The organism is Flavobacterium algoris, from assembly GCF_048158525.1.
In the GTDB taxonomy this organism is placed as follows: Bacteria; Bacteroidota; Bacteroidia; order Flavobacteriales; family Flavobacteriaceae; genus Flavobacterium; species Flavobacterium algoris.
Genome location: NZ_JBLNKT010000004.1, coordinates 115,343 through 203,565, shown reverse-complemented (window position 1 = coordinate 203,565; position 88,223 = coordinate 115,343). Strand labels below are relative to the sequence as shown.

66 protein-coding genes and 1 pseudogene (1 of these 67 cut by a window edge) are annotated in these 88,223 nt (G+C 33.8%); 36 read left to right on the top strand and 31 right to left on the bottom strand.

The genetic code is table 11. The annotated features are described in order from the left end of the window. Positions 1-1,497 (bottom strand): annotated as a pseudogene (locus ACM55I_RS03775) (hypothetical protein); the annotation flags it as partial. Positions 1,498-2,863: 1,366 nt separating this feature from the next. Here ACM55I_RS03775 and ACM55I_RS03770 point away from each other — a divergent pair. Beyond that, a complete protein-coding gene (locus tag ACM55I_RS03770; RefSeq protein WP_416837701.1) occupies positions 2,864-3,262 on the top strand; it encodes a FimB/Mfa2 family fimbrial subunit in 399 nt (132 codons plus the stop codon). A 105-nt stretch (positions 3,263-3,367) separates the two neighbouring features. Here the strand turns inward: ACM55I_RS03770 and ACM55I_RS03765 are convergent, their stop codons facing one another. Beyond that, positions 3,368-6,820, bottom strand: coding sequence for a methylmalonyl-CoA mutase family protein (locus tag ACM55I_RS03765; protein ID WP_416845434.1), 3,453 nt, complete (start codon positions 6,818-6,820; stop codon positions 3,368-3,370). A 290-nt stretch (positions 6,821-7,110) separates the two neighbouring features. Between ACM55I_RS03765 and ACM55I_RS03760 the strand changes: the two genes are divergently transcribed. Together ACM55I_RS03760 and purU are read left to right on the top strand one after the other, a co-directional pair. Further along, complete coding sequence (locus ACM55I_RS03760; protein WP_416845433.1) at positions 7,111-7,818, top strand: DUF4197 domain-containing protein; 708 nt, start codon at positions 7,111-7,113, stop codon at positions 7,816-7,818. Positions 7,819-7,944: 126 nt separating this feature from the next. Then, complete coding sequence (purU, locus tag ACM55I_RS03755) at positions 7,945-8,799, top strand: formyltetrahydrofolate deformylase (protein ID WP_416845431.1); 855 nt, start codon at positions 7,945-7,947, stop codon at positions 8,797-8,799. A 111-nt stretch (positions 8,800-8,910) separates the two neighbouring features. On the opposite strand, the gene ACM55I_RS03750 is transcribed toward purU, so the two are convergent. The 3 genes from ACM55I_RS03750 to ACM55I_RS03740 form a co-directional block, all read right to left on the bottom strand. Next, positions 8,911-9,567, bottom strand: a complete 657-nt coding sequence (locus ACM55I_RS03750) for a VOC family protein (RefSeq protein WP_416845430.1) — start codon at positions 9,565-9,567, stop codon at positions 8,911-8,913. A 20-nt stretch (positions 9,568-9,587) separates the two neighbouring features. Continuing rightward, positions 9,588-11,072, bottom strand: coding sequence for a catalase (locus ACM55I_RS03745; protein ID WP_416845429.1), 1,485 nt, complete (start codon positions 11,070-11,072; stop codon positions 9,588-9,590). 358 nt (positions 11,073-11,430) lie between these two features. Further along, positions 11,431-12,216 carry an alpha/beta fold hydrolase gene (locus tag ACM55I_RS03740; RefSeq protein WP_416845428.1) on the bottom strand — a complete coding sequence of 262 codons (786 nt, stop codon included), beginning with the start codon at positions 12,214-12,216 and terminating at the stop codon, positions 11,431-11,433. A gap of 108 nt (positions 12,217-12,324) precedes the next feature. On the opposite strand from ACM55I_RS03740, the gene ACM55I_RS03735 reads away from it, so the two are divergent. Then, complete coding sequence (locus tag ACM55I_RS03735) at positions 12,325-12,474, top strand: hypothetical protein (protein WP_416845427.1); 150 nt, start codon at positions 12,325-12,327, stop codon at positions 12,472-12,474. Here ACM55I_RS03735 and ACM55I_RS03730 read toward each other — a convergent pair. From ACM55I_RS03730 to prfA, 3 genes are all read right to left on the bottom strand, one after another. Next, positions 12,469-13,275: an ABC transporter substrate-binding protein gene (locus ACM55I_RS03730; RefSeq protein WP_416845426.1), complete on the bottom strand. Its 807-nt coding sequence runs from the start codon at positions 13,273-13,275 to the stop codon at positions 12,469-12,471. The two genes, ACM55I_RS03735 and ACM55I_RS03730, sit on opposite strands and share 6 nt — an antisense overlap. Before the next feature lie 221 nt (positions 13,276-13,496). Next, positions 13,497-14,324, bottom strand: coding sequence for an orotidine-5'-phosphate decarboxylase (pyrF, locus tag ACM55I_RS03725; RefSeq protein ID WP_416845425.1), 828 nt, complete (start codon positions 14,322-14,324; stop codon positions 13,497-13,499). Between the two features lie 263 nt (positions 14,325-14,587). Next, on the bottom strand, positions 14,588-15,664 hold the full coding sequence (gene prfA / locus ACM55I_RS03720; RefSeq protein WP_416845424.1) for a peptide chain release factor 1: 1,077 nt from the start codon (positions 15,662-15,664) through the stop codon (positions 14,588-14,590). 412 nt (positions 15,665-16,076) lie between these two features. On the opposite strand from prfA, the gene ACM55I_RS03715 reads away from it, so the two are divergent. From ACM55I_RS03715 to ACM55I_RS03660, 12 genes are all read left to right on the top strand, one after another. Continuing rightward, the gene (locus ACM55I_RS03715) at positions 16,077-16,967 is read left to right on the top strand and encodes an Abi family protein (protein WP_416845423.1); all 891 of its coding nucleotides are present in this window, start codon (positions 16,077-16,079) and stop codon (positions 16,965-16,967) included. A gap of 322 nt (positions 16,968-17,289) precedes the next feature. Next, positions 17,290-18,471 carry an alpha/beta fold hydrolase gene (locus ACM55I_RS03710; protein ID WP_416845422.1) on the top strand — a complete coding sequence of 394 codons (1,182 nt, stop codon included), beginning with the start codon at positions 17,290-17,292 and terminating at the stop codon, positions 18,469-18,471. Between the two features lie 629 nt (positions 18,472-19,100). Further along, a complete protein-coding gene (locus ACM55I_RS03705) occupies positions 19,101-20,183 on the top strand; it encodes an L-dopachrome tautomerase-related protein (protein WP_416845421.1) in 1,083 nt (360 codons plus the stop codon). Positions 20,184-20,606: 423 nt separating this feature from the next. Then, positions 20,607-21,257, top strand: a complete 651-nt coding sequence (locus ACM55I_RS03700; RefSeq protein ID WP_416845420.1) for a DUF1801 domain-containing protein — start codon at positions 20,607-20,609, stop codon at positions 21,255-21,257. 266 nt (positions 21,258-21,523) lie between these two features. Then, on the top strand, positions 21,524-23,815 hold the full coding sequence (locus ACM55I_RS03695; RefSeq protein ID WP_416845419.1) for a DNA topoisomerase 3: 2,292 nt from the start codon (positions 21,524-21,526) through the stop codon (positions 23,813-23,815). Between the two features lie 577 nt (positions 23,816-24,392). After that, the gene (locus ACM55I_RS03690; RefSeq protein WP_416845418.1) at positions 24,393-24,884 is read left to right on the top strand and encodes a DUF6265 family protein; all 492 of its coding nucleotides are present in this window, start codon (positions 24,393-24,395) and stop codon (positions 24,882-24,884) included. Positions 24,885-25,081: 197 nt separating this feature from the next. Next, the gene (locus ACM55I_RS03685; RefSeq protein ID WP_416845417.1) at positions 25,082-27,454 is read left to right on the top strand and encodes a TonB-dependent siderophore receptor; all 2,373 of its coding nucleotides are present in this window, start codon (positions 25,082-25,084) and stop codon (positions 27,452-27,454) included. Between the two features lie 63 nt (positions 27,455-27,517). After that, the gene (locus ACM55I_RS03680; RefSeq protein ID WP_416845416.1) at positions 27,518-28,669 is read left to right on the top strand and encodes a PepSY-associated TM helix domain-containing protein; all 1,152 of its coding nucleotides are present in this window, start codon (positions 27,518-27,520) and stop codon (positions 28,667-28,669) included. Positions 28,670-28,858: 189 nt separating this feature from the next. Continuing rightward, positions 28,859-29,956, top strand: a complete 1,098-nt coding sequence (locus tag ACM55I_RS03675; RefSeq protein ID WP_416845415.1) for a cytochrome-c peroxidase — start codon at positions 28,859-28,861, stop codon at positions 29,954-29,956. Between the two features lie 26 nt (positions 29,957-29,982). Beyond that, positions 29,983-32,157 carry a TonB-dependent receptor family protein gene (locus tag ACM55I_RS03670; protein WP_416845414.1) on the top strand — a complete coding sequence of 725 codons (2,175 nt, stop codon included), beginning with the start codon at positions 29,983-29,985 and terminating at the stop codon, positions 32,155-32,157. A gap of 347 nt (positions 32,158-32,504) precedes the next feature. Next, on the top strand, positions 32,505-34,715 hold the full coding sequence (locus ACM55I_RS03665; protein ID WP_416845413.1) for a TonB-dependent siderophore receptor: 2,211 nt from the start codon (positions 32,505-32,507) through the stop codon (positions 34,713-34,715). Positions 34,716-34,770: 55 nt separating this feature from the next. After that, entirely contained in the window at positions 34,771-35,319 is a 549-nt protein-coding gene (locus ACM55I_RS03660; RefSeq protein WP_416845412.1) for a PepSY-associated TM helix domain-containing protein, read from the top strand. 83 nt (positions 35,320-35,402) lie between these two features. Here ACM55I_RS03660 and ACM55I_RS03655 read toward each other — a convergent pair whose 3' ends face one another. After that, positions 35,403-35,780 carry a hypothetical protein gene (locus ACM55I_RS03655; protein ID WP_416845411.1) on the bottom strand — a complete coding sequence of 126 codons (378 nt, stop codon included), beginning with the start codon at positions 35,778-35,780 and terminating at the stop codon, positions 35,403-35,405. Positions 35,781-36,056: 276 nt separating this feature from the next. Then, positions 36,057-38,690 (bottom strand): valine--tRNA ligase, encoded by a 2,634-nt coding sequence (locus ACM55I_RS03650; RefSeq protein ID WP_416845410.1) that lies wholly within the window; start codon positions 38,688-38,690, stop codon positions 36,057-36,059. 217 nt (positions 38,691-38,907) lie between these two features. Here ACM55I_RS03650 and ACM55I_RS03645 point away from each other — a divergent pair, with 217 nt between their 5' ends. After that, positions 38,908-39,297, top strand: coding sequence for a DUF1573 domain-containing protein (locus tag ACM55I_RS03645; RefSeq protein ID WP_416845409.1), 390 nt, complete (start codon positions 38,908-38,910; stop codon positions 39,295-39,297). Positions 39,298-39,356: 59 nt separating this feature from the next. Here ACM55I_RS03645 and ACM55I_RS03640 read toward each other — a convergent pair whose 3' ends face one another. Beyond that, positions 39,357-40,691 (bottom strand): aspartyl protease family protein, encoded by a 1,335-nt coding sequence (locus ACM55I_RS03640; RefSeq protein WP_416845408.1) that lies wholly within the window; start codon positions 40,689-40,691, stop codon positions 39,357-39,359. Positions 40,692-40,817: 126 nt separating this feature from the next. Here ACM55I_RS03640 and ACM55I_RS03635 point away from each other — a divergent pair, with 126 nt between their 5' ends. The 5 genes from ACM55I_RS03635 to lgt all read left to right on the top strand — a co-directional run bounded on the left by ACM55I_RS03635 (position 40,818) and on the right by lgt (position 45,871). Next, a complete protein-coding gene (locus tag ACM55I_RS03635) occupies positions 40,818-42,038 on the top strand; it encodes a pyridoxal phosphate-dependent aminotransferase (protein ID WP_416845407.1) in 1,221 nt (406 codons plus the stop codon). 241 nt (positions 42,039-42,279) lie between these two features. After that, positions 42,280-42,951, top strand: coding sequence for a GTP cyclohydrolase I FolE (gene folE / locus ACM55I_RS03630; RefSeq protein ID WP_416845406.1), 672 nt, complete (start codon positions 42,280-42,282; stop codon positions 42,949-42,951). A 123-nt stretch (positions 42,952-43,074) separates the two neighbouring features. Continuing rightward, positions 43,075-44,553, top strand: coding sequence for a cysteine--tRNA ligase (gene cysS / locus ACM55I_RS03625; RefSeq protein WP_416845405.1), 1,479 nt, complete (start codon positions 43,075-43,077; stop codon positions 44,551-44,553). A 72-nt stretch (positions 44,554-44,625) separates the two neighbouring features. Beyond that, complete coding sequence (gene yidD / locus ACM55I_RS03620) at positions 44,626-44,874, top strand: membrane protein insertion efficiency factor YidD (RefSeq protein WP_416845404.1); 249 nt, start codon at positions 44,626-44,628, stop codon at positions 44,872-44,874. A gap of 64 nt (positions 44,875-44,938) precedes the next feature. Next, complete coding sequence (gene lgt / locus ACM55I_RS03615; RefSeq protein WP_416845403.1) at positions 44,939-45,871, top strand: prolipoprotein diacylglyceryl transferase; 933 nt, start codon at positions 44,939-44,941, stop codon at positions 45,869-45,871. 57 nt (positions 45,872-45,928) lie between these two features. Here lgt and ACM55I_RS03610 read toward each other — a convergent pair whose 3' ends face one another. The 10 genes from ACM55I_RS03610 to ACM55I_RS03565 form a co-directional block, all read right to left on the bottom strand. Further along, the gene (locus ACM55I_RS03610; protein WP_416845402.1) at positions 45,929-48,097 is read right to left on the bottom strand and encodes a T9SS type B sorting domain-containing protein; all 2,169 of its coding nucleotides are present in this window, start codon (positions 48,095-48,097) and stop codon (positions 45,929-45,931) included. 170 nt (positions 48,098-48,267) lie between these two features. Continuing rightward, the gene (locus tag ACM55I_RS03605) at positions 48,268-48,882 is read right to left on the bottom strand and encodes an acyloxyacyl hydrolase (protein ID WP_416845401.1); all 615 of its coding nucleotides are present in this window, start codon (positions 48,880-48,882) and stop codon (positions 48,268-48,270) included. Positions 48,883-49,021: 139 nt separating this feature from the next. After that, complete coding sequence (gene secDF, locus ACM55I_RS03600) at positions 49,022-51,994, bottom strand: protein translocase subunit SecDF (protein WP_416845400.1); 2,973 nt, start codon at positions 51,992-51,994, stop codon at positions 49,022-49,024. 226 nt (positions 51,995-52,220) lie between these two features. Beyond that, positions 52,221-53,156: a malate dehydrogenase gene (gene mdh, locus ACM55I_RS03595; RefSeq protein WP_416845399.1), complete on the bottom strand. Its 936-nt coding sequence runs from the start codon at positions 53,154-53,156 to the stop codon at positions 52,221-52,223. Positions 53,157-53,235: 79 nt separating this feature from the next. Continuing rightward, positions 53,236-55,179 carry a DNA topoisomerase (ATP-hydrolyzing) subunit B gene (gene gyrB / locus ACM55I_RS03590; RefSeq protein WP_416845398.1) on the bottom strand — a complete coding sequence of 648 codons (1,944 nt, stop codon included), beginning with the start codon at positions 55,177-55,179 and terminating at the stop codon, positions 53,236-53,238. Between the two features lie 289 nt (positions 55,180-55,468). Beyond that, positions 55,469-57,145 carry an asparagine synthase B gene (gene asnB, locus ACM55I_RS03585; RefSeq protein WP_416845397.1) on the bottom strand — a complete coding sequence of 559 codons (1,677 nt, stop codon included), beginning with the start codon at positions 57,143-57,145 and terminating at the stop codon, positions 55,469-55,471. 208 nt (positions 57,146-57,353) lie between these two features. Continuing rightward, entirely contained in the window at positions 57,354-57,803 is a 450-nt protein-coding gene (locus ACM55I_RS03580; protein ID WP_416845396.1) for a hypothetical protein, read from the bottom strand. Positions 57,804-57,903: 100 nt separating this feature from the next. Next, on the bottom strand, positions 57,904-59,712 hold the full coding sequence (locus ACM55I_RS03575) for a TonB-dependent receptor (protein WP_416845395.1): 1,809 nt from the start codon (positions 59,710-59,712) through the stop codon (positions 57,904-57,906). A 53-nt stretch (positions 59,713-59,765) separates the two neighbouring features. Next, complete coding sequence (locus tag ACM55I_RS03570) at positions 59,766-60,629, bottom strand: PhzF family phenazine biosynthesis protein (RefSeq protein WP_416845394.1); 864 nt, start codon at positions 60,627-60,629, stop codon at positions 59,766-59,768. Between the two features lie 80 nt (positions 60,630-60,709). Then, entirely contained in the window at positions 60,710-63,724 is a 3,015-nt protein-coding gene (locus ACM55I_RS03565) for a tetratricopeptide repeat protein (RefSeq protein WP_416845393.1), read from the bottom strand. A gap of 248 nt (positions 63,725-63,972) precedes the next feature. On the opposite strand from ACM55I_RS03565, the gene ACM55I_RS03560 reads away from it, so the two are divergent. From ACM55I_RS03560 to ACM55I_RS03550, 3 genes are read left to right on the top strand one after another with little or no spacing between them, the layout of a single operon-like run. Further along, entirely contained in the window at positions 63,973-64,659 is a 687-nt protein-coding gene (locus ACM55I_RS03560; RefSeq protein ID WP_416836971.1) for a cell division ATP-binding protein FtsE, read from the top strand. Further along, positions 64,659-65,546 carry a glycosyltransferase family 2 protein gene (locus ACM55I_RS03555; protein WP_416845392.1) on the top strand — a complete coding sequence of 296 codons (888 nt, stop codon included), beginning with the start codon at positions 64,659-64,661 and terminating at the stop codon, positions 65,544-65,546. The genes ACM55I_RS03560 and ACM55I_RS03555 overlap by 1 nt, the downstream gene beginning before the upstream one ends. Then, complete coding sequence (locus tag ACM55I_RS03550; protein ID WP_416845391.1) at positions 65,547-66,473, top strand: glycosyltransferase family 2 protein; 927 nt, start codon at positions 65,547-65,549, stop codon at positions 66,471-66,473. Here the strand turns inward: ACM55I_RS03550 and ACM55I_RS03545 are convergent. Further along, positions 66,459-66,863 carry a sugar 3,4-ketoisomerase gene (locus ACM55I_RS03545; RefSeq protein ID WP_416845390.1) on the bottom strand — a complete coding sequence of 135 codons (405 nt, stop codon included), beginning with the start codon at positions 66,861-66,863 and terminating at the stop codon, positions 66,459-66,461. The genes ACM55I_RS03550 and ACM55I_RS03545 overlap by 15 nt on opposite strands. 4 nt (positions 66,864-66,867) lie before the next feature. Next, complete coding sequence (locus ACM55I_RS03540) at positions 66,868-67,950, bottom strand: glycosyltransferase (protein ID WP_416845389.1); 1,083 nt, start codon at positions 67,948-67,950, stop codon at positions 66,868-66,870. 42 nt (positions 67,951-67,992) lie between these two features. On the opposite strand from ACM55I_RS03540, the gene ACM55I_RS03535 reads away from it, so the two are divergent. Further along, entirely contained in the window at positions 67,993-69,129 is a 1,137-nt protein-coding gene (locus ACM55I_RS03535) for a glycosyltransferase family protein (RefSeq protein WP_416845388.1), read from the top strand. Between the two features lie 49 nt (positions 69,130-69,178). Here ACM55I_RS03535 and ACM55I_RS03530 read toward each other — a convergent pair whose 3' ends face one another. The 5 genes from ACM55I_RS03530 to ACM55I_RS03510 form a co-directional block, all read right to left on the bottom strand. Then, positions 69,179-70,618 (bottom strand): DUF6056 family protein, encoded by a 1,440-nt coding sequence (locus tag ACM55I_RS03530; protein WP_416845387.1) that lies wholly within the window; start codon positions 70,616-70,618, stop codon positions 69,179-69,181. Positions 70,619-70,708: 90 nt separating this feature from the next. Then, entirely contained in the window at positions 70,709-71,983 is a 1,275-nt protein-coding gene (locus ACM55I_RS03525; RefSeq protein ID WP_416845386.1) for an O-antigen translocase, read from the bottom strand. A 1-nt stretch (position 71,984) separates the two neighbouring features. Then, positions 71,985-73,127, bottom strand: a complete 1,143-nt coding sequence (locus tag ACM55I_RS03520; RefSeq protein WP_416845385.1) for a DegT/DnrJ/EryC1/StrS family aminotransferase — start codon at positions 73,125-73,127, stop codon at positions 71,985-71,987. A 50-nt stretch (positions 73,128-73,177) separates the two neighbouring features. Then, positions 73,178-74,155, bottom strand: coding sequence for a GNAT family N-acetyltransferase (locus ACM55I_RS03515; RefSeq protein ID WP_416845384.1), 978 nt, complete (start codon positions 74,153-74,155; stop codon positions 73,178-73,180). A gap of 35 nt (positions 74,156-74,190) precedes the next feature. Next, the gene (locus ACM55I_RS03510; RefSeq protein ID WP_416845383.1) at positions 74,191-74,793 is read right to left on the bottom strand and encodes a trimeric intracellular cation channel family protein; all 603 of its coding nucleotides are present in this window, start codon (positions 74,791-74,793) and stop codon (positions 74,191-74,193) included. Between the two features lie 149 nt (positions 74,794-74,942). On the opposite strand from ACM55I_RS03510, the gene ACM55I_RS03505 reads away from it, so the two are divergent. The 7 genes from ACM55I_RS03505 (at position 74,943) to ACM55I_RS03475 (ending at position 83,162) form a co-directional block, all read left to right on the top strand. Continuing rightward, positions 74,943-75,728 carry a TrmH family RNA methyltransferase gene (locus ACM55I_RS03505; protein WP_416845382.1) on the top strand — a complete coding sequence of 262 codons (786 nt, stop codon included), beginning with the start codon at positions 74,943-74,945 and terminating at the stop codon, positions 75,726-75,728. A gap of 38 nt (positions 75,729-75,766) precedes the next feature. Continuing rightward, positions 75,767-77,314, top strand: coding sequence for a serine hydrolase (locus ACM55I_RS03500; protein ID WP_416845381.1), 1,548 nt, complete (start codon positions 75,767-75,769; stop codon positions 77,312-77,314). Between the two features lie 100 nt (positions 77,315-77,414). Beyond that, complete coding sequence (locus tag ACM55I_RS03495; RefSeq protein ID WP_416845380.1) at positions 77,415-79,637, top strand: RelA/SpoT family protein; 2,223 nt, start codon at positions 77,415-77,417, stop codon at positions 79,635-79,637. A 120-nt stretch (positions 79,638-79,757) separates the two neighbouring features. After that, positions 79,758-80,213 (top strand): Fur family transcriptional regulator, encoded by a 456-nt coding sequence (locus tag ACM55I_RS03490; protein WP_035670620.1) that lies wholly within the window; start codon positions 79,758-79,760, stop codon positions 80,211-80,213. Between the two features lie 62 nt (positions 80,214-80,275). Continuing rightward, positions 80,276-81,547, top strand: coding sequence for an adenylosuccinate synthase (locus tag ACM55I_RS03485; RefSeq protein ID WP_416845379.1), 1,272 nt, complete (start codon positions 80,276-80,278; stop codon positions 81,545-81,547). A 141-nt stretch (positions 81,548-81,688) separates the two neighbouring features. Then, positions 81,689-82,270: a GDP-mannose pyrophosphatase NudK gene (nudK, locus tag ACM55I_RS03480; protein ID WP_416845378.1), complete on the top strand. Its 582-nt coding sequence runs from the start codon at positions 81,689-81,691 to the stop codon at positions 82,268-82,270. Between the two features lie 7 nt (positions 82,271-82,277). Then, positions 82,278-83,162, top strand: a complete 885-nt coding sequence (locus ACM55I_RS03475) for a DMT family transporter (RefSeq protein ID WP_416845377.1) — start codon at positions 82,278-82,280, stop codon at positions 83,160-83,162. A 183-nt stretch (positions 83,163-83,345) separates the two neighbouring features. Here the strand turns inward: ACM55I_RS03475 and ACM55I_RS03470 are convergent, their stop codons facing one another. From ACM55I_RS03470 to ACM55I_RS03460, 3 genes are all read right to left on the bottom strand, one after another. Beyond that, positions 83,346-83,984: a peroxiredoxin gene (locus tag ACM55I_RS03470; RefSeq protein WP_416845376.1), complete on the bottom strand. Its 639-nt coding sequence runs from the start codon at positions 83,982-83,984 to the stop codon at positions 83,346-83,348. 267 nt (positions 83,985-84,251) lie between these two features. Continuing rightward, the gene (locus ACM55I_RS03465; protein WP_416845375.1) at positions 84,252-85,478 is read right to left on the bottom strand and encodes an MFS transporter; all 1,227 of its coding nucleotides are present in this window, start codon (positions 85,476-85,478) and stop codon (positions 84,252-84,254) included. Positions 85,479-85,503: 25 nt separating this feature from the next. Beyond that, the gene (locus ACM55I_RS03460) at positions 85,504-86,415 is read right to left on the bottom strand and encodes an AEC family transporter (protein ID WP_416845374.1); all 912 of its coding nucleotides are present in this window, start codon (positions 86,413-86,415) and stop codon (positions 85,504-85,506) included. A 144-nt stretch (positions 86,416-86,559) separates the two neighbouring features. On the opposite strand from ACM55I_RS03460, the gene ACM55I_RS03455 reads away from it, so the two are divergent. The 3 genes from ACM55I_RS03455 to meaB form a co-directional block, all read left to right on the top strand. After that, positions 86,560-86,967 (top strand): RrF2 family transcriptional regulator, encoded by a 408-nt coding sequence (locus tag ACM55I_RS03455; RefSeq protein WP_416845373.1) that lies wholly within the window; start codon positions 86,560-86,562, stop codon positions 86,965-86,967. A 57-nt stretch (positions 86,968-87,024) separates the two neighbouring features. Then, the gene (locus ACM55I_RS03450) at positions 87,025-87,672 is read left to right on the top strand and encodes an NAD(P)-dependent oxidoreductase (protein ID WP_416845372.1); all 648 of its coding nucleotides are present in this window, start codon (positions 87,025-87,027) and stop codon (positions 87,670-87,672) included. Between the two features lie 96 nt (positions 87,673-87,768). Then, positions 87,769-88,223 carry the beginning of a methylmalonyl Co-A mutase-associated GTPase MeaB gene (gene meaB / locus ACM55I_RS03445; protein ID WP_416845371.1) on the top strand. It continues 634 nt past the right edge of the window, so only the first 455 of its 1,089 coding nucleotides appear in the window; it begins with the start codon at positions 87,769-87,771; its stop codon lies off the right edge, out of view.

Below are 88,223 nucleotides of genomic sequence, written 5' to 3'. Positions count from 1 at the left end.
ATCCTGAACAGTAATTTTTTGAACACAGGTGGAGAAATTGCCTGCACAGTCGGTTGCTTTCCAAGTACGGGTAATAATACCCAATCCACAAGCATCTAATGTGCCAGAGTCAGTGTAGCCAACTTTTGGGTTCGCATCACAATTGTCTGTAGCCGTTGCTGTACCAGAATCGCCTTGTTTACAATTAAAGACCGCATCTACAGGGCAAGTGATTATTGGTTTGACAATATCCTGAACCGTAATTTTTTGAACACAGGTTGAACTATTGCCGCAATCATCAGTAGCTTTCCAGGTTCGGGTGATAACACCCAATCCGCAAGCATCTAGTGTACCTGAATCGGTGAAGCTTACAGCTGGTACTTTTGTACAATTATCTGTAGCCGTAGCTTTACCTGAATCGCCTTGTTTGCAAGCAAATACAGCATCTGCAGGACAAGTGATTACTGGAGGTGTTTTATCTGTACACAAATTCACTTGAAAAGGTGCTCCGGGAAAATCTTTTAATTCTGATTGACCGGAAGAACCAGAAGTTCTCGTTCTCACAAATAAGGTACTAATTACAAAACAAGGATCACTCCCTCCAAAAATTTTAGTTATATTGACAGCCCCTTCTGCCCATTGATTTGGAGCATACGCCCACAAATTAGGATTGGTGGAAATAGGAGCTTGATTATAAATAGGATAAGGCACTATAGTTTGTACTGTATTATTAGTACCATAAACAGTCCCAGCAGCAGGGGTAATTGGATCACTATAAGCAGTTCCAAGCCATTTTCTAACAACCACATTTGCGGCTACTCCACCTTGAGTAAACTCAATGGTTATTAAAAGATCTCCTACTGTACGACCACTAGGAGTACCCGCCGCAGAGGTAAATACTCCAAAAGCAAACCCTTTTGCGTCAGTTCCTGTCGTTGTCAGGGTTAACGATTTTTGAAGAATTTCAAAATCGATATAGCTGCTTCCATCAGTTACTTGACGGTCAGCAGCGAAAATCAGCCATAAATCATTAGGATCCCCAAATGCACCAGTAACACCATCTCCTCCACGAATAGTACCGTCACCATAAGTAAAATGAGCAATTGCATTTTGAATTTCATTTTTGTTAGGTGAAGAACCTACGCCCCAAGTATAAGAACTTACTGCATCATTGATTTTATTGCTGCTAGTGAAAGTAGTTGGATCACTGGTTGTAATATTATCTCTGAAAAAGGTGGTGTTTGGATAAACATAGAATTGAGGGGGTAATGGCCCGTCCGGATAATTGTAAGGGGGTGGTATAGGTACAAATATCCCTCCTGGATTAGCAGATGCATTTGTTTCACCCGCTTGAAATAAAAAGTCTCCCCAAGCTGGATTATCTGCTGGTGGACCCGGAAACTTAACAAATGCATTTCCATCAATAGCAAACCCTCCCTTAGGCGCTATCACTGGCGCTCTCCCTAGAATATTTTGGGCATTTGTGGTGTATGTTGTCATTAAAATTGCTACCAACATAAGTGGTAATACAATTGACTGATGCCAACAACGAAACCATAAATTTGACAGGTAATCAATTAAATTTCTCTCCTTAAATTTAAAAAAACTTAATTTAGAAACGGTGTTTTTCGTTGATAAGCAACAATTTATTTTGCTAGATAAAACATCGAAAAACTTCGAAATGGTATTCTTTTTCATAATAAAAGTATTTTTACATCATAACTTAGACAAAAAAGGAAGTTTACAGACTTAGGGAAAAAAACTTATAGAAAAAAAACACCTTCATAAACACATTTATGAAGTACTCCATCGTCCAAAGGGTTTTTATTGTGGGGAATAATAACTAAACTCTTTATCAACCAGATAGTCGCTTAAAAAAGCAACCTGAAAACTATAATCTAAAACAATTAACATTGAAGTTAATACGATAGGTATCGAACAAAAGTTTTCAGACTCGGGGGAGAAAACTTGCAGAAAAACGAAACATCTTCAGAAAAAATTTAATGAAGTAGTCCATCATCTAAAGGATATTTTATTTTGGGGAAACAAAAAAAACCTTTTATTAACCTGAAAGTTGCTTGGTAAACAACCTAAATCAAATAAATTTTTGTTAAACCAAAGTTAGGTATTGCATCAAAAAAAGGAAAAAAAACAGGCCTAAACAAGACAACATTCTATTATTCCCGACAAAGAACACACTTCACTAAGAAAAGCTTTACGGCAATAAAATATTAATATTAAATTACTCATTAACTAATTGATTCTCAATTAGTTAATAAATTTATTACATAAATTTTGTTAATTAAAAAACACTGTTAAAACCTATAAATCATCCTTGTGATTTAATCACTTTATTGCATTTCTATTGATTTTTTGAAGAAAAATTTGGGCAATTATTGATAATCTTAAAATAGTAGAATCGGTTGCTTTTTTTTTAAGATTTAGGAAACATCACGAGGATTTTAAAGTATTAATTTTCATTTATCAAAAATGTTGGAATGAACTGAAAATGGCCATAAAAAAATCTTCCTTACTGAAAAGTCTTTTTATTTAGACAACACCAATCAAATATCCTCAAAAAGAATTCAACCAGAAAAAAAGCCATCTCAATAGCATTGATATGGCTTTAATTATAATGTAAATATTGGATATAGATTAGTCCATTTTTTTAGGACAATATAATCATTGAAATTCTTATTTAATCTTTTTTTTTATCCATAAGTCACTAATATACAAACACATAAAACACTAGCGTTTTCAACATAAATCGTTTTAGTAAAAGATAAAATAGTACCTAAATCAGAAAAAACAGCTGTGTTACAGCACGTCTCATTGAAGTAATTTAGACTTATAAATTTTAATTATTAATTTAAAAATTAGTGTTATGAAAAAGATTTTAAAATTAAGTGTATTGTTGGTAGTGGCAATGACTAGCATGAGTTCGTATGCAATCGATGGTGATTTTTTACTAAATGTAAAAAAAGGTAAAGGAAATGAAATTAGCTTTTCTCTAAATGAAATCAAAAAAGTTAATGTATCCATCTATGACGATGAGAATAACTTAATCTACACCGAAAATGCAACAGGTGAGAAAGGAATCGCAAGAAGGTATAATTTAGATGCATTTCCTGTTGGAACTTACTATTTGGTTGTGGAAAACAATCTAAAAAAAGTAAGACATGAAATTATTATTTCTGAAGAAAAGTCAATTTTAACAACAAAAGCAATCTCGGAAGTTTACAAACCGGCATTGAAAAATAAAAATGTAGCAAATGATGATTAGTTTGTTACTGAAAAGAATACCCGTATATTATTTTTAAGAGGCTGTATCTTTATAAGAACAGCCTCTTTTTGTGATTAAAATTAGCATCCGCAATTCTTATGCATGCTACATATTCCTTCTATATTGCCCACCAACTTCAAACAAAGCTGAAGTAATTTGTCCCAAAGAACAAACCTTTGTCGCCTCCATTAAGTGTTCGAATAAATTTTCATTTTTAATGGCAGCTTCCTGAAGCGTATTCAAGTGTTCCGTTACTAAATCTTGATTGGACTGGTGCAAATGATGCAACATATCAATTTGGTATTGCTTTTCTTCTTCGGTGGCACGAATTACTTCAGCCGGAATTACCGTTGGAGAGCCTTTGGAACTCAAGAACGTATTCACTCCGATAATTGGGAATTCTCCCGTATGTTTCAAAGTCTCATAATACAAACTTTCTTCCTGAATTTTACTGCGTTGGTACATCGTTTCCATAGCGCCAAGAACACCGCCACGTTCGGTAATTCTGTCGAATTCTTCTAAAACCGCAGCTTCAACTAAATCCGTTAATTCTTCGATAATGAACGAACCTTGAATTGGATTTTCGTTTTTGGCCAATCCTAATTCTTTATTGATAATCAACTGAATTGCCATCGCTCGTCGCACTGATTCTTCTGTTGGCGTTGTAATGGCTTCATCATAAGCATTCGTATGCAACGAATTACAGTTATCATAAATCGCATACAAAGCTTGCAAAGTCGTACGAATATCATTGAAATCAATTTCTTGCGCGTGTAAGGAACGCCCGGAAGTCTGAATGTGGTATTTCAACATTTGAGCACGTTCGTTAGCGCCATATTTATTTTTCATGGCTTTCGCCCAAATTTTACGTGCTACACGACCGATAACGGCATATTCTGGATCAACTCCATTCGAAAAGAAGAAGGATAAGTTGGGTCCAAAATCGTTGATGTTCATACCACGACTTAAATAATATTCTACATAAGTAAATCCATTAGAAAGTGTAAATGCTAATTGTGTGATTGGATTTGCTCCTGCCTCTGCAATATGATACCCCGAAATGGAAACTGAATAAAAGTTCCTGACATTCTTGGTAATGAAATATTCCTGCACGTCACCCATCAAACGCAACGCAAATTCAGTGGAAAAAATACAAGTGTTTTGTGCTTGATCTTCCTTCAGAATATCAGCCTGAACGGTTCCACGAACTTGAGACAACGTTCTTGCTTTAATTTCGTCATACACTTCCAAAGGCAAAACCTGATCTCCGGTTACGCCCAAAAGCATCAACCCTAAACCGTTATTTCCTTGAGGTAAATCACCTTGGTAATGCGGTCTTTCAACTCCTTTTGCTGCATAAATCTTGTTGATTTTTGCTTCAACTTCTTTTTCAAAACCATTTTCTTTGATATAAAACTCACATTGTTGGTCAATCGCAGCATTCATGAAAAATCCTAATAACATAGGTGCCGGTCCATTGATAGTCATACTTACCGAAGTCATCGCATGAACTAAATCGAAACCTGAATATAACTTCTTGGCATCGTCTAAACAGCAAATAGAAACTCCGGCATTCCCGATTTTTCCATAAATATCAGGACGTACATGTGGATCATTTCCATATAAAGTCACACTGTCAAAAGCCGTTGATAATCGTTTTGCCGGCAATCCGGCACTCACATAATGAAAACGTTTGTTGGTTCGTTCCGGTCCGCCTTCTCCAGCAAACATTCGTGACGGATCTTCTCCTTCGCGTTTAAAAGGATACAATCCAGCGGTAAAAGGAAATTCTCCAGGAACATTTTCCTGCAAACACCAACGCAGAATATCGCCCCAAGCCTGGTACTTTGGCAACGCTATTTTCGGAATTTGAGAATGTGAAAGCGACTCCGTATGTGTTGCCATTTTTATTTCTCGGTCCCGAACTTTAAACGTATAAAATGGATTTTTGTATTTGTTTACTTTTTCATTCCAAGTCAAAATGATTTCCCAGTTGTAGGGATCCAAATCCATTTTTACTTTATCAAACTGGTTCAGTAAAAGATTCAAAAAGATTTTGTCCTCAGCTACTCCCGGTTTTTCAGATTCCAAAGCACTTGGTAAAACTGAATCGTCATTAATTCCTGCTTTGTTTATTTCAGGTATTTTCTTGGCTACCGTTTCAATCGTTTTGAAAATTCCATATAATTTCTGTGCTACTTGCTCTTGGCTTACCGCAGTAACATCATATTTTCGGTTACTTTCGGCAATTTCAGACAAATAACGGGTTCTGTGTGGTGGAATAACGAAGATTTTTTCACTCATTTCGCGAGTGATTTGGAACGTCGATTTCAAATCAGAATCGGTTTTCTCATGGATTTTATCCATTATCGCTTTGTAAAGCGTATTCATTCCCGGATCGTTAAACTGCGAAGCAATAGTACCAAAAACAGGAAGTGTATCTAAATTCGCATCCCAAAGATTATGGTTGCGTTGGTATTGTTTTTTCACGTCTCTCAATGCATCAAGAGAACCGCGTTTGTCGAATTTATTTATAGCTACCAAGTCAGCAAAATCAAGCATGTCGATTTTTTCCAATTGGGTTGCAGCACCAAATTCTGGTGTCATTACATATAAGGATACATCAGAATGATCCATAATCTCCGTATCGGATTGCCCGATTCCGGAAGTCTCCAAGATTATAATGTCATATTTGGCTGCTTTTATCACTTGAATCGCATCGGCAACATATTTAGACAAAGCCAAATTTGATTGGCGTGTGGCCAATGAACGCATATAAACTCTAGGACTATTGATGGCATTCATCCGGATTCTATCGCCTAGTAATGCGCCACCAGTTTTTCTTTTGGATGGATCTACAGATATCAATCCGATTGTTTTTTCTGGAAAATCGATTAGAAAACGACGTACTAATTCATCCACTAACGATGATTTTCCTGCTCCACCCGTTCCCGTAATTCCAAGAACCGGAATCGTAGAATTTTCATTTTTTTTATGGATTGCTTCCAAAGTTTGGGCCGCAACATAAGGAAAATTCTCTGCTGATGAAATAATACGGGCAATGGCTTTTGGATTTTTTTCTTCTAAATGATTGATTTCGTCACTTAGTTTATCTCCAATAGCATAATCAGCACGTTGCACTAAATCATTTATCATTCCTTGCAAACCCATAGCGCGTCCGTCATCAGGAGAATAAATTCTGGTGATTCCGTAGGCTTGTAATTCGGCAATTTCTGTAGGCAGAATCACGCCGCCTCCACCACCAAATATTTTAATTTGTCCGGCTCCTTTTTCCTGAAGCAAGTCATACATATATTTGAAATATTCGTTATGACCCCCTTGATATGATGTTATGGCAATAGCATTAGCATCTTCTTGAATCGCTGTATTTACTACTTCTTCCACACTTCTATCGTGACCCAAATGAATAACCTCAACACCGGTAGATTGAATAATTCTACGCATGATGTTAATGGCTGCATCGTGACCATCAAAAAGGGCTGCTGCAGTTACAATTCTTACTTTATTAACAGGGATATACGGTTTTACGAGTTCCATTTTATGAATATGATAATTTAAGAGTGCAATTTACGATTTTATTTTAAAAATTATTTAATCTCGGTCATAGTTATTGATAAATAAGCAAGGATTTTGTCATTTAGCCCTGATGAAAGCGGCATCCCTCGCTTTTTCAGCGAGGATACAGCGGACAGCGGGACGACTGTTCCTTAATAAATCCTAAAGTTTGTGCTCCTAAATAAAATCGTGGCTTTATTTTTGAATAAGTAGTACTTTTGACACAAGTCATAGACCAAATTGATAAAGTAAATTTATAAAAACAATTTAAGATGAAAAAAATTTTAATTTTAGTGGCGGCAGTATCACTTTCCAGTTGTGCCGAAATGCAACAGGTTCTGAACCAATTACCGCAAACGCAAGGAATAGGTGGCGTTGATATAGCAGGAGGATTGAAGGAAGCACTGAATAACGGGATTTCTAAACAAGTAACTAAATTGACCGCGACAGATGGTTTTTATAGAAATGAAGCGGTAAAAATTTTACTTCCGGAAGAATTAAGAAAAGTAGATGCTGGTTTACGAAAAATTGGACTGAGTTCATTGGCTGACGAAGGGTTGAAAGTGTTGAATCGTGCTGCCGAAGATGCGGTTAAGGAAGCGACTCCCATATTTGTTGATGCGGTAAGAAACATGACTTTTATGGATGCTAAATCGATTTTGATGGGAAATGAAAGTTCGGCTACAACTTATTTACAAAATAGCACCTCAACAGCTTTGTACGGAAAATTTAATCCCGTGATAAAAAATTCATTCACTAAAGTGGGTGCCGATAAAGTTTGGTCTAACATTATAACAAAATACAACAGCATTCCATTAGTAAACAAAGTAAATCCTGACTTGACTGATTATGTAACAAATCAAGCAATGAATGGCGTTTTCAAGATGGTTGCCGTTGAAGAAAAAAACATCAGAACAAATTTAAGTTCCAGAACTTCCGTTTTATTACAAAAGGTTTTTGCAATGCAGGACAAGATTTAATTTAATTCCCAGCTATTTTTAAAACATAAAACCGCTAAATCAAACTTTTTTATAAAAAGAAATAAGTTTAGTTTTGAAAAAAACTAAACTTTACTATACAGACTAAAGTCGAAAGAGATATATAAAATGCAAAAAATTACAATCCTTATACATTGCGGAGACCAAAAAGGAATTATCGCCTCTGTTACCAATTATATTGCCTCAATTGATGGTAACATTATCTATCTGGACCAACATGTAGATGCCGATGAAAATGTATTTTTTATGCGTTTGGAATGTGAGTTCAGTGCTAAAAATTGGGATATTGAAGCGATTAAAATTCATTTTCAGGCTAATTTGGCAACTCGTTTTAATATGTCTTGGGAAATGTACACCCAAGAAGAAAAGCCCAAAATGGCTTTGTTTGTTTCTAAATACGACCATTGTTTGTATGATATTTTAGGTCGATACAGCGCTGGTGAATTGCCTCTTGAAATTCCTTTGATCATAAGTAACCATGAAGATTTGAAATCAGTGGCGGAACGTTTTTCTATTCCGTTTCATTATGTTCCTTTCACGAAAGACATTAAAGACGAAGGCGAACAAAAGCAAATTGATTTACTGAAGCAATACAATATTGACTTTATTGTTTTAGCGCGCTACATGCAAATTATCACCCCTAATTTGATTGCGCAGTACAAAAATCTAATTATCAATATTCATCACTCGTTTCTTCCGGCATTTCCTGGAGCGAAGCCCTATCATTCGGCTTTTAAACGAGGTGTGAAAATTATTGGCGCCACCAGTCATTATGTGACCGAAGAATTAGATGAAGGCCCGATTATCGAGCAAGATATTGCCCGAGTTTCACACAGCCATTCCATAGAAGATTTTATTATGAAAGGACGTGATTTGGAACGTATGGTTTTGGCAAGAGCCATAAAATTACATGCTGAGCGAAAAACTATGGTTTACAACAACAAAACGGTTGTATTTTCTTAATATCCTCACCCCAACCCTCTCCAAAGGAGAGGGAGCCGAAACCCCATAAAATTAAATATTTTATTCACATATAAAATGCTCACTTTAGTGAACATTTTACATATCGTTTTTTTAATCTGAAACTTCAATTTCCCTCGTTTTTCCATTATTGTCAAATACTACTTTAGTCCAATACGATTTTGCTTTTTTATGCGTTGGGTACCAATCCCGGTTTTCTTCGACAAGAATAAAAAGTCCTGAATCCGTTCCCAAAACAATAAATTTATTCAATTTAGGTTGCTTTGGAAACACCGAAAGATCATACTTTTTACAAATATCATCACTGAGCTGTGAAACATTTTTGGCAACAAAACCTATTTCGCTAACCGATACAATTGACGAACCATCAAATGGTTTCTGCGAAGCATTATCTAAACTGAAACGGCCAATAAATTCTAAAATATTGCCATTATTATCATAAAAATAAAAAGACTTGGCGTTCCAATTATAAAAATCGGCGATTTTTTCTGGTGGAATTACGTCTAGAATTCCTGTTTTCTTTTCTATCCAGGCAAAGGCTTCCTGTAACTTATTATTGGGTATATCGAAGGCAAAATGATATACTGGCTTTAAATTTTCAGAAAGCTTAAAAGTTAGTTTTGTGGAACCCGCTTCAAATGAAATACTCGAATTGTTTTTCGAAATAGTTTTCAACCCAATGACGTTGTTATAAAACAACTCCGTTTCAACGAGAGTATCTGTTAACAAGTCCAGTTCGAGAATATTCATGGTGTTCAAATTGAAACTAATTATCTTTCTAACAAATCAACGTCAACTCCCAATCCTGCAGCAACACCCGCTCCTATCCTACCATCGGTTCTATACCAATGACTCAATTGACGGTTTACAATTTCCTCTTTCATAGCCCCCTCAATACCAGACATATGAGTAATAATATTGTTAATCGTATTTTGCTGTTGCTTCGGAGTCATGATTTTAAATAAATTGCCCGGTTGTGTATAATGGTCATTTTCACCTTCGCAATTTCTATCATACCAATCCGCAAAATCACTAAAAACTTCCAATGGCGGTTCTTTATAAGCTTGATCTATTTCCATAGCATCGAAACTGTTAGGGAAATAATTCGGATAACTTCCTCCATTGCCATCTACTCGCATTTGCCCATCTCGTTGGTAATTATTGGTTGCAAATGGACATCGGTTTACAGGGATTTGCTCATAATTTGTTCCCAAGCGATAGCGTTGTGCGTCAGGATACGACAATAAACGCCCTTGTAACATTTTATCCGGTGAATACCCAATCCCGTCCACAATATGTGCTGGCGCAAATGCCACTTGCTCAATATCCTGAAAGTAATTATGCGGATTTTGGTTTAATTCTAAAACGCCAACATCAATCAACGGAAAATCACCATGAGGCCAAACTTTGGTTAAGTCAAATGGATTCAAATAATAGTCTTGAGAATTGGCCTGCTCTTCGGTCATGACTTGAATTTGTAAATTCCATTGTGGAAAATTTCCTTCATCGATATTTTCAAACAAATCACGCTGCGCAAAATCCATATTATGCGATTTCATTTCCGCTGCTTCCTCATTGGTGAAATTTTTAATTCCTTGTGCAGTTTTGAAGTGGAATTTTACATACACTCTTTCATTAGCCCCACTAATCATCGAATACGTATGACTGCCATACCCATTCATATGACGATACCCAAAAGGAGTTCCTCTATCGGACATGAGTATCAATACCTGATGCAAACTTTCCGGATTCAGCGACCAGTAATCCCACATCATTGTTGGCGATTTCATATTGGTATACGGATCTCGTTTTTGGGTGTGTATAAAATCACCAAATTTTTTGGGATCTTTAACAAAGAAAACGGGTGTATTATTACCCACTAAATCCCAATTCCCGTCTTCGGTGTAAAATTTCATGGCAAAACCTCGTGGATCTCTTTCCGTATCAGCCGACCCTCTTTCACCTCCCACCGTAGAAAATCGAAGCACTAATTTAGTTTCTTTTCCAATTTCAGAAAAGATTTTAGCTTTTGTATATTTAGTAATATCGTGTGTTACGGTAAATGTGCCAAATGCTCCGGAACCTTTTGCATGCACTACTCGCTCCGGAATGCGCTCTCTGTTAAAATGTGCCATTTTTTCATGAAGAATATAATCCTGCAATAATAAAGGTCCTCGTGAACCTACCGATTGAGAATTTTCATTTTCTACATAAGGTCTTCCGGATGCTGTTGTAAGTTTTTCATGTGATTTCATATTAATACGATTTAATAGTTTTCATCAAGCAATAGCAAAACTTAAAAACACAAACAAAAATGATAGCGCCTATAAAACAATATCAAAAAAAACAGTCTGTATTTTTTCAACAAAAGAGAATTAAATTTGAACAAGTAAAAATGGGGTAATTTTAAAGTTGATTCCGGAACAGAACCGCTAACCGGGAATAACACAATAAAGTTAAAAAACTTAACTTATATACAACAAAGTAATAACAAAATCTTAACAGCAAAACGCTCGCATATGTGTGATCTTTGTAGGGTAATAAACTGGTTATTTATTATTTTGGTTTTGGTTAGTTAAAGAATTGCCTGCATTTATAATGCAGGCATTTTTTTTATTGCGCTGTATTTATAAAAGAAAGGACGGCATCGTTGAATACATTAGGTTGCTCCACATTTACCACATGTCCACATTTTTCTATCACAAAGAGTTTTGAAGATTTATAATGATTCTCCACCACTTTGCGAACCGATGGTAAGAACATATAATCCTCTTCACCCATCACATAAAGCGTAGGAATATTCAATTCGACCTGGCGAAACCATTTAAGAACCGGATTTATTTCGGCAGTGAGTTTAAACCATTTGATAAATTCTTTTTGGTATAATTTTTTAGCCTCGTTTATAAAAAGAACACGAGATTGCTTGTGACTCTTTTTAGGCATGATAACAAAAGCAAAAAATTGATATAAAACCAAATATGGCAATACATACTTAAACATATTCCCCAATCGCATCAATACTTGAGAACGGAAATTCATTTTCAGGATTGCACCGCCAAGAATCATACTTTGAACCCGTTCCGGATACATTTCTGCCAATTGTCTGATCAGAATTGTACCTAATGAAATGCCTACAAAATGTGATTTTTTTATTTTAAGAAAGTCTAGAACTTCCAGAATATCATTGGCCAAAGCCGAAAAAGTATACTTCTGTTTGAAAGCCGTTTTTAAGGTCGGTTTTGATTCCCCGTGACCACGCAAATCCAATAACAACACATTATATTGTTTTTTAAAATCCCGAATTTGTTGGAACCAGATAGAAGAACTTCCGCCCGCACCATGCACAAAAGTTACCCACTGATCGGTGTTTTTATTTTCGTAAATGGTATAATTAATCACGTTCTTATTTTTTGTAAAAATAGAACTTTAATTTTAAATCCCAATCTTAACATATAATAATGCTAATTTAACAATTGTAAAACGTAAATTTGCAAAAAAATTACACCGATGATTGGATTATTGAAAGAGAAAAGTGAAATAGAAAAGCTTAAAAGAGAATATCAACTACTTGCTGAACAAAATTTCGAAACGGAAAAGAACACTTCAAAGCCTACCGTCGCTAAGGAAGAATTAGTTCTGGAAGAATGTGAACTATAATTTTTGATGTATTTTTTTAAAATAGTCAAACGCTTTTAGCAAGCGGCTTCCATACCAAGAAAACATTTCGCCATCTACAAACACCGTTTTTGCATGATGCGTGTACCTTCCTATTTCAAAAGCATCTTCTTCCTTGAAAGGATACGGCTCTGAGGATAGAAAAACCAAATCCGGATCACCTTCTAAGCGCATTTTTTTGAGTTCGATTTCCGGATAACGCCCCGAAATCTCAGGATTTTTATCGTAAATATTCTGAAAATGATTCAGTTTCAGTAATTCATTGATGAAATTATCCGAACCAGCGACCATAAAAGGGTTTTTCCAAATGAAATATGCTGCCTTTTTTACGGGTATATCTTTGACGAAGTTTTTAAAATCGCTCAGGGCAAAAGCCAATTTATCGTTCCATTTCTGGGCTTCGGTTCTGCAATTGAAGAGTTGACCAAAATCGGTAATCATTTGAAAATTATCTTCAATCGTGATGATATTCGTCACCCAAACCGGACAAATTTTACGCAACTCATCTACAATTTCCTGCGTATTTTCCTCTTTATTACAAATGATGATATCCGGTTGCAACAATCTGATTTTCTCAAAATGCACTTTTTTGGTTCCGCCAACAATTTTCTTGGTTGACTTAAAATGGTACGGATGCACACAGAACTTCGTAATCCCAACAATTCGGTCTTCCAAACCTAAATCATACAATAATTCCGTTTGTGAAGGAACTAATGAAATAATGCGCTTGGGCGACGTTTCAAAAGAATGGGAAGTTCCGAGTTGATCAACAAATGTTTTCATAATTCTGTTTAAACCTTAAACATCAAGGCTCTATTTTAATAGTAGCAGCATAAAAAATAAATTTCAAACCATATAAGGAATGTAAGTTCATTTAAGTTGCAAAGTCAATAAATCGGTATTAAACTATAAGCCCTTAACCAGTTGGGTGTAATTATTCAAAACGTCAGTTCGAGTGTTTTTTGTGTAGTAAAACGGAACAAAAAATGTATCGAGAACCGTTTTTAATTCGGTTTGATCTCGCTTAAAATTGCTGCCATTTCCTGTTGCATATTCAACGCTTCGGCTCTTGCTTTTTCAACAAAATCAGTTCCGTTTGAAGCATAAATAATCGCTCTGGAAGAATTGATCAGCAATCCTACATTGGCATTCATACCGTATTTACAAACTTCAGCTAAACTTCCGCCTTGCGCACCCACCCCAGGAACAAGCAAGAAACTATCTGGGACAATTTTACGAATTTCAATAAAATATTCGGCTTTGGTAGCACCAACAACATACATCAGGTTTTCGCTGTTTTTCCACATTTTAGACGTTTCTAACACCTGTTTGTACAATTCTTTTCCATCAACGTTTAAAGTCTGGAAATCGAACGCACCTTCATTGGAAGTCAAAGCCAACATAATCGTATGTTTATTTTCGAAAGCTAAAAAGGGCTCTACCGAATCTTTCCCCATATAAGGAGCAACAGTAACGCTATCAAAGTTTAAATCTTCAAAAAAAGCTTTGGCATACATCGAAGATGTGTTTCCAATATCACCACGTTTTGCATCTGCAATCGTAAAGAGATCCGGATAAGTTGAGTTGATGTAATTAATTGTTTTCTGCAACGATATCCAACCTTTTATTCCGTAGGCTTCATAAAAAGCAGTATTAGGCTTGTAAGCCACTGCTAAATCATGGGTTGCATCAATTATCGCTTTATTGAATTCGAAAATAGGATCTTCCAGTTCCAATAAATGCTGTGGAATTTTATTCAAATCAACATCGAGTCCTACAGCTAGGAATGATTTCTTGATTCTGATTTGGTCAATAAGTTGTTGTGTAGTCATTGTTGTGTGTTTAACCGCAAAGTTCGCAAAGTTTTTCGCAAAGTTCACATGGTGTTAAAAAAAAATGCCAAACTAATTAGATTGGCATTTTTAATTCTTAATATAACTCTCCGCCTAGCAAATCAAAAATTTCATTGTATTTTTTTAAACCATTAAGAAATTAAGAAAATTAAGTTTTCAACCTTAATGAACCTTAATTTCTTAATGGTTTAAAGAGAACAAAATTTCAGATAATAAATGAAAAGGAGAATCAAAATTTTTATTTAGAAAACTTCGCTGGCTTCTTTCAATTTTTCCATGTTGTTGACTAACGCTAGCTCGTCAACAATTTTCTGAATGTCACCATTCATAATATTTCCCAAATCGTATAACGTCAATCCTACACGGTGATCCGTTACACGACCTTGCGCGTAGTTATAGGTACGGATTTTAGCCGAACGGTCACCAGAACTTACTTGAGATGTACGTGTTGTAGCATCTTCCGCTTGTTTTTTGGCTAATTCCTGTTCGTATAAACGGGAACGCAAAACGCCAAATGCCTTGTCTTTATTTTTATGTTGTGATTTTTGATCCTGACATTGTGCTACTAATCCGGTTGGAATGTGTGTCAAACGAACGGCTGATTTAGTTGTATTTACCGATTGTCCACCTGGTCCTGACGAACAGAAGAAATCCACACGTACATCATTCATATCAATCTGTACATCAAATTCCTCTGCTTCTGGCAATACCATAACAGTCGCTGCTGATGTGTGAACACGTCCTTGCGTTTCCGTTTGTGGTACCCGTTGTACCCTGTGCACACCCGCTTCAAACTTCAAGGTTCCGTAAACATCCTCACCGGTAACTTCAAAAATTACCTCTTTGAAACCGCCCGAAGTTCCTTCATTCATATCCACAACCGAAGTTCTCCAACCTTTGTTCTCACAATATTTCGTGTACATACGGAATAAATCCCCTGCAAAAATACTCGCTTCATCCCCACCCGTTCCGGCACGAATTTCCACCATAACATTTTTGGCATCTTCCGGGTCTTTAGGAATCAACATAAATTTGATTTCTTCCTCCAGTTCCGGTAATCTTTCTTTCGCTTCATCGAGTTGCATTTTGGCCATTTCGGTCATATCTGCATCACTGTTATCCGCAATTATTTCGTTTGCTTCATCCATATTTGCCATGAGAAGCACGTATTCATCGCGCTTTTCAGCCAAAGCTTTCAAAGTTTTATACTCTTGATTCAATTGCACATAACGCTTCTGATCCGAGATTACATCCGGCTGAATGATCAAATCCGAAATCTCATCGAAACGTTGTTTTACTATTTGAAGTCTGTCTAACATTTTCTTAGTCCTTTTATTGGAGTGCAAAATTAGTGAAATATTACACACATTTAGTTAAATATTACACATTTTGACTTTCAAATTTCACATTTTTTTTTCAGGAGCTGTTTCCTGCTATTCGCTATATCTTTTTCTGGTCTCGTAAAAAAAACGAGACCAGAAAAAGGATGCCGCTGCTATCAGGGCTAGGGGATTTTTGTTAAAAAGATAGCGTTTACGGTTTTCCGTAAAATTTCATTATATTTATTTATAATTCAAACATTTGTTAAATTACAAACCCTTGATGTTGTTGATAAGCCCTAATAAATGTTAAAAAATTTGCACAATAATACAAATGTATATATATTTATTCTAATCGTACCAGTAGCGCTTCCCGTAAGAACAGCCTTCTGGTCTTTTTTTTTATACCAATATGGCGAACAAAACACCTAAAAGTATAGCGGAACAAATTGCACTCTTAAAAGAAAGAGGAATGCTATTTCGTAACGAAACCAATGCACCACATTTCCTGAAAAACATTAGTTATTATCGCCTAAAAGGATATTGGTGGGAAATGCAATCTGACAAAGTAAAGCATAAATTTAACGACTACAGTTACTTTGAAGAGGTCATAGATTTATATAATTTCGATAGACATTTAAGACTATTAATGTTTGATGCAATAGAAAGAATTGAAGTGGCTTTAAGAACCAAATTAATTTATCAGCTTTCGCTTTCTTATGGGCCGCTATGCTATATAGATTATACTATTTTTTCAGACAAAACCAAACAAAAATCCATTACCGATCATTTAAATATAGAGATTGCAAGAAGTAAAGAACAGTTTATTTTAGAACACAATAAAAATCATAAAAACGAACTCCCGGAAGCGTGGAAGGCCTTAGAAGTTGCATCACTCGGTACACTTTCAAAGCTATATAAAAACCTGGCGCATCAATTGCCTGAAAAATCTAATATTGCAATAGAATTTGATTTTAATTCACATAAAGATTTTTCTAGTTTTCTTGAAGCGACAACAGTAATTAGAAATGTAATAGCACATCATTCCAGATTATGGAATAATAATATTACAACAAAATATTTATGGCCTAAAAACCTAAAAAATCAACCGATAACCTACATCCCGAACGAAAATCAAAGAGCAAAACTATTTTCTTTACTGTCTCTGACATTATATACAATTGATTGTATAAGTCCGGGGAATTCCATAAAAACCAAATTCATTAAATTGGTAAATGAATATCCAAACGTTCCGACACACAAAATGGGTTTCCCTGCAAATTGGCGAACGCAACCAATATAGGTACAATAGGCATTATTTTATTCAACTATCTTATCTGGAGATCGTTAGCAACGAGCTAAAAAATACGGCGTTTACGGTTTCCCGTAAAATTGCTGAATTAAAAGGAGTTACTTTTGAAAAGCCCGATAATATCAAAATATTTCAATCCGTATTTTCGGTATTAAGTTATATATTTGAAAATGAGTAAAACTGATGTTTATCAGACAAAGCGACCTGATTTAGGGATAATAAGTCGTACATCTTCAGATCTATATATACAAGTTGTGCGTGATTTTACCAGAACGAACCGAAAAACGAAAAAACAAAAACTTAAAATTTTACAATGAAATTATTCCTAAAAATCATTCTCGTTTTTACACTTTTTAATTCTATAAAAAGTCAATCTCAAACAATTGATACTTTAGTAGATGTTGGAAATCATAAACTACATTTCAATATCATAAAAGGAACAGGAATTCCAATTCTTTTTGAAGCTGGTGGAGGAAGTGATGGTACTGTTTGGAATTCTATTTTGAAACCAATTGCAGATATAACTGGAGCGACAATAATAACTTACGATAGAGAAGGTTTTGGTAAAAGCACTATAAATACTTTAGAAACTGAAGTCTCAAAACACGGAATGTTAAATAGCCTTTTGGATTTAGAAACTGGATTAAAAAAATTGGGTTATAACAAACAAATTATGTTAGTTTCTCATTCTTTTGGCGGTTACTTTTCAACTTTATATGCGGTAAGAAATCCAAATCTTGTAAAATCGATTGTATTAATTGATGTAAACCATAATTTTATGGAAAAGTTTGTGGAAAGTGATTTAAAAAAGCAAGAACCACTAATTCCTGAATGGAAAAAAAGCAAACTTGGTTTATATTATATGGCTTCAAATATTCGCGAAACCACAAAAATGATGAGTGAATTATCAATCCCACAAAATATTCTAGTAGTAGATTTTGTAAACGGAATTTCTCCATTTAAAGAAACTGAAAAAGTGGAATATTGGAAAGAATGTCATAAAAAGTTTGTTGCTAGTCATCCAAAAAGTATCGGCATTACGGCATTTGAATGTGGTCACGGAATTTGGTTCGATAATCCAAGTTTGGTAATAACAACAATAGCAAAAAGTTATGCTGAAACACTAAATAAAAAACAAAAAACGGAAGTTTATGAACGTACTCTAAATTATGCAATTAGTTTATCAAACAATGCGAAGAAAGAAAATAATGCCTACATACATTCGGAAGACAACCTAAATAATTTAGGGTATGAATATTTAAACAAAAACGAAAATGAAAAAGCTTTAGAAATATTCAAATTAAACGTATTTTTAAATCCTACTAGCGGAAATGCTTATGACAGTTATGGAGAAGTTCTGTTGAAAATGAATAAAAAAGAAGAGGCGATAATAATGTATAAAAAATCTATTGAACTGAATCCTGAAAATAAAAATGGGAAAAGAGTTTTAGATGAACTTTTAAAACCCCCGCTGGCGCGAGCGTCCCGCTCGTGAACTCAAACAAAAGTAAAGACACTATAAATTGTAATGGGCACGAGCGGGACGCTCGCGCTAGCCTTTACTGAAAAACACTGTGATCGATACCCCGGCTCTGATATGCACAATCGTTAGCGCAGTTTTGCAAACTATGCCAACAACGAGAAGGGAATAAACAATTGATAAACTAAGTGAGATTGCTTTGTTCCTCGCAATGACTTAAGCAAACTGGTATAAGCTTTCTCCTCACGAACGTAAACAGATGAAAATGCATTAGTATTGGTATTTCGCATTATTAAAGCGCTTGTTTTGGCTTTTGATGATCTTTTTTTTTCGTTATTATGGAAGTAAAACGAAATCTTTAGCCCTGATGGTAGCGGCATCCTCGAAGCGCAGCGCAGAGATACAGCGGACAGCAGGACGATTCGTTCTTGAAAAGACTATTAGTTCTGCTCCTTAAAAAACAACGCTCCTACCCGTTTATAACTCCTATTGATTTCTTTTTAATACCCGATTGCTCGGATATCCACAATCATTGCCGTAATTTTGCAAACTGTTCACACAACGCGCAGCAAATAATAGGAATGGGCTTTTGTCTTTCCTCGCAATGACTTAATTCAATCGTCCCACAAATAAAACCATCTAAAATGAAAAAGATCCTTATAATATTTTCAATAGTTACATTCTTTGTTTCTTGTAAAGAAACAACTAGCAAAAAAGCGGCCGAAGTTAAAAATCAACAAGTTGACAGTATAGCAAATCAAGTGATAGAAGTTGCTGCTTTCAAAGGGCAACAAGTTACCGGAGTCACACTTACTGATGCCGGGCGTATTTTTGTAAACTTTCCGAGATGGAGAAAAGGAGTTGATAATTCCGTCGTGGAAATAACAAATACTACCGTTCAAAAAAGTTATCCGGATGAAAATTGGAATTCTTGGGAGATTGGACAGCCAGTTGTGGCCAACAAATTTGTTGGAGTGCAATCAGTAGTTGCCTTTGAAAACCAATTGTATGTTTTAGACACCAGAAGTCAATTATTCGAAAATGTACTGGATGCGCCTCGTCTTTTTGTTTTTGATCTAACAACTGATAAATTAGTTAAAACCTATATTTTAGATAAAAACAGCTACCACCCTGATTCTTATATCAACGATCTTAGGATAGATAAAAAAACTCAAAAAATCTATCTTACTGACTCAGGAAACTCTGGTATTGTCATCATAGACATTAAATCAGGTCGTTCCAGAAGAGTTTTAGACAACCACAAATCAACAGCTGCCGAACAAGGCTTTTTAACATTTGGAGACAAAAAATGGAAAAATACCATTCATTCTGATGGAATAGCACTGGACACTGTAAACAACCGACTTTATTTTCATGCCCTTACAGGATACAGCCTCTATTCAATTGCAACAAATATGCTAAACTCTGAAGATGAAAAAAGCATGGAAGAAAGCGTTCGATTTGAGGCAAAAACTGCCGCACCAGACGGCATGCTATTTGACCACAATGGTAATTTATATTTTGCCGATTTAGAAAATAATAAAATCCAGTATCGAAAACCAGATGGCAGTATTCACACTTTGGTAGAAGGTGATATGATAAAATGGGCAGATACATTTAGTATATATAACAACTACTTGTATTTTACAAACTCAAGAATAAATGAGGTTACAGCTGATATTTCAAATTTGACTTTTACTTTAAACAAAATCAAATTAGCCAAATAGTAAAAAAAGTTTCTTACCAAATCCAGCATTTGTAGCGGATACAAAGTTTACTGATTTGAAACAATCGTTTTTAGTTTCAATCTGTGATGTAAAATGGGTTTGATTTTTCGGAGGGCACTGAAAAAGTCCCGATCGCGCAGATATCCACAATCGTTAGCGCAAAATTACATTCTGTGCTAACAAACGAGGGCAGGTAAAACAAGCAGAAAAGCTATATCGATAAAACAATATAGCTTTTTTTGTTTAAAGACTGATTGAGAAGTAATTTTGTTAGGTTAGTTATGGGTATCAGTTGGAGTGGTCTATCTGGTGCTCGTTTGCAACGAGTTCCAATTTTTTATAGCACAATCATAGCGTTTGCAACGCGGTTTTTTATACTTTTATAAAACCAAAAACCTTCCTTTATTTTTCAAAATCACTAAAATGAATTCCAATGTTGATGAATTTATCAGTAATGCCACAAAATGGCAGCCCGAAATAGAGCAATTGCGACTATTGCTACTTGATTGCGGTCTAACCGAAGAATTCAAGTGGCGAAATCCTTGTTACACTTTTCAAGGAAATAACGTTGTTCTCATAGGTAGTTTTAAAGAATACTGTGCGCTTAGTTTTTTCAAGGGGTCTTTGTTACAAGACAGCAATGGTCTTCTAAGTAAACCGGGAGAAAACAGTCAGGCCATGCGTTTTTTAAAGTTTACAAATCTGCAAGAAATCATAGAACAGCAATCGATAATCAAAGCCTATATTTATGAAGCTATTGAGATAGAAAAAGCGGGTTTGAAAGTAATTTTCAAAAGCAATACAGCACTTGAATTGGTGGAAGAATTACAAATTGCATTAGACAAAAATCCTTCTTTAAAAACAGCTTTTAAAGCCTTAACACCGGGACGACAACGTGCCTACAATCTGTATTTTTCAGCTCCAAAACAATCCAAAACTCGGGAAACCAGAATAGAGAATTACACTCCGAGAATTCTTGACGGAAAAGGATTCAACGATTGCATTTGTGGGTTGTCTAAAAAAATGCCCAACTGCGACGGTTCACACAAATATATTCGAGGAGAAAATAAATGATAATCTGTAGCATTTTTTGCTTTGGTTATGATGAAAATGAAACGGAATCAATAGCCCTGATGGAAGCGGCATCCTCGCAGTCCCGATCCCGAAGCATCGGGACGGGACGCAGAGATACAGCGGACAGCAGGAAGTTTCGTCATTGAAAAAAATAGTCGTCCTGCTCCTAAAAAATAGCACTCCCTACCCGTTCATAACTCCTAAAGATTTCTTTTTAATACCAATTTCTAAATTCTTAATTTGCGGCTTTAACTTAGAAAGAGAAAATGAAGGTCTGTATTGCCGAAAAACCAAGTGTAGCACGCGAAATCGCATCCGTTTTAGGAGCCAATACCAAGCGAGATGGGTATTACGAAGGTAATGGTTATGCCGTAACCTATACTTTTGGGCATTTATGTACCCTAAAAGAACCAAACGATTACAAACCCCACTGGAAAAGTTGGGATTTGAACAACCTACCCATGCTTCCCGACAAATTTGAAACCAAAGTGGTCGAAAATTCGGGTATCCAAAAGCAATTCAAAATCATAAAAAGCCTGTTTGACAAAGCCGAGTTGGTCATCAACTGCGGGGATGCCGGGCAAGAGGGAGAACTTATTCAGCGCTGGGTGATGAACGAAGCCAATTACAAAGGCGAAGTACAACGCTTGTGGATTTCATCCCTAACCACCGAAGCCATCAAAGAGGGTTTTGAGAACTTGAAACCATCCGCCAACTACGATAATTTATACTACGCAGGATTTTCAAGAGCCATTGGCGACTGGTTGCTGGGTATGAATGCCACCCGTTTGTACACCGTAAAACACGGTGGTTACAAACAGGTTTTATCTATTGGAAGGGTGCAAACCCCAACCTTGGCCATGGTCGTGGACCGATTCAAGGAAATTGAGAATTTTAAACCGCAAACGTATTGGGAGTTGCAAACGGTGTATAGAGAGACGCTTTTTAGTTATGAGGAAGGGCGCTTTTTGAAAAAAGAAGACGGTGAAATTTTGGCCAATAAAGTCAAAGAAAGTGATTTCGAAATAGTTTCTGTCGAAAAAAAGAATGGCAATGAGTTTGCGCCTAAACTGTTTGATTTAACAGGTTTACAAGTATATTGCAATACCAAGTTTGGGTTTACGGCGGATGAAACACTTAAAATTGCGCAGACTTTGTACGAACAAAAAGTAGTCACCTATCCCAGAGTTGATACTACGTTTTTACCAAACGATATCTATCCAAAAGTTCCCGGCATTCTGCAAAAACTAACTAATTACGACGCGTTGACGCAACCGCTTTTAGAAAAAAAGATTAAAAAATCCACAAAAGTTTTCAACGATAAAAAAGTAACCGATCACCATGCGATTATCCCAACCGGGATTCAAAGCAATTTGCAATACAATCAGCAACAGGTGTATGAGATAATTACAAAGCGTTTTATTGCCGTTTTTTATGACGATTGTTTGGTAGCCAACACCACCGTAATTGGGAAAGCTGCCGATGTAGCCTTCAAAACTACCGGAAAAGAAATCTTAAAAAAAGGCTTTCGCATCGTTTTTGAAGACCCCAACGCCAAAGAAAAAGAAGCCGATATATTACCGAGTTTTATTGTAGGGGAAAAAGGACCACATGAACCCTCGTTTTTAGAAAAGGAAACCAAACCGCCGAATCAGTTTACGGAAGCTACTTTATTGCGCGCCATGGAAACCGCCGGCAAACAAGTGGACGATGAAGATTTACGCGAATTGATGAAAGAAAACGGCATTGGTCGCCCATCAACACGAGCCAATATTATTGAAACCCTTTTTAGACGCCAATACATCATTCGAAACAAAAAACAGGTATTGCCAACGCCAACGGGAATTCAACTGATTGACACCATTCAAAATGATTTGGTGAAGTCGGCAGAACTGACGGGTTCCTGGGAAAAGCAGTTGAAAGATATTGAAAAAGGAGTCTTTACCGCCGCCGCGTTTATTAACAATATGAAACGCATGGTAGAGGTCTTGGTCTATGAAGTGCGCAGTGAAACCAGACGCGCCAATATTTCGCACGCAGGAAGCATTCAAAAAGAAGTCGCTAAAGTAGAGCAAAAGAAAGCAGCAGGAATTTTGGCGGAAGCCTGTCCGAAATGTAAAAAAGCAACCCTCATCAAAGGAAAATCGGCTTATGGTTGTGGCGATTATAAAGCAGGTTGCACATTTCTATTGCCCTACACTTTTGCGGAGAAAAAAATATCCGAGAACCAATACTTGCGATTGCTTCAAAAAGGGTCTACAGTAAACTTGAAAGATTTCAAAACCGATGCCGGCACTGTGGAAGGTTTGCTTCGCTTTGATGAAAATTTCAAACTTATATTAGAACCTAAGAAAACGGAGGCGAAAGCCATTCCAGACGAATTAGCTTGTCCTAAATGTCAAAAAGGAACGGTTCTGAAAGGGAAAACTGCTTATGGTTGCAGCAATTATAAATTGGGATGTGATTTCAAAGTTCCTTTTGATGTGGTTAGAGCGAAATTACAAGATCAAAAACCGAGCAAAGAATTGGTTTATACTATTTTGAAAGAAAATAGCTAAGGCTATTAAACTATAAATAACATTAACTTTTAAACCTATAAGAAATGTAAGATCATTTAAGAAAGCTATAAAAACAAGAACTTAAATGTCCTTATATTTCTTTTATGGTAAAGCTTTTGATAACGTTGGTATTTTAATTATCTGTTTAAAAAAGTATTCAATGGTTTACTCCTTTTGAATATTCCAAACGAGGCAAACGCTTTTAAAAAAGTTAGCCACGAATTACACCAATTCTTAAAACAGATAAAATTTGTGTAATTCAATTTAAAAAATTAATATAAGTAGCACGAAAGATATATTGTCGCAATTATTAAAAAGAGTTTTTTGCCACAGATTAGAAGGATTAAAAAGATTTTTAAAGCTACGTGACGAATTAATCTGTGCTAATCTTTGAAATCTGTGGCAACGAAATTCAGAGTTTTAATAAAATACAGCATTCAATTTTAGCTATTACTTAATTTGTGGTAATTCGTGAAATTCGTGGCAAAAAACTTCTAAAAGCATTTATACTGATTCTAAAACTTAAAAAACACGCTATTCTATTTTTTTATACTTTAGCATTTCAAAATAACACCAAATGTTTACACCAATGTTTCAAAAAATAACTTTTATACTGCTGTTATTAGCCCTTTTTTCCTGTAAAAACTCCGATTCAAACGAAAAAGATAAAATCAAAGCAGCGCGCTGGTTACTGGGAAACTGGGAAAACAATTCTGCCGATGGAAATCTCTCCGAAACATGGAAAAAAGTAAATGACAGCACCTTTCAAGCAGAGTCTTACTTTATAAAAGAAAAAGACACCTTACATTTTGAAACCATAACATTAAAACAAAAAGGGGAAGAATTGACTTATAACGCAGCCGTAAAAGGACAATACGATGACAAACCGGTTTCTTTTAAATTGACAACTGCAACCGAGAAACAATTGGTTTTTGAAAATCCAAAACACGACTATCCTCAAAAAATCAGTTATACCCAAATTACTCCTGACAGTTTGGTGGCTAAAATTTCGGGAATTCAACAAGGGAAACCAAGTTCAGAACAGTTTTCGATGAAAAAAACCAAATAAAACATAACATTCCACATTGAAATTACAACCTTGCTCTAGAGAAGCAAGGTTTTTTTACGACTAAAATCATGGAAATCATCTTGTTAAAAGATTATTTTTAATTAGTCTAAATAATGTTTGTTAAATAAAAATTAAATTTTACTTTTGATTTATTCTTATTTGTTCTAAATAAGTATTAACTCATTTAATTTTTAACCATGAATTATTTAAAACAACGAATACCTCAATTTATTTTTCTCGCCTGTCTGCTGCTACTTTCTATAACTACCGCTTTTGCCCAAAACTCCGGTACTATAAAAGGAACCATTTTAACTAGCGACAACAAACCCGCCGAAGGAGTTTCAGTTTCTATAAAAGGAGCAAACAAAAATACTATTGCGGATAACAATGGAACTTTTATACTAAAAAACATATCTGAGGGCGTTCATATTCTAAAAGTTACTTTAGTTGGGTATAATGACTTAGAGCAAGAAGTAAAAATTACTACTGGGGAAATTACTGCAGTAGCATTAAAACTTACCTTATCAAACAATGAATTGAACCAAGTAGTGGTTTTGAGCAACAAAAGCGCTTTCAAAACGAATCGTGTTTCCTCAACACTTCGTTTGCAATCGCCTATCATTGAGATTCCGCAAAACATACAAGTTATAACAGGTAAACTTATTCAAGACCAACAAATTTTTGATATGCTGGAAGGCGTGACCCGCAATGTGAGTGGCGCTACAAGGGTAGAACACTGGGATAATTATGCCAATATTACCATGAGAGGCAGTCAAGTAGCCGCTTTTAGAAACGGTATGAATGTCAGTTCCACTTGGGGACCACTTACGGAAGATATGAGTATGGTGGAACGTATTGAATTTGTAAAAGGTCCTGCAGGATTTATGCTTGCAAACGGAAATCCAAGTGGTTTTTATAATGTTGTCACCAAAAAACCAAGCGGACGTACCAAAGGCGAAGCGAGTTTAACACTAGGAAGTTTTGATAGGTATAGAGGTACCTTGGATTTTGACGGAAAATTGACCAAAAACGGAAAATTATTGTACCGTATTAATGTAATGGGCGAAAAGAAACAAAGTTACCGTGATTTTGATTTTAATGATCGCTACACATTTGCTCCGGTACTTAAATATTTGGCAACCGATAAAACAGCCATCACATTGGAATACACCCAGCAATTTTCTAAAGTAAATGCCGTTGGTGCCAATTATGTTTTTTCGCACCGAGGATATGCTGATTTACCAAGAAGTTTCTCTACATCAGAGGCCAATTTAGATCCTACAAAAATGACAGAAAGAAATATTCTTGCCATTTTAGATCATAAAATAAGTGACCAATGGAAGTTTACTGCGCAAACATCTTATCTTAATTACCAACAAGAAGGAATGTCCTTATGGCCATCTGGCTTTGACCCAAGCAATGATGCAATTCTTAAACGTGGTGGTGGAAATTGGGATATTTTAGGAAAAATCTATGTTGGACAAGCGTTTATAAATGGCGAAGCTAAAACAGGATCAATTACCCACAAAATACTATCGGGATTGGATTTAAGTGATAAAACATTTTTTCATGACTGGTCACAATATTTTACTTTACCCGATTTAAACATCTACAATCCAGTACATGGAACGCTGGCTGCTTCCCCTACTTTTGACAGAAGTAAAAGTCTGGAAGATAGAGGCGTGAAATACCAAAACAGTTACAAAGCACTATATGTGCAGGACGAATTGGGGTTCTTTGACAATACACTTAGATTAACATTGGCGGGAAGATATACGATACTTAAAGCGTATAATGTTTACTCTGGCGGTACCAAAAACGAAAAATTCACACCAAGAGTTGGTTTGAGCTATTCTATTGATAAAAACACGGCGGCCTACTTTGTGAACGATCAATCTTTTAATGAGAACTACGGAACAAACTGGCAAGGCCAATCTTTTAAACCTGAAACTGGAGGAAATATAGAATTTGGTTTAAAAAGAGACTGGTTGAATGGAAAATGGAATTCAGTTGTTTCCATTTACCAAATTACCAAAAACAATGTACTGACATTAGATCCGGAACATTCCTTCGGAACACAACAATTCAGTAGAGAAAGTGGACAACAAAAAACAAAAGGTTTTGAGGTAGATATTAGAGGAGAAATTTTCAAAAATTTAGACCTTATTGTAAACTACGCCTTTACAGAAGGAAAAACAACCAAAGACACTGATCAATCACTTGTGGGAACTCAAGTAGCCGGAACTACAAGACACATCCAAAATGCCTGGTTGAATTATAAAATAGACAGAGGAACGCTAAACGGAGTTGGTTTTTCATTAGGATACCAATACCAAGTAAAAAGAGCACCATGGTATATTTCGCCTGATAATAGTACAATGCTTCCAGATTATTTCCGATTGGACGGAGGAGTTACGTATCAAAAAAACAAAATATCAGTCAATCTTGTTGTAAATAATATCCTGAACAAATACTTGTATTCTGGAGGATATTATAGCTATAGCGATATGTATTACTGGCAAACAGAAGCAGGAACTAACTTCCGTTTATCTGTTGGCTATAAATTTTAGAGTTAGTTAGTTAGTTTGTTTAATTAAACTCCTCATTTCGGTGAGGGGTTTTATCTATTTTTAATGAAAAATAATAATTTAAAAAAAGGGATTGGAAAAATACACCTATGGTTGGGTTTATCATCGGGCATAGTTGTTTTTATAATTGCCATAACAGGCTGTTTGTATGCCTTTCAGGAAGAGATACAAAATTACACGCAAGAATATCGCTTTGTAAAAGAGCAGGATGCTACTTTTTTACCTCCTTCAAAATTAGTTGCAATAGCTAAAAAAGAACTTCCTGACAAACTGCTCCATGCGATAAAATACAACGAAAAAAATAATGCGGCTGAAGCTGAATTTTTCCATTATGAACCCACGTATTACTATAGCGTCTTTATAAACCCGTATACAGGAAAAGTTTTGAAAACAGTAAACAATGAGGAAGGTTTCTTCCGTTTTATACTGGACGGTCATTTCTACCTTTGGTTGCCTAATGAAATTGGACAAACTGTTGTAGCATCAGCTACATTAATATTTCTGGCACTGTTAGTTTCTGGTTTAATTCTTTGGTATCCCAAAAACAAGAATGCCGCAAAACAACGCTTTTCGTTCAAATGGAAAAAAGGCACAAAGTGGAAACGCAAAAACTACGATTTGCATAATATTACCGGTTTTTATGTGCTAATAATCGGAATTATTTTCGCCATTACGGGTTTAGTATGGGGATTTCAATGGTTTGCATACTCTTATTATAAAGTAACCGGTGGTGAAAAATCATTACTATATGAAGAGCCACTTTCGAAAATAAATACAAAGACAGCAACTCATACAATCGCAAACCCATTGGATAAAATCTGGCACCAAATGCAAAAAGAATATCCTCAAGCGGAATCCATTGAAATACATCCGCCTGAAAAAGCTACTTCTCCAATAGCTGCCAATGCAAATTCAGACAAAGGAACGTATTGGAAAATAGATTACCGTTATTTTGATCAATACAGCTTGAAAGAAATGAATGTTTCCCATCTCTGGGGCAGACAAAAAGAAGCTAAAATTGCCGATAACCTCATGAAAATGAATTACGACATTCACACTGGAGCAATACTGGGTTTACCCGGAAAAATATTCGCATTCTTAGTTAGTTTACTCATTGCGAGTCTTCCAATATCTGGATTCTACATTTGGTGGGGACGAAACCGAAAAGGGAAAGTATCAATTAATTTAATTTCATAAAAATAAATACAAGTCGTAATATAAAAATAATTAAATCTCAAAAGAGTGAGTTTATCAAAGACTAAATCTCTTAAATACAACTATTTAAAATAAAGTTTTAACATATTATTAATATTTAATCTAAATAAGTTTTGTTAAATCAAAATCAGATTATACATTTGCATTCTTATTTTTAATTATTCCAAATAAATGAATCAAAAATACTTTTTAATTGGCTTTATTATTGCGATAATGCTATCCAGCTGTACAGATGATTCCGAATATGTGCCAATCATTAGCAATAAAATAGACATTGGAAAACTGATTTTCTTTGATAAAAACCTCTCAAACCCGATTGGTCAAGCATGTGCTTCTTGCCATGCACCTGAAACTGGTTTTAGCGATCCTTTGCACAGAGACATTTCAGAAGGTGCTGTAACTGGTACTTTTTCAAGCATCAATTCTCCAAATTTAGCTTACAATGTATTTTCCCCAGAGCGTACCTATAATACTACGGATGAAACTTATATTGGTGGACTTTTCCTTAACGGACGATCTCCAAACCTAAAAGAACAACTCATTCATCCCTTCATAGGTGAAGTAGAAATGAATAATGGCAGTATTGCAAATGTTGTTTCCAAAATAAAAAATACTTCTTATTTCTCGGAAATAGAAAAAGAATACGGAGTAGCAAAGACCGACGAAGAATTAATGTCTTTTGTTGCCGATGCTTTAGCCGTTTTTGAAACATCTAAAGAAGTGAATTCATTTACCTCAAAATTTGATTATTTCTCTAAACAATTAATAAAATTTTCAGATACTGAAAAGAAAGGTTTGGTCCTTTTTCAGGGAAAAGGAAAATGTGCACAATGTCATGTTCTAGAACCGGATGCAAAAACGGGCAAAATTCTATTTACTGATTTTAGCTATGATAATATTGGAGTTCCCAGAAACGAAAAAAATCCTTTTTACAACCAATCAACAGCCGTAAATCCTGCGGGAGCGAACTTTATTGATTTAGGCATTGGCGCAGTCGTTTCACAACCTGAACACAATGGAAAATTTAGAGTTCCAACATTACGAAACATTGCTATTTCAGCACCCTATTTTCATAACGGTTCGTTTAAAACCTTAAAAGAAGTCATTCATTTTTACAATGTTCGAGATGTAAATCCTAGCGAATTTGCCGCTCCAGAAATACTTGAAACCGTAAATAGAGATGAATTAGGCAATTTAAAAATGACCGCCGAAGAAGAAAGTCAACTAGAAACATTTCTTGAAACACTAACTGATCATTACCGAAAATAATTTTTTACAATACAAAAAACCGTTATATGAATTTCAATAAAATAATACTTTCTCTTGTTGCTTTAGCTGGCCTACAAACCATGCAAGCACAAGAAAACACTAAAAACATCCTTAAAGAAGTTATTGTAAAAGGATTCAAAACCGTAAATGGTGTGGGGCACATGATTGATAGTAAAGACGGAATCATTTATGCTGGTAAAAAAAATGAAATCATTCTTGTTGACAGTCTCGATGCCAATAAAGCTATAAATAATACACGTCAAATACTGGGAAGAATCCCCGGATTGAATATAGTAGAAACTGAAAGTAGTGGATTTACTGCCAACGGAATTGCAACACGTGGACTCAATCCATCCCAAAGTATCGAGATGAACACGAGACAAAATGGTTACAACATCAGTGCTGATATTTATGGCTATAATGAATCCTATTATATTCCACCAATGGAAGCCGTAAGTCGTATAGAAATGGTTAGAGGTGCAGCATCGTTGCAATTTGGATCACAGTTTGGCGGTTTAGTCAATTATGTTACTAAAGATGTTCCAAAAAATAAACCTTTTGAATTTATTACTTCACAAACTATAGGAAGTTATGGTTTGTATAATTCCTTCAATTCTGTTGGTGGGAATTATAAAAAAATAAGCTACTATGGCTTTTTACAATACCGTAATATGGAAGGTTACAGACCCAATTGTCAGCAATCACAAGTTTCTGGATTTGGAAAAATACAATACAATCATTCCGATAAATTAAATTTTGGAGTTGAATATTCTTTACTACGAAATAAAATAAAAATGCCGGGAGGATTAACCGATAGCTTATTCTATGCAAACCCAAAAACATCAACACGTGCAAGAAACTGGCTAAAAAGCCCATGGAATATCATAACGGCTTACGCCAATTATACTCCTTCGGAAAGCAGCACTTTGAGCGTTAAGTCAACTTTTTTGTTTAGTAGTCGTTCTTTAGTTTGGAGAAATGAAGACGGTGGTGCAGCAGCTACAGATGATATTGATCTTACTACTAATGCTTTTGTTCCCAGAGAAGTGGGAATCGAAAAAATGAATAACAGTACCACCGAAATCCGTTTTTCACAAAATTACTCTTTAGGCAAACAAAAATCAACTTTTGCAGGCGGTGTTCGCCAAAGCTATGCTTGGTTTAAGCGTCAAGGTGGTGGAGAAGGAACGACAAATAGCGATTTTGATTTGTCAATTTCAGGAGATTGGGGATATGATTTAGATTTTAGCACCACAAATCTAGCTCCGTTTGTAGAAAATATTTTTAAAGTCTCCAAAAACTTTACTGTTACTCCTGGTTTTCGATTTGAATATTTAAGAAGTACGGCTAAAGGACATAAAGAAGTGGAAGGCGATATTCAAATTACAGATGAAGTTAGAAATAGAACTTTTGCATTAGCAGGACTTGGATTGGAATTTAAACCTGGAAAAAACACCAGCATCTATGCCAATATTAGTCAAGCTTATCGACCGATAGATTACAGCCAACTAGAACCTTTTGGAATTAGTTCAAAAATTGACCCCAACCTAAAAGATTCAAAAGGATTTAATAGTGATTTAGGTTACAGAGGTACCATTAGAAACTACCTGAATTTTGACATTGGTGGATTTTATATGGCATATAACAAACGTATTGGCGTGACTTTGGCGACAGACCCTATCACTGGGGATTATTATTCCATTAGAAAAAATATAGCCAATAGTGTACACCAAGGAATCGAAAGTTATATCGAGTTTAATATTCTAAAATACTTCAATTCACAATCTAATTTTGGTTTAAGTATTTTCAATTCCTTTGCTTATGTAGATGCAAAATACACCACAGGAGAATTTAAAGGAAAAAGAGTCGAAGCCGCCGCTAAAACCATAAATCGTGTGGGTTTAATTTTTAGCACTAGTAAATTATCGACTACTTTACAAGTTAATTTTGTTGGAGATGCTTACGGAGATGCTTCAAATGCAATGAGCAGCGAAGATCCCGTTGCGGGTTATATTCCAGCCTATACTGTTTTAGACTGGAGTGCTGCCTACAAATTACAAAATTTCGCAATCAAGTTAGGTGCCAATAATTTAACAGATAAATCCTATTTTACCCGTAGAACAGATGAATATCCTGGGCCAGGAATTATACCTGCTGTAGGAAGAAGCTTTTATTTAGGTTTTACAGCTAAATTTCAATAAATAATATTTAATTTTTCTTTTAAGAGTAAAATTCGTTACTATTTTTTTTTAGTAATATTTACGAATAATTATTAATAAAATTACTAAATCGTAACTTTTCATTAAACACATTTCATTTGGAGATGTGTTTTTTTTTAGGAAAATAGTACACCTATTAGATTAAAATAAAATGATTTGGATTAACATCTACATTATTTTTATTTTTTTATCACTTGTAAAAAACTGTTATTAAACACCTTGCAATATATTTCTATTTATTATTCATATTTAATCTAAATAAGTTTTGTTAATTGAAATGTGGGTTTTATATTTGCATTGTTATTTTTAATTATTCCAAATAAACAATCATGAAATATATTTTACTTCCTACTTTAACCTTATTATTTAGCTTAAATAGCTTTGCACAAGAAATAGCAAGCACGACAGAAAATACCAATACAACAGAAATTTTTGATACTGTTTCAGATACTATCAAAAACAAAAAAGGAGGAATTCTTAAAGAAGTTATTATAACACAAAATCAGCAAAAAAAACCAGTTACTGCATTGAGATCAGGATTAAAACCTATGGATACTCCACAAAGCGTACAAATAATTGGTGCTGAAATTATAGAACAACAACAAAGCATTCGATTGAGCGATGTAATAAAAAATGTAAATGGCGTTTACGTTGGTTCAGCTCGTGGAGGAGCACAAGAAACATTTTGGTCTAGAGGATATGATATGTCTGCAAACAATATGTTTAAAAATGGTTTTCGTTTAAATGGTGGTTCAATTCCAGAAGTTTTGTCTTTAGAAAAAGTAGAAGTACTAAAAGGTAGCGCAGCCTTATTATACGGAAATGTTGCTCCAGGTGGTGTATTGAATATGGTAACAAAAACACCTTCTTTTAAGCAAGGTGGAGAAATAGGAATGCAAATAGGAAGCTATTCTTTTTACAAACCATCAATTGATATTTATGGTCCTTTAAATAAAATTATCGCCTACAGATTTACAGGTTCTTATGAAAATTCAGAAAGCTTTAGAGATGTTGTAAAAAAAGAACGTTATTATATCAATCCCTCTTTTCTTTTCAAAGTGAGTGATAAAACAGAAATCACCCTACAAGGAGATTATTTAAAAGACAATTGGACACCTGATTTTGGAACTGGAATCATTGGTAGAGAAATTGTAGATTTACCTCGCAACTTATATTTAGGAGCAACTTGGTCTAATGGACAAACTAGACAAGCTTCGGTTTCTGGATTAGTAAACCATGAGTTTAATAAAAACTGGAAATTAAATTTTAATTCTTCTTTTCAAAACTACGATAGAACTTCTAAAGGAACAGAACGTATTGTACCGGCTGCAAACGGTGATTGGAGCAGACCTCTTGGACAAAACAAAAACTTGGAACAAATCATCGGAGAACAAATCAGTTTGCAGGGAAATTTTACAACTGGAAAAATAAAACACCAATTATTTACTGGTGTTGATTTAGAAAATTCCTTTTTACAAGCTTATACCTTTACATTTAGCCCTACAACTTATGGTAGTGGTAACATTTTTGACTTCGATAATTTTAATCAAGGAGGAGCAATACCAAATAGCACTAATACCAAAATAGTAAAAACAGACACCAACCGTTTTGGAGTTTACGCGCAAGATTTAATTTCATTAACAGAAAAATTTAAAGTTCTGGCAGGAATTCGTTGGTCTTGGCAAGAATCACAAGCAGAAACATTTGACTTGATTAAAAAAACGGTTACAGAAGATAAAAAACGTATTGATGAAGCTTTTTCTCCAAAAGTAGGATTTGTATATCAGCCAACAAAAAACACGTCTTTGTTCGCTAGTTACGCCAACTCATTTACACCAAATACAGGATTCACCGTTTACAATGAAGTGATTAAACCTTCAGTTATCGACCAATACGAAGTGGGAGTTAAAAAAGATTTCTGGAGAGGAATTTTGAGTACTAATGTAACTTTATACCAAATCACAAATAGTAATTTAGCTCAAACTGCTGAATTTAAAGCTGATGGTATTACGCAAAATACGGATACTACCGTAAAAGTTTTAAGCGGAGCAACTAAAAGTAAAGGAGTGGAAATAGATATTATTGCAAAACCAATTGAAGGTTTGAATATTATGGCGGGTTATAGTTACAATGACATGCGTTATACTAAAACTTCAGGATTAAACGGAAGCAATATTGAAGGTGATCGTTTAGTAAGAACTCCAGCTAACACAGCAAACTTTAGTTTATTTTATAAATTACCTAATGGTGCGTTAAAAGGATTATCAGTGGGAACTATAGCAAATTACATTGGAAAAAGATCTGGTGGATGGAACAATCAAATTGATACTACATTGCCATCAGGAATTAATGTACGAGAAATTCCATTAGATGCTTACACTACTATTGATGTATCTGCAGGGTACGAATGGAAACAATTTTCAATCTTATGTAAATTATCTAATATTACGAATGAATTGAATTATACCGTTCATGAAAATTATAGTGTGAATCCAATTGCACCGCGCCAAGTAATGACGAGTTTAAAATATAAATTCTAATTAACCATTTTGTAAAAAAATCTTATTTTTTTAAACATTTGAACGTACTTAACACATGAAAAAAATTAACTTCAGAAATTTACACCGCGATTTAGGCTATTTCTATATCGGATTAATTGTTTCCTTTGCCTTTTCAGGGCTTATGATGAACCACAGAGAATCTTGGCATCCTGATAAATATACTACCGAAACGAAAGCCATTGAAATACAATTACCAGAAGAAAGCAAAATCAACGAAAAATTTGCTGAAGATTTAGGAAAAAAATTAGGCATCGATGACAAAATGAGACGTCACATGGTAAAAAAGGGAACTTTTAAAATTTCTTTTGAAAAACACGATGTGGAGATTGATATAAAAACAGGAAAAGGTGAAATCGTATCTTTTTTAAAAACGCCTATTATTAGCCAATTCATGAGCTTGCATAAAAATACATCTAATTTTTGGATTTATTATTCTGATATTTTTGCGATAAGCTTAATCATTATTGCATTAACAGGAACTATAATGATAAAAGCCGGAAAATTCAGCTGGAAAAACAGAGGCTGGAAACTGGCTGTTGCTGGAGTTGTTTTTCCGCTATTATTTTTGATTTTATTTGGTTAAAATACAACTTTACTATACTTAAATCCGTGACCACACGGATTTTTTTTGTTCATGGCTATACCAAAAACAAATAGCAAAATATCTTAATTGATTAGAATTCCGTTCTCTTCAAGCATTTCAAAAAGACAGATACTTTGATTTGGTTCATATTTCTCAACTCCGCTTTGATACCACTCCGCAATCATATTGACTTGATGAGAAGTATACCCTTCGTCTTCAATAGGTAACCCAAGTAAGCCTGCAATAAGGAAATCTTCCAAAACTTTATCAGTCACAATACGTTGAGGAATTCCATCACAAATACATCCATTAATTCGCTCATATTCAGACCGTCCAGATTGAAATCCAGTAATAAAAGCTTCATTGTTCATTGAACTATTGAATTCCAGAAATGGATTTGAACCAATTGAATACCCTTTAAGATAATCTTGTCTATAAGCAGGACTAAATATTTTCTTCATTTTTTTATTAATGTAGTAATTGAAAATTCCATGTCAAACATATTAACAATTTATCAGTAAATACGTAAAAATCGTTTAAAGGAAAAAATACCCTTTAAATCACATTTGCGATGACGTTCATCGATAAAATATTGTTATATAACTACCCTCTAATTATTATCTTTCTCTGGTGTTTTGTCTTGACAAAAAACAAAATATTTAATTTTTTAATAAAAAAACCCAATCCTGAAATTTCAGAATTGGTTTTTTTAATTTTATAAATTGACTAATTAATCCTTATTTCAATCCAGCTAAACTATGTTCGATAGTTTCAATTTTAGACAGCGCATCCGCTTCTTTTTGTCTTTCGTTTGCTAGAACTTTCTCAGGTGCACCAGCAACAAATTTCTCGTTAGCCAGTTTGTTTTGAACTGATTTCAAGAAACCTTGCGTATATACCAACTCCGTATTTAGTTTTGCAATTTCTTCTTCCACATTGATATTTCCGGTAATTGGAATGAAATATTCATTCGATTTTACACGGAAAGACAAAGCGCCATCCACTTTATCAGAAACATATTCTAACGAAGTTATGTTTCCCAGTTTAGTCACAACCGAATCAAAATAAGTTGAAACTTTATCATTATTCACCACTTTCAATTCAATAGTATCTTTGAACGGAATATTTTTGTCTTTGCGAATTGTTCTTATTCCAGAAATCACTTCAATTGTACTTTCAAAATCAGCAATTAAACGGACATTAAAAGGTTTCATTTCTGGCCAAGTCGAAACAATCAATGCTTCCTCAGTAGTTCTTTCAGCAAGAATCTGCCAAATCTCCTCTGTCAAGAACGGCATAAACGGATGCAATAATTTCAAGTTATTTTCTAGCATTTCTATCGCTTTCGCAAAAGTCACGCTGTCAATTGGTTGTTGGTATGCCGGTTTTATCATTTCGAGGAACCAAGAACAGAAATCGTCCCAAACCAATTTATAAATCCCCATTAAAGCATCTGAAATTCTGTATTTTTCAAAATTGTCTTCAATTTCTAAAAGCGTTTGTTGCAACTTGGCTTCGTACCATACAATCGCTACTTTTGAAGATTCCGGTTGCGGTATAGCATCCGAAACTTCCCAACCTTTTATTAGTTTGAACGCATTCCAAATTTTATTGGTAAATGCTTTTCCTTGATTACACAATTCTTCATCAAACATAATATCGTTTCCTGCAGAAGCGCTCAAAAGCAATCCCACACGAACACCATCAGCACCAAATTTTTCGATTAAATCCAAAGGATCAGGAGAATTTCCTAATGATTTAGACATTTTGCGTCTTTGCTTGTCACGAACCAAACCTGTCAAATACACATTAGTAAATGGTTTTTTTCCAGTATATTCATAACCTGCAATAATCATTCTCGCTACCCAGAAAAACAAAATATCCGGACCCGTTACTAAATCATTCGTTGGATAATAATATTTAAAATCTTCACTTTCCGGATCCATAATTCCACCAAAAACGGACATTGGCCACAGCCAAGAAGAAAACCAAGTATCAAGAGCATCAACATCCTGAGTTAAGTCTGAAGTTGTAAGTTGTAAGTTATTGGTTCTTTCTTTAGCCAAAACTAAAGCTTCTTCGATAGATTCAGCAACTACAAAATCCTCTTTTCCATCTCCATAGAAATAAGCCGGAATTTGTTGTCCCCACCATAATTGACGGGAAATATTCCAATCACGAATATTATTTAACCAATGAGCGTACGTGTTATTAAAACGTGCTGGATGCAATTTAATTTCACCATCAACCAAAACAGATTTGATTGCCGGTTTAACCAAATCCTCCATTTTCAAGAACCATTGGTCTGATAAACGAGGTTCAATAACTGCTTTAGTCCTTTCAGAAGTTCCCACTTTATTTAAGTGAATTTCAGTTTTTGTTAAAGCACCAATCGTTTCTAATTCTTTGGCTATTGCCTCACGAACTACAAAACGGTCTTGTCCTTGATACTGCAATCCAAAACTATTCAAAGTAGCGTCTTCATTGAAAATATCAATAATTTCAAGATTATGCTTCTCCCCTAGCGTTTTGTCATTCATATCGTGTGCAGGAGTTACTTTCAAACAACCTGTTCCAAATTCGATATCAACATATTCATCTTCTATAATAGGAATCACTCTTCCGCAAATAGGTACAATGGCGCTTTTACCTTTCAAATGAGCAAAACGTTCGTCATTTGGATTAATGCAAATTGCAGTATCTCCAAAAATAGTTTCCGGACGTGTTGTAGCTATCGTAAGAAAGTCTTCACCTCCTTCGATTTTATATTTTAGGAAATATAATTTCCCTTGTTGTTCTTCATAAATAACTTCCTCATCAGACAAAGTCGTTTTTGCTTCAGGATCCCAATTTACCATTCGGTATCCTCTGTAAATCAAACCTTTGTTGTATAAATCTACAAAAGAACGAATTACCGATGCTGACATATCAGGATCCATAGTAAACTTGGTTCGCTCCCAATCACAGGAAGCCCCTAGCTTTTTCAATTGGTCCAGAATTACGCCACCATATTTGTCAGTCCATTCCCAAGCATGCGCCAGAAATTCTTCGCGTGTCAAATCGTTTTTATTGATTCCTTCAGCTTTTAATTTCGCAACAACTTTAGCTTCGGTAGCTATTGAAGCATGATCCGTTCCTGGAACCCAACAAGCGTTGAAGCCTTTAAGACGCGCTCTTCTAATTAATACATCTTGAATGGTGTTGTTCAACATGTGTCCCATATGCAAAACCCCAGTAACATTAGGTGGTGGAATTACTATAGTATATGGCGTTCTATGGTCTGGCTCCGAGTGAAAATAATTATTCTTCATCCAGTAGTCATACCACTTATTCTCAATAGTTTTGGCGTCGAATTGTGCAGGAATTGTCATTTTATTGTGGATTCGTTTAATCGTTAAATTCGATTGTTTGTTCGTTCAGTTAAACAAATAACCAAATCAACAAATAACCTTTTAAAATTTGGTCTGATATTTGTAATTCTAATTGGGACAAAAGTAAATAATTAAGTACACTATAAAAAGAGAAATAAATATTTGTGCATTAATTAAAAGAAAGTACATTTACTTAACCGAATCAAAAAAAATGAAAATGAAAAAAATAATAACTTTAATAGCAATCGTATTTGCAAGCAGTCTAAGTTTTGCCCAATCTGGTGCTAAAATTGAATTTGCTGCTAAAGACAAGACTATTGATTATGGTAGGATTTCCAAATCAAGTGACAATGGCATAAGAGCTTTTGAATTTACAAATACCGGAAATACTCCCTTAATTATCACTTCGGTACAATCAACTGCAAGCAGTACCATTTTATCGCAACCAAAAACACCAATACAACCTGGAAAAACAGGAAAAATTGAAGTGAAATATAATATGGCCCCTGGTCCTATCCGCAAAACAATTACTGTAGAATCTAACGCAGTGAATTACGAAGAAGGAAGGGTTGCCTTAAAAATTAAAGGAGAAGTAATACCTAATTAAGGTATTTTTAGATAAACTCAAAGCGCTTTTTGATACTCAATTTCAAGAAGCGCTTTTTTTTATAAAATATTTTGAAGCTGAAACCTAAATTTAAGAATTTTACCATTTCGCTCAATTTCTAATACAATCCATTTTTCTTCTTCAGATTTAAAAAGAGAGTTAATTTCCTGTAAAGAATATTTGTAAGCGAAATTTTTATTGATTGAAACAATTATGTCTCCTTTTTGTAAACCACTATTTTCAGCAGGTGAATTTTTTCTGACATTAGCAATTTCATAAACTGGTTTTAAATTGAATTTATATTTAAAATCGCTGGTATTCTTATCTTTTTTTGATGTATAAGGATCCTCCAAAACTACCCTAGGAACCGTCTGGAGAGGTACTGTTTCCTGTACCCATTGCAAACCATGATGCTGTATTTCAACTCCACTTTTGTTATAATTAAAAGGAGCGAAATATTCTTTATTTTTCTTTAAATACAAAAATCCATTAGTGTAGTCAAAAACAACTACGAATCTTCTTAAAATTTCACCTCCCACAGAGCCAACTCTACTGGGAACCATTTTTACATTTCGCACTGAACTGGAATCTGGGAAAGCAACAATAGGATTATTAAATTCAAATTTCGACATTGTAAATTTTGAAATTTTTGCTCTTCTCCCTTCTACATCGCCGCTAAATCCTTTGCCCAAATAATCTTCAAAATTTTTAACAGGAACTTTTATCAATTTAGAGCGACTTTCAAAGAGCCAAAGTGCATCACTATTGCCAATATCTATTAATAATTTAGCAGGAAACGAAACAGAATCAATACTCATAGTATTTATGATGTATGGTTTTAGTTTTTCAATTGTAATAGCAACTTTCTCAAATTTTCTCTCTATTTTCTTTCTGTTTTTTTCAATGTCACTATGAACAATTATTCTTCTTTTTTCATAATCAATTTCTACCAAATTGTTTCTAAAAAACTGATATCCAATAATTCCGTTTACTGGAATTCCCACATGAGAAGACAAATTAAATTCCTGATCTAAAACAATGTATAACAAATGATTACTCGATTTCAATCCCCCTGCTTCTAAGACATTATTAGTCGATTTTAACCCTTCGATGGCATCTTCGCTTCCTAAACCGCGCAAAGTTATTTTTTCGACATTAGAAAATTCAATTTCTTTTTTATCTTCCAAACTAAACAAAATGGTTTCTTCCACACCAGAATCCAATAAAAAATTTAGTTCTACACCATTGACCTTGATAGGAATGAAAATTAAATTATTAATAAATTTGAAAGGAATAGTCACTTTATCGACCTTTTTACTAAACTCAAAACCATCTTGTGCTAAAATAGTCAAGGTATTGAAAAGGAGAAAAAATAAAATAATTACCTTTTTCATTAAGAATTCTTTGTATAAAGTTACTAAAAATACAACATAATAGTGCGTTTTTGATACCAAATAGACTTATTAATTACAGTAAGTTTGAAAAAAAAATTGCAAATTTGCATTTCAATAATTTTAAACATGCCAAATATATCTAACAGAGGCAAACAAATGCCCGAATCACCAATACGAAAACTGGCTCCTTTTGCTGAAATGGCTAAAAAAAAGGGTCATAAAGTATACCATTTGAATATAGGTCAACCCGATATAAAAAGTCCAGAAGTCGCCATTAAAGCCATTAAAAATATTGATTTAAGTATTATTGAATACGGTCCTTCTGCTGGTTATGAAAGTTATAGAAAAAAATTAGCCCAATTTTATACTAATCAGGATGTAAAAGTTTCTTTTGAAGACATCATGATAACTACTGGTGGGTCTGAGGCACTTTTATTTGCTTTAGGAAGTATTATGGATCAGGGAGATGAAATCATTATTCCAGAACCCTTTTATGCTAATTACAGTGCTTTTTCGGCAGAATCCGGCGCTACGGTAGTTCCTGTAAATTCTGTTTTTGAAAGTGGTTTTACGCTACCTCCAATTGAAGAATTTGAAAAACTAATTACTTCAAAGACCAAAGCAATTTTAATTTGCAATCCAAGCAACCCTACCGGTTATTTGTATTCCGAATCAGAAATTTTACAATTGGGCAGACTAGCTAAACAATACGATTTATTCCTAATTGCAGATGAAGTATACAGAGAATTTATATATGATGAAGACATTCATTATTCCGTAATGAATCTTGAAGGACTGGAACAAAATGTCATCATGATCGATTCTGTATCTAAACGCTACAGTATGTGTGGAGCTCGAATTGGATGTATGGTTACAAAAAACAAAGAGGTAATTTCAGCCGCGATGAAATTTGCCCAAGCCCGTTTGTGTCCTCCAACAATTGAACAAATAGCTTGCGAAGCAGCCATCGATACTCCTCAAAGTTATTTTGACGAAGTAATTACAGAATATAAAGAACGTAGAGATACCTTAATTTCCGAATTAAATAAAATCGAAGGGGTAATCGTTACCAAACCTAAAGCTGCTTTTTATTGTATTGCACAACTTCCTGTTGATAATACGGATGATTTTGCACAATGGCTTTTAGAAAGTTATGATTTGAATGGTGAAACCGTTATGGTTGCTCCAGCTGCCGGTTTTTATTCGACTCCAGGAATGGGATTAAACCAAGTGCGTATTGCTTATGTTCTTAAAAAAGAAGATTTGATCAGCGCTGTTCGGATTCTAAAAGAAGCAATTCCGGTTTACAATTCAACTCGATTGAAAAAATTAATTGAAGTAGAATAATTACAAATCAAAAAAAACATCTTTGTTATCCTATTGATAACCAAAAGATTTCAAATATTTTACAAAAGGCAGTAACCAAAAAGTTATTGCCTTTGTTTTTTTGAAGCAATTAGAAAATCCTACTTTGTCGATAATGGCTATAAAGTCATCATTAAATAGTATAAACGATAGAAATTCTTTAGTTTTTATTAATTATCTTTACCACTTAAATTTACATACCCAATATAATAGTACCTTTTTGATGATAAATAACGAAGAATTTCAAGACGAGATAGGAAACAATCACATTAGTACAAGTGCAAAAAATCCATTAAGAGAAGATGCATTTGCTATTTCAGATGAAGAAAAAATAGAAAAAATTAAAAAAGACGTTGAAAATATTCTGATTACCCTTGGAATGGATTTGACGGATGACAGCATGAAAGGGACTCCAAATCGTGTTGCTAAAATGTTTGTAAAAGAAATCTTTGCAGGATTGAATCCTACAAAAAAGCCAAAAGCATCTACTTTTGACAACAATTACAAATATGGTGAAATGTTAGTCGAAAAAAACATTACTCTTTACTCTACTTGTGAACATCACTTATTACCAATTATAGGAAGAGCTCACGTGGCATATATTTCTAATGGAAGGGTAATTGGACTTTCTAAAATGAATAGAATCGTAGAATATTATTCTAAAAGACCTCAGGTACAAGAGCGTTTGACGATGCAAATCGTTCAAGAATTACAAATGGCATTAGGTACTGAAGATGTTGCTTGTGTAATTGATGCTAAACATCTTTGCGTGAATTCAAGAGGAATCAGCGATATTGAAAGCAGCACAGTAACCTCAGAATTTGGAGGAAAATTTAAAGATGTTCAAACTAAGAGAGAGTTTTTGGATTATATTAAATTAGAGACAAAGTTCTAAAACACAAATAATTCTATTTAACCGATAAAGCCCTAGCCCTGATGGAAGCGGTATCCTTTTTATGGCTTTTTTAGCCAGAAAAAGATATAGCGAACAGCGGGAAAAGCTTCAAAAAAAATACAAATGCCATTATATAAAAGTCAAACTCTAAAAATATACAATTCTCTTTCGGGAGAAAAAGAAACATTTACACCTATTCATGAAGGCAATGTTGGAATGTATGTTTGCGGACCAACGGTTTACAGCAATGTACATCTTGGCAATGTGAGAACATTTATGTCCTTTGATGTGATTTTTAGGTATTTTTTGCATTTAGATTATAAAATGCGTTACGTCCGTAATATTACTGATGTAGGCCATATTGTGGACGATGTGGATGAAGGAGAGGATAAAATTGCAAAAAAAGCACGTTTGGAGCAATTAGAACCCATGGAAGTGGTACAGCGTTATACGGTAGATTTCCATGATATTTTGAATGCTTTTAACTTTTTGCCGCCAAGTATTGAACCAACGGCAACGGGTCATATTATCGAACAAATTGAAATTATCAAGACAATTATCGACAAAGGAATTGGTTATGAAGCCAATGGATCTGTTTATTTTGATGTAGTAAAATTCAATGAAACTAACCATTATGGCAGATTAAGCGGTCGAAATATTGAAGACATGCTTGCTAATACCAGAGATCTTGACGGACAAAGCGACAAAAGAAATCCACAAGATTTTGCGCTTTGGAAAAAAGCCGAGCCACAACATATTATGCGTTGGCCTTCACCTTGGAGCGATGGTTTCCCAGGATGGCATCTTGAATGTACTGCAATGAGCACTAAGTACTTAGGCAATCATTTTGATATTCACGGAGGCGGAATGGACTTAAAATTCCCTCATCATGAATGTGAAATTGCTCAAAATGAAGCTTGTACCGGACAAACACCAGTTAATTATTGGATGCATGCCAATATGCTGACACTAAACGGCAAAAAAATGGCTAAATCTACCGGGAATAATATTTTGCCAAGAGAAATATTGACCGGAGAAAATACTATTTTAAGCAAAGCTTTTTCGGCATCAGTAGCACGTTTCTTTATGTTACAAGCCCATTATAGAAGTATTCTTGATTTCTCAGATGATGCTATTGTTGCAGCTGAAAAAGGATACAAGAGACTAATGGAGGCGATAGATGCTGCAAAAGTTTTAAACGCCAGTCCAAATTCTACTATCGACATTGCTGTTTGGAAACAGTCTTGTTATGATGCTATGAATGATGATTTTAACACCCCTATTCTAATTGCACAATTATTTGAAGGCGTCCGTTTTATCAATTTATTAAAAGAAGGAAAAGAAACTCTAACTATTGAAGACTTAAAAACATTCACAGCTGCCATTAATGGTTTTGTATTTGATGTTCTAGGATTAGAGGATGAGAAAATTTCTGATAGTAATAATGATAAATTAGAAGGCACTGTAAATATGTTGATTGAAATGCGAAAACAAGCCAGAGACAATAAAAATTTCGCTCTATCAGACCAGATTCGGGATCAATTAATTGCTTTAGGCATTCAATTGAAAGATGGAAAAGAAGGAACTACATTTAGCATTTAAACAACAGGTTCCAGAGTACAGATTAAAAAATTGATATTGAATGTTGAAGTTTTAAATCCAAAAACCAGAATCATGCTTTCAAGAATCCTAATTTTTCCATTTGTAGTTCTTGTTCAGTTTTATCAAACCGCAATATCTCCCTATACCCCTTCAGCCTGTAGATTTGAACCTACCTGTTCTTCTTATATGATTGGGGCACTACAAACACACGGCTTACTTTATGGAGGTTTTTTAGGTATCAAAAGAATTTTAAGCTGCCATCCTTGGGGGGAAAGTGGTTACGATCCTGTTCCTGAAAAAAAATGCAATCATAAACATTAACTTTATATAAGTACTATTTTTACTTTAAATATATATTTTTACAATTCATAAAAAACAATATTAAATGACACACGCTTTGAACATAGTTTGGAATCCATCAGAAGGAATTGATTTAGGCTTTTTTGTAATACGTTATTATAGCCTGATGTTTGTAGTTGCTTTTGGATTAGGCTGGTACATCATGAAAAATATTTTTGAACGTGAAGGCGAATCCATAGAAAAATTGGATTCTCTTTTTATATGGACAGTTCTTGCTACATTGATTGGAGCGCGACTAGGTCATGTTTTATTTTATGATTGGGAATATTTTCGCAATCACTTACTGGAAATATTCTTACCGTTTCGATTCTCTCCTAAATTTGAATTCACAGGTTTTCAGGGTTTAGCGAGTCATGGAGCAGCAATATCAATTATAATTGCCATGTATTTTTACAGCAAAAATGTATTAAAAAGACCTCAATTGTGGATTTTAGATAGAGTAGTAATCCCTGTTGCGAGTGGAGCAATATTTGTGAGACTAGGAAATTTTTTCAACTCTGAGATTGTAGGTAAAGAAACTACATCGGTATTTGGAATACGTTTTTTACGCGATAAATTCAGTCCAGCAGATGCTGTTAATGCCACTCAAATAGCTGATCCAAAAGCCGCTTACCATGCCATAGCAACTGATCCAAAATTTTCAGCATTGTTAGAACAAGTTCCTGCAAAGCATCCTACACAATTATATGAAGCATTTTGTTATATTTTTGTATTTGCTATATTATTTTTCATGTATTGGAAAACAGAAGCGAGACTTAAATCCGGTTATTTATTTGGTCTGTTTCTAGTGCTGCTATTTACAGTACGTATTGTTGTAGAATCTGTAAAAGAGAGTCAGGGCGGTTTTGAAAATGAACTGGGTTTACTTTCAACAGGACAATGGCTAAGCATTCCTTTTATCTTAATAGGATTGTATTTTGTTTTTACAGCCGAAAAGCCCGTTAAACTAGAACATTAAGCCTTAAATAATATCACTAAAACAAAAAAACTTCCAAATATTGGAAGTTTTTTTGTTTTATCTTTTTAAAGAAAAATGAGATTTAAATTTTTTAAGCACATCTTGTTCTGTGTATTCAACAGAAAACCAGTAATCATTTGCAGGCATTGGTTGTCCAATATAAGTTCCGTCCCAACCTAAACCATTTGGTCTTAATTCCTTCAAAAGTTTACCATAACGATCAAATATTAGAATTTTAGAATTGGATTGATCTGCTAAACTAAAAATATTCCAAGTGTCGTTATAGTTATCATTATTAGGAGTGAAAAATTTAGGGTAATCAATTACCAAAACATTATTTCTTGTTATTGGAGGACTACAACCATTTTTATCTTGAACAGTAATGGAATGCGTACCTAAAGAAACAAATTCAAAAATAGGACTTTCTTGAAATGGACCGTCATCCAATTGATACAAATAGTCCCCAGCTGCAGTAGCATTAATCGTCACAATTTGATTTTTGGAAAACGCCTCTGTAACTGTCCAATCTACATTAACAAGAGTGGATTGATTAACGGTCACATTTATCGTTTTTGAAATCGCACATTGATTCGGATTTGGAGTAAATACATAAGCTCCACTTGTAGTATTGTTAATAACAGATGGCACCCACGTTCCTGTAATTCCGTTTGGCGATATATTTTTCAAAATAGGAACTGCATAACCAGAACAAATTGACAAATCAGTAAAACTTGGCTGAATTAAAGGATTTATAATTACAGATAAAGTTTGAGTTGTAGCACATTCCGTTGCATTTGGCGTAAAAACATAACTTCCACTTGTAGTGTTATTAATTGTTGCTGGAGACCATGTTCCACTTATACTATTTGGAGAAGTGGTGGCTAACAGCGGTGCAGCAGATCCAGAACAAAATGAAGGAATTGCTGCAAAATTTGGAGTTGTTTTTGGTGTTACTGTTACGTTTAAAGTTTGAGTTGCTACACATTGATTCGGATTAGGTGTAAATACATAAGTACCATTAGCTACATTATTAATATTTACGGGTGACCAGGTTCCAGTAATCCCATTGGGTGATGTATTGGCCAAAAGTGGAGCAGTGGAGCCAAAACAAAAAGGAGGAATATTAGCAAAATTAGGAGTTACAACAGGTACAATATTTATTGTGACAGTAGATAACGCCATTGAAGTACATTGACCCGCATTAGGAGTAAAAGTATAAGTAACGGGACCTAAAACTGCCGTATTCACCACTGCAGGACTCCATGTTCCATTAATTGTTGGAGAATTATTAGAATTAGTTGGTAAAATTGGTGGTGTTGCATTCTGACAAACAGTAGTTGGAATTCCAGTGAAAGTCGGTGTAGCCAATGGTGTAACCGTTACATTCAAAGTTTGTGTTGTAGCACAAGGAAATAATACGGGATCTGGTGTAAACACATAATTCCCACTTGTTGTGTTACTGACAATAGCTGGAGACCAAGTACCAGAGATTCCGTTTGGAGATGCTATCGTATTATCTAATATTGGAGCTGCTGTCCCTGAGCAAAAAGCAGGTATTGGAGCAAAGTCTGGAGTAATTGTTGAAGCACCACAAGGAACACTACAAGTCAATGTTTGTGGAGGAACACAGGCATGTGTTGCAGATGCCAATGTCAATGTTGCTGATTCTCCTGGTGAAACACCAAAAACCTCATAATGCGAAACACCTATGCTTCCTGTAATTGTTGGGCCACTATTAATAGAATAGGAATAATTATACGTATTTGAAATAAGTGGATTATTAGACCAATCAAAAAATACAGATGTTGCAGTTGTGGCTTGTGAAGGATCGCATCTAAAGCTCAAAATAGTTGCTCCATTATCAGCTACAACATTTACTGTAATTTCGGCCCTAGTGCTTTCTCCTGTACCATCATTCTGACTTACGTAATACTTTGTTTGCCCAACTGTTGTTGTAGATGGAATCGGCGCAGTTGAAGAACCTATACCTCCAATTGCATCTGTACCGTACCAAATTAAAGTCCCTCCAGCAGAAGGAGTAGCAGTCAAAGGATCAGCAGTGCTATTTTGACATAAATAAATTGGAGTAGTTACTGTAGGCGGAGGTGCTACTAAATTAAATTTTTCTTTCGCATTATAAGTAAAACTAATCCGTGCATAAAGAATATTATTTGATAAAAACATAAATATAAAAAGAGAAACTAATAACCTTATACTATTTTTCATCGTTTGGAGGTATTTAATTTGATCTAAAAACAAATAGTCAATATTTTATATAAGTGGTAAATATATAAAATTTGAAACTTTTATAAAATAATATACATACTTAAAATAAATACCAACATAAACAAAAGAACAAACATAAATTTAAATTGCAAAAAAGTAAATTTCAAAATTTACAAATTATAAAAAATACCAAATTCAATATTAGTAGTATTAAAACCCAAGTTTGGACTGTTTAAACCTGCATTAGAAACATGCCGAAAACTAGGCCTAATTTCAAAAATAAATTTGTTAATTTCTAAATCAATTCCTACAGCTAAAGTATTTGATAAAGCAAATCCTTTAGCCAAACGTTCGGTTTCTGCATTAGACATCAATGGACCAGTGTTTCCTAAAATAAAAATACTAAGTGTATTAGAAATTGGCTTTCTTATCAGAATACCTAAATTTAAAATGTATTGATTGACATTATTCGTTTTGGAATAATATTCCCGTTTCATTATATAATCAGGATCATCAGAAGTAATAAAAAAAGGATTAATAAGTTTATGTTCTCCAAAATTAATCTCTGGCTCAACTACTAATTCCCATGTATATCTTTTAGTTTTTTTAATTACACAACCAATATGTATTTTATAAAACTGATTATCAAAAGTGTAGTTCTTATTTTTAAATTCATGTCCAAAACCATACAAAAAACCCATCATTAAATCATTCTTATTTTTTTGAGAAAAAGAAGCATGAAATAAAAAAAATAATAACAGTGTGAAAAGTATTTTTCTACCCATAATCAATTCATTTAAAAGAGATTAAATTAAATACCAATACTAAAATTAACTATTATAATTGAACAAATACTAATATTTATCACAAAAAAAAGATCCAACTTTCGTTGGATCTTTTCCTTAACTACGATTAAAATAAATCTTAAACTTCTGAATGTTGTTTTTCGATTAATTTTTTGTCTTCTCTTGAAATCGTATCTACCAATACTGGTGTAGCGATAAACAATGATGAATATGTTCCTACAATAATACCTACTAGCATTGCAAAGATGAATCCTCTGATTGATTCTCCACCAAAAACAAACATGATTAATAATACACCAATCATTGTTAATGACGTATTGATTGTTCTGGACATTGTTGAATTAATTGATTTGTTTACAATTTCTCCAAAATTACCTTTAGTTTTTCCGTCTAAGAATTCACGAACCCTGTCAAATACAATAACAGTATCATTCATAGAATACCCAATAACAGTAAGAATCGCGGCAATAAAATGTTGGTCGATTTCCATACCGAAAGGCATAAATTTATAACACAATGAATAAATTCCTAATACGAAGATAACATCATGCGCTACAGCAGCAATCGCTCCTAAACCATATTGCCATTTTCTAAAACTAATAAACAAATATAAAAATACAATTAACATTGCTCCAAGAACAGCCCAATATGCATTCGTTTTAATATCTTCTGCTACAGTTGGTCCAACTTTTGAAGCTAGCATAATACCTGATTTTTTACCATCATACGCATTTACAAATTTATCGTAAGTCAAACCTGCCGAGAAATGTTGTTTTAAATTATCAAACAATAACTTATTTACTTCTTGATCAGCTTGGGTTCCGTGCTCTTGTACTTTATATTTAGTAGTAATTTTCAATTGGTTATCATTACCAAATATTTTTACTTCAGCACTTCCTTCAAATACTTTGGCTAATTCCGCTTTTACTATTTCAGCACTAACTGGTTTTTCAAAACGCACCTGAAAAGTTCTACCTCCTACAAAATCTACACCTTGATCTAAACCATTTGTAAATAAAGAAACAAAACTAACAATAACTACAATTGAAGAAAAAGCATAAGTCCATTTTTTCACACCTAAGAAATCAAAATGAAAGTTAGTAAAGAAGTTTTTAGAAAAATTAGTTACAAATGACAAATCATTTTTACCAGCGATATTCTTGTCTATAAAAATTCTTGCAATAAAGATTGAAGTAAATAATGAAGTTATAATACCGATAAGTAACGTTGTTGCGAAACCTTTAATTGGTCCTGAACCAAAAATAAACAATACTGTACCAATTAAAATGTGCGTAACGTTTGCATCTACAATAGAACGCATAGCACCTTTCCAACTGTAAGAAGCAATTACTGCTTCACCCAATGTTTTTCCAGCTCGTAATTCTTCTTTTGCTCTTTCATAAATGATGATATTCGCATCAACTGCAGTACCCATCGTTAAAACGATACCGGCAATACCTGGTAATGTCAATACAGCACCTAAACTTGCTAAAATACCGAATAAGAATAATAAGTTAACTGCCAATGCAATATTTGCATACCAACCTGCTTTTCCATAATAAACGATCATCCAAAGTGATACTAAAAGTAATCCTACAAGTGCAGAAGTTGTTCCATTATCAATTGCTTCTTGACCTAAGGATGGTCCTACTACCTCTGACTGAACGATATCTGCTGCAGCTGGTAATTTACCTGCTCTTAAGACATTTGCTAAATCTTTAGTTTGAGTTACATCAAAAGTTCCTGAAATTTCAGATCTACCTCCAGCAATTGGACCACTAGAAACTCCTGGCGCAGAATATACAATATCATCCAAAACAATAGCGATATTGCTTTTTTGTGTATAAGCTCTACCTGTCAGTTCTTCCCAAACTTTTGCTCCTTGGTTATTCATTTGCATAGAAACAGCTGGTTTTCCTGATTGATCAAAAGTATCTTTTGCATCAGTAACTACACCACCTGCCATTGCAGGAATATTATCTCTATTTCCTTTTAAAGCATATAATTCTACCGCATCAACATCTTTCCCTTTTGCATCTTTAATAGCGGAAGGAATACCCCAAACAAATTTAGCATAACGTTGATCTCCTGTCAATAGAACTCTGATGTCTGCTCTTTTTAAATATCCATTTACAACAGCAGTATCCTTTGGTGAGAAAAGACCTAAAACTGGTCCTCCACCTTGACCTATCATTTTATCCAATAAAGGATTATTTCCTTTTTTAGTTGCTGCCGAATCTTTTCCATCTGTTAACAAAGCACTCAAAGAATCTTTCGCAACAGTTTTAACCTCAACTTTATTGATTTCAGTTTTTTTCAATGACTCATTTGCAGCCATTAAAAAATTACCAATTTCGTCAATTTTATACGTTTCCCAAAACTCTAATTGAGCAGTACTTTGTAATAATTTTTTTATTCTGTCTACATCTTTAGCACCAGGAAGTTCAACAAGAATTCTTCCAGATTCTCCTAATTTTTGAATATTCGGTTGTGTTACACCAAATTTATCGATACGCTTTCTTAATACACCGAAAGCACTTTCTACAGACTCATCAACTTTTCTTTTGATTACTTTTTGAACTTGCGCATCAGTCAACTGAAAATCTACTCCACCTTCACCTTGCAAACTTCTGTTTGCAAAAATATCAGGAGAAGCTAATTTTACAGTTCCTTTTGAATTTGCTTCAAAAGCATCAAAGAACTTGTCTAAATACGATTTATTTCCTTGTAAATCTGCAGTAGCATCAGCCAAAGATTTATTGAAAACTGGATTTTTAGAATTATTGGATAATCCTTTCAATATATCTTTAACAGAGATTTGAAGTATTACATTAATACCTCCTTCTAAGTCAAGACCTTTATTAATTTGCTTATCACTTACTTCATTAAAAGTAAAATCAGTAAATCCAAGATTAAATACTTTTTCTTTACCGATAGAATCTAAATATTTAACTTCTTTCTCAGTATTCCCATTAGCAAAAGATTTTGCATCGTTTTTTACTTTACTTGCGACAAAAGTGAAAGAAAGTTGGTAAATACTTACCAATGCAAATAGAATTGCGAAAAATTTAATAAGTCCTTTATTCTGCATTATTACTAAAAATTAATTATTTTTTATTTATTTATTTTTGCTTTAAACCTTATAGAGTAAGACTTGCCATCAATTTTTGAAACCAAAAAAGAATATCAGGAATTACATCAATTTTTTTAAACCGAGCAAATATATAATTAACGTTAAGATTAACCAATTTATTTATTGATTAATCTCAAAAAAAAGACTGCAAAAGTGCAGTCTTCTCTCTTTTCTAATTAAAATATTATGCTAAAATCGATTTTAAGGCATCATTCATTTGTCTAACTGCATCAGCACTTTTAGCAAATAAGGCTTTTTCTTGCTCATTTAGTTTAATATCAAGAATTTCTTCTACTCCATTTTTACCAATAATACAAGGAACGCCAATACAGATATCGTTTTGACCATATTCTCCTTCGACAAAAACAGAACACGCAATCATTTTCTTTTGATCATTCAAAATACTATCTACTAAAAACGCAACCGATGCACCCGGTGCGTACCATGCGGATGTTCCTAAAAGTCCCGTAAGTGTCGCGCCGCCTACCATGGTATCGGCAGCTACTTTTTGCAATGCCTCTTCCGAAAGAAATTCAGTTACCGGAATTCCATTATAAGATGCCAAACGCGTCAAAGGAATCATGGTCGTATCACCATGACCACCTATCACCATTGCCGAAATATCATTTGCAGGCTTGTCTAAAGCCAAAGATAAATACGTTCTAAAACGGGAACTATCCAATGCTCCACCCATACCAATAATTCTGTTTTTTGGTAATCCTGTAGCTTTCAACGCCAAATAAGTCATTGTATCCATCGGATTGGAAACTACCACTATAATAGTATCCGGCGAATGCTTCAATACATTTTCAGCAACTGTTTTCACAATTCCAGCGTTGATACCTATCAGTTCTTCACGAGTCATTCCTGGTTTTCTTGGAATTCCGGATGTAATTACTACTACATCACTTCCTGCTGTTTTAGAATAATCGTTAGTTACACCTGATACTTTGGTATTAAAACCCGTATTTGTAGCGCACTGCATAATATCCAAAGCTTTACCTTCTGCAAAACCTTCTCTAATATCCAATAATACTACTTCGCTGGCAATTCCTCTATAAGAAATTACATCTGCACAAGTCGCACCTACATTTCCTGCTCCTATAATGGTAACTTTCATATTTTTATGTTTATTTGGTTATTTGCCTAACCGTTGAATCGATTATATAAATAACCAAATCAACGAATAAACTTTTTAATTAAGCATCAATATTAGCGTAAACTGCATTTTTTTCAATAAATTCTCTTCTTGGCGGCACTTCGTCTCCCATTAACATAGAGAATACTCTATCAGCTTCCGCCAAACTGTCAATAGTTACCTGACGTAAGGTTCTGAAACTTGGATCCATTGTAGTTTCCCACAATTGTTCCGCGTTCATCTCTCCAAGACCTTTATAACGCTGAATTCCTGCGCTTCCGCCCATTCTTTCATTCGCCTGATCCCGTTGCGCATCATTCCAAGCATATTCTTTCTTGTTTCCTTTTTTAACTAAATATAAAGGTGGAGCGGCAATATAAACGTGCCCTTCCTCAATCAATTCTTTCATAAATCGAAAGAAGAACGTCAAGATTAAAGTAGAAATGTGACTACCATCGACATCGGCATCACACATAATAATCACTTTATGGTAGCGTAACTTTTCAATATTCAAGGCTTTACTATCTTCGGCAGTTCCAATGGTAACTCCAAGAGCCGTAAAAATATTTCGAATCTCTTCGTTTTCAAAAACCTTGTGAACCATTGCTTTCTCTACATTCAAAATCTTACCACGTAATGGTAAAATAGCTTGGAATGCACGATCACGGCCTTGTTTTGCCGTTCCACCTGCCGAATCTCCCTCGACTAGGTACACTTCACATTTTGCAGGATCCTGCTCCGAACAATCCGAAAGTTTCCCCGGCAATCCACCGCCACCCATTACGGTTTTGCGCTGTACCATTTCACGCGCTTTTTTGGCCGCGTGACGAGCTTGCGCTGCAAGAATTACTTTTTGAACAATGATACGAGCATCATTTGGATTTTCTTCCAAATACGCTTCAATCATATCTCCAACAGCCTGACTTACTGGCGAAACAACTTCTCTATTTCCTAATTTTGTTTTGGTTTGACCTTCAAATTGTGGTTCCGCAACTTTTACCGAAATAATCGCAGTCAATCCTTCACGGAAATCATCTCCTGAAATATCAAATTTCAGTTTGTCCAACATTCCCGAAGCATCCGCATATTTCTTCAACGATCTGGTAAGACCCGTTCTAAAACCTTGCAAGTGCGTTCCACCTTCGTGCGTATTGATATTATTTACATACGAAAAAATATTTTCCGTGTAACTTGTATTGTAAATCAATGCCACCTCAACTGGAATTTCTCCTTTGTCATTATCCATAGAAATAACGTGGGCTATAATTGGCTCACGATTTCCATCTAAATACCGGATATATTCTTTAAGCCCTTCGGTAGAATGGAAGATTTCAGAAACAAAATTTCCGTCTTTATCTTTTTCTCTTCTATCCGTAAATGTGATTGTAATTCCTTTATTCAAGTAGGACAATTCACGCATACGCGCCGACAACGTATCATAAGAAAACTCAGTAGTTTGCGTAAAAATAGTTTCATCAGGGTAAAAAGTGACAATCGTCCCTCTTTTTGTAGTGACTCCAATTTGTTTTACTGGATATAGTGCTTTTCCTTTTTCATATTCTTGTTCGTACACATTTCCGTCACTACTGTGAACAGTGGCTCTCAAATGGTTTGACAACGCATTTACCACCGAAACCCCAACACCGTGAAGTCCTCCAGAAACTTTATAGGAATCTTTATCAAATTTTCCCCCGGCACCAATTTTGGTCATTACAACCTCCAGAGCCGAAACTCCTTCTTTTTTATGAATTCCTACTGGAATACCACGTCCATTATCTTCAACAGAAACAGACCCGTCTTCATTTATATCAACTATTATCGTATCACAATGGCCTCCCATTGCCTCATCGATCGAGTTATCTACCACTTCATAAACTAAATGATGCAGTCCTCGAACACCCACATCTCCAATATACATCGATGGACGCATTCTTACGTGCTCCATTCCTTCTAATGCTTGAATACTATCCGCTGAATAATTGTCCTTCTTGATTTCTTCGCTCATATATATTTTATTCTAAAAAAAATGTAATTTTTGTCTAACACGCAAATATATAAAAACGCAAATTATATTACCGTTAAAATCACTTTTTAAGCAGTGAAGTTATTAACAAAAGAACAGCAATTACAATTGCAAATATCAATATCAATTATAAAAAAAAATTGCTCCAAAAAAACAAATTTTCAAAACAAACATTTTAGCGTCGTCTTGAAAATTTGAAAATTGAAACAATTCTGTCTATTTTTTTTATTCTTTTATTGCCATTGAAATTGATTTTCCCATTGACATTTTTTTATGCTTTTACATACGCATCATCATGCACACTTGCAACGGCCCTTCCTGAAGGATCATTCATGTTTTTGAATGCTTCATCCCACTCTAAAGCAATTTTTGTACTACAAGCCACACTGGCCTCTTGCGGCACACATAATGCTGCGGCATCACTTGGAAAATGCTCGTGAAATATAGAACGATAATAATATTCTTCTTTTGAAGTTGGCGTTTGCAAAGGAAACCTGTACTTCGCATTTGCTAATTGTTCGTCTGAAACTTCTACAGCTACTACTTCTTTCAAAGTATCAATCCAGCTGTATCCTACTCCATCACTAAATTGTTCTTTTTGTCTCCAAGCTACACTTGGTGGCAACATATCTTCGAAGGCTTTACGAACTACCCATTTTTCCATTGGATGCTCTTTGTTAATCATTTTATCTTGTGGGTTAACTCTCATCGCCACATCCATAAACTCTTTGTCTAAAAATGGCACACGTCCTTCAATTCCCCATGCTGCTAAACTTTTGTTAGCACGCAAACAATCATACATGTGTAATTTACCTAATTTACGTACGTTCTCTTCGTGGAATTCTCTTGCGTTTGGTGCTTTGTGAAAATACAAGTAACCTCCAAAAAGTTCATCCGCTCCTTCACCTGATAACACCATTTTAATACCCATTGATTTAATAACTCGCGCCATTAACCACATAGGCGTTGAGGCTCTAATCGTAGTAACATCATACGTTTCCAGATTATAAATCACATCTTTAACCGCATCCAAACCTTCTTGAATAGTGAATTTTATTTCGTGGTGAATGGTTCCAATATGATCCGCAACTATTTGAGCTGCCGCTAAATCTGGAGAACCATCTAATCCTACCGAAAAAGAGTGCAATTGAGGATACCAAGCATCGGCAACATCCCCAGATTCTATTCTTTTTTGCGCATATTTTTTGGCTACAGCCGAAGTAATAGAAGAATCCAAACCACCAGAAAGCAATACTCCATAAGGCACATCACTCATCAATTGTCTGTGAACCGCTGCTTCTAAAGCTACTTTAATTTCGTCAATGCTGGTTACGTTGTCTTTTACGGCATCATAATCAACCCATTCTCTTTTGTACCATTGTACAAATTCTCCGTCTTTGCTTGACATATAATGTCCTGGAGGAAACAATTCGATTTTGGTACAATATCCTTCTAAAGCTTTCAATTCTGAAGCAACATAGAATGTTCCGTGTTGATCCCAACCAATGTACAATGGGATAATTCCCATGTGGTCACGAGCAACAAAATACTCATCTTTTTCAACATCATAAATAGCAAATCCAAAAATCCCGTTCATTTCATCTATAAAATGAGGTCCTTTTTCTTTGTAAAGTGCTAAAATAACTTCACAGTCACTTTCCGTTTGAAAGTTATATTTTCCTTCAAATTGTTTACGCAATTCCCTGTGGTTATAAATTTCACCATTTGCTGCTAAAACAAGTTGTTTGTCTTCACTAAATAAAGGTTGTTTTCCAGAAGCTGGATCAACAATTGCCAAACGCTCATGAGACAAAATGGCTTTTTCATTACTAAAAATTCCACTCCAGTCCGGTCCACGGTGACGGATAATTTTAGACATTTCTAATACTTGCGGTCTTAAAACTTCCGCTTTTTGTTTTAAATCAAAGGCACATACTATTCCGCACATAACTATATATTTTTATTGTTTTATTTATTTTGATAGGGCAAAGATGCAACAAGAGTTACATTCCTAAAACACAAATAGCTATTTTAGTTTTAAATTAAAAGCAAATACTTAATTTTACACTTAAAATGTAATTAAAAAATAACAAAAACAGTTTTTGAAGTTTCAGATTGTAAAATAGAATGAAGATTACACGGATTACAATGGTTTTTTATTTAATTTCCTCAATCAAATACTTGGTACCATTAATCTCGAAGGTAAATCCGATTGTATTTCCCATTAATTTATTTCCCAAAGGCGATTGTGGTGATAATGCAATAATATTGATTCCTTCCATATTGATTTTGGGAAGTGCCAGACTCAGGTATAAATAAATCCCGTTGGCTTTTACTAAACTCCCTACGATAATTGTTTCGGCAATTGTAGTGGCATCTATTTTGTCTAAAACCGCTTTTTGAGTCAACACTTCTCTAAGTTTAGTGTTGAGTTTTTCCTGCTCAATATGCATCATCGACAAAGCAGTTTCGTGTTTATCTCCCGCAGAACCTTTAGCATCATTCTTCGAATCTTCGGTGAGCGCCACAATCATGTCTTTGAAAACATCGATTCGATCCTGAACTAATTGCAGATAATGGGTATGTATTTTTTGTTTGAAAGTCATAGGATTTTGCCATTAAGGCGCGAAGTTTTTGAATACAAAAGTAATTATTATTGTTGTTGCGTTTCGGCCCCCTCCCCTTCGGGGAGGGCTGGGGTGGGGACTAAAAATCAAATTTATAGTTCGCCCCTAAAATCACTTGAAAACCTTGAACCGGATAATTCAACCATTTTTCATACGCTTTATTGGTAATATTATTGGCTTTTAAAAAGGTTGTCAATCGGTCGCTATATTTGAATCCAACATTTGCATTTAGATCAAAATAAGAAGGTAAGGTAATTGGACTCGCAATTAAACTAGAGCTGGTATTCCACTGTTGATCTTTACGCTCACCTACGTAAAATACATTTGCACCAGCGAACCATTTTGGTGTAATATTAAAATTAATGTTTGAATTTATTTTTACGGTTGGCAAATTCCAAGCTTCACTTTGAAAATCATTAGTATAACTATTAAAAGTCCCGTTGATTCCAAAAGATACAGTTGAAGAAAAATCAGCTTTTAATTCCCCATAAAAACTCAGTGTTCTCATATCGTCATAAACCACTTGAAAGGAATTCCCAAAAGCGTAATCCTGATTTGTAGTATTTTCATTATAATCATTGCTTTTAAACAACGCTTTATTTCTTTCATTTACATACGAACCTTTAATATTATAACTCACGTTGTTAGTCAATTTCCCTTTTAATCCCGCAAAAATATCAAATTGCTTGTCTGTTGGCGCAATATTTAATGTTGGAGACAGAAACGGGTTTTCATTGACAAAATCCATATAAGAGTTTTGTTCTAAGTTTCCTTCGGCACCAGCGTAGAAAATCATCAAATCGCCTACAACTTTGTACGAAGCATTGATTTTTGGGTAAACAAAAAATTTGTTATTGCTGTTTTCATTATCCAAACTATAAAACAATCCAGCGCCAATATTCAGCGTCCAATCGTCTTCTTGCATTACAAAACTTGGCGCAATACCAAAATTAGTAAAACCGTATTTCACAGGTTGCGCATTCGTATTTGAATAGTTTTTCTTAAAACTTCCGCCAACATAATCAACTATTATATCTGTTTTCACAGCGCTTTCCATCACATCAAATTTCACTATTGGCTTGGCATAAAATCTATTTTCTGAAGATCCATAAACATCCGAAAAATGATTGAACTTAACACTCATTTTATTTAAAATACGCTCATTAAAATCTATTTTTGCTCCAAGTGAGATTGTATTATACGTTTGTTGCGGATTGATTCCATTAATCAACGTCCTCCTATCTTGAGGTGTCAAAGCAGTACCAAAATCAGCTGGTAAACCGTACCAATTATAAATTTGATTTTGATAACCCAAATCAAAATTCCATGACACGTCTTTTTGATTGGATCCGTACGTTAAATCAATCGCAGTATCATAAAAACGATCATCTAATGCTACACTTTTTATACCGCCTTGTGACGAATGATGACGAAACATTCCGCTAACATAATCTGTACTATTCAAATCGTGATTTACAAATAATTCTCCAATGAAGGTTCCGTAATTCCCCACGCCTAAAGTGGCATAATTCTTAAACAAATGTTCCTGTTTTTCTTTCTCCACTCCTTCTGCCTTTCCTTTAGACGGCGTAAAAGTTGAGGCTACCGGAAAAGAAAAAATGGTGTATTTTATCGTTTCTTTTTTAGTATTTCCTTCTTCTTCCAATGCAGGCGTTTCTTTTACTTTGAAAGCATCCGAAATTGTTGGCGTATAAGGCTTCACAACATTTACCGTTTCGGTTCCTATCTGTTCTTTTTTCTGTGCGAACGAAAATTGAAAGAGAAAGAAGAACAAAATCCCCAACCCAACGCTACCCGAAGGAAAAGGAGCCGAAAATGTTGATACCGTATTTGTAAATGATTTTATGTTTCTATTTTTAAATGCCATGTTTTATTTTTTTACTTCTATTCTATTTAACTTCTAACTCTGAACCTTGCAATTTATACTTCCCATTCGCCTTTTGCAATGAATTGCGTTTTCCCACCAATCTTTATATCAAAATGATTTTCCGTTAGTTTTCCATCAAAATAAATTCGAGATGATCTATTAATAAAATCGCCCTGATGATTGACAATCTGAATTTCTGAGGAATGATATTTTAAAAGAAAAGCCTGTAAACAGGTACTCGCACTTCCCGTAGCTGCATCTTCAATAAGTTGATTGTTTTCAATACAAAGCATTCTGCTAATGAGTTTTGCCTCCTCTAAACAATAAAAATACAACGCTCTGTGACTGGTTTTGCAGTGTGCATGCAACCACTCATTCATTTTAACCTTGTCAAGAATTAAATGCTCTAATGCTTTTTTATTTTTGATAGGAACAATTATAAAAGCACTTCCTGTACTAACTTCCTGAATGGGAAATTGATCATCAAAATCAGCAGTGGTTAAATTGCTGAAGGCTAAAAAATCATCCGCTAAAAAAGTATCCAAAAATTCTGGTTGAGCCGCCTGCAACCATACCAGATCTCCCGATTGATGAACTGGAATTTTACCAATTGGAACTGACAATGCAATCTTTTCAGGTTGATTTTCAAATATCTTATTCATCAAAACCCAAGAAGTTCCTATGATTGGATGTCCCGCAAACTTCATTTCATGTTCCGGAGTAAAAATTCTGATTTCTGCAACGCTATTTTCCGACTCAAGCTTAATTATAAAGGTGCTTTCCGCAAAGTTGATTTCAAGGGCAATTTTTTGCATCTCTTCTGCACTTAACGCATCAGCCCCTAAAAAAACAGCCAGTTGATTGCCTGCGTATTTTTTCTCAGCAAAAACATCAACTATGTAAAAAGGTATATTCATTTCGTTTCTTTTTTGGCTTTCAATTATTTTAAAATTATATGCCGTTTTTTTTATTTTCTAAATCCCAATCTGCAACTACTTTATTTTATAATTGATGAATTTGTTTTAGATTCTTCAGATTTAATAGCGTCCAATTCTGTTTGTGCTTCCGAAACAACAGCTGGAAAATCAGTAAAATTTTGAATCACATTTTCTAAAATATAGGTTGCTTGATAACTGTCTTTCAATCCATAGAAGTTTTTCGCCATCAAGACTAATCCTTTGGCCCCAAAATATTTATAGCTCGAATAATTCTTCGCTAATTTTTGAACCGCTACATTTGACACTTCGAATTTCCCATCTTTATTTTTAAAATAAGCATCATAATACAACGCTTCGGCAGCTAGTTCTCCTTTGGCAATTGTCATTAATTTTGCGTAAGCGGTTCGCGCTTTTGCTTCATCACCCGTTTGCATTGCAGCACGAGCAATTATGATTTGCGCATCACTTTTTACATCATCATCTGTTTTAGGATTCATTAAAACCTTCTCCGCATAAATAACTGAATTTGGATAATCTTTCTTGTCGTAATATGATTTCATCAAATTCGATTGTGCAAATGTTTTATTCTGAGAAATATCCGCTTCATTTTCTAAACGAGATAATACCGGTATTGCTTTGTCATAGTCTTTATTTTTAAGGAAAATTTGAGCCAATCGCGACAAAGATTGTTCGGTATATTCACTTCTGGATTGGGCAATTACAAATTCATAATTAGCAATAGACTTGCTTTCTGACCCATCAGAAAAATAAGATTGCGCTAAGTAATAATTAGCTTGCAAAGCATGAATTCCTCGTGGAAATTTAGCAACATAACCACTAAATCCTACAATCGCCTGTTTGGTATTATTCTGTTGAAATTGCTTTTCAGCAGCTTCATAGGTATCATTATCAAGTTCGGCATCCGTAACGGCGACAAAATCCAAAGTACGGACCCAGTTTGCATATTCATCCACTCTGCCGCTATCCACATAAATCAAACGTGCAGTTGCAACAGCTTCCAATGCCTCTGGAGTTTTAGGAAAATCAGCGGCTACTTTTTTAAATTTTACCAATGCTTGTTCGTCTTTATCTGAATTGTAATAGACTAAACCTTGACGCAAAATTGCTCTGGAAGTAAAAGAACCTCTTTTGAATTCCGTATTTAATCGGTCGTATGTTTTCACTGCAAGATCCGTTTTATTCTCGGCAACGTACGTGTTTCCAAGTTCAAAAAGAGCGTCGTCTCTGTATTCTGATTTTGGATATAATTGTAAAAAGGCATTCAGTTCTTCAATTTTCTTATCATTTTTAGCAATAAATCCGTAACATATTGCTTTTTGGAAATACGCATAATCCGCATCTACACTTTTGGATTCTATAACTTTTACATACGCATCCATCGCTGCTCCGTATTTTGAAGTTACAAAACGGCAATCCGCTAAACGCAAATAGGAATCATTCAAACGCACTTTATCGTCTTTCACTTTTTCTATTTGACTTTGAAAATAATTACCTGCTTGATCGTACTCTTTCAATTTGAAATACGTGTAAGCAATATTGTAATTACTGTTTTTAAATTCCGGTGTAGTTGCGGCTTGCGATGCAGCAATAAATTGTTTAAAACTCGACAAAGCACTTTTGAAATCATCCAAAACATATTCTGTTTCTCCCTTCCAGAAAGTGGCTCTAGCTGTAAAAACAGCATCTCTTTGTACGCTAATAGATCTCGAAAACATTTTCAACGCTTCTTCATAATTCCCATCGGTATATAATTCCAAACCGCTGTAAAAAAGTACTTTTTGATACGCTAATTTATTTTCTGGGGCTTTATTTTTTTCCAATAAAACTAAGGCTCCTTTATAATTTTTAGAAGAAATATAAGAATCAATCAATAATTTTTCAACCTCCGAACGGCTGGCATTATCCGGATATTTATTCAAGAAAGCTTGCAAAACCGCCGGTACACTCTGATAGGAATTTCCTAGTTCATAACTTAATTTTGCATAATTTAAACTCGCATCTTCTTGAATAGCGGCATCAAAATTCATTTCGGAAGCATTTTTAAACGCATTCAACGCTTGTTGTTTCTTGTTGGTATTCAGGTAGCTTTCCCCCAAATGATAATACGCATTTTGCGCCACAAAATCTTTCCCGCCTATAATTTTATTAAACTGAGAAATGGCGTTTTCGTAGTCTTTTTGTTTGTAATACGCATATCCCAATTGATAGAAATCGGTATTACTCCATCTTCCTTTTTTGCCTTTATAAGCAACCAAATAGGGAATTGCAGTGTCGTATTTTTTTAAATTAAAATAACTTTCACCAATAATTTTATTCAATTCTGATTTTTCGGCAGGATTGGATTTAGCCATCGCTTTTTCACCTAAATCAATAGCTTTTTGGAAATTTCCCAACTTAAAGTTCATATCCGCTTGATAATACGAAAGCTTTTCTTTGTATTTTTCTTCGCCCGAAACTTCGTCAAAATATTTTGTGGCTTGTTTGTAATCGTCTCCTTCATAAGCCATGAATCCCAAGTAATATTTGGCCTGAGAACCATATTCAGCAGAATTAACCACTTTATTCAAATAGACTGTTGCTTCTTTTTTCTTTTTGGCATTAAAAAAACTATAGCCTTTCTGGAAATTAAATTTATCTCGGTCGCTAGCGCTCAATTGGCTTTCATCCACTTTATCAAACCATTCTAAGGCTTGCGGATAATTTCCTTGATCAAAATGATAATGAGCCACTTCTATGTACGCCTGATTCTGTTTTACGCTTGTTGGATAATCCGAAACAAATCGTTCCATCAACGCATCAGCGTTGGCTTGATTGGTTCTAATGGCGCAATTAGCGGCATAATACGCACAATCCGATTTCAGTTCTTCTGCAGTGGCCGTTTCTTCAACTTTATTAAAAATAATTTGCGCAGATGTATATTGCCCATCATTAAATAAGGAAACCGCTTTATTGAAATCTTTGGAATCGCTAGTATAAATAGTTGATTTTTGTGCTGAAACAGTAGCAGTTATAATGAAAAGTGGTAAATAGAAGAGCCAAGAAATTTTACGCATTGTGATTTTATTTTAATAATTCAAATGTATTATATTCTGAACTCTATAACGAATCGCAATTCGCTTTTATTATGAATATTTTTTTTAACACTGTAAAATTTAACTTTCATTGCTACAATATTCATCCCTTCAAACTTCTAGATTTACTTGCATAAATTATAATTATCAGAATTCTATTTAATTGAATAGAATTTATTTTGAATAGAAGCGTTATCTTATTACTTTTACCCCATAAACAAACGCTAATTATGTCACAATCCGTACTGTCTTTAAAAAATGTAAACATTTATCAAGAAGGTAAATCTATTTTATCCCACGTAAACTTAGATGTAAAACATGGTGAATTTCTTTACATCATTGGAAAAACAGGTTCCGGAAAAAGTAGCTTAATGAAAACTTTATATGGTGATTTACCTTTGACTGAAGGAGAAGGAAATATCGTAGATTTTGATTTGGCGGCTTTGAAAGAAGATGATATTCCATTTTTAAGAAGAAAGATTGGAATCGTTTTTCAAGATTTCAAATTACTGCCAGACAGAACTGTAAAAGACAATATGTTATTTGTTCTCAAAGCTACAGGCTGGATTGACAATGACGAAATGCAACGAAAAATTGACGAAGTTTTAGACAAAGTGGGCATGAAAGAATTTGGCAATAAAATGCCTCATCAACTTTCTGGAGGAGAACAACAACGTGTGGCAATCGCACGAGCTTTGCTTAACGATCCTGAACTTATCCTTGCTGATGAACCAACAGGAAACCTTGATCCTCAAACCAGCGCCGAAGTATTGGAAGTATTAAAAAACATCAATGCCAACGGAAAAACAATTATTATGGCGACTCACGATTATGCTTTGTTAATGAAATTCCCTTCGAAAACATTGAAATGTGAAGATGAAAGAATTTTTGAAGTAGTTCAGCAGCGAACTGCATAATGCTTTCTATTCTCGTTCCAATATACAATTACAATGCTTTTCCTTTAGTCTTGGAATTGCATCGACAATGTCTGGAATGCAAAATTGGTTTTGAGATTATATGTATTGATGATGCATCAACTCAGCATCAATCAAAAAATAATCCAATACAATTTTTAACAAATTGTTTCTTTGTTGAATTATCACAAAATATTGGAAGAAGCAAAATCAGAAATTTACTGGCCTCTAAGTCGAATTATGAATGGCTGCTTTATGTAGATTGCGATACTTTTCCCAAAAATTCCGCTTTTATTTCAAATTACATTAACCGAAATTTATCTGCTAAAAAAATATTTTTTGGAGGAATCGCTTACACCAAAGACAAACCGGATAATGACCAATTATTACGGTGGATATTTGGGCAAAAGAGAGAAGCTTTGGCAGTTTCCGAACGAAAAAAAAACCCTTATAAAACCACTTTCGTTTCCAATCTTTTAATAAAAAAAATAGTTTTCGATGTACTTTCATTTGATGAAAAAATCACCGAATATGGTTATGAAGACTTCTCTTTTATTCAGACCCTAAAGTTACACAACATTGAAATTGAACATATAGAAAATCCATTATATCATTTGAATTTAGAAACTTCATCACTCTTTTTATCCAAAACTAAAACGGCTCTTGAAACACTTTTATTTATTTCAAAAACCAATTCAAAAATTGAAATTGACACCAAAATAATTAAGACTCACAAAATACTGTGCCATTTTAAAATTAATTTATTGATTGCTAGGCTGTTTCAAAAACTGCAATTAAAGCTCGAATATCATTTAACTTCAGAAAAACCGTCACTATTAGTATTTGACTGCTATAAAATTGGTTATTTTTGTTATTTAAACAGCAAATAGATGCCTTTTTTTTCTGTAATAATCCCCCTTTTCAATAAAGAAAAATTCATTGAACTTACTTTAAAAAGTGTTCTTAATCAAACATTTATTGATTTTGAAATACTAATTATCAATGATGGATCTACTGATAACAGCGCTCAAATTATAAAAGGATTTGATGATCCCAGAATTCGTTATTTTTACAAAGAAAATGCTGGGGTTTCATCAGCAAGAAACGATGGTATCGAAAAAGCACAATCCAATTATATTAGTTTTATAGATGCAGATGATTATTGGTATCCAGATTTTTTAGAAGAAATGTTTAAAAACATTAAAAGCTATCCTGAACAAAAAGTATTTTCTGGAGCTATTGAAATTGAAACATCAAAAAAAGTTATTTCTGCAAGTTATTCGATTACTAAAACGAACGATTGTGAAATTGTAAATTACTTTACTGCCAGCTCGAAGGAAACCGTTATTTGTACTTCATGTGCCGTTTTTCATAAAAATATTTTCGAAGAAATAGGAGATTTTGACATAGAAGTAAAAAGCGGTCAAGACACTGATATGTGGATTCGAATCGGGATAAATCACCCAATTGTCTTTTCTTGGAAAATCTTGACACGATACGTTTACGATGAAAATAGCCTTTCAAAAAATAAGACCTATCTAAACACAAAGATTAATTTTTCGAAATTCGAAGAACAAGAAAAAACAAATTTAAGTTTGAAAAAATTCCTCGATTTGAATCGGTTTTCATTGGCAATAAAATCTAAACTACTTTCTGATGAAGACAATTTCAATTCTTATTACAAAGCTATTGATTTGAAAAATATAACGTTCAAAAAGCGATTGCTACTTTTAATGCCTTCGGTTATTTTGAATCCATTAATCCATTTAAAATTAATTTTAACCAATAACGGATTGGGTTCTTCAGTGTTTAAATAATTTAAAACTTCGATAGTCTCTGATGTAATCTTCTTCATCAAACTCATCCGAAGCCAATACCAAGCAAACAGAACCTGAAGAAAAATTTTCTAATTCTCTCCAAATTCCCGTAGGAATCAAAAGCCCGATATTGGGTTTATTGAGCGTTATTATTTTTTCAAAACTTCCATCTTTCAAAACCACATCAAAGCTTCCACTGACAGCAATCAATAGTTCCTGTTGCTCTTTATGTGCATGCCCTCCCCTTTCACTACCACTGGGAACATCATATAAATAATAAACTCTTTTAGACACAAACGGTAATGTATCTCCCTCAATAACAGATAAATTACCTCTTGAATCACAAATTTTTGGAATTTCGATTAATTGAACATCAGTATTAGTTGTCATTGTTTTAGCATAAAATGGATTCCCACTGTTTTGAAATAGTTTCTAAAGATAAATGTTCTACACTTTTAGACGCATTATTTTTACAAAAATCATATAAAACAATATCGTCAATGAATAGATTCATTGCTTCAGCAAAAGCTTGTGGATTATTATTTTCAATTAACAGACCATTATACCCATGCTTAATGACTTCTCGAGGACCAGAATGACAATCCACCGCAATAACGGGAGTACCTATAGCTAAAGATTCAATTATAGACAAAGGAAAACCTTCATAATGACTTGTCAAAATTGTAAATTTAGCAAATTGTAGCTCTTCAAAAGGATTGCTTTTAAACGGTAGTATTTTAACAAAAGACTGTAATTGCAAAACTTCTATTTTATCTTGAATAAAAAGCAAATCAGCTCCATCACCCATAAGACGCAAATGATAGCCTTTTAGAAAAATTTTAGACATTAAAAAAGCTTCTAACATTAAACTAAAATTTTTCGCTTTTTCATCAAATCGTCCAAAAAATAAAATATATTTTTCAGATTTTAAATCTCTATTTTTCAATTCAATAGTTGAAATATCAAATGAATTATGAATTGTTATGGTATTCTTTAAGTCAAAATTTTGTTTTATTGTCTCTTCAATCTCTTGAGAAACGCAAATAAGCTTCCGTGCATTTTTATAAAGAATTCTAGACCAAAAAACAGATGAGGGGAAATATTTTTCAAATTTACAATTCTGGACAACATAATAAATTTTTGCTTTTCCATAAATTTGTTTAGTGATGAGTTCTCTAATCAAATTATTTCTAGTCCTATTATCAATAATAAATTCTATCTTATTTTTTTTCAAATAGCGATTTAAGAAAAACCCTTTTTTTAATTTATTAAAGAAAAAAAAAGATTTATTAGATAATTTACCTAAGTTCAACAACTCACCACTATACTGAAAATCAACATTATCATTTATTATTATTGAATGAACTTCAAAATCTAATTTTTCTAACATAATACTCAACAAAGCAGCAAATCGCTCCGCTCCTCCACTTCCTAAAGAGGTAGAAACTATGGCTACTTTATTTTTATTTTTAATCATATTAATTCAAAAAGTAAATACATTTGTCAAATATACACATAAATGAAAATTTTACTGGTAAGTGAATACAGCCGATTGCACAACTCTCTCAAAGAAGGTTTACAAAAATTAGGTCATGAAGTTTATATTCTGGGGCATACAGATGGTTTTAAGGATTTTCCGGTAGATTTTCCATTGGTAAAAAAATGGGATACTGGATTGCTCAAAAAAGCAAAAGTGGCTATATATACCATTTTTGGATTTGATATGAGTTCTTATCTCACCTATCGCCAATTTGAGAAAAACAAAGCAAAATTTACTGGATTTGACGTAGTGCAATTAATCAATGAAAACAGTTTTTATTGTCAATATTATTTTGAAAAAAAAATACTTGAATTTCTATTTCAAAATAATAAAAAAACGTTTCTATTATCATCAGGTTATGATTATTTGAATGTAAAATATTGTTTTGAAAACCCAACCTTCAAATCAGCTGTTCAACCCTTCTTATTAGGAAAAATAAAAAAAAGTGGCTTCGAAAATATTTTAAAATACAAAACGAAACCTTTTGAAAAATTACATCAATTTATCTATTCAAATATACGAGGAATCATCGCTACCGATATGGATTATCATATTCCATTAATTGGGATTAGTAAATATTCAAGTTTGATTCCCAATCCAATAAATACAAAAAAATTAATTTTTCAGCCTTTATCCATTTCGAATAAAGTCATCCTATTTCACGGGATTAATGAATCAAATTATTACAAAAAAGGAAATGATTATTTTGAAAAAGCACTACATATTATTGAGAAAAAATATGGTAGTAAAGTTGAAATAATTACAACCCATAATATTCCTTATTTGACCTATATTAATTTATACGATAAAGCTCATGTTTTAATGGATCAAACTTATGCAAATGACCAAGGTTATAATGCACTAGAAGCAATGGCAAAAGGAAAAGTCGTTTTTACGGGAGCAGAAAAGGAGTTTAGCGAATACTATAATTTAACCGATAAAGTCTGCATAAATGCCCTACCTGATGTAGATTATTTAGTAAGTGAATTGTCTTTTTTAGTTGAGAATCCAAACGAAATAATAGCGATTGGAAAACGAGCAAGAACCTTTATAGAAAAAGAACATGATTATATAAAAATTGCTGAACAGTATTTAGAAACATGGAAATCTAAATAAAATTGTAGCCTTAGGTTATGAAAATTTGTCACTTTTTTTTAAATTACAATTATTCAGAAATAATTGAATTTGATGGAGTAACGATTACTGTTTTTTTGTAATATTTTGAAATCTCAATATTTTTCCAATTATTTTTATCACTTGTAAGTCCCATAACTTCCGAATTATAAATTGTTTTGGGGCAATTGATTAACATTGGAACTTCAATACAACTTTTGTTTGAAGAATTAATAATTAAAAATCTATCTTCTAATTCTTTATCGTATTTATAAGCTTTTCCTGAAATTAAATCATAGTAGGCCTCCGAGATGGGGGTTTCGGAAAAAGTAAATAATACTAAAATAATTGTAAAAATATATTTATTGTTACTGTGTAAATCTTGGTTAAAATTACTTTTTATAAAATTTAATACACAAAAAACAAAATACATAACAAATAGCAAAAAAAAGAAATAAATAGAATTGATAGCCCTATCTGGTAAAAGATAGTTCTTAGTCCAAAATCCAATAAAAAAACAAGGAAAAAGTATCGTAAAAATCAGAATTAAGCATAAAAAAGGATGAATGAAAACTCTTTTATCTTTTATTCTATTTAATATTTCGTTTAATCTACCACTGTATAAATAGGTTGTCAATAGTATTAGTGGTAACCATTTAATAAAATATTTAACTAAATAAAAAGTAGTTTTTATAATCGATAATGACAGGTTGTAGCTATTAATTTTAACGCCTTCTCTTAACAATCTGGCATTATTTCCTGGAGCAACTATTACGATAAATGAAAAAACTATAATAATTAAAAGTAAAAGTCTTTCGTGAAAATCGATTTTTTTCAAAACAACAAATTTAATCATTACATACCAAATACTTAAAAACAGTATTATTAGCATCAATATCTCATTTGAACCTATGGAAGCAATTAAGCAAAGTATGGCTAGTAAAAGATAACTTTTACTTTTGCCCTTTTTATATTTTAAAAAAAAAATTAAAAAAATTAAAAACAACACAATTCCAAATTGATAACAAATAGAACTTGAATACCAAAAAAAAGCTTGACACATATCTGGTATTTGAAGACAAAAAAGAAAAAGAAAAAAACCTAAATCGGAAACAATTGGGAATACTTTTTCTTCTGAAAAAATCAATTTTAAAAACCAATATAAAACTATAATAAGTAAACAAATTATAATAATTGGATAGAATTTATAAAAGCTAAAATTTATAAAAAAATCAGGATTTATAGTCATAAAACCTACTGAAAAATACCTCCCTGACCAACCATAATATAAATCAATTTGTGTTTGAATAATTTCTTGCAATGGCCTTTTAAACTCATAATCAAAATCATCAGACCCAGGATTATTAAAAACCGAAAGTAACAGTAAGGGTAATAATGTTAGTAAACCTAGAATAATAAAAAGGTATTTGCCGTTAATTTTACTAAATTTCACTAAAGTCATTACAAATAAGGCTTCTGCTTTTTGAATCATATTTTCATCATTTTATTTTCATTCTTTAACTTTTCTATGAAAAGCCTTTTTATAGTCTTGATAGAATAGTCAGTTGAAACATTTTTTCATTCAAATCAAGCTTTTCCTAAAATAAACACACAGCACCAATAAATAAATAAAATTATCAAAAGCTTGTGCCATTACTATTCCTTGAATTCCATATTCATTAATAAAATAAAGGCTTGAAAAATACAAAACGGAAAGTGAAAATAACTCTGAGATTATAAAGGCTGCTGTTAGTTTTTTTGCAAAAAATTGATATCCTAAAATCAAAGAAGCCACTTTTAAAACATCACCTAGCAACTGCCAAAAAAACAAAGTCGTAACAGGAAGAAACACATTGGTAAAAAGTAAACTAACAATAAAGAAGCGCAAAAAATAAATTACCATTAATCCAATTATAAAAACGGGCAAAATCATTTTATAAAAACTCCAAAACACTTTTTTGGTCTCCAGATTATTTTTGGCAACAACCAATTTTGGTAAAAAATAAACACTCAAAATTGTGGTAACAAACAACATATAATAAGTAGAAATTCGGGTTATAGTTTCCCAAAAACCGGCTTGTTCTAATCCAACAATCGCAATTACATTTTTTCTGATAGCTAAAAAAACTAAAGGTCCTAAAACCGAGGAAACTAGAGCCATCAAAGAATACGATGATAAATTCTTTATGATTTTAAAATCAAATTGATGAAACCGAATCGTTTTGAAAAAATTGATTTCCTTGTTTACAAAATAAAATGTCACGAAAAATAACAAAGCTGGCGAAATCACCAACGAAAGTAAAGCGCCTAACGTTTTATAATTAACAATCATACTGATAGACACCAATAATCCAATTGCATTTCCTATTATATTAATCCAAATCACTCTTTTGAATTGTCCTAAACCGTTAATTATGGAAAGTAAAAAAACAGAAATTGCATACCAAGGCAAAACCAATGCTAACGCCCTAAAAACAAATGGATAATCAAAATTATCCCCAAATATTTCCTTGTTCCAAAAAGAGGCAAAAGAATACAAAACACTACTTAAAACAATAGCAATGCCTAACAAACTGACAAAGACCGTTGCAACTATCTTCTTAAGCTCATTTTCATTTTTTTCATTTTCGGCAACGTATTTTATAATTCCGTTTTGAAATCCTAAAGTCGAAATACTTTCTAATGAAGTTAAAAAATTTCTAAGATTTCCCATCAAAGCCATTCCGCTTGGACCCACAAATACAGCTAATAATTTTGAAGTTACTAATCCAATTCCAATTTTTAGAATGACACTTAAACTATTTAAAGATAAAATTTTAAACAGCTGAGTTTTGGTTATTTTTTTAATAAATTCCAACTTAATACTTATTTAAAATTTCAACAACACAACCCACTTCATCCATTGTCAAAACGGGACTTATAGGTAAACTCAATACTTCATCATGAATTTTTTCGGTGATTGAAAAAGACAAATGGTTCCAAAATGATAAAGCCTTTTGCTTGTGAGGAGGAATTGGATAATGGATAACCGTTTCTATTCCATTTTCATGTAAATAGTTCTGTAAATCAAGTCTGTTTTTTGTTCGAATAACAAACAAATGAAAAACATGATTAGATTGCTTCGTTCCTCGCAATGCTATTGTTGGAAGAATTATTTTATCATTATTAATTTCAGATAAATAGCGTTTAGCAATTACTCTTCGCTTTTCATTTTCAGCATCTAAATTAAATAATTTCACATTCAGGAAAGCCGCTTGTAATTCATCTAATCTTGAATTTACGCCTATATAATCATTGTAATATTTGGTTTCCGAGCCATAATTTCGAAGCGATTGAATAGTTTTGGCCAATTTCGAATCATTTGTGGTAACAGCACCGCCATCGCCCAATGAACCTAAATTTTTTCCAGGATAAAAACTATACGCTACGATTGATTTTTGATTTTTGGTTACTTCGTCAGTTCGACCTGCGGTCTCGGGTTCTGATTCTTGATTTCTGATTGCACCATGAGCCTGAGCCGCATCTTCAATAACCAGTAAATCATTTGAAACAGCAATTTCATTTATTTTATCTATTTCAGCCAATTGTCCATAAAGATGAACCACTAAAATTGCTTTTGTTTTTGAGGTGATTTTTTCTGAAATTAAATCCGGATTGATGTTGTAGGTTTCCAGCCTTGGCTCTACCAAAACAGGAATTAAATCCGCTTGTAAAATAGCGAGAATACTGGCGATGTACGTATTTGCAGGAACAATAACTTCATCTCCTTTTTGTAATTCCCCTAATTGTATATAGGCTTTAAAAATCAAAACTAAAGCATCAAAACCGTTTCCTGTTCCAACACAATATTTTGTCCCGCAATACTTGGCAAAATTGGCTTCAAATTCTTTGACTTCATTCCCTAAAATATACCAACCCACTTCTAAAACCGATTTCAATTTTTCTTGAAAAGCGGTTTCATAAGGCTCGTTTATTTTTTTTAAATCAAGAAATGGAATCATTAAATTTTGGTTTACAGTTATTGAAATTTCATCAATTTAGAAACTGATTATTATACAAATATATTTTCTAATTTGAAATGATTTGCCGTTTCTACTTCGGAAAAATCGTGCACTATGGTACTCGCTCCAAAGCTTTCTTTCCAATACGACAAGCCTTCGTTCAATTTTTTTCCTTGCGATTCATTTGAAATTCCGAAATCAAAAAACCGTTTATCGGCAAATGTTTCGGTAATTAAATAATGATAAAGAAAGTCTAAACTTCCCAAATTTTCATCATTTTCGTATTTAGAAATGTATTGGCAATGCGCTACAGTTTCCGTTTCGAAAATAGTAGTTCCCGCAACAATTTTATCTTTATAATACACATTAAACTGCCTGATATTGGCAGGAAAAATACTTTTCAAAACCTTGATTTCTTCTAAAGAGTGAACGGGTTTTGCGTTATGTCTTTCGTCTAAATTTGGAATTAATATTTTGTCCCAAAAAGATTCAAAATCCGTTTCTTCTTTGATTATCAATCCGTTTGTTTTTCCTTTTTGAATCCCTCTTTTTCTAATTTTTGAAAAAACATATTGCTTAGATAAATCAATTACTGATAAACTATCTCTTCTGACTAATTGGGCTTCCGCCAAAAACAATGCATACTGAATTTCCTCGGCTGGCTTACTATGATAAATTGATGGAATAGTTTTTAGATGCAATTTTCCAATTCCATTAGCTTCCAAAAACAACAAAACAACTCTAAAGGTATTAATTACTGTTGTCAATTTAGACTCCTCATTATAAACTAATCCGCCATAAGTCAATCCTTGATGTGAAAAAATTTCATTTCCAACTCTATTCGCGGGAACAACACCTATCCATTTATCCTTGTATAAAACAATCAACGAGAAATCTTGAAATCGATCCTTATGATATTCCATAAAATCACGATGAAATAAGAAAGTAGCATTTTTGGCTTGACCAATAAAGGCATTCCAATTTTCATAATCACTTTCTTGGTATTGTTTAACCGAATAATTTTTCACCTTTTGGTTTTAGACTTCGTGAAATTAAGCATTTTTTATTTATGTTCTAAAGTAGGCAAATACCATTTGTATTTCACGGCCATCAAGCGAACTGAAATGATTACTAAAGAAGTGGTCAAGTATAAAATATCATTATCTAAATTCAATTTTCGAAGGAGAAAAAAAACAATTCCACCCAAAATACAAATCGTAGCATAAATTTCTTTTCTGAAAATAACAGGAATTTCAGTGCATAAAATATCGCGAATAACACCTCCAAAACAGGCCGTCATGGTTCCTAATGCAATACATATAACCGGATGAAGTCCAATATTTATTCCTTTTTCAAGTCCAATTAATGTAAAAACACCTAATCCAATCGTGTCAAATAAAAATAAAGAAGTTCGCAAACGATCGAATTTTTTTCTAAAAATGATGGCTAAAACAAAACCCATGATTATTACATAAACATACTTTAAGTCCATCATCCATCCAACCGGTGTTCTACCAATCATGATGTCCCGCAACGTTCCACCACCCACAGCTGTTACAAAAGCAATGATAAAAACGCCAAAAGGATCTAGCTTTTTATTCATAGCCGTCAACGCACCTGACATGGCAAAAGCCATCGTACCGATAATATCTAATAGATGAAACACTTATAATTTAGATTTTAGATTTGCACAAATTTAAAGAAAATACTCCTTAATAACTGCAATAACCGTGTTTTCTAATACAGCAGTTATTGCATTTTAGAATTTAAAAAAAGGTAGTAACTTAGCACCTTAGTAACCAAGCGACTTTTCCATTGAAACAAATTTCTTCCGTACAAAATCCATTTATAAAATCTTTAGTGCTATTGCAGGAAAAAGCAAAAGCACGCAAACAATCCGGAACATTCTTAATTGAAGGAAAACGTGAAATTTCGATTGCCATAAAAGGCGGTTACGAAATGGAAACACTATTGTTTTTACCTGAAATTTGTTCGGAAAATGAAGCTCGTCAATTATCCAAAAGTGCTGACTTAATAGAAATCAACAAGGAGGTCTATCAAAAACTCGCCTATCGTGACACTACCGAAGGTGTTTTGGCTGTAGCCAAAACAAAATCCTTGCAATTATTCGATTTAAAATTATCAGAAAACCCATTGATTCTTGTTGCAGAAGCTCCCGAAAAACCAGGAAACATTGGTGCTTTATTACGCACTGCTGATGCTGCCAATCTGGATGCCGTGATTATTGCCAATCCAAAAAGTGATTTATACAATCCAAATATTGTGCGTTCCAGCGTAGGATGTTTGTTCACTAATCAAATTGCAACCGGAACAACATCAGAGATTATTGCTTTTTTGAAAGAAAGAAAAATTAATTTTTATTGTGCGACTTTGCAAAATTCAACGGCCTATCATACACAAGATTACACTACGCCTACCGCCCTGATTGTAGGTACGGAAGCCACAGGATTGACGGAGGAATGGCGAAAAGAAGCGACCCAAAATATTATAATTCCAATGCAAGGCGAAATAGATTCCATGAATGTTTCAGTTGCAGCTGCCATCTTGATTTTTGAAGCCAAAAGACAAAGAGGGTTTTAGATTGCAGGTTTAAGATTAAAAGAAGAAAATATAATACTATGAAAAATAAATTATTCGTTGTAATAACGTTAATCGCAACTACACTTTCTTTTGCGCAAATCAGTTCTTCTCAAGTCGATGAATTAGTGGAACGTTCGTTAAAAACATTCAATGTTCCTGGGATTGCAGTTGCTATTGTAAAAGACGGAAAGATAATTCATGCCAAAGGATATGGAGTAAAATCAATTTTGACAAACGAAAAAGTCGATGCTAATACGCTTTTTGGAATTGCATCCAATAGTAAGGCATTTACAAGCGCTGCTCTGGCAATACTTGTTGATGAAGGAAAAGTAAAATGGGACGATAAAGTCATCAAATACCTTCCTAATTTCAGAATGTATAATGACTATGTAACCAATGAATTTACGATTCGGGATTTATTGACACACCGCAGCGGATTGGGTCTTGGCGCAGGCGATTTAATGATTTGGCCTGACGGAAGTAATTTCACAGCGCAAGATATCATTCAAAATTTACAATATTTAAAACCAGTTTCAGCTTTTAGAACTAAGTATGATTACGATAACTTATTATACATAGTTGCCGGCGAAGTTGTTGCTAAAGTAAGTGGTCAAAGTTGGTGTGATTTCATAGAAGAACGCATCATGAAACCATTAGAAATGAATCAAAGCGCAGCCTCCTTTTTACGATTAAAAGACACCACAAATATTATTGCTCCTCATGTGCCTATTGACGGAAAACTTAAAGTAATCAAGCGTTATCAAAACCATCTTTTTGATGCGGCTGCCGGAATTTATTCCAGTGTAAATGATTTGAGCAAATGGGCTATTATGCAAATGAATAATGGAAAATATGGCAGTGACAACAAGCAGTTATTCTCAGAAAAAGAGCACAACGAAATGTGGCAATTACAAACCATAATACCCGTAACTACAAAACCCCCATATAACACTCATTTTAGTGGTTATGGACTTGGTTGGTTTCTAAGTGACATAAAGGGGTACAAACAAGCTACTCATACAGGCGGATTAGAAGGAATTGTCACCCAAGTTACATTACTTCCGGAACTCAATTTAGGAATTATTGTTTTAACAAATCAGCAGTCAGGAGCAGCTTTTACTGCTATTACAAATACTATAAAAGACAGTTATTTAGGGATAAAATCAGACGATTATATCACAATTTACAGCAACCGATTAAAATCGAATATAGCAACTGCCGACAAAGTTACTGATGAAGTTTGGGCAACTGTAGCAAAAAATAAAAAGGATAAAATAAAAACAGACTTCAATAATTTTACTGGTACTTACAATGACAATTGGTTTGGAGAAATTGCACTTTCCCAAAAAAAAGGAAAATTATATTTTGCATCAAAACGTTCTCCTCAACTTACTGGTGAAGTTTTTTTCTACAAAGAAAACAATTTTGTGGTAAAATGGAATAATGCCTATTTTCATGCCGATGCGCATCTGTTTTTTGAATGTGACGCAACTGGGAAAGCAACTACTATAAAAATGAAACCTATTTCTGAATTGACTGATTTTAGTTATGATTTTCAGGATTTGGATTTCAAAAGAGTACAATAATAATCTCAATAATTCAATTTAGGATTTTATACCCAGAAACCTTTTTTTACTTGCATATCTCCTAACTAATTTCTATTTTTAGGAATTGAACCATGCCGTTATGATAGAAATAGATATAGAAAAAGAAAATAAAGCAATTGCGCAAGAATACAAAGAACTACTTCGCATAAGTTATCAAACCCTGACTGATGACGATAAAAAACTCATCCGTAAAGCTTTTGACGTTGCTGTAGACTCCCATAAAGAACAACGAAGAAAATCAGGCGAAGCCTACATTTTCCATCCTATCGCTGTGGCAAAAATTGTCGCTTCCGAAATAGGTTTGGGAGCCACATCTATTGCTGCTGCATTGTTGCATGACGTAGTCGAAGACACTCCGATGACTGTCCAAGATATTGAACGTTTATTTAATCCTAAAGTAGCACAGCTTGTAGAAGGATTGACAAAAATCTCCATGGTACAAAAGGATTTGAATGCATCAATACAAGCGGAAAACTTCCGTAAAATGATTTTGACGCTCAATGATGATGTACGTGTAATTCTTATAAAATTAGCCGATCGTTTGCACAATATGCAAACAATGGATTCGATGCAAGAAGACAAACAGACCAAAATTGCATCTGAAACTTTATATATATATGCCCCATTAGCTCACCGATTGGGTTTATATAACATTAAAACAAAGCTCGAAGATTTAGGATTAAAATATACAGAACCAGCTATTTACAACGAAATTGTAAGCAAAATAAAAGAGACCAAAGAAGAACAGGATGCCTATATAAAAGATATTTCTGATGTGCTAAAAAAAGCATTGGATGCTGAAGGAATCGATTATATCATAAAAGGTCGCCCAAAATCAATCTACTCCATTCGCAGAAAAATGAAAGCGCAAAACGTAAGCTTTGATGAAGTTTATGATAAGTTTGCTCTTCGTATTGTGTACAAATCAACTCCGCACGAAGAAAAATTTCTTGCATGGAAAATATATTCCATAGTAACCGATTATTACAGACCGAGCCCCAGTCGTTTACGGGATTGGATTTCTTCACCTAAATCCACGGGTTATGAAGCCCTGCACATTACTGTTATGGGACCAAAAGGGCGCTGGGTAGAAGTTCAGGTGCGAAGCGAACGTATGGATGAAATTGCCGAAAAAGGGTACGCAGCACATTATAAATATAAAAATGGAGCTACTGAAGAAAATGAACTTGATGCATGGCTTAATTTATTAAAAGAAGCCTTAGAAAGTTCAGAAACCAACGCAGTGGATTTTGTGGAAGATTTCAAAATGAATTTATATGCAAAAGAAATCTTTGTGTTTACTCCAAAAGGAGAAATAAAATCATTACCTAAAGGCGCCACTTCACTTGATTTTGCTTTCAGTATTCACTCAGAAATAGGAATTCGAACCCGAGGAACCCGCGTCAATGGGAAATTAGTTCCTTTGAACTTCGAATTAAAAAGCGGAGATCAAATTGAAGTCATCACCTCTCAACATCAAAAACCTACTTCTAACTGGTTAGACTATGTAACCACTTCGAGAGCGAAAACAAAAATTAAAAACGTTCTAAACGAAAACACCAAGAAAATTGGTGAAGAAGGAAAAGAACTGCTTACCCGAAAATTAAAGCATTTAAAAATAACATTAAACGAATCCGTTGTCAATGAGTTAGTCAATTTTTTCAAATTAAAAACAAGTTTAGACTTATTTTACAGAGTTGGAATTGGTGCCATAGAAAATCAACAACTCAAGGATTATGCAGCTCAAAAAAGCAACACTTTTATTAATTTTTTCAAAAATAAAATAAAACGTTCCGCAAGCAGCACTGCCGACGAAGACATTCATAGACCAATAATAAGCAGTAATTACGATTTGCTTGTCTTTGGCAAGGAACATGACAAACTCGACTACAAATTATCCCCGTGTTGCAACCCCATTCCTGGTGATGACGTATTCGGTTTTGTAACCATCAATGAAGGAATAAAAGTGCATAAAAAAGATTGTCCAAACGCTATTGGGATGCAATCGAATTATGCTTACAGAATAATGACAGCCAAATGGATTGACTCTTCACAAGAAGAATTTAAAGCCATAATAAACATAACAGGAATGGATGTCTTAGGACTTACAAACCAGTTAACAAAGGTTATTTCGAACAATATGCATGTTAATATTCAAAGCATTTCTTTGAGTACCGATGCAGGAATTTTTCATGGTCAAGTAGCCGTAATCGTTCAAAACAATACGATTTTAAAAAAAATGATTAGTAATATCAAAAAAATTGATGGAATCGATAAGGTAACAAGAGTATATAAAACGTAGAAAAATTTCAAAAAATTTTATTTCAGGTTACCCGTTTTTCTACTTAAAACTAAAAAAACTTGAAACTAAACAAAGCTGAAACTTTAAACTTTAAACTAAAAAATTTATCTTTGCCCACATATGACACTCATTTCCACAGATAACACCAAAAACCAAGAAATTGTAAAAAATGTTTTTACAATGTATCTTGAAAAAAAAGGACATCGCAAAACTCCTGAACGTTATGCTATCCTTCAGGAAATATACGATAGCGAAGAACATTTTGATGTAGAGAATCTTTATATCAAAATGAAAAACAAGAACTATCGTGTCAGTAGGGCAACCCTTTACAATACTATTGAATTACTATTGGATTGTGCTTTGGTTCGTAAACATCAATTTGGACAAAACCAGGCACATTACGAAAAATCGTACTTTGATAAACAGCACGATCATATTATTATGACGGATACTGGAGAAGTAATTGAGTTTTGTGATCCAAGAATTCAAAGTATTAAAAAGACTATCGAGGAAATATTCGACATTGAAATTACCAATCATTCCTTGTATTTATACGGAATAAAAAAACAAAAATAGCACAGGAAACTTACAAGTTGTCTTTTGAATATAAAAAATTAACTACAAATAAAACACATAGAATGACCGCAGATTTATTACTAGGCTTACAATGGGGAGATGAAGGAAAAGGAAAAATTGTTGATGTTCTTACTTCAAATTATGATATTATTGCTCGTTTTCAAGGTGGACCAAATGCAGGACACACTTTGGAATTTGACGGAATAAAACATGTTCTTAGAACTATTCCTTCTGGTATCTTTCATAAAACTGCCATAAACATTATTGGAAATGGAGTTGTAATCGATCCTGTAGTTTTTCAAAAAGAAATTGAAGGTCTTGAGAAATTTAATTTAGACATCAAAAGCAAATTAATCATTTCAAGAAAAGCGCATTTAATTTTACCTACGCACCGTTTATTAGACGCAGCTTCTGAGGCATCTAAAGGGAAAGCAAAAATTGGTTCTACATTAAAAGGAATTGGTCCAACTTATATGGACAAAACTGGAAGAAACGGTCTTCGTGTAGGTGATATTGAATTAGAAGATTTTGCAGATCGTTACAGAGCTTTGGCTGACAAGCATGAAGCTATGATTGAATTCTACGATGTTGACATTCAATACAACTTAGAAGAATTAGAAAAAGAATTTTTTGAAGCAATCGAAGAAATAAAAAAGCTGGATTTTATTGATAGTGAAGAATATTTACACCAAGCTCAAAAAGCGGGTAAATCCATATTATGTGAAGGAGCTCAAGGTTCATTATTAGATGTTGATTTTGGAACTTATCCATTTGTAACTTCATCAAACACAACTGCTGCAGGTGCATGTACGGGTTTAGGAATTGCTCCAAATAAAATAAAAGAAGTATACGGAATTTTCAAAGCGTATGTAACACGCGTAGGAAGTGGCCCATTTCCAACGGAACTTTTTGACGAAGATGGTGCAACTATGGCACGTGTAGGAAATGAATTTGGATCTGTTACAGGAAGACAAAGACGTTGTGGTTGGTTAGATTTAGTGGCGCTTAAATACGCTGTTCAAATTAATGGCGTAACACAACTGATGATGATGAAAGGGGATGTACTTTCAGGATTTGAAACTTTAAAAGTATGTACAGAATACAATTATAAAGGAGAGAAAATTTCTCATTTCCCTTATAACATTGAACCGGAAAATGTAACTCCAGTGTACCAAGATTTCAAAGGATGGCAAGCGGATTTGACTGGTATGACAACCTATGATGAATTACCGATCGAATTGAAAGAATACATTGAATTCATCGAAAAAGAAGTGGAAGTTCCTATCAAAATAGTTTCTGTAGGACCGGATAGAAAACAAACTATTCTTAAATAAGATTACTTAACGCTCTGAAAATTCAGAGCGTTTTTTTTTCCTCACCCCAACCCTCTCCAAAGGAGAGGGAGTCGAGACCGGATTATTTTTCAACAATAATTTTCTACCTAAACAAAAAAAATATTCTTTCAAATGCATCCCATGAAAAATCCAGCTATTAAAATACAAAAAACCGAATTACTTTCTGATAATTGGTACATTTTAAACAAAGTAACTTTTGATTATCAAAAAAAAGACGACTCTTGGATTACCCAAAAAAGAGAAGTTTATGACCGAGGAAATGGTGCTGCCATTTTACTATACAACACCCAACAAAAAACGGTTATTCTAACCCGACAATTCCGCTTGCCAAGTTACCTTAACGGAAATGAAAATGGAATGATGATTGAGGTTTGCGCGGGACTTTTGGACGAAGACCATCCGGAGCAATGCATCATTCGAGAAACCGAAGAAGAAACAGGATACCGCATTACTAAAGTTGACAAAATAATGGAAACGTATATGTCGCCTGGAGCTGTAACTGAAATTTTATATTTATTCGTTGGAGAATACGATGAATCCATGAAAGTCAGTGACGGCGGTGGAGTTGAACATGAAGAGGAAAATATAGATGTCTTAGAAATGACCTATGACGAAGCATATGCCATGATTGAATCTGGGGAAATAAAAGATGCCAAGACAATCATGTTGTTGCAATATGCAAAAATAAAAAATCTCGTTTAATTTAACGATGAGCAATCAAAATAAAGGAGCATTTTTCGCTTTATTAGCCACTTTACTTTGGTCCGTAAATATGGTAATCGCCAGCGGTATTAAAGGGCACATTCCTCCTATTGGACTGGCTTTTTGGCGCTGGACAATCGCTTGTATTGTTTTGGCTCCATTTGCAATCAAAAGTACTATCGAAAGTTTTACCGTTATAAAGAAACACATTCGGTATCTCATGGGTACAGCGGTATTAGGCATCACTATTTTTAATACGCTTATTTACTTTGCAGGAAAAACAACTAGCGCTGTCAATTTATCATTAATTGCCATTTCGATTCCGTTGTTTATTGTGGTACTCTCCAGAATTATTTTTAAAGAGAAAGTGTCCAACACAAAAATAGTCGGAATTGTAACCATAATCACAGGAGTTCTTGTTCTTATTACCAAAGGATCTCTAGATGCTTTACTGCATATCAACTTTACAATTGGGGATTTATTAATGCTTGTGGCCTGTTTCTTTTTTGCCTATTATACGATACTAGTTCGACAAAAACCAGATGAATTAACCCCAAAAGTATTTTTATTTAGTGTTTTTGTTATCGGCACAATTTTCCTTTTGCCTTTTTATATTTGGGAACATTTATTTTATAAAAAAGTAATTTTTGATACTAAAACAGTATTGGCAACTACTTATGTGGGCATCTTTGCTTCACTGGTTTCTTATTATTTGTGGAACGAAGCGATTCGGTTGATAGGCACCTCAAAAACAGCATTAATTTATTATTTAATTCCGGTGTTCAGTGGAATTTTAGCGTATTTTTTTCTGGGTCAGGCTATCGTGATTACTCAAATTATAAGCATGGGAATCATTATTACTGGTTTATTGATAACCAATAGGAAAGATTAATTTTTAGAATTAAAAAAAAACAATTTATTTCTGCTATCCGCGCTGCAAACGCTACGATTTTTCTTCTTATTTAAGTAGGTACTCGTCGCAGACAAGCACCAGAGGATATAGAAATAAAAAAAGTGCAATGAAGATATTTTCATTGCACTTTTTTTATGCTACAGTCTTATCCGATAAAAATAATTATTTATTAGGTTGGGGAGTCATTCTTAAATAGGATTTCACTCTTTCATATCCTTTTGGAAATTTAGCGGCAATATCTTCATCTTTAACCGCTGTTGAAATAACCACTTTTTCTCCATCTTTCCAGTTTGCCGGTGTTGCAACGCTATAATGTGCTGTCAACTGTAAACTATCAATTACACGAAGTAATTCATCAAAATTTCTTCCGGTTGAAGCTGGATAAGTCAATGTTAATTTTATTTTTTTGTCAGGTCCAATTATAAAAACGGAACGAACTGTAAAACTTTCATTCGCATTAGGATGAATCATATCATACAATTGAGCTATATGTTTGTCTTCGTCAGCAATAATTGGAAAGTTAACCGTTGTATTTTGCGTTTCGTTGATATCTTTAATCCATTCCATATGAGAATCTAATCCGTCAACGCTTAATGCGATTACTTTTACATTTCTCTTTACAAATTCTGGATAATAATTAGCCACTGTCCCTAATTCAGTGGTGCAAACTGGAGTAAAATCAGCAGGATGCGAAAATAATACGCCCCAAGAATCTCCTAACCATTCATGAAATTTTATCTTTCCTTGTGTAGTTTCAGCTTCAAAATCTGGAGCAATATCGCCTAATCGTAGTGTTGCCATAATAATTTCTTTTTTTTGATTATTAACAGTCTAAGTTATTGAATTAAGGGTAATAAAAATTAAAACAAATCTTAAAGTTGTACTAAAAAATTAATAGGACGAAGCTGATGCTTAGTCTCGGTTACAAAAAAACATTCTTGCGACCGAAATCCCTAGCCCCGATAGAAGTGGAAATCCTTTTTCTAAATCCTGTGAGGGTTTTGAACCCTGACAGGATTGAAAAAGATTGCAACGGATAGCGGGAAAAAGCTCCAAAAAACAACTAGTTTAAGAAGGATTATTTCTTTTTATATTAGGCAAGAAATAAGTAAAAATGCCAATCAGCGGTAGAAAAGAACTTATTTTATAAACGTATTCAATACTGGTTTGATCAGCAACATAACCCAAAATAGCCGAGCCTAAACCTCCCATACCAAAGGCAAAACCGAAAAATAGTCCCGAAATCATTCCCACTTTTCCTGGCATTAATTCTTGTGCAAAAACTAAAATTGCTGAAAACGCTGAAGCAATAACAATTCCGATGATAACCGATAATACTCCTGTCCAAAATAAATCAGCATAAGGTAATAATAAAGTGAATGGCGCAGCTCCAAGTATCGAAATCCAAATGATATACTTTCTACCAAAACGATCTCCCAAAGGGCCACCTATCAATGTTCCTGCAGCCACTGAAGCTAAAAACAGAAACAAATGAAACTGAGATTCTTGTATCGTAAGCCCAAATTTATGCATGAGATAGAAAGTAAAATAACTTGACATACTCGCCATATAGAAAAACTTGGAAAATATCAACAACAATAAAACTGCTAATGCTATATTAATTTTTCTTTTGGACAATGGAACGGCAACCTCTTCAGTAACTATTTTTTTTGCAGCTCGAAGATTCAAATGATTTTGGTACCACAGCGCGATTTGGGACAAAATAATAATTCCCAAAATGCCCGCTATCACAAACCATACTATATTTGATTGTCCAAAAGGAGCAACAACCAGTGCAACTAATAAAGGACCAATTGCACTTCCTGAATTCCCTCCCAATTGGAAAATGGATTGCGCCAAACCTCGCTTTCCTCCTGACCCTAAATAAGCAACACGAGACGCTTCCGGATGAAATATGGAAGAGCCAATTCCCACAAATGCAACCGACACTAACAACATCCAAAAAGAAGTTGAAATCGATAAAAAGCCCAATCCAGTGATAGTAAATAACATCGCAATTACTAAAGAATACGGTTTAGGATATTTATCCGTATAAAACCCTATGAAAGGCTGAAGAATAGAAGCTGTAAGTTGGAAAACGAATGTTATCAATCCAATTTGAGTGAAACTAAGATTAAAATTTTCTTTTAATATTGGATAACTCGCAGGGATAACTGATTGCATTAAATCATTTAACAAATGAGCAAAAGCTATTGAAAATAAAATTGAATAAACTGTTTTTTGAACGATTGGAGCGCTGATAGTCTGCGTTGCTGTAGCTGAGGAAATATTCATATACTAATAATAAAGGTCTAAAAAATTAAATAAATTGTGCCACGAAATACCAAAATACCAATGTGACGAATGACAACGGAATTCCAAAACCAATCATCATACTACTCAATCTGGGTTTCAAACCGTGGGTAGTTGCCAAAATACTTGCCGTAATCATTGGAGCCATCGCAGCTTCCATGATGGATACTTGAATCGTTTTTGAATTTTGGTTTAAAATTACAACATACAATAAATATATCAGCGCCGGAGTCATTATTAATTTGTACAAAAGTCCCAGTCCCAAAAATTTCCAATGTTTACTTTTCCTATCAAATCGCAATTGCAACCCAACGGAAAGCATTGCCAATGGAGTCATTACACTACTTACTTTTTGCAAACCAAGCTGTACATATTCGTGAAAATCAAAATTGAATGCATTCATTAAACAAGCCAACAAAAAAGTAATAAATGGAGGGAAGAACAGTATTTTTTTGGCAATATGAAATCCATTGGGGCTTCCACTAGAGAATAAAGTGGCCACGAGAATTCCTAATGTTGAAAGCACCACAAAAGTACCGGGCTGATCAACCAGAATGGCCGTTTTTAAGCCTTCCTCACCATATAAAGCTTGGATAATTGGAAAACCTAAAAAGGAAGTATTCCCCAAACCGGCAGTTATAATCAAACAACCCGTAAGTTTTTTTGACCATCCAAATCTATTTCCTAAAAAGCTAAAAAACAAATACGAAACTGTAAAACCAATCCAGGTTACGCCAATAGGAAACAAAAGCTTATTATCCCACTCAATTTTAGGGATATAATACAAGGCCAAAGCAGGAAGACAAATATAAATAACCACATTGTTTAAAATCTTGTAGGTATTGGACGGAAAACGTTTCACTTTTTGCAATGCGATTCCAAGAAATAGACAAACGAAGATTAGGATAATGTTATTCATAGTGTAGAATTGAATGCAAAAATACCATTTAAATTTATTTAGAAAAGAAAGAAATCATCATTTTGATTTTTCATTATAAAAAAAAACAAAAAAACTTGCTACTTTCAATTTTACTTGTATATTTGTAATATATTTTATTACAGTATGATTTCAGGTAAATTTGCAATAACAATCCATATCCTTACTTTACTTTCTAAATTTCCAGAGGATTATTTATCTTCTGAATTTATAGCGGGAAGCATGAATTTACATCCTGTTTTGGTAAGAAAGGAAATAGCGAACCTGAAGAAAAACAATATTGTAGAAAGCAAAGAAGGCAAAAATGGAGGAACGAAATTACTGAAATCTGCTTCAAATATTTCCTTAGATTCTATCTTCAAAATGACTTTTGACACGGTAACGCTTGGTTTTTCTAAAAACGAACCCAATCCAGATTGTCCTGTTGGAAAGAAAATCAATGAAAATTTAGTAAATTTATATGAAAACATCAACGAAAAAATCAGCTTGCAATTAAGCGGTATTTCACTGGAGGAATTTTCGAATAAATTTTAAAACTATTTTTTTAAACAAAACTGTAATATTTTTTATTTCTTTTAAATACATACCATTATGAAAATCGCAATTATTGGAGCCACAGGATTTGTAGGTTCCGCTATTTTAAATGAATTGGCAAGTCGAAATCACAAAATTACCGCTATAGCTAGAAATCCTAAAAATGATGAAAACGCAACCATCAAATGGGAAAAAGCAGACATCAATAACGTTGAAGAACTGTCTAAGATTATTACCGGAAATGATGTGGTAATAAATGCTTTCAGTGCAGGATGGACCAATCCAAATTTATATACCGATTTTCTTGAAGGTTCAAAAGCGATTCAGGAAGCGGTTAAAAAATCAGGCGTGAAACGTTTTATTACCATTGGTGGCGGAGGAAGTTTATTTGTCGCTCCAAATTTACAAGCGGTAGATACCCCCGATTTTCCAAAAGAATATTATGCCGGAGCAACAGCAGCCAGAGATTATTTGAACATCATTAAAGAAGAAAAAGACTTGGATTGGGCATTTTTCAGTCCTGCTTTTGAAATGCACCAAGGAATTACTACAGGACGAACCGGAAAATACCGTTTGGGACTAGACACACCTGTTTTTGACGAAAATCAAAGAAGTATTTTATCCGTGGAAGATTTGGCAGTTGTTATAACTGATGAAACTGAAAATCCAAAACACCATCAGGTACGTTTTACAGCAGCGTATTAATTAGCATCAATAATTTTAAACAAAACAGTTTCATAAGGCAATCGCTTTTTGAAACTGTTTTTGTTTTCACTACTTTTACTCTTCAAATAAAAAATTTTGTCGAATAAAAAACAGCACCATAGCGCTTTACATGAAAAACCTGGAATTTCTCCCCAAGAAATTATCAGTCCAATCGCTGTTGCGCACATTCAAAAATTCCGAAAAATGCAACCTTCCCCAAAACAATTGATTGAGGGGATTTTAGCAGGAAATATAACGGTCCTGAGTCGAGCAATTACCTTAGTCGAAAGCACAAATAGCGATCATTTGGCAAAAGCCAACGAAGTTATAAATGCTTGTTTACCACATGCCAATAAATCAATAAGAATAGGTATAACTGGAGTTCCCGGCGTGGGGAAAAGCACCTTTATTGAAGCTTTTGGAAAATACTTAACTAGTTTAGGGAAAAAAGTGGCCGTTCTCGCCGTTGATCCCAGTAGCACCATTTCACATGGAAGTATTTTAGGTGACAAAACCCGAATGGAAGAATTAGTTAAAGATGAAAATGCTTT

Bases quoted from the DNA above. Each gene is read 5' to 3' on its own strand.
- ACM55I_RS03770 (WP_416837701.1), top strand. From the start codon at position 2,864: ATGAAAAAGATTTTAAAATTAAGTGTATTGTTGGTAGTGGCAATGACT.
- ACM55I_RS03765 (WP_416845434.1), bottom strand. From the start codon at position 6,820: ATGGAACTCGTAAAACCGTATATCCCTGTTAATAAAGTAAGAATTGTA.
- ACM55I_RS03760 (WP_416845433.1), top strand. From the start codon at position 7,111: ATGAAAAAAATTTTAATTTTAGTGGCGGCAGTATCACTTTCCAGTTGT.
- purU (WP_416845431.1), top strand. From the start codon at position 7,945: ATGCAAAAAATTACAATCCTTATACATTGCGGAGACCAAAAAGGAATT.
- ACM55I_RS03750 (WP_416845430.1), bottom strand. From the start codon at position 9,567: ATGAATATTCTCGAACTGGACTTGTTAACAGATACTCTCGTTGAAACG.
- ACM55I_RS03745 (WP_416845429.1), bottom strand. From the start codon at position 11,072: ATGAAATCACATGAAAAACTTACAACAGCATCCGGAAGACCTTATGTA.
- ACM55I_RS03735 (WP_416845427.1), top strand. From the start codon at position 12,325: ATGATTGGATTATTGAAAGAGAAAAGTGAAATAGAAAAGCTTAAAAGA.
- ACM55I_RS03730 (WP_416845426.1), bottom strand. From the start codon at position 13,275: ATGAAAACATTTGTTGATCAACTCGGAACTTCCCATTCTTTTGAAACG.
- pyrF (WP_416845425.1), bottom strand. From the start codon at position 14,324: ATGACTACACAACAACTTATTGACCAAATCAGAATCAAGAAATCATTC.
- prfA (WP_416845424.1), bottom strand. From the start codon at position 15,664: ATGTTAGACAGACTTCAAATAGTAAAACAACGTTTCGATGAGATTTCG.
- ACM55I_RS03715 (WP_416845423.1), top strand. From the start codon at position 16,077: ATGGCGAACAAAACACCTAAAAGTATAGCGGAACAAATTGCACTCTTA.
- ACM55I_RS03710 (WP_416845422.1), top strand. From the start codon at position 17,290: ATGAAATTATTCCTAAAAATCATTCTCGTTTTTACACTTTTTAATTCT.
- ACM55I_RS03705 (WP_416845421.1), top strand. From the start codon at position 19,101: ATGAAAAAGATCCTTATAATATTTTCAATAGTTACATTCTTTGTTTCT.
- ACM55I_RS03700 (WP_416845420.1), top strand. From the start codon at position 20,607: ATGAATTCCAATGTTGATGAATTTATCAGTAATGCCACAAAATGGCAG.
- ACM55I_RS03695 (WP_416845419.1), top strand. From the start codon at position 21,524: ATGAAGGTCTGTATTGCCGAAAAACCAAGTGTAGCACGCGAAATCGCA.
- ACM55I_RS03690 (WP_416845418.1), top strand. From the start codon at position 24,393: ATGTTTACACCAATGTTTCAAAAAATAACTTTTATACTGCTGTTATTA.
- ACM55I_RS03685 (WP_416845417.1), top strand. From the start codon at position 25,082: ATGAATTATTTAAAACAACGAATACCTCAATTTATTTTTCTCGCCTGT.
- ACM55I_RS03680 (WP_416845416.1), top strand. From the start codon at position 27,518: ATGAAAAATAATAATTTAAAAAAAGGGATTGGAAAAATACACCTATGG.
- ACM55I_RS03675 (WP_416845415.1), top strand. From the start codon at position 28,859: ATGAATCAAAAATACTTTTTAATTGGCTTTATTATTGCGATAATGCTA.
- ACM55I_RS03670 (WP_416845414.1), top strand. From the start codon at position 29,983: ATGAATTTCAATAAAATAATACTTTCTCTTGTTGCTTTAGCTGGCCTA.
- ACM55I_RS03665 (WP_416845413.1), top strand. From the start codon at position 32,505: ATGAAATATATTTTACTTCCTACTTTAACCTTATTATTTAGCTTAAAT.
- ACM55I_RS03660 (WP_416845412.1), top strand. From the start codon at position 34,771: ATGAAAAAAATTAACTTCAGAAATTTACACCGCGATTTAGGCTATTTC.
- ACM55I_RS03655 (WP_416845411.1), bottom strand. From the start codon at position 35,780: ATGAAGAAAATATTTAGTCCTGCTTATAGACAAGATTATCTTAAAGGG.
- ACM55I_RS03650 (WP_416845410.1), bottom strand. From the start codon at position 38,690: ATGACAATTCCTGCACAATTCGACGCCAAAACTATTGAGAATAAGTGG.
- ACM55I_RS03645 (WP_416845409.1), top strand. From the start codon at position 38,908: ATGAAAAAAATAATAACTTTAATAGCAATCGTATTTGCAAGCAGTCTA.
- ACM55I_RS03640 (WP_416845408.1), bottom strand. From the start codon at position 40,691: ATGAAAAAGGTAATTATTTTATTTTTTCTCCTTTTCAATACCTTGACT.
- ACM55I_RS03635 (WP_416845407.1), top strand. From the start codon at position 40,818: ATGCCAAATATATCTAACAGAGGCAAACAAATGCCCGAATCACCAATA.
- folE (WP_416845406.1), top strand. From the start codon at position 42,280: ATGATAAATAACGAAGAATTTCAAGACGAGATAGGAAACAATCACATT.
- cysS (WP_416845405.1), top strand. From the start codon at position 43,075: ATGCCATTATATAAAAGTCAAACTCTAAAAATATACAATTCTCTTTCG.
- yidD (WP_416845404.1), top strand. From the start codon at position 44,626: ATGCTTTCAAGAATCCTAATTTTTCCATTTGTAGTTCTTGTTCAGTTT.
- lgt (WP_416845403.1), top strand. From the start codon at position 44,939: ATGACACACGCTTTGAACATAGTTTGGAATCCATCAGAAGGAATTGAT.
- ACM55I_RS03610 (WP_416845402.1), bottom strand. From the start codon at position 48,097: ATGAAAAATAGTATAAGGTTATTAGTTTCTCTTTTTATATTTATGTTT.
- ACM55I_RS03605 (WP_416845401.1), bottom strand. From the start codon at position 48,882: ATGGGTAGAAAAATACTTTTCACACTGTTATTATTTTTTTTATTTCAT.
- secDF (WP_416845400.1), bottom strand. From the start codon at position 51,994: ATGCAGAATAAAGGACTTATTAAATTTTTCGCAATTCTATTTGCATTG.
- mdh (WP_416845399.1), bottom strand. From the start codon at position 53,156: ATGAAAGTTACCATTATAGGAGCAGGAAATGTAGGTGCGACTTGTGCA.
- gyrB (WP_416845398.1), bottom strand. From the start codon at position 55,179: ATGAGCGAAGAAATCAAGAAGGACAATTATTCAGCGGATAGTATTCAA.
- asnB (WP_416845397.1), bottom strand. From the start codon at position 57,145: ATGTGCGGAATAGTATGTGCCTTTGATTTAAAACAAAAAGCGGAAGTT.
- ACM55I_RS03580 (WP_416845396.1), bottom strand. From the start codon at position 57,803: ATGACTTTCAAACAAAAAATACATACCCATTATCTGCAATTAGTTCAG.
- ACM55I_RS03575 (WP_416845395.1), bottom strand. From the start codon at position 59,712: ATGGCATTTAAAAATAGAAACATAAAATCATTTACAAATACGGTATCA.
- ACM55I_RS03570 (WP_416845394.1), bottom strand. From the start codon at position 60,629: ATGAATATACCTTTTTACATAGTTGATGTTTTTGCTGAGAAAAAATAC.
- ACM55I_RS03565 (WP_416845393.1), bottom strand. From the start codon at position 63,724: ATGCGTAAAATTTCTTGGCTCTTCTATTTACCACTTTTCATTATAACT.
- ACM55I_RS03560 (WP_416836971.1), top strand. From the start codon at position 63,973: ATGTCACAATCCGTACTGTCTTTAAAAAATGTAAACATTTATCAAGAA.
- ACM55I_RS03555 (WP_416845392.1), top strand. From the start codon at position 64,659: ATGCTTTCTATTCTCGTTCCAATATACAATTACAATGCTTTTCCTTTA.
- ACM55I_RS03550 (WP_416845391.1), top strand. From the start codon at position 65,547: ATGCCTTTTTTTTCTGTAATAATCCCCCTTTTCAATAAAGAAAAATTC.
- ACM55I_RS03545 (WP_416845390.1), bottom strand. From the start codon at position 66,863: ATGACAACTAATACTGATGTTCAATTAATCGAAATTCCAAAAATTTGT.
- ACM55I_RS03540 (WP_416845389.1), bottom strand. From the start codon at position 67,950: ATGATTAAAAATAAAAATAAAGTAGCCATAGTTTCTACCTCTTTAGGA.
- ACM55I_RS03535 (WP_416845388.1), top strand. From the start codon at position 67,993: ATGAAAATTTTACTGGTAAGTGAATACAGCCGATTGCACAACTCTCTC.
- ACM55I_RS03530 (WP_416845387.1), bottom strand. From the start codon at position 70,618: ATGATTCAAAAAGCAGAAGCCTTATTTGTAATGACTTTAGTGAAATTT.
- ACM55I_RS03520 (WP_416845385.1), bottom strand. From the start codon at position 73,127: ATGATTCCATTTCTTGATTTAAAAAAAATAAACGAGCCTTATGAAACC.
- ACM55I_RS03500 (WP_416845381.1), top strand. From the start codon at position 75,767: ATGAAAAATAAATTATTCGTTGTAATAACGTTAATCGCAACTACACTT.
- ACM55I_RS03495 (WP_416845380.1), top strand. From the start codon at position 77,415: ATGATAGAAATAGATATAGAAAAAGAAAATAAAGCAATTGCGCAAGAA.
- ACM55I_RS03490 (WP_035670620.1), top strand. From the start codon at position 79,758: ATGACACTCATTTCCACAGATAACACCAAAAACCAAGAAATTGTAAAA.
- ACM55I_RS03485 (WP_416845379.1), top strand. From the start codon at position 80,276: ATGACCGCAGATTTATTACTAGGCTTACAATGGGGAGATGAAGGAAAA.
- nudK (WP_416845378.1), top strand. From the start codon at position 81,689: ATGAAAAATCCAGCTATTAAAATACAAAAAACCGAATTACTTTCTGAT.
- ACM55I_RS03475 (WP_416845377.1), top strand. From the start codon at position 82,278: ATGAGCAATCAAAATAAAGGAGCATTTTTCGCTTTATTAGCCACTTTA.
- ACM55I_RS03470 (WP_416845376.1), bottom strand. From the start codon at position 83,984: ATGGCAACACTACGATTAGGCGATATTGCTCCAGATTTTGAAGCTGAA.
- ACM55I_RS03465 (WP_416845375.1), bottom strand. From the start codon at position 85,478: ATGAATATTTCCTCAGCTACAGCAACGCAGACTATCAGCGCTCCAATC.
- ACM55I_RS03460 (WP_416845374.1), bottom strand. From the start codon at position 86,415: ATGAATAACATTATCCTAATCTTCGTTTGTCTATTTCTTGGAATCGCA.
- ACM55I_RS03455 (WP_416845373.1), top strand. From the start codon at position 86,560: ATGATTTCAGGTAAATTTGCAATAACAATCCATATCCTTACTTTACTT.
- ACM55I_RS03450 (WP_416845372.1), top strand. From the start codon at position 87,025: ATGAAAATCGCAATTATTGGAGCCACAGGATTTGTAGGTTCCGCTATT.